The sequence below is a fragment of the Streptomyces sp. NPDC031210 genome (assembly GCF_055570395.1).
In genome coordinates this window covers 510,392-622,758 of sequence record NZ_JBVIHH010000001.1, presented here as the reverse complement: position 1 = coordinate 622,758, position 112,367 = coordinate 510,392, and the positions used below count along the sequence as shown (strand labels likewise).

Here is a 112,367-nt window from a genome sequence, read left to right as displayed (position 1 = left end):
GACCGGCCGTCGGCCGGCTGGCCCAGCCCGGCGAGGGTGAGGTGGACGCCGGCCAGGGCCGGCTTCTCGTCGCGGGCCGCGCAGACCCGTGCGATGGCGTTGATCTCGCTGTCGTCCCTGAAGGCGGCCGAGCGCAGGTCGGCGCAGCCCGTGGTGGACAGCCCGTCGGTCAGCACGAGGAGGTTGCGCCTCCCGGCGGCGGCGTCCAGGGAGGCGGCGCCCGCCGTGAGGGCCGCCAGGACGTTGCTGCCGCCGCTCGGGGCTGCGGCCCGCTGTGCCTTGCCGACGAGGCGGGTCAGGCAGTCGACCGCCTGCTTCTTCCGTTCCTGCTGGTTGATCGGGTTGTCGTTGTCCTTGACCCAGTCGGCGGAGCGGCCCTTGGCCGTCCAGGTGATCTGCGCGGTGTCGCCGCCGAAGCTGCCGACCGCGACGGTGTCCTTGCGGCGGACCACGGCCGCGAGGAGGCCGCCGATGCCGTGGGCGTAGTCCCGGCTCCGGGAGGTGGCGCGCGCGCCGCGTACGGAGGCGGAGGTGTCGACGAGGATCACCGTCTGGCCGGCCGCGTCCGCGGGGCCGCCCTTCATCCACGCGCAGGCGTCCAGGCGCGGTGTGTCGCCGCACGCGGTGATCGAGCCGGCCAGGAGCACCACCGCCAGGGCCCCGGCGAACGCGGGCGCTCCCCTGCGGCGCCCGCGTCCGGTCCCGGGGTCGACCGGCTTCAGGGGGCTCACGGTGCGAGCTCCTCGACGTCGGTGACGGTGTCCACCCATGAGAAGGGGCTCAGCCCCATCTGGCGGCAGAATTCGCTCAGGGCCTTGTCGTAGGCGTTGGCGTACTCGAACAGGCCCACCTGCTCATGGTTCTTGGTGGCGGCCGCGAGGACTCCGGCGAGCGCCTCGGCGCCGTTGCGGCGGGTGTGGGTGAGGGCCTGCATGACCTTGCGGAAGTCCTCGTCGGCGAGCGCGGCGGCGAACGGCACCAGCAGCCGGCGTTCGGCCGGGCCCAGGGTGCCGAGGAGTTCGAGTTCGCTGATGACCTTCAGCCAGCGCTCGGTGCGCGCCTGTACCTGGTCCGCCTTGAGTTCGCCGAGGCGGTGCTCCTCCGACAGCCGCAGTTCGGCGAGGTGGAAGGGCAGTACGTGTTCGCGCAGTGCGGGGTCGATGCGCATGCGTACCGACGGCCGGCAGCGGATCAGGCCCTTCTCGTCGTTGTAGCACCATCCGCCGCGCAGCTCCTTGTTGACCGCCTTCTCGGCGGCCACCGGGTCGCGGGGGTCGCAGGTCCGGGCCACGGGCCAGGCGCGGCGCAGCAGTTTGCAGCGGGCCGCCTCCTCGTGGATCGCCGCGCGCTCGCGCAGGGTGTCCAGCGTCATCTCCCGGCTGCTCCAGCGGAAGTGCGGGACGAGTTCGAAGGCGAACACATCGCCGTGGGCCGCCACGGACAACGTGTCCTCGCCGGGCGGCAGTTCGACTCCCACCTCGGCCTGTGCCGCCTGGCCCAGGGGCGGGGTGTCGGTGCTGCCGGGCTCCTCGCCGGGCTCGGCGGCGGTGGCGGCTTCGGCGTTGCTCCTGCCCGTCACCCGGCGCCACCAGTGGCGGAGCCTGGTGCGCAGTCCGGTGCGCTCGGTCATGGGCGTTCTCCTTGTCGTGACGGGTGTGGCACGTGTCGCGGGTGTGGCTCGTGTCGTGGGTGGGCGCGTGCGGCGGGGTATCGGCTCGTGTCGCGGGTGTGGCTCGTGCGGCGGGTAAGGCTCGTATCGCGGGTGCGGCGGTCAGGGAGCGGTGGCGGACGCGGGGCCGCCGGGGGCCAGTTGGTGCCTCACCTGCCGGATCGTGCGGGAGTCGGGATGGCGGCCGGCCCACATCGCGAGGTAGAAACCGGCGCGCGGGGTCAGGGGCCGGGCGCAGATCCGCGGGACGAGCGCCTCCAGGAAGGCGGCCAGTTCCTTGTCGGCGTCCGCCGCCAGCAGCCAGCGCCGCAGCAGGTCCCAGGCGCGGGTGGAGCTGTCCTGGCCCATCAGGGCGTGGCGCCAGAGCCGGACCAGGGCGTCTTCCCGGTCCCGGTCGGTCATGGCGGCGTCCGCCAGGACGGGCCGGTCGCGGCGGTCCGGTCCGGCGCCGTAGCGGCTGAGGATGAGCATGGTGCGGATGGCGTGCTTGGTCAGATGGTCGTTGTCCGAGGTGATCCAGCGGTCCAGGGCGTCGGCGGTGGGCCCCGGGGACCCGGCGAGATAGAGCCAGGACATCGAGAAGGCCACCGAGCTGCTGAACGCCAGCTCCGGTCGGGTGCCCAGTTCCCGCAGGGCCCAGAGGGTGTCGGGGACGTCCTGGGCGCCGACCAGGGTGCCGTACGCGCGGGCCGCGCTGTCCTGGAACTGCCAGCGGGGGCTGCTCACCCAGCTCCTGATCTGGCCGCGCACCCGCTGTACCAGTCGCGGGTCGTGGGCCGCCATCTCCAGGGCCAGGGCTGCGGACTGGCGGTAGGCCGCGGACTCCCCCGCCCAGTGGCGGATCAGGTCCCGGTAGACGCTGTCGAAGTCGTGGCTGAGCAGGATGCCGGCGATCTGCGCGGCCCGTACCCGGATCCGCTCCAGGGGCTTGGCGACCAGCGCCGTCAGCCATTCGCGCAGGGGATCGCGCAGGCTGTCGTAGTCGTGCCAGGCGACCTCGATGACGGCGTGCATCAGCTCCTCGTCGACGAGCCTGGCGCGCCGGGGGTTGTCCGGGGCGGCTCCGTCGGACGCGGCGTCGGCGGCGGCGCGCATCTCCGGCGGGATGAGCTGGTCCAGTTCCCGCTCGAAGACGTGGTTGGTGGGCGCCGGTTCGCGGGTCTCGTAGCGCGGCAGGACGACCGCGCTGAGCACGTCACCCGCTTCGAAGACGTCGGAGAGCGGGTGGCCGTGGAAGAGGGCGTAGGCGATGCGGAACGCCTGGCGGTGCGGGTCCAGTACGGGGCCGTGCGCGGTCTCGGTGGGTACGTGCAGCAGTTGCTTGGCCAGGCGGCGCAGCCGGTCGCGCCACTGGCCGATGACGTCGCTCAGGCTGGTGTCCTCGGAGTGGATGCTCCGGGCGAGGGCCTCGGCGAACTCCACGACGCTGCGGACCGACGGGGCGCCGTCGAGAGTGCGCCGCACCTGTGGTGACTCCAGCATCCGGGTGACGAACGCCGTGGTGTGTTCGGCGGTGCAGTCCGGCTGTCCGCAGACCCCGGGGTGTCCCGCGAGCAGCCGGCGCAGGTGGACGGCCAGGACGTCGCCGAGGGCGGGACGCCGGTGTTCGACGGCGTGCGGCCGCATCCGGTCGGGGTCGACCACGCCCAGTTCGCCGATCACGACGAGGTAGGCGCGCTGTTTCCGGGCGAGATGGGCGAGTGTCTCCAGCGTGGACAGCTTCACCGGCTGGTCGCCGAGGTCCACCACGAGGCCGCCGGGGGTGAGCAGTTCGTCGGCGCGCCGGCACAGCGCCTGGAGGATGCCCGGGGCCTCGCTGTGCAGGATCTTGATGCTGTCGTCCGGGCAGCAGCCGGCGAGCAGGGTCAGCGCCGTGGACTGCCGTCCGCTGCCGGGTGCTCCGGCGAGGAGCAGGACGCGCTGGGCGGCGAGCCGTGCGGCCATCCGCGTCTGCTGGTCGACGGGCCGATGCGCGTCCAGGTACCGGGCGAGGGTCAGCGGGGAGACGCTCAGCACCTGGATCTCGATGCCGGCGTCCCCGCCGAGGGTGAGCTGCTCGGCGTAGAAGGCGGAGCCGCCGCCGGTGGCGACCGCGCTGCGCTTGAGCTTGTTGAGGGCGTTTTGCTGACGGGCCTGCTGGTAGCGGGTGAAGTCGCCGCCGTCGCCGGATTCCCGGCGGGGCGCGGCGCGGCCGGTGTCCGGGGCCTTCGGGGGCCGGTCGCCGTCGCGCGGCGCGGTGGGGTCCGCGGGGTCCGCGGTGGCGTCCGTACCGGCGGCTTCGGTGCCCGCTGACGGCGCGTCCGCGATCGGCTCGGGCGGTTCGGCCGCTTCCTGGACGGGCGCGTCCGCGGCCGCCGGGGCGGACTCCTCGCCCGGCGCCTCCTGCGGCGCCCCGTCGTTCGCGCCGGTTTCTTCCGCGGTGCTCACGACCGCCCTCCGCCCTTGGCGTCCCGGCCCTCGTAGTAGTTGGCGTCGCCGCTCCCGGTGCTGATGGGGCTCCGGCTGGCGTGGAAGGTGTGTCCGCCGCCCGGGGCGGCCGGCCGCGCGGCGGTCTCGCTCACCGGTACGTGCGCGCGCAGCGCCTCGGTGATGTGCGGCAGGTCGAGGTGCGCGTACGGCACGCGCAGATGCAGGGTCTGCCGTTCCGCCAACTCGGCGATGGTGGCGGGGAGTTCCTTCTTGGTGGGCAGGGCGGCCGTGTCGATGAGCACGGGGATGACGGTCCGGCGCCACTGGAGCGCCCAGTGGATCTCGTCGTGGACGAAGTCGCCCGGTACGTCGATCCGGCGGCGGCCGTCGGCGTCGCGCAGCGACAGCCAGTTGGGGCCGATGAGGACGAGGAGCACGCCGCAGTTTTCGAGGTGGCGCCACAGGTCCGGGGGAAAGTGCACACCCGCCGGCATGGTGCGGCGGTCCCGGAAGACGTGCTCCGGACCGAAGGTGTCCTTCAGTTCCTCGTCGAGCAGGACGGCCGCTTCCGCGGCGTCGCCGGTCCGGTAGTTGATGAAAGCGCCGGCCATGGTTTTCTGCCTTTCCTCTTTTTGACTGGTGACTTCCGAATGCCTGGTGACTTTTGGCTGGTGGCTGGTGGCTGGTGACAGCGGTGGATCGCGGCAGCCGGCGCCGCGGGGGTCGGGCTGACGGGACAAGGGGGGTGATCCTGAGATTCACAGGGGTTTCAGACGCGGTCAACGCGTTGCCCCGGGCCTTTTGGGCGGGCAACGGAACACCGTGGGTACGGCGGGAGTCCGGCTCCCGGCGCTGTGAGGTGCGGCGGAAGGGCGGCAGAAGTCAGGCGGGAGTTACCGGCCCGGTCCGGTGGGTGTGCAGGCCGGTCGCGATATGCGGGAGGGTCCGGCGGACCAGAGGATTCTTCGGCCAACGGTTGAGCGCGCGGCTCAGGCGGAGGAGGTCGGCGCGGATGGTGGCCGAGTCCAGGAGCGCGACCTGATCGGCGACCGATTCGGCGATCACACAGGCCCGTTCGATCTCGCCGACGTGTGCCAGGGCGAGGGCGAGCCGGGCGCCGTACCGGGCCCGGGCCCGCAGGGACTGCGCGGGAATGGCGTCCAGACCGTCACCGAGGAGGGAGACGGCCTCCGCCGGGGAGCCGAGATCGTGCATGCACCAGCCGGCGACGAAGGCCGTCAGATCCGGCAGATGGACGCTGCCCAGCACCGGGTCCTCGCCACCGGGCGCCTGGGCGCCGGAGCTCAGCTCCGCGCCGCGCTCCAGCGCCCGCCGGCACGCGTCACGGTCCCCCACCAGGGCGTGCCCCTGCGCCTCGCGCTGGGCGGCGAGCCCCTGGATGCGCGTGCTGCGGGCCTGTCCGGCGGCCCGCCGTGCGAGCTGGACGGTGGCGACCGAGTCGCCGCTGTAGAGGGCGAGTTCGGCGCGGCGGATCAGGGCGTAGGCGGCCAGTTCGTCGTCACCGCCGTCAGCGGCGAGCTGGACCGCCTGCTCGGTCCACCACAAGGACGCCGAGTCGCTGCCCGCCTCCTGGGCCATCCAGCCGGTGTATTCGGCGAATCGGGAGGCGAGCCGCAGGACCACGTCGCGGTGGGCGGGCCGGGCCTGGTGGGCCATGCCGCGCAGGGCGCTGGTGGCCGCGATGCAGAGCTGAGCGACGACGGCCGGGCCGTAGAGCTGTCCCAGTCGCCGGAACTCGTCGAAGACATTGCGGAAATACGGCAATGCCGCGTTCGTTTCCCCGCTTTCGAGGAGAGGGGGTGCGAGGGACCAGCTCACCACCGCGGACGGCACGGCTCCGCCACCGAGAGAAGCGGGGTCGAACGCCACGAAGTCGCTCTCGCCGCCGGCCCGCATACGCAAGGTCCAAGGAGTGCTGACATCCGTCCCGGAAAGGGGCGCCGCGGCGGCGCTCCGCTCGGCGGCGGGAATCAGATGCGCCAGTTGCCCGCCGGCGTCGAGGGCGCTGTCACATAACTGCGCGAGATCGCGGCTGGGTGTCTTGACGCCGCGCTCGACCTTGCTCAAATGCCCTTTGGAAAAGGAGAGCAGAGTCGCCAGTTCCCCGAGAGAAAGCCCCGCCTCGATCCTTCGCCGGCGTAACTCCGCGCCGAACCTCACCGGAATCCGCTGCATCCCGCTCGCCCCCCTCGTCGTTCGGGACTGGTGAGGGGAGTGTGCCATGGGTCACACCGAGAATCGTATGCTCTTCAACCTATTGTTTGCTATCGGTTTCATCACGCTCCGCTTCCGGACCGGCAGCTCATCGTCACCGGCGCGAAGAGATCCCGCGGCGAGCGGCTCGGAAGACGCGGTGAGGCCCCGCGCACGGGGGAGAGCACGGGACCTCATCAGGCATAACGTGCTGGGCGCGGGAGACGTTCCCGTTCGGGAAGATTTTCCGGAAAACGTCTTGCGGTGGGCGGTGGGCGGTGGGTGGGGCCATGGGAGGTGCCGGATCGGATCGCCGGTCGGGCCGGCGACCGGGCGGGGTCGCTCAGGCGTCGTCCTGCACGAGCCGCTCCAGCATGTCCTGGAAGTCGATGTCCACGACCACCCGCAGCCCGTCGCCGTCCGGCTCGCTCAGCGGGGTCATCACGCCCCGCCGCCACCAGAACACATTGGGGCTGATCGCGCCGGCCGCCTCCTCGTGCCCGGCTGCGGCGAACTGCGCCATCGCCTGCAACGCCGGGATGACCTGGGCGTCCTGGATGCGGTGGAAGGCCAACTGGTGCCGGAAGGGCATCGCCACCAGCGCCCCGTCCGGGGTGAGCCCGGTGCCCATGATCCGCTGGACGAGTTCGTCCAGGACCAGCACCCGGCTGGCGGTGAAGAAGGAGTCGCCGAGCAGCACCTCGAACGCCGATCCGTCGCCCCGGCGCACCGTCTCGTGGCCCTCGACGGGAAGCGCCCGCAGGTTGTTCATCGCCCGGATACGCAGCTCCGCCACGTCCCCGAGATCGGCGAGGGAGTCCTCGCTCAGCATCTGCACCGCCTCGGGCAGATCGAGGGCGAGCACTTCGCGCAGCCCCGGGGCGGGCTCGCGGCCGTAGCGGAAGGAGTCGGAGGCGGGCAGGGTCTCCTGGGCGACGACGCGGGGGTAGAGGCAGGCGCGGATCTCGTCCTCGGTGAGGGTCTCCAGCGGCTGCGGGCCGTCCATGGTGCGCAGGACCTTGCCCACGTGATCACGGACCAGGCCGGGCCAGCTTCGCTCGCCGCGCCGGTCGCGGTGGCAGACCGCGGCGAGGTTGCCGAGGCCGAACTGACGGCCCGAGGAATCGGTGACCACGCCCGCGTAGGCGGTGACTTCGAGCCCCTCCTCAGCGAAGGCCATGCGGACCTGCGACCGGAAGACGCCGCCCTCCCGCTCGGAGAAGAAGGGGAACTCCTCATCGCGTGCGAGGTCGCGGGAATCCCGCTTCGGTCCTCGGCGGAACAGGCCCATCTCTTCCTCCCGGCGACGGCCACGAATGACGGCCATTATCGGGCCGATCGTAACGGGTGCGCCGGGGGCCTCCGACACGTTCCACCGGGCCACCGGGGCCTGTCCGGCGGCCCGGTGGCCGCCCCAGGACGGCCGGACGCCCCTTGCCGTTCCCGGCCGGGCGCCCGGCCTCCGGAGTGGTCAGCCGCCGATGCTGACGTCGATGCAGGCGTAGAAGGCGTTGGCGGTGTCGGCGATGTTCCACACCGCGAGAATCTTCTGTTTGCCGGTCAGGCCACCGAAATTGACGCGGTGGGAAACGGTCGCGGGCGGCTGCGCGCCACCGTCGTTGAATTCGGCGATCTTCCGGCCACCGACGAAATACTGCCAGGTGCTTGTGGAATGACGGGCGGTCAGTTTCCAGTTGAAAGTCTGCGAGCTGCCGATGGGGGTGACCCGCCAGCCCTTGGAATCGTCGTCGAGTTCGGCGAACCGGCTGTTGCCGCCGCTGCAACTCCTCAGCCCCTTGGGGCCTTCGACGCTCTGCGGTTCCCACTTGATCGGTCCGCAGGCGATGGTGCCGGCGGCGCACTGCGCTTGCCGGCTGGGCGGTGCGGACACATAGCCGTGCGCGCTCGCCGGGCCGGCCGGCATGGTCACCACGAGGAGGGGAGCGATGGCCGCGCCGATGGCGACGGCCAGCCTTCTTTTCTTGTTCATGTCAACCCTTTCGCGAGGGAGGCCACCACGCGAGAGCAGGATGCGACGCCGGGGGGCGTCGTACGTCCGCCCTGGGCAGCCTCGTTGAGTGGGGGGTGGATAACGCGAAGGTGTTCCGCGACGACACCCCCGGGCCCGCCCGGCGCCGACACCGGGCAACCGCGGCCGGAGGCGCGACTCGCCAATTGGTCTAGACTTTACTCAGCGGCCGCGAACGGTCAAGAGGTTGTGCTCGTTTCGCGGCCCGGGCGTAGCAACAGCCGTTCCTGGCCCAGGAGTTGGTCGGCCGTGGAGTCGCCGTCAGCCCGCCGCCAACGCATGCCGGCGCGCCCAGACACCGGCCGAGATCCTCGCCAGCAGCCGGGCCGCGGGATCGTCCACGTCCCGGCCCATGGCGAGCCGCCCGGAGTAGCAGCCGACGATGACGTACGGCGGGGCGTCCGGCGGATACACGATGCCGGCGCTGTGCCGGATGCCGCGGATCCATCCGTTCTTGGACGCGATCCGGGTCCCGGCCGGCAGTCCGGCCGCCAGGTCCACCCGGTGGACGTTGGCGGTGAGCAACTCCAGCGGCTCGCGCGGCAGCCAGCACAGCAGCCGCGCGAGGTCGGCCGCCGTGACCAGGTTGGTGACGCCGGCGGCGCGGGCGGCGACATCCTCGATGCCGCGGTGGGTGACGCTGTGCCGCGCTCCCGCCAGGCGCCAGATCTCGTTCACGGCGTCGAGCCCCACATGGGCCAGGCAGATGTTCGTGGCGAGGTTGGAGGAGTGGGCGACCATCCGCCGGGCCAGCAGCCGCAGCGGCGCGCTCCGGCCCAGCAGCCGCCACGTCCCGGCGTCACCCTCCCGGTCCGGGGTGAGCGCGAAGGGCGGCGCCGGCACGGCGGAGGCGAACCGGTTGCGTACCGGAACGGGCGCGTCCAGGTCCAGATCGCTGCGGTAGAGGGCCGCGAGGACGGCCATCTTCATCGTGCTCGCCGCGTAATAGGTGCGATCGGCGTGTCGACTCATGTGAGGGCCCGTACCGAGCCGGGCGACATGCAGGGACAGCATCATCATTCCTTCGCGATCAACATTCCTTCGCGGGCACGTGCGGGACGGGGCGATCAAAGCGATCATGACCGGTTCCCGGCGGTGTCGCGTACGGGCCGCCCCCACGGCGGCCCACCGCCCGGTCGCGGCTCATGACAGCAGGTTGACCTGGAACGCCCCCGTCATCGGTGACGGCACACGCGTCCGTCTCTCATCGGGCCCCCCTCGCACCCCGCGGATGCCCCGCGTGACCCGCGTCATTTCGCCCGATTGGTCTTCCGCGTAGGGTCGCGGACGGCCCGGGAGGGCGCCGGACCGTTCCGGACGGCCTCGGACGCCCCCGGTCCCCGCGCGCCCCGCCCGCCTTCCGCCAGTCGTCAGTCGAGGACGCCCATGCCGATATCCCCCGACCTCTCCCCTGTCATAGCCGCCACCACTCAGTGGCTGCTGCGGGCCTACCCGGCCACCGGCGGTGCGAGGAACGCCGCGCTCGCGGAAGGCCAGGCCCGCCAGGCGGCCACCGTCGCCGCCTGGCTGCGCTACCCGACAACGACGGACGCCGCCCTGGTCACCCTGGTCGGCCCGGGCGGATCCGCGCGGCTGGACCGGCTGACCGGAGCCGACGCCGTCCCCGCCGACGAGGCGGAGGCCGCGTGGCGCAGTTGGGTCGACGAGGTCGTGGCGAGCTGGGCGGCCTGCCTGCTCACCTCGCGCGCGCTGGCGCACGACGCGGTGGCGGCCCTCGCGGGTTCCGACCACCTGGCCGGCCTGCCGGTCGACTTCCGTTTGCTGACCGAGCCGAGGGACGGCGACCGCCGGGCCGCCGCCCTGCTCCGCCACCCCGACCTGCTCGCCCCGGTCGCCGACCTGCACCGCGCCACCCTCCGTCGGCTCCTGGAGCCCGACCCGATCGGCGCGGGCTGACCGCCGGGGCCGCGGGCTGACCGCCAGGGTTACGCGCCCGACCTCTCAGGGGCGAACACGGGGGGGCACTACCGCGCGCATCAACGTGCCCACCACCGCGCCCACCACCGTGACGTCGCCGTACGGCGGCCGGGCGCGGTCAAAACCCGTGATCGCCCTCCCGGGCGGTCGCCACGCTGAAGAGACCGCCATCGGGGTCGCGGAGGGCGGCCTCGCCCTCGGCCGACCCCCAGGCCGGATTCACCGGGGCGACACTTCCGCCCGCCTCCACCGCGGCCGCCGTCGCCTTCTCGATGTCGCGGACCGGGAAGGTGACATGCCAGCGCGGCCGGATATGCGGGTCCGGGGCGGCTTCGACGGCACCACCGCGCAAGGTGGCGACCACGCGTAGCTCGTCGCGCACGACCACGGAATCGTGCTCGTAGGTGACGCCGCAGCCGCCGTCCCGCTCATCGGCCCAGCCGAACACCCCCGCGTAGAAGATGGCCGCGTCGAAGGCGTCGCGGGTGCGCAGCTCCAGCCGGGCCGGCGCACCGCCCCGTCCGACATTCCAGGCCAGGGTCTGCCCTTCCCAAAAGCCGAAGTCCGCGCCGTCGCGGTCGGCGGCGAGCGCCGCGCGCCCCTCACCGAACCGGAGCGGGCCGACGGCGACGGTGGCGCCGCGTTCCCGGATGCGGGCCGCGGTCTCGTCCGCGCTCTCGACGGCGAAGTACGGCGTCCAGGCGACGGCCCTTCGCATGCTGGGCGCCAGCGCGCCGATTCCCGCCACCGGCTGCCCGTCGGCCAGGGCGACCGAGAACTCCTCGCCCAGCTCGCCCGGGCGGAAGCTCCAGCCGAGGACCGCCGCGTAGAAGTCCTGGGCGGCACGCAGCTCGCGGGCCATCAAGCTCACCCAGCACGGAGCACCGAGTACGGGGGTGGTGCGTCCTGTGGCCAACATGAAGGTGCCTCCTCCGCTCCGCGTCCGCTCACCACTGTGCCAGCGACGACGCGGTGCCGCTCTGGCAGCGAGCGCCGCTCGCCGGCACCCGGCACCCCCGCCACTCCGGCACGCGGCCCCCGGCACCCGGCGCCCCCGTGTCGACCTTGGCAGCGCCCCGCCACCGCCCCCGGGCCCGCCGCCCCGGGCCACGGCGCCATATCCGTACCCCCGGCGACTGGCGCCCCGCACCCGCACGGCAGAAGGTGGAGTCAGGTGCTTGTGCCCGAGAGCGGGCAGTGGTCGTACCACTAGGCCGTGGAGGTGAGGCGCGGGACGACGCGGCGCCCTCGCAGAGCCGTCATCGATCCGTCGCAGATCCGCCCAGCCACTCACCGACCGAGGAGCGATCGCCGTGACCTCCTTCCCCCGCACGGCCGACAGCAGCAGCCCCGACCGGCTCCCCGACACCCGGGCCCGCTTCGCCGAACTCCTGGCCGAGCCGGACGCCGAACGACGCCAGAAACTCCGCGATGACCTGGTGTGCGCGTGGCTGCCGCTGGCCCACCGGCTGGCGCGGCGCTACAGCGGCCGGGGGGAGAGCGACGAGGATCTGCGGCAGGTCGCCGCGGTCGGCCTGGTCAAAGCCGTCGACCGATACGACCCGGCCACCGGCACCCCGTTCCCCGCCTACGCGGTGCCCACCATCCTCGGCGAGCTGCGGCGCCATTTCCGCGACGACCTGTGGGCCGTGCACGTGCCGCGCCGGACGCAGGAACTGCGGATGGAGGTCTACCGCGCCCGCGAGGAGCTGGAGACCCACTGCCCGGGGCCGACGGTGCCGACCGTGCGGGACCTCGCCGACAAGACCGGCCTGACGGAGGACGAGGTGCTGCTGGGCCTGGAGGCCCAGGAGACGTTCACCGCCCTCTCCCTCGACCGGCCCCTGGCCACGGAAGCGGACCGCCCGCTCCGGCTCGCCGACACCCTCGGCGACGACGATCCCGCCCTGGAACTCGTCGAGGAGCGCATCGCGGCCTTCCCCGCCCTGCGCGGTCTCCCCCACCGCGAGCGACGGATCCTCTACCTGCGGTTTTTCCGCAACATGACCCAACGCGAGATCGCCGACGAGATCGGCATCTCCCAGATGCACGTCTCCCGCCTTCTGCAACGCTCCTGCGCCGTGATCCGGGACGTCGTACGCGCGGACGGCTGATACGCCAGTGGAGTAGCCGACCCCGCGCCTGGCATATCGCCCCGCTCCGGGGACAAACTGTCCCTATGGCGGGCATCTATCAAGGCAAGGCCACGATCGTGTTCGACGGGTCGCAGATCCCGGTCGACGCCACGCTCAGCGTGTCCGGGACGGGCGCGCGGCCCGGCTGGACGGGCCGGCTGCGAGCCGATCCGACGACCGTCATCGAGTCGTCCCTCGCGAAGTCGGAACAGCTCCGGCTGCGCCTCCCCAACGGTCAGGAGGCGCCGTTCGTCCTCGCGCCGCAGAGCGACGTCACCACCGGCGAACTGAGGATCTCCGGGGACGGCCCGCAGCCGTTCTGAGAACCGTTCCGTCTGACTCTGACTGAGAACGTTCCGCGTCGGCCGTTCCCCGTCGGCGAAGGGCCGACGGGGAAGGGTCGACGCCGTTCAGGCGGGCCACGTCCCGGTCACTCGGCGTACCGCGCTGGCGCCGCCGCGGTCGGCCGCCGCCTTGACCGCGGCGAAGATCGCACCTTGGAGGGCGGCGGCCAGCAGGACCTCCCGCCACTCCCGCTCCTCGTCCGTGGCGTCGGGCGCGTCCCGCTCGTTGCCCAGCATTTTCCAGACCTGTTTGAACAGGGCCCCCGCGATCAGCCCGCTCAGCGCCCCCACGGCCAGGCCGATCGGCTTGTAGGCCAACTTGGACGCTTTCATGCACACCTCCGGCTCTGGCGCACGATCATGATCATGACCAGTGCGGCGGCGGCACCGGCGATCAGCAGGCCGCGTTTGCCGCGCGCCGCCCGCCCGGTGTGGCCGCCCTCCCACACCGGCTCCGGGGTCCTGTCATGAGTCCGGTGCAGCGCGTGCGCCGCCGTGTCCTGGATCCGCGCGCGGGCCCGTACGGACGTGTCGTGCATCTGATGCCTGACCTCCGCCGCCTTCACCTGCGCCCGGGCCTTGACGTCGGCCTTCGCGGCGAGCGCCGCCACGGTCTGACCGAGCTGCTCCCGCGTGCCCTCGACCTGCTCGCGCAGTTCCTCGGGGCTGGGCGAGGAGCGGTGGTTCCTCGCGTCGCCGGTCATCGCCGTCCCCTTTCCTTGATCGTCGCGACATCGGCCTTGACGCTGCGGATGGCCTGCTGCGGAGTGGGCGGAGTCGCCCGGTGGACTTCCTTCTTGCCGACGAGGGCGAGCACACCTGCCACGACCAGCAGCCCACCGGTGACGATCAGGGCTGACGCCCACACCGGAAGCACCAGGGCCAGGGCGGCGATCGCGGCCGCGGCGAGCGTCTGCAGAGCGAGCAACCCGAAGATTCCCGCCCCGCCGAACAGTCCGCCGCCGAGCCCGAACCGCTTGCCCTTGAGCTGCATCTCCGCCTGCGCCAGGCGCAGCTCCTGGCGGACGAGCTGGGACATCTGCTCCGATGCCTGCTTGACGAGATCGCCCACCGATTCCGCGGAGTCGGGGCGTGGCCGGTGATCAACGGAGTGGTTCATCGTCGTGACCTGCCTTTCCTCGTTCGAGCCAACCCGGGCGGCCGAGAGGCGCCCCGCGCCCGCCTGCCTGCCCGCCACGCCGGCCCTCCCTTGGCGCCGGACACCCGGCACCGGCCTCTTCACCGCCCGGGTACCCGTACTCCGCGGACTCACCCCGCCTTCTTCGACGGCGAACCGGCACTGCGGATTCCTGCCGGTTTGGCGGAGTCGCCCACGCCTACGTAAAGTTCCGCCGAAGCGTGAATAGAACAGACGATCCCAGGAAAGCGGCAGCGGCGATGACGGTGACCGAAGAAGGCCGGGCCGATGGCGCGGGAATCGACGCGGAGCGGATGGCGGTCTGCCTGAGCGTGCTGGAGGAGCTCGACGCCCTGCCGCTCGACCACCCGGACGCGATCACCATACGGAGGGCCACCGCCGGCATCTACCGGTCGGTCAAGCAGCGCCGGCGGCAGGAACGCCGGGCGGCGAAGACGGCCAACGACAAGGCGGTGACCGAGGCCACGGCCACCGGAGCCGCCGACCGGATCGACGACGAGACCCTGGGCCGGGCCCTGGCCAGTTCCGTCACGTCGGAGATCGCCGGAATCCTGGAACGGCCGAGGTCCTGCTACGTCTGCAAGACCCGCTACGTCGAGGTCGACGCCTTCTATCACCAGCTCTGCCAGCCGTGCGCCAAGGAGAACCTGTCGCGCCGCGACGCCCGTACGGACCTCACCGGGCGGCGCGCGCTGCTCACCGGCGGCCGCGCGAAGATCGGCATGTACATCGCGCTGCGGCTGCTGCGCGACGGCGCGCACACCACCCTCACCACCCGCTTCCCCAACGACGCGATCCGGCGTTTCAAGGCGATGCCGGACAGTTCCGAGTGGCTGCACCGGCTGAAGATCGTCGGTATCGATCTGCGCGACCCGGCGCAGGTCATCGCGCTCGCCGACTCGGTGAGCGCCGAGGGCCCCCTCGACATCCTGATCAACAACGCCGCGCAGACCGTTCGCCGGTCGCCCGAGGCGTACCGGCAGCTCATCGCGGCCGAATCGGCGCCGCTGCCCGCCGGTGAACTGCCGGCGTCCGTCGTCATCGGTCACTTCGGCAGCGGCACGCCCGCGGCCCTGCCCGCCGCCTCGACGGCCGGGCAGCCCGCACTGACCGCCGAGAGCCTCACCGCCCTCGCCCTGACCAGCGGCTCGGCGTCCCCCGCGCGGATCGAGGCGGGCACCGCGATCGACGCGGGCGGGCTCGTCCCCGATCTGCACTCCACGAACAGTTGGATCCAGAAGGTCGACGAGGTCGACCCGGTCGAGCTGCTGGAAGTCCAGCTCTGCAACATGACGGCGCCGTTCCTGCTGGTGAGCAGGTTGCGCCCGGCGATGGCCGCGGCCGCCGCGCGCCGCAAGTACGTGGTGAACGTCTCGGCGATGGAAGGCCAGTTCAGCCGCGGCTACAAGGGCGCCGGCCACCCGCACACCAACATGGCCAAGGCCGCGCTGAACATGCTGACCCGCACCAGCGCCAAGGAGATGCTGGAGACCGACGGCATCCTGATGACCGCCGTGGACACCGGCTGGATCACCGACGAGCGCCCGCACCCGGACAAGATGCGCCTGGCCGAAGAGGGTTTCCACGCCCCGCTCGACCTGGTCGACGGCGCGGCCCGGGTCTACGACCCGATCGTGCGCGGTGAACTCGGCGAGGACGTCTTCGGCTGCTTCCTGAAGGATTACGCGCCTACGGCCTGGTGACACGTCACCCTCCGGGGAGGCGAAGGGACTCGGCCGCGCCGACGCGTCAACGCGCCCTTCCCTCCCCGGTGTTGACTCCGGGCGGTGCCCCTGGGGTACGTCCCGGCTTCCCTCCCCGGCTTTCCCCCCGGCCTCTCCCTCCCGTGTTTCCCTCCCGGCACGGCCGGTTACCCGCTGGGCATGGGACGGACAGCGAAACCGCGACACATCCGGCGGCAGCGGACGACCCCGGGCCCGGCCCCGGAGGTGGCGCGCGACGCTCCTGACGAGCCGACCGACATGCCGAAGAAGTCCTGGTGGGCGGTGGCGCGGCGGACCGTGCGGGAGCTGAGCGACGACGAGCTTCCCGACCGGGCCGCGGCCCTGACCTACTACGGGGTCCTCTCACTGTTCCCGGCCCTGCTGGTGCTGCTCTCGTTGCTGCGGATCGCCGGAGAGCCGGCCACCGCGCAGGCGCTCGAAACCCTCCAAAAGCTCGCTCCCGGATCCGCCCGCGGCATCCTCACCCAGGCCGTGCGGCAACTGGGCGACACCGGGACCGGCTCCCTGGTGGCCCTCCTGGGCCTGGCCGCCGCCCTCTGGTCCGCCTCCGGCTACGTCGCCGCCTTCATCCGTGCCTCCAACGCGGTCTACGACATGCCGGAGGGCCGCCCGGTGTGGAAGGTGCTGCCGTTGCGCCTGGCGCTGACGGTGACGTTGATGATCCTCGCCTGGGTCAGTGCGCTGATCGTGGTGTTCACCGGCGAGCTGGCCCGACAGGCCGGTACGGCCCTGGGCGTCGGAGACACGGCGATGACCGTGTGGGGCGTCGCGAAGTGGCCGGTACTCGTCCTCCTCGTCACCCTCATCCTCGCGATCCTGTACTGGGCAGCGCCGAACGCGAGGGGCCGCGGCTTCACCTGGGTCACCCCCGGCAGCCTCCTCGCACTCGTCCTCTGGGCCACCGCGTCCGCCGGCTTCGCGCTGTACGTGGCGAACTTCGGCTCGTACAACAAGACCTACGGCACCCTCGCCGGTGTCGTCGTCTTCCTGGTCTGGCTGTGGATCTCGAACCTGGCCATCCTGCTGGGCCTCGAATTCGACGCCGAGATGTCCCGCCAGCGCGCCATCGCCGGCGGCCATCCGCCCACCGACGAGCCGTACGTCGAGCCGCGCGACACCAGCGAGTGGCCCGACGAAACGAACCCGGCCGGCGGTCACTAGGCCCTGTCGTCACACCACAGGATTACCTGCGAGGGGACCCGGATCATCCCGCCCGGATCTCCCCGTCCCGGGATCACCCCGCCCGCTTCGGTGAGGACCGTGCGATGAGAAAGATCATCTTGATGATGTCGGTATCCCTTGAGGGGTACTTCGAGGGACCGGACCGCCAACTGGACTGGCACCTGGTCGACGACGAGCTGCACCGGCATTTCAACGAGCAACTCAAGACCATGGGCGCGTTCCTGGAGGGACGGGTCACCCATGAGCTGATGGCCGATTTCTGGCCGACCGCCGACGCCGATCCCGCGAATACCGGGCCCATGGCCGAGTTCGCCGGTATCTGGCGGGACATGCCGAAGATCGTCTATTCCAGGACCCTGGAACACGTCGACTGGAACGCCACCCTCGTGCGGGACGTCGTCCCCGAGGAGGTCATGGCGCTCAAGGCCCGGCCGGGCGGCGATCTCGTGATCGGCGGCGCCGACCTCGCCGCGGCCTTCCAGCGGCACGATCTGATCGACGAGTACCGCCTCTACGTCCACCCGGTCCTCATCGGACGCGGCAAGCCCCTGTTCGGCCCGTCGGACGCCCACACCCCCCTCCGGCTCACCGAGACCAGGACCTTCGGCAACGGCGTCGTCCTCCTCCGCTACCAACGGGCCGAGACCCCACCGGGTGCCACCCCGCACGGCCCCGCGGATCCTTAGCCGTACCCCGGCCAGTGCGGGTCCTCCCAACGGAGCGGGCCGGTGAGACCGAGCAGCCGTATCGCGTGCAGCAGTTCCTCCGGGGCGCCGTGGGCACGCAGCCGGGCAGCGGCATGACCGAGCAGCCAGGCGGTCAGATCCGCGCGCATCCGCTCCTCGTGCTCCCAGCTCTGCCAGGGGAGCAGGTCTGCGAGCAGGTCGGAATCCCAGTGCGCCACCGCTTCGGCCAGATGGTGATCGGCCGGGTGGTCCGTCAGCGTTTCCCACGTGCTCAGCCACGGGCCGAGCGTGGCGGATGCCTCCGCGCACAGCGCGAGGACCTCGTGGGCGGGGACGGCGGGAGCGGGATCGGTGAGCGTGTGGGCCCACCAGGCGTGCAGGAACTCCTCGACCGCCGCGGCCTGATCGGCGGGCCATCGCCGCCAACTGCCGCGCGCGAACGTACGCCCGACCTCGTCCATGCCGGGGTAGGCCCTGACGCGGCCGTGGACGAGGGCCGTGGCGAACTCGGGCAGGATCCGGCGCAGTACGGCCGCGTGGTCGCTCCAGTCGGGGGCCTGCCAGGTGCGCTCCAGGAGATCGGGGCCCAGCTCGGTGTCCGGCTCCTTGAGCCGCGCGAGGTCCTCCGCACTCCCCCAATGGCACTCGCAGTTGCTCTCGTCCGGGTGGGCGGTCATGCCGCGGAAGGTCGCGGCCAGGCCGTCCAGCGCGGCGTCGAGCCGGAGGCGTGCGGGGGTCGGGGCAAGGTGCGTCATGGGCGGGGGCCTTCGAGGACTCCGGGAGAGCGGGCCCCCGAAGGTTGCCAACTTACCGGTCCGGGCGCGCGAGCACCATCGACTGTCACGAGCCCTCGGAGCGGTCCCCATCCGCATCCCGTATCCCGGTCCCGCCCCGAGCACCGGCGGGGTCGCGGGCCTCTTGGGCCGGCGTACGCGGAGGCCGATACTTGACGCATGAACGTCTCCGCTCCAGGGCTTCTCGGCCTGCGGGAGCGGATCGGCAGCGGCTTGTTCCACCGCGTGGCGGGCCCGGAGGGAGCGGACAACCGAGCCCGCATCCACGGGGCGCCGGGCCCCCGCTGGTTCGCGCCCGACCGGCCCATCCGTACCGTGCACGGCGACGCCTCGATGTTCGTCGGGGGGCTGCGGGCGTTGTTGATGCAGTCGCTGCATCCGCTGGCGATGGCCGCCGTGGCGGCGCATTCCGGCTATCGCGGTGACCCGTGGGGACGGCTCCAGCGCACCAGTACGTTCCTCGCGGTCACCACCTTCGGGGCCGCCGCCGACGCACAGCGCGCGGTCGACCGCGTACGGGCGGTGCACGAGCGGGTGTCCGGGACCACCCCCGACGGGGAGAGGTACCACGCCGCGGACCCGCACCTGCTCGCCTGGGTCCACCTGGCCGAGGTCGACAGCTTCCTGTGCGCCCACCAGTTGTACGGCGCGCACCCGCTGGACGCCGCCGGCTGCGACGCGTACATCGCCGATACGGCACGGGTCGCGACCGCGCTCGGCGTCACCGACCCGCCCCGCGACCGGGCCGAGCTGTCCGACCGGCTGGCCGCCTACCTCCCCGAGCTCCGCACCACACAAGAGGCGCGGGAGGCGGCACGTTTCCTCCTCCGGCACCCGCCCCTGCCCTGGATCGCCCGGGCCCCCTACGCCGTCCTGGCCGCGAGCGCCGCCGCCACCCTCCCGCCCTGGGCCCGTGAGCACCTCGGCCTGCCGTCCCGCCTGCCCACCAGCGAGAACGCCTGCGTCCGCCTGACCGGACGCACACTCACCGCCGCCATCCGCTGGGCCATGGCTTCTCCCTCGCGGGCGCCTTCCGCACCGTGACCCGGAGGGAGGGGACGGCCCGCGAGGACGACGACATCGGAAACCGGGTGGGGCATCGATATCGATACGGTTCCCCCATGGGCGAGAACTGGAGCTCGACGGAACCCGGAGTCATACAGTTCCCCTCCGGCGTCCGCGTGCGCGGCAGGGGCCTGCGGCATCCTCTCCCCGCCGGGCCGACGCCCGGCTTCGCGCTCTATCTCCTCGGCAAGCCGCCCCCGCCGGCCGAGTGGGACGCGCGGTGGCTGCGGTGGCCCGACTTCCGCCTCCCGACGGACCGTCAGCGGGCGCGGAGCCTTTTCGAGGAGGCGCTGACCCGGGCGGTGAGGGAACGCGTCGAGATCGCCTGCGGCGGCGGCCGCGGACGGACCGGAACGGCGCTGGCATGCATGGCCGTCCTCGACGGCGCCCCGGCGGACCGCGCGGTGGCCTTCGTCCGCCGCCACTACCACCACCGCGCGGTCGAGACGCCGTGGCAGCGACGCTTCGTACTGCGCTTCGAGGACGCGACCCGGCCCGCCGGCTGAGGAAACCGCCGCCGGCGCCGTCAACGTGGCCGACCGGGCCCCAGGGCAGAGGTGCCGAAGGGCGGCATCACGGCAGAAGTGGTGCACCCCGCCACCCTTGCCGGCGCCATGCCGTTTCCCGATCGGCGCACCGGCCGGGCAGAATGACGCCCGTGCTGCATGTACGAGTGATCACCCCGGCCGACCGTACCGACGAGGTACTGCGGATAGCCACCGACTGCCAGGCCGTCGTCAACGTGGTCAGATTCCCTGGAGCGGCCTACGACCCGGAGGGTGACTTCGTCGAGTTCGACGTCGCCAGGGAGGGCGCCAACGGCGTTCTGGAGGCCCTGCGCGGCCTCGGGCTGAAGGACACCGGCGGGATTACCGTCGAGCAACTCGACCTCTCCATTTCCACCGCCGCGGAGCGCGCCGAGGAAGCCGCCCCGGGAGACCCGGACGATGCCGTCGTCTGGGACGAGCTGACCGCCAGGACATCCGCCGAGACCCGTCTGACGTGGGCCTTCTTGGCCTTCCTCACGCTCGCGACGCAGATCGCGGCGATCGGCGCGCTGCTGGACCAGCCGATCCTGATCGTCGGTGCGATGGTGCTCGGCCCCGAATTCGGGCCGGTCGCCGCCATCTGCTTCGGCATCCTGCGGCGGGACCTGCGTCTGATCGGCACGGCCACCCGGACCCTCGCCATCGGCTTCGCCGTGGCCATCACGTTCACGCTGGCTTGTGCGGCCGTCAGCCGGCTCCTGGGCTGGGTCACCCCGGACATGCTCGACGACAGGCCGCTGACCGATTTCATCACCCACCCGGACCGCTGGTCCCTCATCGTCGCGATCCTGGCGGGCGCCGCGGGCATCCTGTCCATGACCGCCGGCAAGTCGGCCGCCCTGGTCGGCGTCTTCATCTCCGTCACCACCGTCCCGGCGGCCGGCAACATCGCCGTGGCCATAGCTCTCGCCCACTGGAGCGAGGTCGGCGCCTCCTGGAAACAGCTCGGCATCAACGTGGCGGGCATGCTCCTCTCGGGAACCCTCACCCTGTTCCTGCAACGCGTCCTGTGGGGCCGCTACGGCCTGCGCGTCGTCTCCCGGGCACGATCCGGCGTATGGGGTCGGAGCTCCGATCATCCGGAACGGGACCGCTGAGGCGCCGCACGCGTTTCCCGGCGCGGGGTAAGGGTGTGACGCGGCGTCACCCGGGCCGCGGGCGACCGGGGACCCGCACCTCGGCATGAACTGGGGGCCGACTTCCTGACCTGACGAAACGCAGGCCAGGAGGCCAACCCCCAGCCTCGTCGACACCCGACTCGGGCGATCCCCCGCGTCGCCCGAATCAGGCGGCTCTTTACCGGATCCCTCGCCCACGCGGGCGGACTTCCGGAACTCCGTTGAGTATATTGGCTCTCAGCCAGTCAACGCAGGAGTTAAGCATGTCTCCCCGCAGCGCATCGGTCAATGAAGAATTGCGGCGGCGTTCCCGTGTGCGGCTGTTGCAGGCGACGGTCGAGCTGGTCGACGAACGCGGGTTCGAGGCCACGACGCTCGGGGATATCGCGCGGCGGGCCGGCGCGGCTCGCGGGCTGGTGTCCTATTACTTCCCCGGCAAGCGGCAGTTGTTGCAGTCGGCCGTGCACCGGCTGATGCATCTCACCCTCCAGGAGGCGCTGGAGCGCGAACCGCGGCCGGTGGGGCCGGAGGCGGGCCGTGAGCTGATGGCGCGGGCGATCGACGCGATCCTGGGGCTGGCGTGTGACCATCCCCTGTTGATGCGGACCCATATGGCCGGGATCCTGACGGCCGAGGGGTTCATCCAGTGTCCCGAGCAGCAGCGTCTGGCCCAGTTGCTGCGCGAGACGGTCGTGGCGTACGGCTCCGCCGATCCGGACGCCGACTATCCCCTGCTGCGGGCCCTGCTGATGGGCGCGGTGGTGCCGTTGCTCCTGCCGGGGGCGCCGATGCCGCAGGCCCGGTTGCGCGCCGAACTGTTCCAACGGTACGGGCTGAGCTGGGAGTCGGGGGTCCCGCCCGACGAGGCGCCGGACGAGGGGACGCGGGTTCCGCCGGACGAGGCGCCGCCCGGTGGGACGCGGGTTCCGGCGGCTCCGGTCGGTACGTGACGGTGGCGCGGGGGCGCCGCCGTACCCCTGGGAGGGGCCGGCGGCGCCCGCGTACCGTCGACGTCGGCGTGGTGCGGCCGGCTAGCGGTAGTCGGGCTGGGTCTGGACGTTGAGCTCCCTCAGGCGGACCGAGTCGGCGCTGTCGGTACGCCGGTCGTCGACCCTGAGGACGTCGAAGCCCTTGGCGATGTCGTTCGAGTAGATGTAGCCGTTGTAGTAGTACGCCGACCACGCGCCGCCGGAGACCAGCGAGTCCGTGGAGAGGGGACCGCGTTCGAAGTAACCGATCTCCTTCGGGTGCACGGAGTCGGTGAAGTCCCAGATGGAGACGCCGCCCTGGTACCACGCCTGGACCATGATGTCGCGGTTCCTGGACGGGATCAGGGATCCGTTGTGGGCGACGCAGTTCTCGGTGTCGGCCTGGTGGCGGGGGATCTTGTAGTAGCTCTTGAAGACGAGCTTGCGCGCGTCGCCCGTGCCGGTGATGTCGTAGATGCCGTCCGCACCGCGGTTCGGTCCGGTCGACTCGTTGCAGGTGGCCGCTCCGCCGCCGCCCAGTTCGTCGGTGAAGACGACCTTGTTTCCGCGTTCGTTGAAGGTCGCGGAGTGCCAGAAGGCGAAGTTGACGTTGTCCTGGACGCGGTCGAGGACCTTGGGCGCGGCCGGGTTGGAGATGTCCATCAGGATGCCGTCACCCATGCACGCCCCGGCGGCCAGCTTCAGCTTGGGGAAGGTGGTGATGTCGTGGCAGCCGGTGGTCGCCGCGACGCCCGGGTTGGTGGTGCCGCCGGGGTTGCCGCCGTCCGGGAAGAGGACGGGGAAGTCGACGACCGCGGCCTTCTCGGGTGCCGAGCGCGGCACCTTGATGACGGAGATGCCGTCGTGCGGTGGCTGGCAGTCGGGGAACGTGGCGCTGGGTGAGTAGGACGAGACGTAGATGTAGACGTCGCGTCGCTCGGGGACCAGCGTGTGGGTGTGGGAGCCGCAGGCTGTCTCGACGGCGGCGACGTAACGCGGGTTGCGCTTGTCGCTGATGTCGAAGACCTTCATGCCCTCCCACGACGACTTCTCCGTGGCGGGCTGGGTCTTGCTGTTGCAGGAGTTGTCGCTGCGCGAGGAGTCCGTGGAGAGGAAGAGCAGGTTTCCGGACACCGTGACGTCGTTCTGGGAGCCGGGGCAGAGCACCTGGCTCACGGTCTTGGGCGCCTGGGGACGGGAGATGTCGTAGATGACGAAGCCGTCGTAGTTGCCGGCGAAGGCGTACTTCCCCTGGAAGGCGAGGTCGGAGTTCGTGCCCTTGAGCGCCTGCTTGGGGATGTTGGTGAGATGGCGGACGTTGTCGCTGTGCACGACCTCGTCCACCCCGGGTATGTCGCCGTCCTTGATCGCGGCCAGGGTTTCGGCCGACTGACCGCGGCTCACTTCCTTCGCGGTGGAGGGGTGGTCGCCGGGGTCGGGGGTCGCGGCCGCGGGTCCGGCCACGAGGAGCGAGGCTGCGAGCCCGAAGGCCGCGGCCGCCGCTCCGAGGTATCTGCGCCGCACGGGGGGTCTGTGCAACGACGTCACGAGGTCCTCCCTAGTGTCCGTTCCGAAGCGAACGGTTCCTGGACCCCGGTAGTATCGCGCTGCTCATGTACAGATCAATAGAAGGCAATGAAGATGTCCCGTACGGGCATCGCCGGATGATCGATGGACAGGAGTGCGCGCGTTGAAGCGTCCCAGTACAGTCACCGCCCTCGCCGCTACCGGGTTCGCCCTGGTCATCTCCCTTTCCCTGAGCGGCTGTTCGCCGGACGGCGACACCGAGGCGCAGGGCGCCGACGGGCCGAAGGTGGTCGCACCGGGCAAGCCGGGCGAGCCGGCGAAGACACTCACCGCCGACGAAGCCGAGAAGGCCGGCCACGACGACTCCCCCAACTCGGCCGACTTCGGCTACGTCCGGATGATGATCCCGCACCATCAGCAGGCGCTGGTGATGACGGCCCTCGCCAAGCGGCACGCCCACGACACGCAGGTGGGACGGCTGGCGGACCGGATCGCGGCGGCTCAGCGCCCCGAAATCGGGGCCATGGAGGGCTGGTTGGCGCGCCACGCCGACAAGGAGAAGGAGGGCGGCCATGAGCATCGGCACCAGCACGGGCGGATGCCGGGCATGGCCACGTCCGCCCAGCTCGACGAGTTGCGGGCGGCGCGCGGGAAGCGGTTCGACGCGCTCTTCCTGAAGTTGATGATCACGCACCACGGCGGCGCCGTCTCCATGGCCACCGACGCGCTCTCCGAGGGCAACAACACGCTGGTGGAGGAGATGGCGAACGAGGTCATCGCGCAGCAGAGCGCCGAGATCGGGCGGATGCGGAAGATCCGGGAGCGGGTGGGGAGCACCACCTGAGCGCGGGCCCGGGCACCGGCGGGAGCGGGGCAGGCCCGGCCGGTGACGGGTCGGAGCCGGGCCCCGCTAGCGCTTGTTGTGGCGCGGGGTCAGCAGTCCGTCGTCCCGGGCGCCGGCGATCAGCCGCAGCGCTCGGCGGCGGTTGCGACCGGTCGCCGTCATCACGGCCTGCACCGGGTCCCGGCCGTCCCGCTGCGCCTCCCGGTACGCGTCCGCGGCGATCCGGCGGCGCTCGGCGGCCCGCGTCCGGGCGAGGAGCGCGGACGGCGTACGCGACAGGGCGGGGGCGGACGGTACGGCGGAGGTGTCGGTGGACGGTGGCGCGGAGGGGGTGTCGGCGGAGGTCGGGGCTTGGGCCGGAGCCGGAGCCGGGGCCGGGGCCGGGGAAACCGAGGCTTCCCCGGAACGCGGCTCGCGGGCGCCTTCCGGGGAGACCTCGGGAAGCGGGCCGGGCGGTCGTCTGCGGGCGGTCTCCACGACCGGCGGACGGGGCGGGGCGGCGGGGGACGCGGCGGGCGGAGCGTCGGCGGTGTCCGTGCGCTCGGTGAGATCGGGGAGATCGGTGCGCTCACCGGGCCGGGAGAGCCGGCCGGGCTCGGCGTTCTCGGCGGTCTCCATCGGCCCGGCCGCCTCCTGGACGGCGTGCGGGGCCGTGGCGGAGGTCGCGTTCGAGGTCGTGGCGGAGGTCGCGGTCGCGGCCGTGTTCGGGGTGGCGTTCGCGGCCATGGAGCCGTCGGGGCGCCCGCGGCCGGGCGCCGCGTCGCGCAGGACACCGCCGCCGTGAACCACGTCCCCGGCCGGGTGCGGACGCGCATTCGCGTGCTCGTGGGGCAGCGGCGGGGCGGGCGGCGCCGACCACTCCGGGCCCCTCGCCTCCCCCGACGCGGCAGGCGCCGACATCGAGCCCGCGTTCGGCCCCGGCCCCGGCTCCGGCCCGGGACCCGGCGCGGAGTCCGCCCCCGGAACCCCCGGATCCACCGCCCGCTCCGCGCCCAGCCCCGGCGCCCCCTCCGCCAACGCCCCCGGCTGCCCGGACTCCCGCACTCCCCCGGGCGCCTCGGGCCGCCCCGCCCCCCCAACTCCCCCAGGATCACCAGTCGGCCCCGCCTCCCGAACCGCTCCGGGCTCGTCGAGCCGTCCCGGCTCCCCCGCCGGCCGCTCCTTCCGCGGCCGCCCCATCGCCGTCCGGCACATGTCGTCAAGGGGCCCGTCGATCCAGCGGGCCAGCCTGGCGAGGCCGTCCAGCGTCAGGGGCGGGTCGGCGCGCAGGTCCTGGACGGTGAGGCGGTCTTCGGAGGCCGTGACGAGCACCTCGATGCGGCCCCCGTCGGCGAAGGCCAGTCGGGCGCTGAACCACGGGCCGAGCGGATCGAGCCGGGGCTGGGAGGCTCCGGGGCCGTGGGTTCCGGCCGGGTCGTCGGGGGCGGCGGGCTCGGGGGCGGGCGCGGCCGAGCCGTGCCCCTGCAACTCCCAGGCGGGCCACTCCGGAGCGGCACCCTGAGCCCTATATCGGTCATTAACGGTATAAAAGTCACTTTCCGACACGAGGGAAACGTAGCCCCCCGCCCGCCCGGCCCAGCGCCACGGCACGCTCATCGCACCCGGAGCAACCCCGATAGCGCATCTCCCGTAACGGCCCCGCCGGTGCCATCCTGGGGGTACCCGGTGCGATCCTGGGGGTACTTCGCGGAAGGGGCCGCTCGTGCTTCGTGTCGCAGTGATCGGATCGGGACCCAGTGGCGTTTATACCGCCCAGTCCCTGATCGAGCAGCAGGCCGTGCCGGACATCGAGGTCTACGTCCTGGACCGGTTGCCGTGTCCGTACGGCCTGGTCCGCTACGGCGTCGCGCCGGACCACGAGAAGATCAAGTCACTTCAGGGAAATCTGCGGACCGTCCTGGAGCATCCCCGGGTGCACTTCCTGGGGAACGTCGAGGTGGGAGCCCCGGGCCTGGGCCTGGAGGCGCTGCACGAGATCTTCCACGCGGTGGTGTTCTGCGTGGGCGCCGCCACCGACCGGCACCTCGGCATCCCGGGTGAGGACCTGCCCGGCAGCCACCCGGCGACCGAGTTCGTCGCCTGGTACAGCGCCCATCCGGACGCCGCCGCCATCCGCTTCTCCCTGGCGACCCGGTCCGCGATCGTGATCGGCGTGGGCAATGTGGCCGTCGACGTGGCTCGCATCCTGGCCCGTGGCGCGGCGGAGCTGGCCGCCACCGACATGCCGCAGGGACCGCTGAGCGCCCTCGCGGACAGTCGGGTCGAGGACGTCTGGATGATCGGCCGGCGCGGCCCGTCCCAGGCCAAGTTCACCACCAAGGAGCTGCGGGAACTGGGCGCGCTGCCGCACGCACGGGTGGTCGTACGGCCCGAGGAGCTGGCGCGGGACCCGGCGTACCAGGACCCCGCGGGGCTTCCGCCGGCCGTCCGGCGGAACGTCGAGGTACTGCGCGGCTGGGCGGAACGCCAGGCGGCGGACGACGAGGGGGCGGGCAGCGGCGGGACGGACGGCGAGGCGGCGGCCGACCCCGGGCCCACGCGCCGGATTCACCTGAGGTTCTTCCTGCGCCCCGTGGAGTTCCTTGGGGACGCCGCCACCGGGGTGCGCGCCGTCCGGTTCGAGCGGACGGCGCCGGACGGGCGGGGCGGCGTCAGGGGGACGGGCGAATACGAGGACATCGAGGGCCAGTTGGTGTTGCGCTCGGTCGGCTACCGAGGGGCGCCGCAGGCGGGCCTGCCGTTCGACGAGGCGAGCGGCACCGTGCCCCACCTGGCGGGACGGGTGCTGGCCGGCGGTGCGCCCTGGCCGGGCGCGTATGTGGCCGGTTGGATCAAGCGCGGCCCCACGGGCGTGATCGGCACCAACCGGCCGTGCGCGAAGGAGACGGCCCTCTCCCTGCTGGCGGACGCGACGGCACTGGCGGAACGCCCGGTGGCGCCGGACCCCGTGGCCGCGCTGCGACGGGCGGGGCAGCGGCCCGTCCCGTGGACCGGCTGGCTCGGCATCGAGGCCGCGGAGGCGGCATGGGGTCAGCAACTAGGCCGGGGCACGGTCAAGCTCCCGGACTGGGACCGGCTGTTGGAGGCGGCGGGCACGGGCGGAACCCGGCCGGCGGAACGGACCGACGCCCGCGAGCCCGGCTAACCGTCGCCGTCGGCGAGCCGGCCTTCCTGTAGCTCCGCCGCCCGCAGTACGCCCTCGAAGAGTCCGGGGAAGAGCGCGTCCAGATCGGCGCGGCGCAGCCCGTTCATCTTGGCCGTGCCGCGGTAGACCTGCTGGATGACGCCGTGTTCGCGCAGCACCCGGAAGTGATGCGTGCAGGTCGACTTGCTGACCGGGAGTTCGATGTCCGCGCAGTTCAGCTCGCCGTCCGCGGCGGCCAGGGCGCACACGATGCGCAGCCGCATCGGGTCGGCGAGGGCGTGCAGGACGTCGGCCAGCCGGATGTCCTCCCGCGCCGGGTGTTCCAGCGACCGCGAGCCGGACGAGGCGCCCGCGATCGTCGTGTCGGTCGGCATGGCGGCTCCTGGCGTACGGCGCGGACGGCGGCTGGGGCGGTGACGCGGGCGGGCGTCCCCTGCGGAGGCTCGCCCCCGGGGGGGCCGGCGACCCCGATGGACCCACACCACATTGTACGAGAACCGTCGTAGTTGGCACCAGGCCGTCACGCCGACCCAGGCCCCGCCGGCTCAGTGACGACACCCGCGACGCCCGCGAGACTCAGTGACGACACCCGCGACGCCCGCGCCGGGGAACCGCCGCGCGCCCCCACCGCGCCCCCGTGGCCAGGAAGCCCAGTCCGACGCCGAGCATCCACGCGTCCTTCGCCAGGGGAATCCCCTTCGGGGTGGGCCGCAGGCTGCCGGGCTCGCGCATGCCGGGCGTCCGCACGTACAGGCCGAACAGCCCGGCGGAGAAGCCGGTCAGGGCCAGCCCGGCGAGCCGGGTCGGGACGACCGGGGCCAGCAACGTTCCGCCGATCGCGACTTCCGTCCACGCCAGCAGCCGCGTGAACCGTTCGGCCTCCAGCCTGCGCAGGAAGGGGTACGCCGTGCAGGCCATTTCGTGCAGCCCCTCGGCCGTCGCCTCGTCCGCCTTCAGGTGACTCAGCCCGGAGTTGAGGATGAACGCGCCGATGGCGAGGCGCGGGGGGATATCGCGCGGTTCGGGCACCTGCGTCATCGAAGCCTCCCTGCCGTGGACCGGACTCGCGGCCCCCTCGGCGAGCTTAGCCAGGGGGCACTCCGGCCGCGAGGGGAAGAGGTCGGGCGCCCGGGACGGACCGACAAGTGCCGCGTCCACGGCCGCACCCGACCCCTCCCCTTGTACGAAACCCTTCGTAGTTTGACATTCACCGTACTACGACAGCTACCGTATGACCCTGGGTCCACCCGGGGCCCGTTCGCCTTCAGGTACAGGAGCTTGCCGTGAGCGCACTGTTCGAGCCCATCAACCTTCGCTCGCTGACCCTCGCGAACCGGCTGTGGATGGCGCCCATGTGCCAGTACTCCGCGGCGCCGGAAGGGCTCGCCGAGGGCGCACCCGGCGACTGGCATTTCCAGCACCTCGCCGCGCGTGCGGCGGGCGGGACGGGCCTGATCCTCACCGAAGCGACCGCGGTGAGCCCCGAGGGCCGGATCAGCCCCTATGACCTGGGGCTGTGGAACGACACGCAGACCCAGGCGTTCCGGCGGATCACCGACTTCCTCAAGACCCAGGGCTCGGTCCCCGGCATCCAGATCGCACACGCCGGCCGGAAGGCCTCCACCGAGCGGCCGTGGGTGGACCGAGGCGCCCCGATCGCCCCCGGGCGGCGGTACGGCTGGACTCCGGTCGGGCCCAGCCCGCTGCCGTTCGACGAGGCTTCCACGACTCCGGCGGAGCTGACCACGGCGCAGATCGGCGAGATCGTCGAGCGCTTCGCGGCGACGGCCCGCCGGGCCCTGGCGGCGGGGTTCCAGGTGGCCGAGATCCACGGCGCGCACGGCTACCTGATCAACGAGTTCCTCTCCCCCTACACCAACCGCCGCACCGACGAGTACGGCGGCTCGTACGAGAACCGGACCCGCTTCGCGCTGGAGGTCGTGGACGCGGTCCGGGAGGTGTGGCCCGCGGAGCTGCCGGTCTTCTTCCGTATCTCGGCGACCGACTGGCTCACCGAGAACGAGGCCGACGCGCGTACGGGCTGGACGGCCGAGGACACCGTTCGCTTCGCCCGTGACCTCCAGGCGCACGGCGTCGACCTGCTGGACACCTCCACGGGCGGCACCGCCCCGGACGCGAAGATCGACGCGTCGCCCGGCTTCCAGGTGCCGTTCGCCGAGCGGGTGAAGCGGGAGACCGGTCTGGCGGTGGGCGCCGTGGGCCTGATCACCGAGGCCCGGCAAGCGGAGAAGATCGTCGCGGACGGCCACGCCGACGCGGTGCTGATCGGCCGGGAACTGCTGCGCTCGCCGAGCTTCGCCCAGCAGGCGGCGCGGGAACTCGGCGCCGGCGTCCATGTGCCCCAGCAGTACCACCGGGCCGTCTGACCTGCGCGGATACCGAGCCGGGACGCCGTTGTCAGTGGTTGGGTGCAGACTGACGACTACCTGAGACAACGGCGTCCCGGAGGTGTTACGGCATGACTGACGTACTACTCGCGGTCGGCACGCGCAAAGGGCTGTTCATCGGCCGGCGGCGGCACGGCGAGTGGCGGTTGAACGGCCCGCATTTCCCCGCACAGGCCATCTACTCCATCGGGATCGACACCCGCCGCGCGACGCCCCGGCTGCTGGCCGGGGCCGACAGCGCGCACTGGGGGCCCTCGGTCTTCCACTCCGACGACCTCGGCGAGACCTGGCACGAGCCGGCCCGGCCGGCGGTCAAATACCCACCGGATACCGGGACTTCCCTGGAGCGGGTGTGGCAACTGCATCCGGCGGGGCCGGCCGCCCCGGATGTGGTGTACGCGGGCACCGAGCCCGGCGGCCTGTTCCGGTCCGAGGACGGCGGTGAGACGTTCGAGCTCGTACGGCCGCTCTGGGAGCATCCCAGCCGGGAGCACTGGGCTCCGGGCGGCGGCGGACTGGCCGTCCACACGGTGATCACCGATCCGACGGACGCGGACGCCGTGACGGTCGCGGTCTCGGCTGCCGGGGTGTTCCGCACCCTGGACGGCGGCGCCAGTTGGGCACCGTCGAACGACGGCGTGAAGGCGGTCTTCCTGCCGGACCAGCACCCCGAGTTCGGCCAGTGCGTCCACAAGATCGCGCAGGATCCGGTCGACCGCGACCGGCTGTATCTCCAGAACCACTGGGGCGTTTACCGCAGCGACGACGCCGGTGCGCGGTGGACGGACATCGGCGCCGGCCTGCCGTCCGACTTCGGTTTCGCCGTGGCCGCGCACCCACGCCGGGGCGATGTGGCCTACCTCTTCCCCATCACCGCCGATATGGACCGGGTGCCAGCCGACCACCGCTGCCGGGTGTACCGCACGGCCGACGCCGGCCGTAGCTGGGAGCCGTTGGCGCACGGCCTGCCCGAGGAGGACCATTACGGCACGGTGCTCAGGGACGCCCTGTCCGTCGACGACACCGACCCCGCGGGCGTGTATTTCGGCAACCGCAACGGCGAGGTGTACGCCAGCGCGAACGACGGCGACAGTTGGCGGCAACTGGCCTCCCACCTGCCGGACGTACTGTGCGTACGGGCGGCCACGGTGGGGTGAGGCGCGACCGTGCGGAACACGGAAGTTGAGACTCCTCGGTTACGGCCGGCGAGGACCGGCGGCGGGGAAGGGTACGAGCCCGGGCCATCGATTGAAGGGGAGCGGTCTGAGGCCAGTAGGGTGATCCCGTGGCTGCGCGACCTCTTGAAGACATCGTCGAACCCGGCTGGGCCAAGGCACTTGAGCCCGTCGCCGAACGGATCGCCGCGATGGGCGACTTCCTGCGGGCGGAGATCGCCGCCGGGCGGACGTACCTCCCGGCGGGCAACAACGTGCTGCGCGCGTTCCAGCAGCCCTTCGACGAGGTGCGGGTGCTCATCGTCGGCCAGGATCCCTACCCCACACCGGGCCACGCGGTCGGTCTCAGCTTTTCCGTGGCGCCGGACGTGCGCCCGTTGCCCGGGAGTCTGGAGAACATCTTCCGGGAGCTGCACTCCGATCTCGGGCTGCCCCGGCCCTCGAACGGTGACCTCACGCCGTGGACGAAGCAGGGCGTGCTGCTGCTGAACAGGGCGCTGACGACGGCGCCCCGTAAGCCCGCCGCGCACCGTGGCAAGGGATGGGAAGAGGTCACCGAGCAGGCGATCCAGGCCCTGGTGGCGCGCGGGCGTCCCCTGGTTTCGGTGCTGTGGGGGCGCGACGCGCGCAATCTGCGGCCCCTGCTCGGCCCGTTGCCTGCGGTCGAGTCGGCGCATCCCTCCCCCATGTCCGCCGACCGGGGATTCTTCGGCTCGCGGCCCTTCAGCCGGGTGAACGACCTGCTGGAGCGGCAGGGCGCACAGCCCGTGGACTGGCGGCTGCCCTGAGGGCGGCGACATGCGCCGGAGCCGGCGGCTCGGGCTGACACCGGAGGCCGGACCACGCCGGGAGAGACCGCGGAGATACCGGGGGTCTCGCGTCGATACCGGGAGATAGTGTGCCCGCATGACGAACGCGAACATCCCTGCGGGTTGGTATGCCGACCCGCAGGGCACTCCCCACCAACTGCGCTGGTGGGACGGCTCCCGGTGGACCGAGCACACCCACGGGGAACCGCAGCGGCACCAGGCGGACCAGCAGCAGCACCACGTTGACCGACAGCACCAGCAGCACCAGGCAGCCCCACAGCAACACGCCCCTCAGCAGAACGCCGCGCAGCAACCCCCCTCGCAGCAGCACGCCCCCCAGCAGCACATGGGTGGCGGGAGCCTCTTCACCGAGCCGGTGCTGGTGGTGAACCAGAAGGCCAAGCTCATCGAGGTCACCAACGAGTACGGCGTCTTCGACCAGCACGGCAACACCCTCGGCACGGTGGTACAGGTCGGCCAGAGCACCGCCAAGAAGGTCCTGCGGGTGGTCTCCAGCCTGGATCAGTACATGACCCACAAGCTGGAGATCCGCGACTCCCACGGCCGGCCGCAGTTGGTGCTGACCCGGCCGGCGAAGATCCTCAAGTCGAAGGTGATCGTGCAGCGGCCGGATGGCGGGCCGGTCGGTGAGATCGTGCAGCAGAACGCCATCGGCAAGATCAACTTCGCGCTGATGGTCAACGGTCAGCAGATCGGCGCGATCAAGGCGGAGAACTGGCGCGCCTGGAACTTCGCGGTCGTCGACCACACCGACACCGAGGTCGCCCGCATCACCAAGACGTGGGAGGGCCTGGCCAAGACGATGTTCACCACCGCGGACAACTACGTCCTGCAGATCCACCGGCAGCTACCCGACCCGCTGTTGAGCCTGGTCGTGGCGACGGCGCTGACCGTCGACACCGCCCTCAAGCAGGATGCCCGCGGCCTTGGCTGAGCCCGCCGCCCACGGCCCGCTCGTCCTGGGAGTCGACTCCGGCGGATCCGGGCTGCGGATCGCCGTCGCCCGGGCCGACGACCCCGCGTGCCGGCCGCTGGCCACGCACGCCTCACCGGAACCCGTACGCACCGGCCCCGCCGGCATCGACGCGGACCAGATGCTCTCCCAACTGCTGCCCGCCGCCGAGGAGTTGCGGCGCGAGGCCGGTGGAGACGGATTCGCCGCCGTCTGCGTGGGCGCCGCCGGAATGGGCACGCTGGGCGACGACCTGCGGGCCCGGCTGCCCGCCGCCCTGGCGGCCGCGTTCGGCGTATGCCCGCTCGCCCTCGCGGCGGACGCGATCACCGCGTACGCCGGCGCGCTGGGCCAGCGCCCGGGCGTCGTGGTCGCCGCGGGCACCGGCGTGATCGCCATGGGCACGGACCTTACGGAGGCGGGCGGTTGGCGCCGGGCCGACGGCTGGGGGCACCTGCTGGGCGACTGCGGAAGCGGCGCGTGGATCGGCCGCGCCGGGCTGGAGGCCGCGCTGCGCGCCCACGACGGGCGGCCGGGCGGCTCCGGCGCCCTGCTGGCCCGCGCCGAGACGTTCTTCGGACCGGTCACCGACCTGCCCGGCATGCTGTATCCCCGGTCGGACCGGCCCGCCGTACTGGCGTCGTTCGCCCCCGAGGTGGCACGCTGCGCCACCGAAGACGACGCGATCGCCGCCGGCATCCTGCGGGACGCGGCCCGCCACCTCGCCGACGCCGCGGCCGCCGTCCGCCCCTCCGGAGCCCGCGCCACGGTGGCGTTCACCGGCGGCCTGTTCCGCGTCGGCGAACCTCTGCTGGCCCCGCTGCGCACCGCGCTCGCCGAGCGCCTGCCGGACGTCGCCCGGACACCGGCCGAGGGCGGTCCGCTCGACGGTGCTCTGCGCATCGCCGCGGCACTGGCGGCGGACCGGCTGCTCCTGCCCGCCGATGTGAAGTTGTTGCAGATCACACGCCCTGCGGGGTGACGAGGTCGCCGTGACGCGCGGGATAAATCGGGACGGATACCTCGTGACCGAACCCTCCCGCCGCGCCGGAGTGGCCGAAGGCGTTAGCATGCGGCGCCATGAGTTCCCCCACTGGGCCCGCACCTGGCTCGCCCCGTTTTGACGCCGATTCCCCGAGCCCGGGAGCCGCGCCCGGCCTGCCTGTACGTATGCCGCGTGCGCGGCAGTCCGGCCGCCACCGCAAGCCGGAGCCGCTCGCCGCACCCGAGGGCGCACCCGCCCTGGTGCTCGCCGTACCCGGCACTCCCACCCCCGCCTCGCGCAGCCTGGCGGAGGAGGTCTCCAGCATCGCCCGTTCCGAGCTGCCCGGCCTCGACGCCCGGATCGCCTACGTCGACGGTGTGGACGACGAGTACCCGTCGCTGGAGGCCGTGCTGACCCATGCGGCCGCGGAGCAGAGTGCCCGGTTCGCGCGCGACGGCGAGCCCGAGCGGCCCGGCCCCGCCGCGGTGGTCGTGCCGCTGCTCGCGGGACCGGACAGCGCCCTGCTGCGCCGCATACGCCAAGCCATGATGAACAGCGGCTCCGGCGCCGAGCTGACCGATGTCCTCGGCCCGCACCCGCTGCTCGCCGAGGCGCTGCACGTCCGGCTCTCCGAAGCGGGCCTGGCGCGCGCCGACCGGGCGCGGCTGTTCACGGTCGCGACGGCCGCGGACGGCATCATCCTGGCCACCGTGGGCGGCGAGGAGGCCGTGCAGGCCGCCGGGATCACCGGCATGCTGTTGTCGGCGCGCCTCGCGGTGCCGGTACTGGCCGCGGGCCTCGACGAGGAAGGCGCCATCTCCCGCACGGCGGAGCAGTTGCGCGGCTCGGGCTCGCAGCAGCTCGCGCTGGCGCCGTACCTGATCGGCCCGGAAATCGCCGACGGCCTTCTGGGGGCGGCCGCGGCGGAGGCGGGCTGCGCGTCGGCGGAGGCGCTCGGCGCGTACGGCGCGGTGGGCCGCCTGGTGCTGTCGAACTACGCGGCGTCGCTGGGCATCGCGCTGCAGCCGCTGGGCCAGCCGGCTCCGGTGCGCTAGCCGGGGGCGAAGGACACATGAGGGCCGTCTTCGCGCGCACCGCGCGGGGGCGGCCCTTCGCGTTGCGTGGCCGACGAGCCGCCCCGGTGGGCGCTGAGCGGCGCCAGGCGCCCGTCTGACGCCCTGCGGGCGGTGCGGAGGCGGTGACGGCGACCGGGCGGCCACGCGGCCGCGAGCGGACCCGTCAGGACTTTGGCGTGAGTGTCCGTGCGACGCGCCTCGCGCGAGGCGCCCGCGCACGGGCCACCGTCTACGTTCGACCTACCGGATCACCGGCTACCAGCCACCGGCCACCGGCCACGGAGGGAAGCGCCTTGATGAACGTCGACGTCGTCCGCGCCTGTTTCGCGAGCTATCTCGCTCAGGACCGGGAGGCCATGGAGCGGCTGCTCGCCGAGGATTTCGTCTTCACCAGTCCGCAGGACGACCACATCGGCAGGGCCGAATTCCTCGAACGCTGCTTTCCCACCGCCGACCGCCTGCGCTCGCAGGAAATCCTCGATGCCGTGCCCACGGGCGGCGACGACGTCTTCGTCCGGTACGAGTACGAGCTGAAGACCGGCGAGCGTCATCGCAACGTCGAGGTCCATACCGTGCGCGGCTGCCGGATCAGCGAGGTGCAGGTGTACTTCGGCGGGCGGTTCCCGCAGGGGTGAAGCAGGGGTGAACGGGCCCGTGGGGGTCAGCCGTCAGGTGAAGACGACGCAGGAGGCCGCCGGCGCCTCGATCGAACCGGCCCGCGTGGGAACGCCGGTCACCGGGTCGAGCGTGAACCAGGTGACGTCACCGGAGCGCTCGTTGGCGGCGTAGAGGTGCCGGCCACCGGGGTGGAGCGTCAGGTCCCGGGGCCAGTGGCCGCCGCAGGGGACGGTCGTGACGAGGGTGAGGGTGTCGCCCGACGCGTCGAGGGCCAGGACGGAGACGCTGTCGTGGCCCCGGTTGGCGGCCCAGGCGAACCGGCCGTCCAGGGAGACGACGAGTTCGGAGGGGTAGGTGCCGGCCGTGGGGGTCCCGTCCGGCAGCAGCCGGGTCTCGCCCAGGGGGGTGAGCGCGCCCCGCTCGGCGTCCCAGCGGCAGACCGCGGCCGTCGGATCCAGTTCGTTGACGACGTAGGCGTGCGTGCCGCGCGGGTGGAAGGCGAGGTGGCGCGGGCCGCTGCCGGGCCGCAGCCGGACCTCGTCGTGCACGCTCAGCGCGCCGCTCGCGGGGTCCAGGGCACAGACGCGGACCGAGTCGGTGCCGAGGTCGACGGTGAGCACCCAGCGGCCGGTGGGGTCGGGAAGGACGGCGTGCGCGTGCGGGCCCTCCTGCCGGTCGGCCCGCGGCCCGCCGCCCTCGTGCGGGAAGACCGTGGCGCGGTCGCCGAGCGTGCCGTCGGCCCGGAGCGGGAGCGTACTGACGCTGCCGGAGCCGTAGTTGGCGGTGACCAGGTGGCCGGCGGTCAGCGTGAGGTGGGTGGGGTCGGCGCCGTTCACGGAGACGGGTGGGGCGAGGGGGACGGGCCCGTTCTCGGTGAGGGCGAAGGCGCCGGCCGCTCCGTCGGACGTCTCGCTCACCGCATAGAGGTAGCGGCCGTCGGGGCTCGGCGTCAGATACGAGGGGTTGGGGACGGCGTCGGTGGAGTGCACGGGGGTGAGCGTGCCGGTGCCCGGATCGACGGCCGCGGCGGTGATGCCGTGGCCGCCAGCCGTCGTGAACGATCCGATGTACGCGCGCCGGCCGCCGTCCGTCATCCCCACTGGTCCGCCCTTCGTCCGCCTGCCCGTTGAGGTGTGCGGGCGACGCTAACAGCCGTGGCGGGAGGTCTTGGAGCGATGGCTGATACGAGATGGCGGCCGGGCGTGTCGGTGAGGTGCGTCGGTGGGGGCCGGTCGGTCGGGCCTGACGATGGCCGGTCGGTCGGGCTTGTCGGTGGCCTGTCGGTGAGGGTGCCGGGTGCGGCTTCTCAGGCGCCGACCAGCGGGGAGCGCGGGGAGCTGTGCAGCGGGCCGGCGAGTTCGGCGAGCGCCCTCTCCAGACCGTGCAGATGGGCGAGTGCCGGCTCGGCGGCGGCGCCCTGCGGCACCGCGTGAGGCGCGGCGGCCGCCACCTCGCGCGCGGCGTCGGGCGTGGTGAGCGCCTCAACCGCCGCCTCCACGCGCCAGCAGGCGGCGGCGAGCCGCGCGTCGTGGGAGGCGTCCGGATCGGCCGCGATGGACGCCAGTCCGCGCACCTCGCGGGCACATTCGTCGAGCAGCGCGAGCACGTGACGGGCGCGGGCCTTGCGGGCCCGCAGCGGGCTCAGCGGGTGCACCAGCGGGGCGAGCGAGAGCCGGACCCGGCCCAGCAGCAGCTCCAGCTCGGCGACGCGCGGAGCGGGGTCCGCGCCCGGGGAGCCCTTCAGGCGCGCGGCGGCCTCGGCGGTGCAGGCGTGGACGCAGCGCAGGGCGCGCTGGATCCAGGCATCCGTGGTGGTGTGGGTGGTGATGGGCAGCACGAGGGCCACGGCCAGCGCCGCCCCGAGCGCCCCGACACCGGTCTCGGCCAGGCGCAGCGCGAGCAGCGCCGGGTCCAGCACGCCCAGCAGGCCGTACAGCAGCCCGGCCATCAGCGTCACCGCGATCATCATCCAGGTGTACGAGACGGCCGCCGAGTAGAAGATCGCGAAGACGCAGACGGCGACGAGCGCGGCGGTCGGCGCGGGGGCGCCGTGCAGCGGCACCGCGATCAGCAGCCCGGAGACGATGCCGGTGACCGTGCCCAGGACCCGGCGGAAGCCGCGGACCAGGGTCTCACCGCGCGAGGCGGTGTTGACGAAGACCCACCAGACGGTGCCGACGGCCCAGTACCACCGTTCGTCGGACAGGAGCTGGCCGACGCCGAGCGCGAAGGCGCAGGCGGCGGTCGCCTGGACCGCCTGGCGTGTGGTGGCACGGCTCAGCCCGCGGCCGCCGGGCGGGGCGGGCAGGACGGGCGGCGGCAGACGCCGTTCGTAGCACCAGGCGCCGAAGCGGACGGCCGAGGAGGTGAGCAGGGAGAGGACGACGGCGCCGTACAGCTCGGGGAGCTGAGCCGGCATCGCGTGCAGGAACTGCGCCATGAAGAACGTCATGAACGCGAAGACGCCCAGGGCGTGACCGCGCGGGCCCCAGCGGCGCGCGTACACCCCGGCGCACACGACGGCGAGGAAGGCCGCGTCCCGCCCCAGGGGGACGGCGTGCAGCACCGCCGCCAGCGCGAGCACCGGGAAGCCGACGACGGGCAGCAGGACGGTGGTCAGGGCCTGGCCGCGCACTGTGGCGTCGGTGACGGTGAAGAGGGCGAGCAGGGCGGCCAGGCCGCCGGCGATGGCCGCGACGAGCGAGTGGCTGACCAGGCCGGAGACGGTCACGGCCGCGCCGACGCCGAGAACGGCGCGCGCCGCGCTGCGCAGCCGCAGCCGGCCCGGATCCGGAGCCACGAACATCCTCTTCAGCACGACTTCCCGTTCCTGCCCTTCCCGCATGAAAAAAGCGCCGCGGGGATCCGCAGCGCCATCGACGGAGCCATCAGACCATCCGGGAGGCCCTTGGCTCAAGGGAAGCCGGAAATGCTGGGCCATTGGCCCAGCACTGGGCGCTGTCCGTGGGCCAAGAGGATGCCAACGGACCACCACCGGGGGAAGTGCCCGGCCCGGCGCGGCGTGACCGGCCTCAGCGGTCGTGCGCCCCGGCGTCCCCGCGCGATGACGGCAGAACGGAACGGACCGCTTCCGGCGACCGGCCCACGACCGCCGTTCCGTCGTCGGCGGTGATCAGGGGCCGCTGGATCAGCACCGGATGCGCGGCGAGTGCCTCGGTCCACCGGGAACGGTGCGTGCTCTCACGGGGCCAGGAGGCGAGGTCCAACTCGGCCGCGACCGGTTCGCCGGTCCGCGCGATATCCCACGGCTCCAGCCCCAACCGTCCCAGGACCTCCTGGAGTTCGGCGACGGTCGGCGGCTCCTCCAAGTAGTGGCGGACCGTGTACCGGGCCTCTTCCGCGTCCAGCAACGACAGCGCCGAGCGGCACTTGGAGCACTCGGGGTTGATCCAGATTTCCATGAACGCGGTTCTCCCTCTGCTGGTGATCGGGGTTTCTTGGTTATCAGGGGCTTCTTGGTGATCGGGCCGGTGATCAGGTCCGGGTGGCCGTTTGCGCCGGCGGCCGTTTGCGCGGGCCGGTGTCCGTCAGCCGTCGCCGATTCCCAGCGCGGTGAGCAGGACCAGGACGACGGTGACGACGGCGAACAGGCCGTGCCCGGCCACCACCGGGACGGGGAAGTACCGCTCGGCGGGTTCGGTCCGCTCGCCCGCGGCCGGGGCGGGCGCGGCGGCGGCACGGGCCCGGTACACGGGGAGCCAGCGCGCCAGCATCGTGAAGCCGAGCAGGGCGACGGGCACGAGCAGGGCGAAGGCGGTCCAGGCCAGCGCCTCCTTGTCGGCGATCACGTAGACGATCCAGACGACCAGGCCGATCGCGGCGAGGGCGAAGTGTCCGAAGACGACGGGCACGGGCAGTCGGCTGCCGCCGCCCCTGATTCCGCCGCGGGAAATCCACGTGCCGAGCATGAAGAAGCCGCCGAGGGCGGTGATCACCCAGGTGATCAGTGCGGCGATGTCCATGAGGAACTCCTTGGGTGGGGGTGGGAACAGGCGGCCACCCTCGATTTCACTAACAAATCTTGGTCTTATCTGGGTCGCCGGTCAAGCGAGCCTGCTCAAGTCCCTTCGGCCGAGCCCGCGTCCACTCCTGTGGGGGTTACTGTGAAGGCGTGGCCTCCGACCAGTCCCAGCCCTCGCCCCCGCCCCCGCTTCCCGGTGACGCGGCGATCGAATCCGTCAGCGTCCTCGGCGAGGACTCGCGGCGGCGGATGTTCGCCTTCATCCGGCGCGCCCGACGGCCCGTGACCCGGGACGAGGCGGCCGAGAGCGTGGGCATATCGCGCAAGCTCGCCGCCTTCCACCTCGACAAACTCGTCGACGCCGGCCTGCTGCGCGCCCGCTACGGCTCCCCCGGCGGGGTCCGCAAGGTCGGCCGCCAGCCCAAGATCTACGAACCCACCGACGCCGAGATCCGCGTCAGCATCCCCGACCGGCGCCATGAGCTGCTGGCCGATCTGCTCCTTCAGGCCGTCCTGAGCGAAGGCGAGGACGAGAGCGCCGCGCAGAGCGCCGTACGCACGGCCCGCCGGCGGGGCGAGGAACTCGGCGCGGCCGAACGCGAGCGGGTCCGCCCCGGCCGCCTGGGCGCCGAGCGCGGCCTCACCCTCTGCGAGCGCATGCTCGACCAGCACGGTTTCGAACCGGCCCGCGAGACCCCCCAGCATCTGCGGTTGCGCAACTGCCCCTTCCACCCGCTGGCGGCCAAGGCCCCGGAGCTGGTGTGCGCCATGAACCACGCCTTCCTCGCCGGCTATCTCGAAGGCTTGGAGATCACCGGCGTCCAGGCCGTCCTCGCACCCCGCCCGGGCGAATGCTGCGTCGAGCTGGGGCCGGCGGGCGAGTAGGCCCTGTCGGTCCGGTGGCCCAGGGCATCTCGCTCTCACTGGGCCATTGGTACAGTCCCGGTGACCATCCAGTGACCGGAGGAGGCCGTTCGGCCATGGCTGTGGACGCCCTCGACGCGAAGATCCTGCGGCTGCTGCTGGAGCAGCCGCGTACGTCCGTACGGGAGTACGCCCGGATTCTGGGCATCGCCCGCGGGACGGTGCAGGCCCGGTTGGACAAGCTGGAGCGGGACGGGGTGATCACCGCCTACAGCCCCCGCCTGTCGCCCGCCGCGCTCGACCACCCGGTGCTGGCGTTCGTCCACATCGAGGTGACGCAGGGACGCCTGGAGGAGGTGGCCGCCGCGCTGGCCGAGGTGCCGCAGATCATCGAGGCGTTCTCGACGACCGGTGGCGGGGATCTGCTGACGCGAGTGGTGGCGCGGGACGCGGCGCACCTGGAGGACGTGATCCAGCGGCTGATCAGCATGCCCGGCGTGGTCCGTACCCGTACGGAGGTGGCGCTGCGCGAGCGGGTGCCGCACCGGATGCTGCCACTGGTCGAGGAGGTGGGCGGCACCGCGAAACCGCGGTGAGCTAGGGCGCCCCGGGCCTTGGCGTGCTGGAGGGTTGGCATGCTGGAGGGCATGAGCGCCTCCCCCGCCGGCCAGGCCACGGCCGCCCCGCGTACCCCGGTCATCTTCGACCTCGACGGCACGCTCGTCGACAGCGAGCCCAACCACTACGAGGCGGGACGCCGACTGCTGGCCCGGTACGGGGTGACGGACTACACCTGGGACCAGCACGCCCGCTTCATCGGCATCGGGACCCGCGAGACGCTGGAGATCCTCGCGCGGGAGTTCGGCCTCGACGCGCCCGTCGAGGAGCTCCTGGCCGGCAAGACCCGCGCCTACGTGGAGCTGGCCCGGGCGCACACCGAGGTGTTTCCCCAGATGCGGGCGCTCGTGGAGCGGCTGCACGCGGCCGGGCACCCGATGGCGGTCGCCTCGGGCTCGTCCCGGGCCGCGATCGAGGCGGTGCTCGCGGGGACGGGGCTGGACGCCGAGCTGACCATCGCGGTGTCGGCGGAGGAGGTGCCGCACGGCAAGCCCGCGCCGGATGTGTTCCTGGAGGCCGCGCGGCGGTTGGGCGTCGAGCCCGCCGACTGTGTGGTGCTGGAGGACGCGGCGCCCGGCGCGCTGGCGGCGCACCGGGCGGGCATGCGGTGCATCGCGGTTCCGTACCTGGCGGAGGCGGCCGGTGATCCGGGGTTCGCGAGCGCGGGGCTGCTGTTCCGGGGCGGTCAGCGCGAGTTCAGCGCGCGGGTCGCCCATGACTGGCTGGACGGAGGCCGGACGAGGGCGCCGCGAGGGGGAATTGACTCCGCGTCAGGCGCCGGCCGGGGGCACGGCGACGCGGACCAGTGAGCCGGTTTCCAGGGCGGCCCACAGGGCGCCGTCGGGGCCGAGGGTGATGCCGTGGGGCTCGCAGTGGGGGTCGGCCAGGGCGTAGCTGTCGATCCGGCCGTCGGTGGTGATCCGGCCGATCCGGCCGACGCCCCACTCGGTGAACCACAGCGCGCCGTCCGGGCCCGCGGTGATGGCGTGCGGGCGGGACTGCCGGTCGGGGAGCGGGAATTCGGTCAGGGTGCCGTCGGTGGCGATGCGTCCGATCTGCCCGGCGGCGATCTCGACGAACCACAGCGCGCCGTCCGGTCCGGGCGCGATACCGACCGGCCCGGCCTCCGGGGTGGGCAGCGGGTGGAGGCCGATCTCGCCGTCGACGGTGATCCGGCCGATGGCGCCGCCGGCCTGGTTGACGGTGAACCACAGGGCGCCGTCGGGGCCCGGTGCGATCGCCGAGGCGAAGGATCCCGCCGTCGGCAGCGAGTATTCGCGGAGGGCGCCGTCGACGGTGATCCGGCCGATGCGGTCGGCGGCGGACTCGGTGAACCACAGGGCGCCGTCCGAGCCCGCGGCGATACCGAGCGGTCCGGCCTTCTCGGTGAGCGGCGCGAACGTGCGGCTGTCGCCGTCGGTGCCGATCCGCCCGATCCGGTGCTCCTTGAAGTCGGTGAACCACAGGGCGCCGTCGGGGCCCGCGGCGATCATCGTGGGGCTCCCGGAGCCGGGGGCCACCTCGTGGCGGGTGACCTGTCCCGACGTGGTGACCCGGGCGATTCCGCCGCCGTGCACCAGCGTGCACCACAGGGCGCCGTCGGGGCCGGCGGCGAGCGCGTACGGCCCCTCGTCGGGACCGGCGACGGGGAATTCCTGAAGGGTGACGGCGGTGGGCTGCGACATGGTGCGGGGCTGTCCTCTCGGGTGAGCGGGAAGGCTCGGCCAGGGAGAGGCTACGCCGTGGCGGGAAGCCGGCCGGGGGTGCCGGCCGGCTTCCCGCACGGCGAAAAGGCGCGAATTACGCGTTACCCGAGGTTATGAGTTACCCGGGGTTACGGTTTGCGGATTACTGCAGTCCCAGGGACTTGCAGGCGGCCGCGACCTCCGGGGTGCACAGCCAGTCCACGCGGACCACGCCGTCCCGGATAACGGTGTCGTTCAGATTCTTCTTGGTGACGATCTTCGCGTCGAACAACTTGGCCGGGATCCCGGACTTGGTGCCGTTGCCCGCGGTGGTCGGCGTGAGCGACTTGATGCTCTTGCCCCGCAGAAGACGGAAGGCGATCTCGGCGGCGGTTTCGGCTTCCGGCCTGACCTCCTTGTAGATGGTGAAAGCCTGCTTACCGGTCACCAGACGCTGTAGAGCGGGGAGTTCGGCGTCCTGGCCGCCGACCGGCACGTTTTTGATGCCCGCGACCGAAAGCGCTTCGGCCACTCCGCCCGCCATGCCGTCGTTCGCCGAGTAGACCGCGTCAAAGCCCTCCGCGCCTTGGCCGTCGATGACCTCGGCCATCTTCTTCTTGGCGCGCTCCGCGGACCAGTCCTGAACGTCCTCCTCGAAAACGATCTTGTTGACCTTGCGGTCGAGCACGTCGTGCGCGCCCCTCTTGAAAGCGGGGGCGTTCGGATCGGTCGGCGAGCCGTTCATCATCACGACGTCGGACGTCGCCGCGCGCGAGCCCAGCGCGGCGACGATGCCCTGGCCCTGGAGCCGGCCGATCTTCTCGTTGTCGTAGGAGACGTACGCCGCCACATCGCCCTCGGCGAGCCGGTCGTAGGCGATGACCTGGACGCCCTTCTTGGCGGCCGAGTTCACCCAGCTCCTGGCGGCCTTGGCGTCAACGGGATCCAGGATGATGACCTTGACGCCCTTTGCCACGAGCGCCTCGAACTGGCTTTTCTGCGTGGCCGCTTGGGCCTTCGCATTGTGGTAGTCAACCTTGCATTCAAGACAGAGGGACGCGATCCTACGCGAAATGATACGGCGATCGAAATTCTCGTAACGGGCCGCTTTGTTCTCCGGAAGGAGCAACCCGATGGACAGCTCGCCGACCCCTGCGTCGTGGTGCTCTTCTCCGCAGGCCGCCAACGGCACGGCAAGCGAAAGCGCCATCGCACCGGTGACCGCGCGACGCAGTATTGCATTCATTTGAGGTACCTCCCAAGGGGCCGCCCTGACCGGCCCGGAACGGCTGAAGTGAACGTCACCCCCGCGCCCCCGTCAAGAATCCAAGCGAGAACGATATGAAAGCGAGTTGTGCCTCGGCGGGCCGAATGGGAGGACTCCGGGTCAATTACTCACCGGTTGGCGAGTGTTGCTTCGGGCCAGACCTTCCCAGGTGACCATCCCCCCGGATAGGAACGGAAAAGAACCGGCATTCGCGACATGTCCGCATAGCGCGCCCCGTAAGCCGACTCATCGGCCAACTCCTTGCGTCCTGGAGCGAACAGCGCCGACCGGCTGTCACCCGGCCGCACCCCTCGTGCCATGCTGAGGCGTCCGCGGATCAAGGCAGGCAGCAGGAGAACACGGCAGCGTGAGGGCAGTGAAACGGCGGGGCGGGACCGGCACCTGGGATCGCTTCGCGGCGTCCGACCCCGGTCTGCTGCGGCTGATGGCCGGGCTGCGCACGGTGACCGCGATCGCGCTCACGCTCGTCGTCCTGGCCCTGCTCCACACCGACGTCACGCGCATGGTCGCGGGCGCCATGGCGGCGATGGTCTCCACCTTCGCGATCAAGGAGAAGCAGGTACGCGGCCAAGCGGTCACGCTGGCGCTCGGCCTGCCCGTCGCTCTCACCGCGATGTCCCTGGGAGCGCTGCTGCACACCCGGATCCTCGCGGGTGACGCGTTCTTCGTCGCTCTGATCTTCGGCGCCGTCTACAGCCGCCGGTTCGGCGACCGGGGCAACGCGCTGGGCCTGATCGGCTTCCAGATCTACTTCATCTCGCTGTTCGTGGGCGCCACCGTCTCCGCTCTGCCCACCCTGTACCTGACGCTGGCCCTCGCCTTCGCGTGCAGCGCGGTCGTACGCTTCGCCGTCGTACCGGAGACCCCCCAGCGCATTCTGCGGCGCCTGCGGGACGCCTTCAGAGCACGGCTCGCACAGGTCGTGGCCACCCAGATCGAGCTGCTGGACGCCCGCCCGGACCAGATGGACAAGGTCCTCGACGATCTCCGTCGGCGCACCGCCCGGCTCCACGAGTCGGCGCTGATGATCCAGGACCGGCTGGCGGAGGGCACCCGCGACGCGGCCACGGCAGCGCTGCTGCAACGCCGGATCGCGGACGCCGAGATCGCCACCGAGCGGCTGGGCATGCTCCTGCTCAACGCCCGCAGCGCCGAGCGCGCGGACACCCTCACCCTGCATCTGCCGGACGCGCCGGTGCCGGCGACGGGCAACCGGATACGGGCCGGGGACGACGCGACCGTCACGCTGCGCCGCGACCTGAACGCCCTGCACCTGCTGGTCGCCCGGCCCACCGCCGACGGCGGGGGCACCGCGGTGGCCCACGTCCGCAACCGGCTGCTCGGCTACCGCGACGAGGACAACCTGCCGCGCGCCTCGACCGCCGTCCAGGACGTCTTCCGCGGCATCGGTGAGGCCGCCCGTTCCGTCCTGGGCCTGCGTCTCGCGCTGGACGGGCCGCAGGACGAATCCGACGACACGCCGGCGACGACCCGGTCCCGCGAGGAGTTCGACGCCGAGGACGTCGCGCTCGCCGCGCCCGAGGAGCCCGCCGAGGAAGAGCACACCGGACTGCGGCGTCCCACCACGAGGGCCGCGTTCCAGGTCTCGGTCGGCTCCACCCTCGCCATCGTCGGCGGCGAGTTCCTGTCCACCCAGCGCTGGTACTGGGCGGTACTGACCTGCTGGGTGGTCTTCCTCAACACCGCGTCCACCGGCGAGATCCTGGTCAAAGGCTACCGGCGGCTGCTCGGCACGGTCCTCGGCGTCGTCGCGGGGGTGGCGCTCGCGGGGCTGGTCGGCCACCACACCTGGACCGCGTTCGCCCTCGTCCTGCTCCTCATCTTCGCCATGTTCTTCACCGCCCCGCTGTCGTACGCGTGGATGTCCTTCTTCGTCACCGCGATGCTGGGACTGCTCTACACGCTCCTGAACACCTACAGCTTCTCCGTGCTCGTGCTGCGCGTCGAGGAGACGGCGCTCGGCGCGGCCTGCGGCATCATCGCGGCCGTGCTGGTGCTGCCGGTGCACACCGACCGCCGGACCGACGAGCTTCTCGGTACGGTCCTGGACCGGCTCGGCGACGTCATCTCCGCGGCGGTGGAGCAGCTCAGCGGCGGCCCCGCGTCCGACCTGCTGACCAAGGCGCGGGACCTGGACACGGCGCTGGACGACCTACGCGCCTCCACCCATCCGCTGACGCACCCGATCACTCCCCTGCGCGGCCGGCGGCGGAGCGTGCGCTACCTGGTGGCGCTCCTGGAGACCTGCGCCTACCACGCCCGTTCGCTGGCGGCGACCGCCGAGCTCGTGCCGTACAGCAAGACCGTGGCGGCCGACCCGCGTCTGGACCGGGCCGGCCGGCGCATCGCCCACAACCTTGAGGTCATCGCCGCGCACGTACAGAGCGAGGACGCCGAGGGCGAGGTCGAGGCCGGTGCCAGCATCGCGTCGATGCTGGAGGCCGACGGATCGGGCCCGCTGCGCTCCGGCACGGTGACCTTCCGCGTGCTGCGCCACCTCCAGCGCCTCGACGAAGGAGTCTCGGGGCTCGCCCGCCCCCTCGGCGCGCCGGTCGCCGGCCGCACGGAGACCAAGGCCGCACGCGGCTGAGGGCCGGCCGACGCTCAGGCACTGCTCTCGCGGGAGTGCCTCGGGGAATGCGGCGCGGCGGGCCGGTCCGTCACCCGACCGTCAGGCTCAGGGCGCAGGCGAGCAGCGCGAACATCGCCAGCAGTGTCACCAGGGCCAGGCACAGCAGGCGACGGCGCAGCTCGTCGTAGCGGGCGGAGTATTCCCGCCGGAGTTCACCGCAGCGGTCGCGGACTCTTTCGTAATAGCGGCGCTCCAGCGCCAGGCGGTCCCGCACGAACAGCCGGACCACTTCCTCACGTTGCGTCGTGGTGAGCCACGGCATCCGGTCGGCGAACTCCTCCGCCTCGGCGCGAGCCAGCGCGCTGCCGGCCCGCAACAGCAGGTACCCCTCGATCTGAGCGATCCCCGCGTCCACCTCGTGCTCGCGGTGAGGTCCGTGAGGTTTCGGCGCTCCCGGGTTCATTCCCTCTCCGTCTCTGCGGAATGCGGCCCGGACACACCCGGTTTCGGTGCCCGCCACGGTCCGATACGGCGAGAGGGCGCCGCCATGGGCGGGCTCGTAGCGTTCCAGGTGACGATCGGCACGCGAGACATCGTCCTGCCGGGCGCGCGCACGCAGATGATCGCGGTCATGAGGTCACAGCACCGGATCGGGCCGTCCGGGGTGAGGGATGACAGCCGCGCCACCACCGCCGCGCCTCTCCTGACGCGTCCGGGCTCCCGGTCCGGGACAAGAGCCGGACGCGCCGCCGGTGTCACCATGAGCCACCCCTCCCCCTTTCCTTTTCACGGGACTATCCGAATACACGGCACCCGGCAGCGGATTTCCTGATGACTCGGTCACCGTCGTGAGGGCTCAGCCACACTCACACCAGGTCCTGCCGTGGGCACGCGCATTTCACCCTTTGATTACCGAATAGGCGGTGGCGGCATACGGCATTGAGCCGTCCATGGGCGCGTCCGAGCGGCGTGCGATCGCGGCGGGATTCCCTCTGCGGTGCACGACGCGGAGCAGCCCGCACCGCGCGGCCTCAACCCCGCGGCTTCAGCGGCCGGAAGGCCGCCCCTCCGGGTGCGAGGGCGCCTCGACGACGGGCGGTTCACCCCACGGTGCGGCGAGCGCCTCGCGCAGCGCGGCGGTGGCGGCGTCGCCGATCCGCTCGGCGAGGACGCCTTCGATGACGTCGATCGTGGCGAGGGCCCGCTGATGGGCGCGGGCACCTTCGGCGGTGACGCGGACCAGGCTGCTGCGGGCGGAGGCCGGGTTGGGCACCTGCTCCAGCAGCCCCATGCCGATCAGGCTGTGCACCGCCTGGTGGGCGGTCTGCCGGGTCACTCCGACCCTGCGGGCGAGCTCGGAGATCGAGGTGCCGTCGGCGTCGAGAGTGGCGAAGACGGCGGCCTGGGCGGCGGTCACCGGTCGCTCACCCGCGGCCTGCATGCCGGCCAGCAGCGCGTCTTCGAACCAGCGCTTGGCCTGGGCGAGCATCTGGGGCAGGTTTCGTGCGGGCTCGCTCATGGCTCCTCTGAACTCGGGGGATGTCGAGCATAGCCAGGCCGCCGGGGCTGCCGCGTTCAGCCGAGCGGGTCTTCAGGCAGCAGCTGTCGCAGCGCGCGCATCGCCGTCTCCGGGTCGCGGACGGTGATCGCCAAGCGGTGGAACGGTGCGCCGCGTCGCAGCTCAACGCACAGCACCGGCCCGGCGGCCCGGATCACCGCGAAGTCCTGCCCGTCTCCCAGATGCCGCACGCCCGCGCACAGCCGCCCGGGGATCCAGGTGCCCTTGCCGCGGGTGCCCCGGAGCGCCCGCCACCAGTCGGGCTCCACGTGTACGTCCCGCACCGCCGAGGCGGGCACCCGCACCTCGCGGCGGCGTGCGGCCGCCTTCTCCCGCCAGGTCAGGCGCACGACGACGTCCGTTCCCTTCACCACGACCCGAGCCATGGCTTCTCCTTCCCGGAGCCGGCAGCCGTCGCCTGTGGATGCGGGAGGGGGTCACCGGCCGTCCGCGCCGCCCGTCGGCCCGTCCGGGGCGGCCCTCACCTGCGGGTCCGCGGTCGAGCTGTCGTCTCCCGTCGTCCGGTGCGTCAGCCAGGCCAGCAATTCGGGCCACGGCTGGACGGCCCCTCGCGACGGAGTGGCGGGGCAAGCTCGATCATCGCTCTCCCGTTGCACGCACAGTCCTGTCGGCAGGCGGAGTCACGGGGAAACCGCCGCCCCGCGCAGCGAGGGCGGCGGCACCCTTGGGCTCATTAATAGCCCCGTGGGGCCGTCGTCCCCGGCATTCGCCGCACCGTGGGCGGCGTGGCGGCCGCTCTCGTCTCGGACACGGAAGCTCATGCGGGGACAACGAGAACGAAAGTTGCGTCGAGATTTGTCAAGTTCCTCCAGGTCGAGCGGGATGTGCCCGCAAGGAACCGCGGCCCTGACGCGCCAACGGGCGACGACGCACGAGCGGACCACCCGCAGCGGTGGGCCCTGCGGCCGGGCTACAGCCGCAGGGCCCACCTCTGCCACCATGGGCCATCGACGTCCCGCGCCGGTCATCCGGCGCGGCGGCATCCTGACCTCGACACCCAAGCGAAGGGAGCACCTTGTGGTCTCACTGGCCGCACTGACCCCGCTGACCTGGCTGGCGATACCCCTGCTGACCGGCCTGGGCGCAAGCCTGTGGGCTTGGCACGTCTCACGCCCGCACCCTCGTGACGTGTGGACCGACGTCCGGCGCCACGACCGCATCCGGGCCACCTTCGGCCCCGTGGTGCCCGAGCGGGGGTGACTACCGGCTGATTTGTCGCTGGTACAGGCCAACAAGGGTGCCGCCGGCCAGTCGCTCCCGCTCCAGCGCGCCGCGGGCCTCGTCGGCCGTCGCGCCCTCGGCAATCGAGACCGGCCCCGACAGGGCGTACAGCCGGAAGAAGTACCGGTGCGCCTCGTCTCCCGCCGGCGGATGCGGACCGCCCCAACCCGCCTCCCCGAAACCGTTCTTGTGCGCGCGGCCTCCGGGGGGAGTTTCGCCCGCGCCCACACCTCCGCCGCGCGGATCGATTCCCGTCACCAGCCAGTGCAGGAACGTCCCCGACGGGGCGTCGGGGTCCTCGCACAGCACAGCCAACTCCGCCGCCTCGTCGGGAACGCCCGACCAGGTCAGCGGCGGTGAGAGGTTCTCGCCCTCCTTCGCGTGGCGCCGCGGGATCAGCGCGCGGTCGGTGAATGCGGAACTGGTGAGCTGGATACCGGCCATGCGCCCTGTGGTACCCGCCGGGACGGGGCGCGTATCCGGTATCACCTGATTGATGCAGTTGCGGCGGCTTCCGGCAGTGAGCCGCGGCGCGCCTGCGGGCCGCCGCCCGGATGACCGAGGCGGTGCGCCGGCTTCGGTCTGAACGGGCAGGCTGAGCGAACGCCCGCGTGGGAAACGCTCCGCGGCCCGGCGGGTTCACCGGACGGCGGAGCGGTCACCACGGGTACGTCGCGACTGGCGAGGGAGGCATGTCGCGCGCGGGCCGGGGTGGTTCAGGTCGCCAGCCGGAAGCCGGCGCCGACTCCTCCGTGGGCGTTCATCTCGTCGATGATGCTGAGGATCGGTGAACTGTGCTGGGCTCCCCAGGCGTTGCCGACCAGCGTCTGACCGGCGACGACGGGGGCGCCGGAGTCACCGCCGTTCGTCCAGATGAGGTGGGTGAACCAGATGCCGCTGGTGCCCAGCTTCATGCCGCAGGTCAGGCCGGTCCGGTGGCCCTGCTTGCACATGCGGGTTCCGTTGGCGGGCGGGGCTCCGATCGAGGTGATGGTCACTCCGCCGACGGTGGCGGTGGGAGCGACCTTGTTCTCGTCCAGGTCGATCACCGCGTAGTCCAGGCCCTTGGGGCCGGTGCTGAGCAGGTTGTTGGGCGTGCTGACGTACGTCACCGTGCCGATGGCACCCGTTTCCAGGTCGGGGCGGCTGTCGGGGATCGGAGCCGGTGCCGCGGCCGTCCCCGCGGGCGAGGCGTCCCGGTAGACCTTCTCGCCGACCAGTTTGTTGCCCTGCGCGTCGATGAAGCAGTGGGCGTTCGTCAGGCCCACCAGATTGCCGGTCGCGTCCCGGCCGACCGCGGTGAGGGTGCAGATGAAGTAGCTCGTGGGCGCCTCCGGGGACGGCTGCATCCGGAAGATGATGCCGGTGCCGCCGCCGACGGGCGTGAGCGAATCCGCGCTCGCGGCGGGAGCCGCGGTGAGGGACATGCCCGCCAGGAGGACGGCCAGGCCGAGGGCGCGTAACACGGGTAGCACACGTAACATGCGATCACTTTCCGTGGGGTGGGGGGCCGGAGCCACGGACGGGCGCTCCGGCCGACCGCCGAATCGGCGATCACGCAACATAGGAACACAAGCCCCTATTTGTCACTATGTGATGTGCGCCACCCGCCCGCGGCGAGAAGGCGGTGGCCGAACTCCCCCACGCCCACGGGAAACACGTCAATCGCCCCAGATCTTGCGGTAAGCCTGGCGGTAGCCCTCGGAGTCCCAGGACAGTGCGCCACCGCTGTTGGCCGCGGTGGCGATGTGGACGGGTGCGACGTACCCGCTGTCCGGGGCGCCGGCGAAGGCGCGGTTGAACTCGTCGACGATCTGCCAGCCCTGTTCGGAGAGGGGCTCGGGCACGGTGGCGGCCTGGAACTCCTTGCCGTTGACGCGCTGGAAGGCCGACGGGTCACCGTCTCCGGCACCGATGTTGAGCGGGGCGCCGGCGCCGTCCTTGCCCGCCGCGCGCAGTGCGGGAGCGGCGTGGCGGAAGTACAGGTCGTTGATGGCGGCGGAATGGGTCCACTTACGGCCGAAGCGGGACAGCAGCGAGCGGACTTCCTTGATGGAGCGGCTGTTGGCCTGCGGAATGGGGATGTTGGTGTAGCTCAGCAGCTTGGTGTCGGAACAGGTGGCGAGTTCCTTCTTGATCAGATCGGACTTGCGCTTGGCGAAGGGTATCGAGGCGTCGGTGAACAGGACGACGCCCGCGCGGCCGTTGGACCGGGCGATGATCCAGTCGGCGCTGATCTTCGCGACGTCCTCGACCCGGGAGGTGATGTTGCTGAAGAGCCGCGGCTCCTTACTGGGGCCGGGGGTCGCGGTGGCGTGCCAGCCGATCAGCGGGATTCCCGCCGTATGGGCCTTTTTGACGTCCTTCGCGACCATCGCCGGATCGAAACCGCCGACGACGATGCCGTCCGGCTTGAGGCTGAGCGCCTGCTTGAAGGCGGCCCGGATACCGTCCGGCGTGCCCTTGCCGTTGATGGTGCGGGCATGCCATCCGACGATCTCGGCGGCTTCCTGGACACCTTGGGCGACCCCGGCGACGCCGGGGTTGGTCAGGGTCTGGGCGACGTAGACGACGGTCTTGCCGTGGACGGCCTCGGGGCCCGTGGCGGGGCCCTTCCAGGGGGCGTTGACCTCCTCGGCCTTCTTGACGGCTTGCTTGGCCCGGGAGAGGGCGGTGGGGCATCCGGGCTTGGAGGAGCTCCTGTGGGATGCGGTGGTTTCGGTGCCGGTTTCACAGCCGGCGGTGGCCATGACCAGGAGCGCGGCGGCTGTCACGACCGCCTTGCGGGTGGGGTGCACGGATCTCCTCGCAGGGCAGGATGAGGATACGGGTTGGGGGTGGGGGGAGACAGGGTACGGGTGTCGACGCTCCGCGCGGCAGCCGCCTTCGGGAGGTCGGGCGGGCGCCTCCGGCGTCGGGCCCGGTGAGGAAAGAGCCGGTCCGCGCCCCACTCCCCCACGGACACCGGCACCTCGGCCCATCAGCCGCCCGGGAACATCGCAAGAGGGTAACCGGCCAAAAGTGACAAAGAGTTGAATACCGCTGAGCTCTTGCTGGTCACGTGTTGCATGGGCCTGCACAAGCGGTAGTGTTCGCGGCCGGTTGGAGATGTGGCGCGATCCTTTCGCTCGCATTCGGGGCGAACCACGCAAGCGTCACGCACCCCACCATCGTCGGCGGTCGGCACCAGCACCTCGGCCACCGCTCAGGAGCACGTCGTAAGGTCGTAAGGAGGCCCGGGTGTCTGTGGACACAGTGGACCCGCCACACGAGCCGGACCCGTCCCGGCGTCCGTCGTCGAGGCCGCGGTTCCGTCAGCAGGCGGGTGCCCTCCTGGACCGATGGCCGTTCCGGCGGAAGCTCAACGTTCTGGTCATCGCGCCCGTCGCGGTCGTCGGCGTGCTTCTGGGCGTCGGCGTCAACTCCCAGGTGGCCAGGGCCCGGGACGCCAGCCGGAGCGCGGAGCTGGTGCGCGACAGCGAGCAGGTCACGAGGCTGATCAACGACGTACAGGCCGAACACCGCCAGGCGCTCCTGCTGTCCGTGGAGCAGGAGTCGGCCCGGCCCGGCGCCGCCCTGCCCTCGACCGCCGCCTACCGTCGGACCCAGCGGACCACTGACGAGCAGGTCACCGCCGTGCACTCCGCGTTCGGGCCGGGACTGCCCAAGCAGGAGGCGCGGGCCCTTGAGTACATCCGGGGCCTTGCCGTGCTGCGCGACAAGGTCGAACGGGGATCGGTTCCGGCCGCCGGCATCGACCCCGCGTACGCCGCCGCGGTCGGCTACCTGATCGACGGCATCGGCCTCGACCGCTTCGCCGGGACCTCGTCGTCCTCGGTCACCAACCTTCTCGACACCGTCCTGCGCGCCGACGCCGCCCACGCGGCCTTCGAGAGCGGGGTGTTCTCGGCCCAGACCCGGGATGCCAACGCGCTCACCGAGTACACCCGTGCGGTCGGCGCCCACAAGCTCTACGAGGAGCAGACGATACGTTTCGGCAGGATCGCCGACCCGGACCAGGTCCTGCGCCTGGGCGCGATCGAGCGAGCCGCCGAGGAGAACGGCGTCGAGGCCCAGTTCGCGGAGCTCCAGATCGATCCGGACTCCCTGCAAGGGCAGACCCCGGATCAGTTGCGCGAGGCGATCGCCGCCGGGACCCGGCAGGCCGAGGCCCGCCTCGACATCACCGGGTCGCTGATCGACCAGATCGCCGCCCGGGCCGACGGCCTCTCCCGGAGCGCCCTGCACAACGCGCTGGTGATGCTGGGCCTCGCCCTGCTCGGCTTCGCGTCCTGGCTGTCCTTCTCCGTCCTGGTCCGGCGCTCGGTCGTCCGTCCCCTGGCGGCCCTGACCGGCGCCGCCCAGCAGGTCGTCGACGTGGCGGGCGAGGAACTCGCCAGGGTCGAGGACGACGAATCGGCGGAGGGCACCCCGCTGCGGCCGCGGCCGATCCCCGTCCCGGTCCGCGACGAGATCGGCCACCTGGCCGAGGCGTTCAACCAGGTGCAGGTCACCGCCGCGGCGCTCCTGGAGCGGCAGGTGCTCAGCCGCCGCAACGTCGCCGAGATGTTCGGCAACGTCGGACGCCGGGTCAGCAACCTCACCTCACGCCAGCTCATGCTGATCGACGCCGTGGAACGCGAGGAGACCGACCCGGACGTCCTGCAGCGGATGTACCGCATCGACCACATCGCCGTACGCCTCCAGCGCAACGCCGACAGCCTGATGCTGCTCGCCGGAATCCGCGACCCCGAGATGGAGGCCCGGCCGACCACCCTGGTCAACGTCATCCGGGCGGGGCTCGGTCAGATCGAGGGATACCAGCGGGTGTCCCTGCGGTCCGAGACGGAGGTCACCGTCGGGCCGGACATCGTCGACGATCTGACGCTGATGCTCGCCGAACTGCTGGAGAACGCCGTCTCGTTCTCCCCGTCCGACACGCCCGTCGAAGTGGTCGTCCGGCCCGGCACCGACATCACCTCGGACGGTGGCGCCCTGATCGAGGTCATCGACCACGGCCTCGGCATGAGCGCGGAACGCCTCGACGAGGAGAACTCGCGGCTGGTCCGCCGGGAGCGGCTCGACCTCGTACCGACCAAGGTCCTCGGCCTGTTCGTGGTCGGAAACCTCGCCCGGCGCTCGGGCATACGGGTCACCCTGAGCCGTACGCCGGGCGGCGGCGTCACCGGCAGCGTCTGGCTCCCCTCCTCGCTCCTGCTGGCCGTCGGCCCCACCGCCACACCGCCCCCGGCGGCGGACACGGCGGAGACCGCGTCCGAGCGCCCGGCACCGCCCGAGCGGGGGTCCAGCGCGCCCGTGTCCGAGCGCGCACCGGCCGCCGCCACGCCCCTGCCGGTGCGGACCCCCGCCACCGCGCCCGAACAGTGGCCGGCCGCCCCCTCAGGGGAGGACGAGCTCCCCCGGCGCCTGCCGCACCCCACGGACGCGGAGCGGACCACCGCCACGCTCGAACCGCGGCCGGCACAGTCCGTCCGGCCGCTGCGACGACGGATACGGGGGGCGACGCTCGACATGACCACCCCCACGGCCGACCGGGAGCTCCATGCCGTGCGCGAGCCTGTCGACGCCGACGCGGTCCGTTCGGAACTCGACGAATTCGAAGCCGCAGTACACCGGGCAGAGCAAGAGAGCGCCGCTGCCCCCGAGAATCCAGCTCCATCGCCACACCAGCACCCCCGGAAGGAGTCGGGCAGTGACCACGCCGACAGGTAAGAGCGGTTCCGAGCGGGACGAACCCGCTGATCTGACAGCCGCCGCGGCCGACTTCACCTGGCTGCTCGACCGGTTCGCCACCCAGACCGCCGGCGTCGTCGACGCCATCGCGGTGTCCTCCGACGGCCTGCTGATCGCCGTCTCCCAACTGCGCGAGCAGGCCGACTCCGAACGGCTCGCGGCGATCGTGTCGGGGGTGACGAGTCTGGCCGCCGGCGCGTCCGGCAACTACGGACTCGGCGGCCTCAACAAGGTCATCATCGACCTGGAGGGCGGCCATGTGCTGGTGTCGGCCATCGGCTGCGGTGCCGTCCTCGGCGTGGTGACCTCGAAGGAGGCGAAGCTCGGCAACATCGCCTACGAGATGACCCTCTTCGCCAACCGGGCCGGCAGCGCGCTCACGCCCCAGCTCGTGCTGGAGCTCAAGAACAACGCCGGCGCCGCACCGGCCCGCTGACCCGTCCCACACCGCGAGGCAGGGATGCAGGCGCTGAGAAGAGGGCAAAATGGCCGCCGGTGAACCAGGACCGAACGAGGGTGGGGACCTCCCCTGTTCGTGGGGATCCCCCCGCTCAAGCGAAGCCGAGAGTGCGGGAGGAGCCGAGAGCTCGGGGGAGGGCAGCGGCCAGGGCCCGTCGGGGCCGGTCGGCCGCGCGCCCGCCATCCGGCCCTTTCTGCTGACCGCCGGCCGGGTGGCGGGAGGCGGCGCCGGCCCGCCGCTCCCGGTCGAGACCCAGATCGTGGCGACGTCGTCCGGACTCCGCGTCCTGGACTCGCTCGCCTTCGAACAGCACGACATCGTCGCCGGCTGCCGACGGCCGCAGTCGGTGGCGGAACTGGCCGCGCGGTTGCGCCTCCACCTGAATGTGGTCCGGGTGTTGGCGGAGGACCTGCGCGCCGCCGGACATCTGACGGTCCACGTCCCGAACTCCGGCACAACCCACGACATCTCCGTACTGCGAAGGGTTATCGATGGTCTCCGTGCCGTCCCCGACTCACGGGACACACTCCGTGACAGCGGTTGAGCAGCCGCCGGTACCGGTCAAGTTGGTCATCGCCGGCGGCTTCGGCGTCGGCAAGACCACGGCCGTGGCCTCGATCTCCGAGATCCGACCGCTGACCACCGAGGCCGCCATCACGGAGGTCGCGGCAGGCGTGGACGATCTCTCGCACACCCCCGGCAAGACCACCACCACGGTCGCCATGGACTTCGGCTGCATCACCATCGACCCGACGCTGAAGCTCTACCTGTTCGGCACGCCGGGCCAGGACCGGTTCGGGTTCATGTGGGACGACGTGGTGGAGGGCGCGCTCGGCGGTCTGGTGATCGTGGACACCCGCCGCCTGGACGACTGCTACGCCGCCGTGGACTACTTCGAGCACAAGTCCATACCGTTCGCCGTCGCCGTCAACGCCTTCGACGGCGAGGTCCACCACAACCTCGACGAGGTGCGGTGGGCGCTGGACGTGTCCGACCACGTACCGCTGGTCGTCTTCGACGCACGCACGACGGGCTCGGTCCGGGACGCACTGCTGGTCGTACTCGAAGTCGCCCTGTCCCGCGCGGAAACCACGGCGACGGACTGAGTCCCGGACTCTCGCGTCGCGGCCTGCCGCCTTCCCTCACGCAGGGGGCCGTAACTGTAGGTAAGTGATCAGTTTCACTTGGTACGGGGCGCCGCTCGCACTCCATGCCCGTCTCCCGGCTGCCATGATCCCTACCGATGCGGGAGGCAGGTGACCCCCGCATCGGACCGAAACGACGGATCGAGCAGGGGTGTTGGCGTGAAGTTAGCGTGGTCGCGGTGGGTGGTGCCGAGGCGGACGGGCACCGGCGCGGGTTCCGTTCCGAGCGGGCCGGGGACGGCTCGTCGCCCGTTGGCGGCGAGGTGTTTCGCGGCGGCCGGGGCGGCCGGCGTGCTCCTCGGCCAGCTCCTCGGCGGACTCCCCGCCGAGGCGCAGTCCATCGCCTTACCGGGAGCGGCGTTCCCCCTCGTCCTCGACGTGGACCTGACGCCGAATCCGGTGTGCAGCGGAGCCGTGCAGGGCCGGGTGCAGGTCTACGACCCCGCCGCGGCGGAGGCCGGAGCCACCGTGGAGTGGCGCGTACGCACCGGTGAGAAGCAACTGGCCGGCGGACGCCTCGCCATGGCCGCCAACGTCGGCACGGCGGGGTTCAAGATCCCCTACGACCGGGTGCCCGCCGCCGAGACCGCCTTGCAGGTCGACGCCCGCGTCGCCGCCTCGCCCGGAGGCCATGATCCCGGCCGCTACGGCAAGGTCTGGCGGGACACCGTACGCCGGGGGTGCGACCCGGTGCGGGTGGCGTCCGTCGGCGACTCCGTGATCTGGGGACAGGGCCTGGACCATGACCAGAAGTTCCCTTATCTGACAGGGCAGTTGCTCGGTCGTGAGACCGGCCGGGGCCATCAGCACCTGGACTACTCGATCTCCGGCGCCGTGCTCGACGCGCCCGACCTGCCCACGGGCAACGATGACGCGGCGTGTCTGCACAGGACGGAGAAACAGGACCCGGACGGCGACGGGGAGATGGAGTTCGGCGAGGTCACCCAGCAAATGCCGGACGTGTTCTGCCAGTTGGAGAAGGCGGGCGCGCAGGCGCGAGCGGGCGGCTACGGTCTCGACCTGGTCGTGATCAACGGGTGCATCAACGATCTCGATCCCTTCTTCGGCATCGGCGTCGGCATCACCCCCGGCTCGGAGAACCTGCCCGAGGCGGTGAAGCGCGAGTGCTCCGGCATCGGCGCGGCAGCGGAGAACCCGGCCAAGGACGTGCCCTACTTCAGCGGCGCGAAGGTCGGGTACGGCGGACGCGGGATGCGGGCGGCGATCGAGAAGGCCCACTCCCTGCCGGGGCGGCCGAAGGTGATCGTGGCCGACTTCTACTACGCGCTGAGCCGCAGCAGTTCTCCGATCCCGGTGCGGCGCTGTTCGACCCCGGGAGTCAGTGGGACGCGGCTGACCTCCTGTAAGGGAGCCCTCGGCAGCGTGGCCGAGCGCTACGAGCAGTACACCCAACTGGCCAACGCCGCCTACCATCAGGCGGCGGCCGCCGCCAACAAGGCGTCCACCGACGGTCCGTACGCGGTCGCGGCCGACGGACTGTTCACCGTGGACAACGCCGTCCTCAGCCGGGACTCCAAGGTCTGGAACACTCCGGTGACCGACCCGGCGTTCCCGTTGCGCACACGGGCGTGCCCCGAGCTGAGCGCCACTCCGGCACAGTGTCTGAGCGCGGCCGTCGGCCACCCCGATATCGAGGGTGCCCGGCAGTACGCCGACGCGTTCGTCCTCAATCCGCGGGTGCGCGAGTGGTTCCACCTCCCCCGGCAGGGACCCCGGGCGCGGCTGACCATCCCGAAGACCGCGCCCGTCGGCAGTGAGGTGCGCATGTCGGTGACGGTGGACGGAAAGCCGCCCGCCGACGGTTACCGCTACCACTGGTACTTCGGCGACGGTACGCAGCAGGAGACGAGCGAGGCCGCCGTCGCCCACGCCTACGACCGCAAGGGGCCCTGGCTCTCACGCGTCGTGATGACCGGTCAGGACGGCCGGAAGCTCCTGGTCGAGGCCGCCCGGCCCCTCACCGCGGACTGAAGGCTCCTTCCAAGGGGGCGGCTCGCAGGCGCGGGCCGCCCCTCGGCACGTCCGCGCCCCAACCTGAGATCCACCGACGGCGCTCCTGCGACCACTTCGACGCCCCGGACGTCTACGGGACGGCGCACCCGGCTCTGGCGCTCGCGGGCGGAGAACGATGAGGTGGGCTTCCACACCGAACCGTCGCACGAGGGCCGCGTGCCCGGCACCGTCCCGCGGTGGCACTGGACGGTTCGGACAGGAGCAGGGCGGACGGGAGGAGTGCGGGCATGAAGTTGGAGCTTCGGCACCTGAGAGTGCTGTGTGCGATCGCCGACGCCGGGAGCGTGGGCCGGGCCGCCTCGGACCTGGGATATTCGCAGCCGGCCATGAGCACCCAACTCCGGCGGATCGAGCAGTACTTCGGCCACCCGCTGTTCGAGCGGAACGCCTCGGGTGTGGAGCTGACCCGTTACGGTACGGAGGTCCTGGCCCAGGCCCGTGACGTGCTGGCCCGCGCGGCCGCGATCGGGCGCGGACCGGCGGCGGGCGGGACGGGAAGGCGCCACCCCCTCCGCCTGGCCGCGACCAACTCGCCGGTCCTGGCCGGCATGCTCATCCGGCTCCGGAGCCGACTGCCCGATCTCGCGCTCACGGTGAGCAGTGTGTATCCGTCCTCGGAGATCGTCGAACTCCTGGAGCACGGTGAGGTGGACGCCGCCATCGCCGCGGACTACCCCGGACGTGAACTGCGGCACTCGGCCGCCGTGGCGCACCGCGGGATCGTCACCGAGCCGTCGTTCGTCGCCCTGCCGGCCGGGCACCGGCTCCGGCACTGCCGGGAGGTGGCGCTCGCCGACCTGTCCGACGACGCGTGGTTTCTGACCCCGGACGACGGGGCCGGCTGGCCGGGAGTGTTCTACGGGGCCTGTCGAACGGCCGGATTCGCCCCGGCGGCGGTCCACGAATTCCTGGGCGACCAGCAGCAGTTGCAGAACATGATCGCCGAAGGCATCGGCGTCTCCATCGTGCAGGCCACGCTCCGCCCGGTCCCCGACGTCCTCGTCAAACCGCTGGTGGGCACACCGCTGTGGTGCCGCTATGTGCTGGCCTGGCGCCGCGAGAGCCTCGCCGACGAGGTGGCGGACACCCTCTTCGGCTCCGCCGCCGCGGCATACCGCGCTCTCATCGCGCAGTCTCCGCACTTCCGGACGTGGGCCTCCCGAACCTGGAGCGTGGCCAGGCCGTAGGGCTTGTGACTACGGCCCCGTGGGGCCGGTGGCCCCGGCTCGCGCGGCGACCACCGCCTCCAGCGGGGGCCAGCCGTCGACCTCCACCGCCCACCTCTCCCCGGGCTGCCACCCGTGAACCGAAGCCGCGTCGAGCAGAGCCCGGACGGCGCCTGGTTCGTGCAGGTTGAGGGAGCCGCCCCGGACGTACCCCACATCCCCGGAGCCCAGCCTCCCGGGACGTACCGCCCCGGGCCCTCGGCGAAGACGATGCGCAGCGGGCCGCCGGTGCCGGCCGGCCGCGGGTACAGCGTCAGGGTCTCGCGGCAGTCCGCGGGATGTTATGGCGACTTCGACCCATGTGCTATGTCACACCTTATTGTCGCTGTCGGCGTCCGCTGAGAAGGTGCCACGCACGCCTCAGCTCGATCCCGAGGCGCATCTGTCCACGAAGGAGCATGGATGCGCTACCGCTTCCCCCTGCCCAGGTATGTGGCCGGCGGACTGGCCGCCTGCGTCGCCACCGCCGGTCTGCTGGCCGCGCCGGCACTGGCGACGCCGCACTCGCCGCCCGACGCCCGGGCCGTCACCGCGTCCCGGACCGCCCCCCACTCCGTACCACCACCCACCGGCCCGGCAGTCGGCCCGAACGAGAGGCCCGTGCTGCGCGGCCGCTCGCTCGGCCTCGCCCAACTCCCCCCGCTCAGCGCGAAGAATCCCCCCACTTCTTCGACTGCGGCGGCCGCGTGCAGCCCGTCCGACTTCGGCAGTCGGACCGGATCCGAACTGGTCGCGTTCGTCGAAGCCTCGACCACGGACTGCGTCAACACCCTGTTCAGCGTCACCGGCAAAGACGCGTACGACGTCTTTCGCGAGGACCAGATGGTCACCATGGCCAACGCTTTCCGGAGCGGGGCGACGACGTATCCCGGTGACAACTCGGCCAACGTGTGGCAGCTCGTGCTGTTCCTGCGCGCCGGCTATTACGTGCAGTCCAACCATCCGGACGATGTCGGCGACTACGGCCCGACCCTGGCGGCGGCCACCCAAGGCGGCCTGGACGCCTTCTTCGCCAACTCGCACTCCAGAGATGTCACTTCGGGCAACGGAGACGTCCTGGGCGAGGTCATCATCCTCACGGACAGCGCCAACGAGCAGGCCCGCTACCTGAACACCTACAAGCAGGTGCTCAGCGGCTACAACAGCTCCTACGACGACATCCGCAGCATGCTGGCCGCCGTCAACGACGTCTACACGCCTCTCTGGCGCGGCAACTGGAACCCCGACTACGTCAAGGCGGTCACGGCCGATCCGAGCATCATCGACACCCTCAACGCCTTCGCGCTCGACCACCTGGACATGCTGGGCACCGACAACTCCTATCTCGACTCCAACGCCGGGATGAACGTCGCGCGCTACGTCGAGCACCCGGCCCTCCAGGACAAGGTCCGGCCGCTCATGAAGGGCCTGCTGGACGCCTCGAAGATCACCGGTCCGACCGCGCCCCTGTGGGTCACCGTCGCCTCCCAGGCCGACGCCTACGACAAGGCCAACTGCTCCTACTTCGGCGTCTGCGACCTGTCCGACCAACTGACCAAGGCGGCGCTGCCGGTCACGCACGCCTGCGACGCGACGCACACCATCAAGGCGCAGGCGCTGACGTCGAAGGACCTCGATCTCACCTGCGCCAGCCTCCTGGACCAGGGCCCGTACGTCCACGGGCTGGTGAAGGACGACGGCCCGATCCCCGACCAGTACGAATCGACCATCGAACTCGTCGTGTTCGGCAGTCGCGACGACTACCGGACCTACGCCGGGGCGATCTTCGGCGTCGACACCGACAACGGCGGCATCACCATGATCGGGGACCCGACCCGACCCGACAACCAGCCGCTGTCCCTCATGTACCAGAAGGACTCCGACAACGGCTTCCCGGCCCGGATCTGGAACCTCAACCACGAGTACACGCACTACCTCGACGCCCGGGACGACATGAAGGGCGACTTCGGCCAGCAGACGTCGGTCCCGGACATCTGGTGGATCGAGGGCCTCGCCGAGTACGTCTCGTACAGCTACCGCAAGATCACCGACGAGGAGGCGGTCACCGAGGCCGGCAAGCACACCTACAAGCTGAGCACGCTGTTCCAGAGCACCTACGACAACAGCGACGTGACCCGCACCTACCCCTGGGGCTACCTCGCGGTCCGCTACATGTTCGAGAAGCACCCCGAGGACATCGCCACCATGCTCGGACACTTCCGGACCGGCGACTACGCCGGCGGCTACGCCGTCTACAACACCGATATCGGCACGCGCTACGACGCCGACTTCGACTCCTGGCTCACCGCCTGCGCGAACGGCGCCTGCACCGCCAAGCAACCGGACCCGACGACCACGCCCTCGACACAGCGACCTCCGGCCCGACCGTCCGTCTGACCCACAGATCCAGATCCACCCCGGCCCGGCGGCGGCACCTCACCGCACGGTCGTGGCGCTTCGGTGACGACACCGTCTCCGCGGCCGCCAACCACCGAAGATCCACACCGCCGCCGGGCCCTGCCCCATCGCCCCGAAGCCCGATCAATCGAGCACTTCGACGCCGAAGCGGTCTTCTTCGTCGGCGTCGCCGGTGCGCCTGACCACCCACGCCACGTCTCGTACGGGGGCTACAGCGCGTCGACCGCGCTGACCTTCCAGCCATCGGAGGTCCGTTGCAAGGTCATCCGCACCCGGTTGAGGTCGAGGCGCGGGGCCGACACCTGGGTGCTGTTGGTGACCTGGTTCATGAAGAGCAGGACGACGACCTTGTCCGGCGACGCGGAGACCACCGATGCCGCCGGGTCGCCGGACGCCGGTTTCGCCACCGTGGCCTTGACCACCCCGTGGTACCGCTTCGCGGTGGGCGCGACCACCGTCGTCGTGGTCTTGCGGTACTTGTCCCCGAAGTCGCCCGTGAGGTGGCCGCGCGCCGCGGCGAAGTCCTTGTCGAGGTGCCGGTAGTCGTAGGACAGGATCGCCGGGGCCGCCTTCTGCGCGGCGGCGAGCGCCTCCGTACGGGCCTCGCTGGTATTCTCCGCGTCCCGGTGGTCGAGCCCGAGCACCGTCGTGGCGGCGAGACCCGCCGCGACGAGGAGCGCGAGTCCGGCGCCGAGCAGGCGGGAGCCGAGCAGGCCGGACAGGCTGCGCTTCGGCTCCGCCACCTCCTCCGGCTCGGACTTCGCCTTGGGCTTCGGCTCGGCGGCCGCCTTGTCGGCGGAGGTGTCCGCCTTCAGCGCGTCGATCGGGCCCCTGCGCCGCGGCTCCCCGGCGGGCTCCGCCGCGGCTGAGCCGTGCGCCTTCTCGGCTCGCTTCGCCGCGGCACGGGCGGCCGCGGCGAAGGAGGAACGGGGCCGGGTCGTGCCGCTGCCGGCGCTCCCTCGAACGGACAGCTTCGCCATGGTCTTTCTCCTTACCGGCCGGTCAGCCGACGAATTCGACGTTGGACGTCAGCCATCGCCCGCCCTCGTGCACGAGGTCGAGCTGCAGCCGGTAGTTGCGGGCCTGCCCCTTCGGGGCGGCGACGTTGGTGACCTTGCTGTCACCCACGACCAGGACCCGCGCGGACTTCTCGTCGGCCCGGACGATGCCCGCCTCCAGCACCTGCCCCTGCGAGACGGACTTGTTGGCGGCCACCAGCTTGGTGAGCTGCTTGTTCTGCTCGGCGAACTGCTTCTTGAAGTCACCGGTGGCGCCGTCCAGGACGTTCTTGCTGTCCCGGCCGTAGTGCCGGTAGTCGAGCGAGGTGAAGTTGAGCACCGACTGCCGGGCCGCGGCCAGCGCCTGCTGTTCCCGCTGGTCCACCTGGTGGTGTTGATACTTCCGCACGCCGAGGTAGCCGGAGAGGGCCACCAGCAGGACGGCTGCGACGGCCAGCCCCACCGGGAGCGCCCTGCTGCGGCGGGCCGAGCGCACCCCCTTGGCGAGGAGGCGGAGCGGCGGCCCGCCGGCGCGGGCGGCCAGTTGCCGGACATTCATGACCTTCACGCCATCGGTCCAACGAGCATCCATTGCCATGAGTCCTTTCCGAACACGTTCTGTTCTCCCCCGGTCGAGCCGATCTGTACGGCCCCTCCGCCCGGTCCCTGGAGGAGGCCGGACGCGGGATCGTAGGGCGCGACGTACGACGCCAGGTCGGCCTGGCTCCGGGAGCCGCCCGGCCGCGGGACGTTCTGCGCACCGCGCACCGAGGTCTTGCTGCCGCGGGGCTCCGTGCAGCGGACCGAGGTGTTCGCCTGCCGCTCGCTGGTGTCCTGGGGGGAGCGGCGCCGGGTGCCGCCGTATCCCTGCCGGCAGGACGGCGGCTCGTCGGAGTTGAGGACCAGCCCGAAGTGGCTGGTGCCGTCCCCCGGGAGCACCGTGAAGCTGCCGGCGACGACGGCCGGGAAGGTCACCAGGGTCTGCTCCATGCCCGGCAGCCGTGCCGCGCTGACCTGGCCTCCGCTGATGAGGTTGCCCAGCAGCACCGGCAGCGCCCGCTGGTTGGCCTTCAGCAGCGAGTCCATCTCGTGCGCGGCCGACGTCTGGCCGTCCATCAGCCCGCGGATGTCGCCGTCGCTGTTCTTGAGCTGCTCGGTGAGATCCGCCAGATCGCGGGAGAAGGACTTGATGGACGAGCCCTTGTCGATCTGGGTCTGCAGCACACCCTGGGAGTCCTCGATCAACTTGATCGTCTGGGGGAGCGAGGCGCTCGCCTCCTTCACGAGCGCGTTGCCCGAGTCGACCATCCGGGACAGGTGCGGCCCGGTGCCGGCGAACGCCTTGCCCAGCTCATCGACCGTGATCTTCAGGTTCTTCTTGTCGACGGACGCGACGAACCGGTCGAGGCCCTTGATCAGTTGCGTCGTCCGCAGCGGGGTACGGGTGTCCTTCTGGGCGATCACGGAGCCCTCGCGCAGATACGGGCCGCTCCTGGCGCGCGGCTGCAGATCGACGTACTGCTCGCCCACCGCCGAGCGGTTGGCCACCACGGCGAGGGTGTCGGAGGGAATGCGCGAGCCGTCCTGGATGTGCAGGTCCACCGATACACCGGCGGAGCTGCCGGAGCCGAGGCGCAGGTCGCCCACGCGGCCCACCGGCATCCCCCGGTAGGTCACCTCGGCGTTCGAGTAGATGCCTCCGGAGTCGGCGAAGTTCGCCCGCACGGTGTAGCCGCGGTCCAGGATCCGGTCGCCGAGGCCGGCGTACTCCGCGCCGACGTAGGACACGCCTACGGCGGTGATGGCGGAGAAGGCGATGAGCTGCGCCTTGACCGTACGGGTGATCACGACAGCATCCCCTTCGTCATGAGCCTCGCGAGAGCCAGGTCGAAATCGCTGGGACGGACCGGGCCGCCGGCGCCGGAGTAGGCGCTGTAGGAGGCCAGGGTTCCGGTGCACAGCGGCAGGCACGGCGTGTCGCCACCGCCCGAGTCCTGGCCCCCGTCACCGTCCGGTTGCGGCAGCGAGGTGGGCTTGAGGAGATCGGGGACCTCCGGCACGTCCGGCGGCTTCGGCACCCGCGGTGCGTCCGGCACGCCGGGCTTCCCGCCGTCGTCCTTCTTGCCCCCGCCCGGCTTCTTCGGCCCGTCGGTGACGTTGCCGTAGATGCTCTTCAGGTCGAGGTCGGCGGTGATGTGCAGGTTGGTGTAGTCGCCCTTGATGGCGTCCGGGGCGTTGCGCGGGAACGGATAGGTGGTCAGCAGCTCCAGCGCGTTCGGCAGGTCGTTGCCCGCCTGGTTGAGCTTGGTGAGGATCGGCTGCAGGTTCCGCAGGTCGGCGATGGCGTCGTCCTTGGACGCGTTGATCACCTTCGTCGAGACCTTGCCGAGGCTGGAGAGGGACCGCAGCATCCGCGTGAGGTTCCGGCGCTGGTCGGCCAGCACCTTCAGCGCGGGCGGCATGGCGTCGACGGCCTCGCCGATCGCGGTCTTCTCCTTCCGGAGCCGCTCGGAGAGCCGGTCGATGCCGTTCAGCGCGCGGACGATGTGGGAGCGCTGCCGGTCGAGCCCGCCGACGAACGTGTCCAGCTCCGTGAGCAGGTTCTTGATCCGCTCCTCGCGGCCTCCCAGCGTGCTGTTCAGCTCTTTGGTGATCGTGTGAAGGTGCGCCACGCCGCCGCCGTTGAGCAGCGCGGAGAGGGCGGAGAGCACCTCCTCGATCTCCGGTGTGCGGCTGCTGCGCGACATCGGGACGCGCGCGCCGTCCTTGAGCTTCCCGACCGGCCGGACGCCCGCCGGCTTGGCCAGCGACACGTACTTCTCGCCGAGCACGCTGGTCATACGCATTTCGGCGACCGCGTTCTCCGGCAGCTTCACGTGGTCCTCGATGCGCAGGCGGACGTTGGCGTGCCAGCCCTTGAGCTCCACCTTCTCGACGGCGCCCACGGTGACGTTGTTGACCTTCACCGCCGACTGCGGCACCAGGTCGAGAACGTCCCGGAACTCGACGGTGACGTGGTACGCGTCGTCGTTCGCGGCGGCGCCGCCCGGCAGTTGGACGTCGTACAGGCCGTTGAACTCGCAGCCGGACAGCAGCACCGAACCGGCGGCCACCCACAGGGCGGCCGTGCGCCGGGCGTTCCGCGCGAAGCCGGTCTCGTGCCGCCGTGCGGGGCGGGCGGCCGCGTTCGGGGCGGTCATGCGCTCGCCCCCAGAATCCCGCCGAGCGTCTTGTCCGTTGTGGCGGTCCCCGCGGCTGCCTGCCGGGGCGCTCCGGTGAAGGGGTCGCCCTTCGGCAGCTCGGGGAGCGAGTCGAAGAGCTTCCGCAGCTCCGCGCAGTCGGACCTGTCTCCCGTTGTCTTGAGGATCGAGCACAGCGCGCTGCCCGGGTCATGCGATTGCTCGCTGTTGTTGCGGGTGTCCAGCGTGCCGGACTCCGGGTTGTACGCGTTGTTGAGGTTGCCGAGACCGGCGGGCGCGACGTCCATCAGCTCCTCCAGCGCGGCGCGCTGCTTGACCAGCACACGCGTCACCTCGCTGAGACCCTTCACATCGGAGGTCAGCGACTTCTTGTTGCCCTTGACGAATCCGGCCACGTCCTTGAGGGCGATCGACAGTTGCCTGAGCGCCGCCCCCAGTTCCTTGCGCTCACCGGAGAGTTGGCCCGCCACGCCGGCCAGGCTGTCGTTGAAGGTCCGCACGCTCTTGTCGTCCGCCGCCATCGCGGACGTGAACACCTGGAGGTTGCGGACCGTCCCGAACATGTTCTCGCGGCTGCCCGAAAGGGTGGAGACGGCCAGCGAGAGTTCCTTCACCGTCTGGTTCATCTTCCCGCCCTGCCCCTTCAGGTTGTCCGCGCTGACCCCGAGCAGCCGGTTCAGCGCGCCGTCCTTGTTGGCGCCGCGCGGGCCGAGCGCCTCGGCCGTGGTGTGCAGGCTGTCGTTGATCCGGTCCAGCTCGACCGGGACGGCCGTGCGGTTCTCCGGGATGACGTCGCCGCTCCGCATCTCCGGGCCGCCGCGGTACACCGGCAGCAGTTGGACGTAACGGTCGCTGACCACGGAGGAGTTGATGATGGCGGCCTTGGCGCCCGTGGGCACCTTCTTGTCCGCCTCGTACTCCAGCTCCACCCGCACCCGGGAACCCTGCGGCGTGATCTTCTTGACCTCGCCGATCCGGATGCCCAGCACGCGGACGTCGGAGCCGGGGTAGATGCCGACGGTACGCGGGAAGTACGCCGTGACCCGCACGTTGTCCGTCCGCGGCCACAGCGCGATGGTGAGTCCGGTGACGAGCGCCAGCGCGACGGCGATCGCGATACGGCGCTGCGGTGTGCGCCACGTTTTCGTTCTGTTCCTCCAGAAGGCGTCCCTCATTGCGACCCTCCCGGGGATGTCTGCGCGGATCCGCCGCCGCGTGGCGAGGCGGGTTGAGCCGCGACCATGTTCTGGATGTAGGTGTCGAACCAGCGGCCGTTGCCGAGGGTGTTGGTGAAGGCCCGGGAGAACGGCGCCATCAGCTTGATGCTGCGGTTCAGGCTCTTCTCGTTGCGCTGCAGCATCTGGACGACCGTGTTCAGCCGGGCCAGCGCCGGACCGATCTGCTTCCGGTTGTCCTCGACGAGCCCGGAGAGCTGCACCCCGAGCGTCGTGGCGTTGACCAGCAGGGTGTGGATGACCTGGCGCCGCTTGCTGATCTCCGCGAACAGCGCGTTGCCGTCCTTCATCATGGAGATGAGCTCGTCCGAGCGGTCGGAGAGCACCCCGGTGACGCCGTTGGCGCGCTTGAGCAGATCGCCCAGCGCCTTGTCGCGCGAGGCCACGGTCTTGGACAGCCGGGACAGGCCGTTGAGCGACGCCCTGATCTCGGGGGGCGAGTCCTTGAACGTCGCCGAGATCGTGTCCATCGCCTTGGCCACCTGCTCGGTGTCGACCTTCTCGCTGGTCGTGGCGAGGTCGCTGAACGCCTGCACCACGTCGTACGCCGAGACGGTCCGCTTGATCGGGATCTCGCTGCCGGGCTCCAACTGCCCGGTCCCCTTGGGTTCCAGGGACAGGTACTTGGCGCCGAGGATCGTCTTGACCCGGATGGCGGCGCCGGTCCTGGTCCCGAACCGCGGCTCGCCCTTGACCCGGAAGGTGACCTTGACGTGGTCACCGTCCAGCTCTACGTCGTCGACCTTGCCGACCTTGACCCCGGCGATCCGGACCTCGTCACCGCCCTTCAGCCCGCCCGCCTCGGAGAAGGCGGCGCTGTAGCGATCGCCGCTGCCGATCAGCGGAAGGCTGTCCACGTTGAACGCCGCGGCGATCAGCAGCGCGATGGTGGTGAGGCCGGCCGCCCCGATCGTCACGGGGTTGCGTTCGCGGAAGGGGATCATCGACCACACCTCGCCTGGTCGACGTGGAGCCGCGGCGTGAGGGCCCGCGCGGTGTTCGGCAGCACGACACGGCCGTCGAAGTCGCACAGGTAGAAGTTGAACCAGGAGCCGTACGAGCCGGTGGCGGTCAGCTTGTTGAGCTTGCGCGGGAGCCTCTTCAGGACACCCTCCACGGTCTTCTCGTTCTTGTTGAGTGTTCCGGTGAGCCGGGACAGCTCGGCGATGTCGGCCTTCAGCGCCGGACGTCCGTCTTCGAGCAGGCCCGAGGTGGCGCGGGCCAGGTCGCTGATGCCTCCCAGCGAGTCGCCGATCGCCTTACGGTCGGCGGACAGTCCGGACACCACCCGCTGGAGCTGCTTGAGCAGGCCGGAGAAGCGCGCACTGCGCTGGTCCAGCGTGCCGAGCACCTGGTTGAGGTTGTCGATCACCGAGCCGATCACCTCGTCGCGGTCGGCGAGGGTCGTGGTGAGCGACGCGGTGTGCGCGAGCAGGCTGTTGATCGTGCCGCCCTCGCCCTGGAGGGTCTTGATGATCTCCGTGGCGAGCTGGTTGGTGTCCTTGGGACTCAGCGCGGCGAACAGCGGCTTGAAGCCGTTGAGCAGCGCGTTGAGGTCGAGAGCGGGCTGGGTCCTGGAGAGCGGGATCGTGGCTCCGGGCCGCAGTCGCTCGCTGCTCTTCCCCGCGCCCTCGGTCAGCGCGATGTACCGCTGTCCGACGAGATTGCGGTAGCGGATGACAGCGCCCGAGGAGGCGAGCAGCGGCCGGTCGCTGGAGGCGGTGAACTCGACCTCGGCCAGCGTCCGGTCCTTGATGCGGATGTCCTGGACCTCGCCGACCCTGACCCCGGCCACCCGGATGTCGTCACCCTCCTCCAGGCTTGTGACGTCGCTGAACACCGCCTGGTAGGTGTCCTCGTCGGTGAATCGGATGTTGACGATGGTGGCCGCGAGCAGCGCCGTCGCCAGGACGGTCACCACGGCGAAGAGGCTGAACTTGATCAGCGGTGCGGCCGTTTCCCGTGCCTTCATGCGACGCTCACCGCCGTTCCGCGGGCCATCGGGCCGAAGAGCAGGGTCGCCACGCCGGGCACCTCATCGGCGGGCACGCCCATGACCGGGGCCACGAGCGAACCGACGACCTGCTGCTCCGCCGCCGTACCGGTGATGCCGCCGAGCGGGCCGGGCGTGGCAGGGGAAGCGGAGCCGGAGCCCTTGGTGCCGTCGTTCAACTTGGCTCCTGGAAACGGCTTCCGCGGACCGGGCAGGCCCCGGCAGCTCGGTCCCGAGCGATCGGCGTAGCGCGGCTCCTCGCCGGGGCGGTAGGGCGAGCGGGGCAGGGCGACCTCCAAAGTGATGTGCATCTTTCCGCCCTCGAAGACCTGCTCGGACAGCGGCTCCGACTTCACCAGGCCGCGCAGCAGACAGGGGTATTCGGGCGAGTAGCGGGCGAGCAGCGCCAGGGTGGGCCGGGAGATCCGGGCCAGGCCGATGAGCCGCTCGGAGTTGTCGTCGATCACGTTCTCCGCGGTGCCCGCGGCGGTGGTGGTCGCGGTCAGGGCCGAGGCGAACGTCTGCTTCTTCTCCACCAGCGTCTTGCCGGTGGTGATCGAGTTGCGCAGGATCCTCGCCAGGTCGGGAGCGGCGTCCGCGTAGATCTCGGCCACGTCCGCGAACTTCGCGATGTCCGCCTGTAGGGCGGGCATGTGCGGGTTGAGTTCGTGGAAATAGCGCTCCACCCGGACGAGGTTGTCGCCGACCTTTTCGCCGCGTCCCTCGAGCGCGTCGGCGAACGCGGACAGCGTGGCGTTCAGCTTGCCCGGCTGGACCGCGCGCAGCAGCGGCAGCAGGTCGTCCATCAGCTTCTGGAGTTCGATGCCGGCCTTGGTGCGGTCCTGGGTGATGACGTCTCCGGCCCGGATGGGCCGCTGCGGGGAGTGGTCGGGGACGACCAGGTCGACGTACTTCTCGCCGAAGAGCGTCTTGGGCAGCAGCCGGGCCCGGACGTCGGCCGGGATGTGGGACGCGCTCTCGGGCTTGAGCGCGAGGTCGAGCGTCGCCTTCTCGCCGTCGGCCCGTACGTCCCGGACCTCGCCGACGATCAGGCCGCGCAGCTTCACGTCGGCGCCCGGATCGAGCTGGTTGCCGGTCGTGGTCGCCCGCAGGGTGATCGGGACGGAGGGGGTGAACGCCTTCTGGTAGAGGGCGACCGCCAGCGTCAGCAGCAGCCCGAGGACGACGAGGAAGACGATGCCGTAGAGCCGCAGCTTGGTGGCGGGCGTCCGGGCCTTCGCCGGGGCCGGGTCCGGCGCCGGCGTCTGGGTCTGTTTCGGTGTCAGTATCGGCATCTGTCCGCTACCCCGCGATCCGTACAGTCGTGGTGGCTCCCCAGATCGCCAGGCTGAGAAAGAAGTCCATGATGTTGATGGCGACGATGGAGGTCCGCACCGCCCGGCCCACCGCGATGCCGACGCCGGCCGGGCCGCCCTTCGCGTAGTAGCCGTAGTAGCAGTGGACGAGAATGATGACGACGGCGAAGACGATCACCTTGCCGAAGGACCACAACACGTCGACGGGCGGCAGGTACTGCTGGAAGTAGTGGTCGTACGTGCCCGCCGACTGCCCGTAGTAGCCGGTGGTGATCGTGCGGGCGGCGAAGTACGAGGAGAGCAGCCCGACCACGTACAGCGGGATCACCGCGGCGAAACCGGCGATCATCCTCGTGGTGACCAGGAAGGGCAGCGAGGGGACGCCCATCACCTCCAGCGCGTCGACCTCTTCGCTGATCCGCATCGCGCCGAGCTGGGCGGTGAATCCGGCGCCGACCGTCGCGGAGAGGGCGAGCCCCGAGATCAGCGGCGCGATCTCCCGGGTGTTGAAGTAGGCGGAGATGAACGCCACGAAGTTCGACGTGCCGAGCTGGTTGAGCGCGGCGTACCCCTGGAGGCCGACCTCGGTTCCGGTGAAGAAGGTGAGGAAGGCGATGACCCCGACGGTGCCGCCGATGACCGCCAGCGCCCCGCGGCCGAAGCTCACCTCGGCCAGCAGGCGCAGGACTTCCTTCTTGTAGCGGCGCAGCGTGCGGGCGGTCCAGCCGAGCGAGCGGCCGTAGAAGGAGAGCTGGCCGCCGAGCTCCTCGAGGGAGCGGAGGGGGCCTGAGAGGAATCGTTCCGACAGCGTCATCGACTAACCCCTCTGCGGAACGACTTGGAAGTAGATCGCCGTCATCACGAAGTTGGCGACGAACAGCAACATGAAGGTGATGACGACCGACTGGTTCACCGCGTCGCCGACACCCTTGGGTCCGCCCTTGGCCGTCAGGCCCTTGTACGAGGCGACGATCGCGGCGATGGCGCCGAAGAGCAGCGCCTTCAGCTCGGCCCAGTACAGGTCGGGCAACTGCGCGAGGGTGGTGAAGGAGGCCAGATAGGCGCCTGGGGTCCCGTTCTGCAGGACCACGTTGAAGAAGTAGCCGCCGGCCACGCCGACCACCGAGACCAGTCCGTTGAGCAGCACCGCGACGGCCATGGAGGCCACCACCCGTGGGACGACCAGTCGGTGGATCGGGTCGATCCCGAGCACCTCCATGGCGTCGATCTCCTCGCGGATCTTGCGCGCCCCGAGGTCCGCGCAGATCGCGGAGCCGCCGGCGCCCGCGATGAGCAGCGCGGTCACGATCGGCGACGCCTCGCGCAGCACCGTGAGGACCGAGGCGGCGCCGGAGAACGACTGCGCCCCCAGTTGCCGGGTCAGACTGCCGATCTGGAGCGCGATCACGGCTCCGAAGGGGATGGAGACCAGCGCGGTGGGCAGAATCGTGACGCTCGCGATGAACCAGGACTGCTGGATGAACTCGCGTATCTGGAGCGGACGTCGCGGAAGGGTCCGCAGGACGTCCATGAACAGCGCGAACAGACTGCCGGAATGTTTCAGCGCGTTGGTGGGCGACAGGCTCATATGCCGGTCACCCCCCGGCCGTCCAGGCTGATGGCGCTCTCCGTGGCGGCGCGCAGGTCGCGCAGGCGCTGCATCTTCTCCTCGTGTTCGGCGATCTCCTTCCAGCGGGGCGGGCGGACGATGCCCTCGCTGGGCAGCAGGCGGGGGGTGATGCCCGCGCCGGACGCGCCCTTGCCGCCCTTGGGTCCGCGGTGGTTTCCGGCATCGAGCTCGGCCAGTTCCTGTTCGACCTGGGCGGCGTCCTTCTCCTCGGCCATCCCGATAGGGCCCTGCATGCGCCCGTTGAGGAACTGGCCGACCACCGGCTCGTCACTGGACAGCAGATCTTGCCTGGGCCCGAACATCACCAGCTCGCGCCGGAACAGCAGCCCGATGTTGTCCGGCACCAGGCGGGCCGAGGCGATGTCGTGCGTGACGATCAGGAACGTCGCGTCGATCTGCGCGTTCAGGTCGACGATCAGTTGGTTCAGATAGGCCACGCGCACCGGGTCGAGGCCGGAGTCGGGCTCGTCGAACAGGATGATCTCCGGATCGAGCACCAGGGCCCGCGCGAGACCGGCCCGCTTGCGCATGCCCCCGGATATCTCACCGGGCAGCTTCCCCTCGGCTCCGAGCAGACCGACCATGTCCATCTTCTCGAGGACGATCTGCCGGATCTCGCGCTCGGACTTGCGGGTGTGCTCGCGCAGCGGGAAGGCGATGTTGTCGTAGAGATCCATCGAGCCGAACAGCGCGCCGTCCTGGAAGAGGACGCCGAACAGCTTCCGCACCTCGTAGAGGTCGTGCTCGCGGAGCCGGGTGATGTCCTTCCCGTCGATCCGTATGGAGCCCCTGTCGGGCTTGAGCAGGCCGACGAGCGTTTTGAGGAAGACGGACTTACCCGTGCCGGACGGGCCCAGCAGGACGGAGATCTCCCCTGCGGGCAGCGTGAGAGACACGTCCTGCCAGATGACCTGGTGTCCGAAGGATTTCGTCAACCCTTCCACACAGATCTCGACACCCATTCGGTCCGCCCTTCAGCCCCGGGAGCAGCTCTGTCATCTGCTCTACGGTGGCGGGCGGCTCGTCCGTCGCGAGGAATCGGAATTTTTTTACAAGCTCGCAATCGCGCTTTGATCAGGGCCGGACGTCGGTGTGCAAGGAGCCCGTGGGCAGCGAGTGGGCGGGCGGCTCGGTGGCGCTGCCGCCCAGGCCGGCCGACGGGTCGACGCCCGAGGGGGAGCTCGAAGCGGAGGGGCCGGACGGACCGGAAAGTCCGGACAGATCCGACAAGTGCGAGGTCTGCGACCGAGCCGAGTCGGCGGAGGGGGCCGACGGAACGTCACCGACCGACGGGGCGCCGGGAACATCCGGAGTATCGGGAACATCCGGGATGTCGGGAAGCGACGGCACGGGCGGGACGGACGGGACCGAGGGGACGGTCGGAATCGCCAGCCCAGGGAGCGTCACCGCCCCGGGCAGCATCGACCGCACTTCCGCGGTCAGATCGATACCGAGCTGCCCACCCGCACGGCCTGGCGTGGAGGTGGCACCCCAGGACGACGGCGGCGCGTCGCTGTCGTACGAGGCCGTGGGCCACTCCTCCGTCTCCTCCGGGGAGGCCGGTCCGGGGTGGGTCTCGTCCGGCGCGTACGGGTAGTGGGGCGCGGCGAATCCCAGGACGGCCAGCGTCGCCGCCGTGGACACCAGGGTCGCGGCCTGCGCGCCTCCGCCGCCCGCTCGGTGCCGCACCTGCCCGCCCAGCCACAGGGCGGCCCCGAGCGTCGCGGCGAGCGAGTTGCGCAGCGTCCGCCGCGCCCTCGCCAGCAGCGACTCGACCGTGCGGTAGCTCAGCCCCATCTTCCCGGCGACCTGACCGACGTCCAGGTCCTCCGCCTTCAGCCAGAGCGCCTCGGCCTGCCGCGCGGGCAGCTCACCGCTCCGGCTCGCCAGCCACTTGGCCTCCGCGCGGTCGCACACCTCTTCCTCGACGGGCGGGGGCGGGGGGACGGCGAACGTCGACCGACTGCCGACCTGCGCCTCGCGATTGACCTGCCGGTACCGGTCGGCGCACAGCCGCATCGTCACGGTCGTCAGCCACGCCCCGAGCCGCTCCTCGTCGACATGGGGGTTCTCCACCGCGCGCAGCATGGCCTCGTGCACCGCGTCCTCGGCGTCCTCGACGCTCATGGACCTCCGGCGAGCCACCTTCAGCAACTGCTCGCGCTGGCTCCACATCCGCTGCCAGCGTTCCTCGGAGCCGCCGTACGACCCACGGGAACGCGTGGGATGAGTGTTCGCTGCCACAAGGCCCCTCGCACTGTCGAGATCGATACCCGCGGCCCGGAAGCGCCGCCTCCTCTTAGGAGAGCGGTGACATTACCGCCGGGTACCCCCTGGTGGGGAGGGGTAGGACGGACTCAATCCGGGACCGGAGCGGATACGACCGCGGGACCTCCGGGACGATGCGCGACGATCGGCGTGCGGCGCAGCACGATCCGGCGCCCCGTCCCGTAGCGATCCGGCGCCGATCCCATGACGATCCGGCACCGGACCTGCGGAGATCGCGGGCCAGGAAGTAGCGGCTTCGCTCCGGTATTTCCGCTTTTGAGCAGGGCTTTTCACGGGCTTGAGCACCACGAAGTCCGCACCGGCGGGGAACTGCTTCGCCGCGGCCGCGTCCGTCGTGCGGAGCTCGGCCCAGGACAGACCGGGTCAGGAGTCCCGCAGCTATCCGAGAAACGACAGGCGCACCTGGCGGTGGGGATTGTCGACGTTGGTGTCGACCAGGCAGACGGACTGCCAGGTGCCGAGGGCCAGGCGGCCTTCCGTGACGGGGAGCGTCGCGTGGGGCGGGACCAGGGCGGGCAGGACGTGGTCGCGGCCGTGGCCGGGGGTGCCGTGGCGGTGGCGCCAGCGGTCGTCGGCCGGAAGGAGGTCGTGGAGCGCGGCGAGGAGGTCGTGGTCGCTGCCCGCGCCGGTCTCCAGTACGGCGATGCCGGCGGTGGCGTGCGGAACGAAGATGTTGAGCAGGCCGTCGCGGCCGTCCGCCACTTCAGCGAGGAAGGCCGCGCAGTCGGCGGTCAGGTCGGCGACGGTCTCCGTGGAGCCGGTGGTGATGTCGAGGGTGCGGGTGGTGAAGGCGGTGTTCATGTCCCCATCTTCGTACGGGCCGCCGGCGCGGTCCCGCAACCGGGTGGGGCGGGCCGCCGCAACGCCGCCGCAACAAAGGTCCAGCAGCCGAGACGACGATTGACCCTCCCGGAGTGGCGCCGCTACCGTCGGCGGCATGTCTACGTCAGCCCTGCTCACCACGCGCGGTCATATCGACCTGCTGCGGGTGGCCTCCGCCGCCTGTCGCCGCGGCCGCTGACGCTCTCTAACCTTTTCCGGGTCCTCTCCCCTTGAGCGGTAGCGCGTAGAGCGCCGCCCGCAGAGCCCCGACAGGTCCTGAGCCCGTAATCGTCGCTGCCGGTTCAGCCGGCCTCCTTTCCTCACGCCTTCGTTTCCTTACGCCGTCGTCGCCCTGCGCGGCGCTGCCTTCGCGGTGCCGTCCTCGTACGCCCTGCCGCCGCGCGGCTTCGGCGTGCCCTGCCCTGCCCGTGGAGCCCCTATGACCCTCGACCAGGCCCTGCCCGGCCGCCGCCGAACTTCGCCCGAAACGTCCCGTGAGGGCGAGGTGTCACAGACCTCGGAGACTTCGGAAGCACGGGAAACCCCGGTCGGCGCACGGGACGCCCCGGAGCTCTCCCGGGTCGTTCCCGTCTCCCGGCGGCGTCGGGCGGTGCCCCGGTGGGTGCGGCGTACGGCGGGGCCCGTCGCGTTGTTGGTGTTGTGGCAGGTGTTCAGTGCGACGGGTGTGCTGCGGGCGGATGTGCTGGCCTCGCCGGGCACGATCGCGGCGACCGCGGGTGACCTCATCGGGGAGGCGACGCTGCCGTCGGCGATGCTGGTCTCCCTGCGGCGGGTCGCGGTGGGGCTGTTGGCGGGAGGTGTCGTCGGCATCGCGCTGGCGCTCGTCTCGGGGTTGTCCCAACGGGGTGAGGACCTGGTCGACGCGACCGTGCAGATGCTGCGCTCCATCCCCTGGGTGGGGGTGATCCCGCTGTTCATCATCTGGCTGGGCATCGGCGAGACCCCCAAGATCGCGTTGATCGCGCTCGGGGTGGCCTTCCACCTGTATCTCAACGTGTACGCCGGGATCCGGGGCGTGGACGCCCAGTTGGTCGAGGCCGGGACGTCGCTGGGGCTGGGCCGCTGGGGACTGGTCCGGCATGTCGTCCTGCCCGGCGCGCTGCCGGGTGCCATGACCGGACTGCGCTACTCACTCGCCACCGCCTGGCTGGCGCTGGTCTTCGGAGAGCAGGTCAACGCCGACGACGGCCTCGGCTTCCTGATGAACCAGGCCCGGGAGTTCTTCCGCACCGACGTGATCGTGGTGTGCCTGGTGGTCTACGCGCTCCTCGGGCTCCTGGCCGACCTCCTCGTCCGTACTCTCGAAAGGCTGCTGCTGCAATGGCGACCGACATTCACCGGCCGGTGACCGGCATCGGCGGAGGTGAGCCCGACGCGGCGGCCGTCCGGGTCAGTGGGCTGGTGCGGGCCTTTGAGGGCCGCGAGGTCATCGACGGGCTCGACCTCACCCTCGCACCGGGCGAATTCGTGGCGCTGCTCGGCCGCAGTGGTTGCGGGAAGTCGACTCTGCTGCGGGTGCTGGCCGGGCTCGACCGGGAGATCGAGGGCGAGGTGCTGGTGCCGCGCCGTAAGGCCGTGGCCTTCCAGGCGCCGCGGCTGATGCCCTGGAAGCGGGTCTGGCGCAATGTCCTGCTGGGGTTGCCGGGGCGGGCCGAACGGGACGACGCGCTGCGGGCGTTGGCGGAAGTGGGTCTCGGTCATCGCGCCGACGCCTGGCCCAAGACGCTCTCCGGCGGGGAGGCCCAGCGCGCCTCGCTCGCCCGGGCGCTGGTGCGCGAGCCCGATCTGCTGCTGCTGGACGAGCCTCCCCCATAGCCCTGAACGGGCATGGGAGGTGCCCCCATGGCGCGCTCGACGCGCTGACCCGGCTCACGGCGCAGCGGCTGGTGGCCGAGTTGTGGCGGGAGCGCGGGTGCGCGGTGCTGCTGGTCACCCACGACGTCGAGGAGGCGCTGCTGCTCGCCGATCGCGCGCTGGTGATGGAGGACGGCGCGATCGCGTACGAGACGGCCGTCGATCTGCCGCGGCCGCGCGACATCGGGGATCCCCGCTTCGCCGCGCTGCGCGCCCGCCTGCTCGACCGGCTCGGAGTGGAGGGGCCGCCGGACGCCACCGCCCCGGGGCCCGGGCCCGCCACCAGCACCAGCACCAGCACCAGCACCAGCACCCATGCATAACCGCCCGGACGACAAAAGCCTCGGGACACGCACACCCACAGGAACGGAACCGAAACCCATGAGACCACGGCACCTCGCCCCGGCCCTGCTGCTCCCGCTCACCTTGCTGCTGGCCGCCTGCGGTGGCTCGTCGCGAACCGGGGGCGCCTCGGGCGGGACGGCCGTCGGCACCGACGGCAAGGGAGCGCTGACGCTCAACGTCGGTGATCAGAAGGGTGGTTCGGAGGCGGTGCTGCGGGCCGCCGGCGAGCTGGACGACCTCCCGTACACGATCAAGTGGTCGACGTTCACCTCCGGGCCGCCGCTGCTGGAGGCCGTCAACGCCGGTGCCGTCGACATCGGCGGGGTCGGGAACACCCCGCCGGTGTTCGCGGCCGCCGCACACTCGAAGATCAAGATCGTCGCCGGCGCACACAGCAGGTCCGACGGCGAGGCGATCCTGGTGAAGAAGGACTCCCCGCTGAAGCGGCCGGGCGAGCTGAAGGGCAAGTCGATCGCGGTGGCGCAGGGCAGTTCCGCGCACTACCAGCTCATCGCCTCCCTCAAGAAGGCCGGACTGTCCCCCAAGGACGTCACGATCAACTATCTTCAGCCGGCCGACGCGCTCGCCGCGTTCACCCGCGGCAAGGTGGACGCCTGGGCGGTGTGGGACCCCTACACCTCGCAGGCGCTGGACCAGGCCGGTGCCCGCGTGCTGACCACCGGGCAGGGGGTGGTCAACGGGCTGAGTTTCCAGGTCGCCGCGCCCGCCGCGCTGGCCGACAAGAAGAAGGCCGCCGCGCTCAAGGACTACACCGACCGGCTGCGGCGTGCCCAGAACTGGGTCCACAAGCACCCGGACGCCTGGGCGAAGGTCTGGTCCGAGGAGACCGGGTTGCCGCGGAAGGTGGCGCGGGACGCGGTCGAGCGGACCCGGGGCACCGCGGTGGCGGTGGCCGTCGACAAGGCCGCCATCGCCTCCGAGCAGCGGATCGTCGACACCTTCACGGCGCTCGGCCTCATTCCCCGCTCGTTCGACTTCGCGTCGTACGTCGATCCCCGCTTCAACGGTGGCCTGCCGCCTTCGAGCACGGCGCCGCGCACCTACGGAAAGGGCCACTGACATGTCCGTACACCTGCACTGGTTCCTGCCGACCGGCGGCGACGGGCGGACCCTCGTCGACCGGCACGCCTATACCGACGGCGGTGTCCGGCGCGACCGCATCACCCCCGTCAGCGGGGTCCGGGCTCCGGACATCGCCTATCTGGCGCAGATCGCCAAGGCGGCGGAGCAGTTGGGGTTCGAGGCGGTGCTCACGCCCACGGGTACCTGGTGCGAAGACGCGTGGCTGACGACGGTGGCGCTGACGCAGGTCACCGAGCGGCTGAAGTTCCTGGTGGCGTTCCGGCCGGGCCTGATCTCGCCGGTGCTGGCGGCGCAGATGGCCTCGACCTATCAGCGGATCTCGCGCGGGCGGCTCCTGCTGAATGTGGTCACGGGCGGCGACTCGACCGAGCAGAGGCGGTTCGGTGATCACCTCGACCATGACCGGCGCTATGCCCGTACGGATGAGTTCTTGCAGGTCGTACGGGGTGTGTGGAGCGGAACGCCGTTTGACTTCCAGGGCGAGCACTATCAGGTCGAGGGGGGTCTGACCGCACTGCCGCCGGATCCGCTGCCGCAGATCTTCTTCGGGGGTTCGTCGGCGGCGGCCGGGCCGGTCGCGGCGCGGAACGTGGATGTCTACCTCACCTGGGGCGAGCCGCCCGAGCAGGTCAGGCAGAAGATCGAGTGGATTCGCGGGCTGGCCGAGCGGGAGGGCCGTACGGTCCGCTTCGGCATCCGGCTGCACACCCTCTCGCGGGACTCCTCGAAGGAGGCGTGGGCGACCGCCGACCGCCTGCTCGACGACCTCGACCCGGACACCGTCGCGGCCGCCCAACAGGCGCTGGGCAAGAGCGAGTCGGTGGGTCAGCGGCGGATGCTCGCGCTGCACGGCGGGTCGCGCGACAAGCTGGAGATCTCGCCCAATCTGTGGGCGGGGATCGGGCTGGTGCGCGGTGGCGCGGGGACCGCGCTCGTCGGCAGCCATGCGGAGGTGGCCGACCGGATCGAGGAGTACCACGCACTGGGCATCGAGCACTTCGTGCTCTCGGGTTATCCGCATCTGGAGGAGGTCTACTGGTTCGGCGAGGGCGTGCGGCCGGAGCTGGCGGCCCGCGGTCTGCTGGACGCCGTTCCGTCCGCCCTGGCCGGCGTACCGGCCGCCAACGGCCGGCCGGCCTCCGCTCCCGGCGGCGCCCCACTGCTGGTCGCGGGCGGGCGCTAGAGGAGGCGTGGGGGTGGGCGGGTGCCGGGGCGGGGCGGCGGTGGGCACGCCCGGCCCGGGAAGACACGCGCCGCCCCCCACGTTGGTAGAAACATGAACTACAGCGGGGTGCGTGAGGCCGAGGCCATCGGCGAGGTGCGCGAGGCCGAGGTCCCCGGCGGGGTGCGCGAGGTCGAGGTCGTCGTGATCGGGGCCGGTCAGGCGGGCCTGGCCGCCGCCTTTCACCTGCGGCGGGCGGGATACGTACCCGACCGGGACACCGTCGTACTCGATCATTCGCCGCGCCCCGGCGGCGCCTGGCAGTTCCGCTGGCCGACGCTCACCTACGACAAGGTGCACGGCATGCACGCCCTGCCGGGCATGGAACTGACCGGCGCCGATCCGGCCCGCCCGTCCGCGGAGGTGATCGGCGGGTACTTCGCCCGGTACGAGGAGGTCTTCGGGCTGCGCGTGCACCGGCCGGTGCACGTGACGGCGGTGCGCGAGGGCGCGGGCGGACGGCTGCTGGTGGAGACCTCGGAGGGCGGCTATGCCACCCGGGCGCTGATCAACGCGACCGGGACCTGGGACCGGCCCTTCTGGCCGCGCTTTCCCGGGCAGGAGACGTTCCGGGGGCGTCGGCTGCACAGCTCCCGCTATCCCGGGCCGGACGCCTTTCGCGGGTCGCGGGTCGTCGTGGTGGGCGGGGGGACGTCGGCCGTCCAGCAGTTGCTGGAGATCGCGCCCGTCGCCGCCGCCACGACCTGGGTGACCCGCCGGCCGCCGATCTTCCGCGAGGGCCCGTTCGGCGAGGAGGCCGGCCGGCAGGCGGTCGCCCTGGTGGAGGAGCGCGTCCGGCGGGGGCTGCCGCCGCGGAGCGTGGTGAGCGTGACCGGGCTGCCGATGACGGAGGCGGTCCGGCGCGCTCGCGCGAGCGGGGTCCTGGAGCGGCTGCCGCTGTTCGACCGGATCACGCCCACCGGCGTGACCTGGGCGGACGGGCGCGCGGTCGAGGCGGACACGCTCCTGTACGCGACCGGCTTCCGCGCCGCCCTCGACCATCTCTCCCCGCTGCGGCTGCGCGAGCCGGGCGGCGGCATCCGGATGGCGGGCACCCGGGCGCTGCGCGACCCGCGGGTGCATCTGGTCGGTTACGGGCCGTCGGCGAGCACCATCGGCGCCAACCGCGCGGGCCGCGCCGCGGTCCGCGACGTCCGGCGCCTGCTGGCCGGCCGTCCCCGACTCGCGGAGGGGGAAGGGGAGTTGGTCGGCTCCCCGGCTTCCTGGGACGGGGTCGGCGCACGGGAACACACGAACGCTGGATCGAATGTTCGCTGGAAAGTGTGATCGAAGTCGGTAGGGGTTCCGCACCCCCGCCTCGCCAGGTGATGCTTACGGGGCGCGAGCGACGGGCTGCAGACCGTTACGGCGCCTCCGGCCGACATCCCTTTCCGGCCGGAGAGTTGGTCCCCATCGCATGAACGTTTCAAGGAGAAAAACCGGATGAACTTCCTCACCAACCTGCTGGCCGGCGTCGTCCACTTCGTGGGTTGGCTCGTCTGACGGATCTCGCGGCGCGGGCGCCGTACCTCCCCGTCCCGGGAGGTGCGGCGCCCTTCGTGCGCGTGTCCTCGCGACCGCTCCCAAGAGCTGACGCTGGATCACTTCTCCAGCGGCTGCCGCGCGGTCTCGGGCAGCGTCAGATAGACGCAGAACGACACCAGGCACAGCCCGGCCACGTACCAGGGGAAGAAGTCGGCGTGACCGGCCTGCTCGAACCACGTCCCCACGTACGGGGCGGTGCCGCCGAAGAGCGCGACGGTGAGGGAGTACGGGAAGCCGATGCCGGCGGCCCGGACCCGCGCGGGGAAGACCTCGGCGTTCACGGCCGCCGCGACGGCGGTGTAGCCGGTCAGCAGCACCATGCCCGCGCACTGCACCAGCAGCAGCGACACGAACGAGTCGGAGACCAGGCTCAGCAGCGGCACGGCCAGCACGGCGAAGCCCAGGGAGAAGCCGAGCAGCAGCGGCTTGCGGCCGATCCGGTCCGAGAGCAGCCCGCCGAGCGGTTGCAGCAGCGCGAAGAAGGCCAGCGCGAGGGTGCCGGCGGTGAGCGCGTCGCCCTTGTCGAGGCCCGCGTCGACCTGCGCGTAGGTGGGCAGATAGGTGGTCCACGTGTAGTAGGCCAGGGTGCCGCCGGCGGTGATGCCGCAGATCAGCAGGGACTGGCGGGGATGGCGTCGCAGCGCTTCGAAGACGCCGGGGCGGGCCGCTTCCCGTTGCGCGGCGCTGCGGGTCTCGCGGGCCCCGCGCCGGATCCACAGCCCGAGCAGGCTCAGCAGCGCACCGATGAGGAAGGCCACCCGCCAGCCCCAGCGCCCCATCTGCTCCTCGCTGAGCAGGGCCGCGAGCAGCGCCGCGGTCCCGGAGGCCAGCAGTTGTCCGATGGTGGTCGAGACGTACTGGAAGCTGGAGAACAGGCCGCGGCGGCCCGGTCCCGCCGATTCGACGAGGAAGGTCGTGGAGGCCGCGAATTCGCCGCCCACCGACAGGCCCTGCACCAGCCTCGCCAGGACCAGCACGAGGGGGGCCAGCACTCCGGTGGTCGCGTAGGTGGGGGTGAGGGCGACGAGCAGGCTGCCGCCGCCCATCAGCAGGATCGTGACGGTCAGCGCGGTGCGGCGGCCCCGCCGGTCGGCGACCGCGCCCATCAGCAGGCCGCCGACCGGCCGCATGAAGAACCCGACGGCGAAGACCGCGAAGGAGGACAGCAGCGGCACCAGGGAGTTGCCGGCCTCCTTGGGGAAGACCTGCTCCGCGAAGTAGACGGCCAGGAAGGAGTACGCGTACCAGTCGTACCACTCGACGGCGTTGCCGACGGAGGCGGCGGCCAACTGCCGCAGCGGTGACGGGGGACGCGCGGCGCCGGGCGCCCGCTCCTTGGCCAGGTGTTCCGCGCTCGGCATGGTTCCGCTCCCGGTCCTTCTCGTCGGTCCGCCGCTGGGGCAGGATGATCCGTCGGACGATCATGTACCGGCGAGGCGGGCGGCCGCCAGGGTCCGCGGCGGCCGAAAGGAGTTGGCAACGTGCGCGTAGCACTGTTCGTCACCTGCATCAACGACGCGCTCCGGCCACGGACGGGACAGGCGGTGGTGGAGCTGCTGGAGCGGCTGGGGGTGGAGGTCGACTTCCCCGCCGCCCAGACGTGCTGCGGCCAGCCCCAGTTCAACACCGGCTACCGGCACGCGACCGAGCCGCTGGTGCGCCGCTTCGACCGGGCGTTCCGGGGCTACGACCACGTGGTGACCCCGTCGGGTTCGTGCGCGGCGATGGTGCGGGAGAACTATCCGCGGATCGGGGCGAAGGCGGCCGCCGAGGGGCGCGGCCGGGAGCTCGCGGACGCCGCGGCGGCCGCGGTGGCCAAGACGTACGAGCTGACGGAGTTCCTGGTGGATGTGCTGAAGGTGACCGATGTCGGGGCCTGTTATCCGCACACCGTCACCTATCACCCGACCTGTCACGGCCTGCGGGCGCTGGGCCTGGGAGACCGGCCGCGGCGGCTCCTGGCCCACGTCAAGGGGCTGGACCTGCGGGAGCTGCCGGGCGCTGAGGAGTGCTGCGGTTTCGGGGGCACGTTCGCGGTGAAGAATCCGGCGGTCTCCGCGGCGATGGGCGCCGACAAGGTCCGCAACGTCCGCGCGACGGGCGCCGAGGCGGTGTGCACGGTCGACAACTCCTGTCTGCTGCACCTCGGCGGCCTCCTCACCCGGCAGGGCGCGCCGGTCCGCCCGGTCCACATCGCCGAGATCCTGGCCGCCACGGAAGGGGACGTGCGGTGAGCGGCACCTATCTGGGCATGCCGGCGTTCCCCGAGGCCGCGGCCGTCTCCACCCAGGACGGCCGGATGCGCGCCAACCTCACGCACGCCACCCGCACCATCCGCGGCAAACGGGCCCGGGCCGTCGCCGAGCTGGACGACTGGGCGCGGTTGCGGGCGGCGGGTGCCGCCCTCAAGGACCGTACGCTGCGCCATCTCGACCACTATCTGGAGCAGTTGGAGCGGGCCGTCGAGGAGGCGGGCGGCCGGGTCCACTGGGCGGCGGACGCCGGTGCGGCGAACCGGATCGTCACCCGGCTGGTGCGGGAGACCGGCGAGCGGGAGGTCGTCAAGGTCAAGTCGATGGCGACGCAGGAGATCGGCCTGAACGAGGCGCTGGCCGAGGCCGGCATCCGCGCGTACGAGACGGATCTCGCCGAGCTGATCGTGCAGCTCGGCGACGATCTGCCGTCCCACCTCCTGGTCCCGGCGATCCACCGCAACCGCTCCGAGATCCGTGACATCTTCGTCCGGGAGATGGGCGCGTGGGGCCGTCCCGCGCCCGAGGGGCTGACCGACTCGCCCGCCGAGCTGGCCGAGGCGGCCCGCCTGCATCTGCGGGAGAAGTTCCTGAGCGCGAAGGTGGGGATCTCGGGGGCCAACTTCATGGTGGCCGAGACCGGCACGCTGGTCGTCGTGGAGTCCGAGGGCAACGGCCGGATGTGCCTGACCCTGCCCGAGACGCTGATCTCCGTCGTCGGCATCGAGAAGGTCGTGCCCACCTGGCAGGACCTGGAGGTCTTCCTCCAGCTCCTGCCCCGCTCCTCCACGGCCGAGCGGATGAACCCCTACACCTCCACCTGGACGGGGACGACGGACGGCGACGGGCCGCGGACGTTCCATCTGGTGCTGCTCGACAACGGACGGACGGACACCCTCGCCGACACCGTGGGACGGCAGGCGCTGCGCTGCATCCGCTGTTCGGCGTGTCTGAACGTCTGCCCGGTCTACGAGCGGGCCGGCGGCCATGCCTACGGCTCGCCCTATCCCGGCCCGATCGGCGCCATCCTCACTCCACAACTGCGGGGCATGGAAGGGGCGTTGGAGGCTTCCCTGCCGTACGCGTCGTCGCTGTGCGGGGCCTGCTACGACGTGTGCCCGGTGGCCATCGACATTCCCGAGGTGCTGGTGCACCTGCGGGAGCGGGTGGTGGAGGGCGGCCCGGTGACCCGGGAGGGGGTGCGTACGGTGCTGCGGCCGGCCAAGGGGCACGCGGCGGAGCGGGCCGCGATGCGCGCGGCGGGCTGGGCGTTCGACCATCCGGGGATGCTGCGCGCCGGGATGCGGCTGGCGGCGCGTACCCGGCGATTGCATCCCCGGCGGCTGCCGGGGCCGGGGCGCGCCTGGTCCGACACCCGCGCCCTGCCGCCGGTGCCGGCCGAGTCCTTCCGCGACTGGTGGCAGCGCACCCGGGGGGCGTCCGAGCGGCGAGGGAGCGGCAAGTGAGCGGCCGAGAGGTGGTGTTGGGGCGGGTGCGGCGGGCGCTGGCGGATGTGCCGCGCGGTGAGGGGCCGCACGATCCGCCGGTGGCGCGGGACTATCACCGGGTGCACGGCGCCCGCACGACGCGGGAGACCGTCGACCTGCTCGCCGAGAACCTGGCGGACTACCGGGCGCTGGTGCACCGCTGTGACGCCGGCGGTCTGCCGGCGCTGATCGGCCGGCTGCTGGCGGAGCGCGGTGCCCGGACGGTGGTGGTACCGCCGGGCCTGGAGCCGTGGTGGACGGCCGCGGCGGACGTCGGACGGGTGGCGGACCGGGAAGACGCCACGGCCCGCGAACTGGACGCGGTGGACAGTGTGGTGACGGGGTGCGCGGTCGCCATCGCGGAGACCGGCACGATCGTCCTGGACGGGAGTCCGGACCAGGGCAGGCGCCGGATCACGCTGGTGCCGGACCATCATGTCTGCGTCGTCCGCGTCCCGGGCCAGGTCGTCGGCTCGGTGCCCGAGGCACTCCCCCGCCTGGCGCCCGACCGCCCGCTGACCTGGATCTCCGGCCCGTCCGCGACCAGTGACATCGAACTCGACCGGGTCGAGGGGGTGCACGGACCGCGTCGACTGGAGGTGATTTTGCTGGCCGAGTGAGCGGGGAGCCGCGCGGTGCGGCGGGCGGCACGGCGGGTTGAGCGGCGGGCTGAGCGGTGGCCGGCCCGGCGAAGTGGCCTGCGCGGGCCTTGTCCTGCCGCCGAGCCGTGTTCGATCCTGGTGCTTCCTGTCGCCTTACGTTCGGAGCTGTCGCATGAACGTACGCCGTGTGAGCCGCCGGTCGTTCCTCGCCACCAGCGCCGCCCTGGCGGGCTGGGCCGCCTTCTGCGCGCAGAAACGGTCGTTCGCGGCGACGGCCGGGGCGACGGCCGCCGCGGACGGGGAGTGGAACGCCCGGCCGCGCGTCTTCCAGGTGGGCCGCGAGGCGGCCAGAGCCCGCCTCGTCCCGTTCCCCGACACCGGGGCGGCGCTCACGAAAAAGATCACCGAATCGCCCTACTACCGTTCATTGAACGGCAGTTGGCGCTTTCACTGGTCGAAGAACCCGGACGAGCGTCCGGTGGACTTCTACCGGAGCGGTTTCGACGACAGCGGATGGGACCGGATTCCGGTGCCGTCCAACTGGGAGATCGAGGGATATCCCGAGCCGATCTACCTCAACGTCAAGTACCCGTGGGTCGGATACGAGACGCCCGAACCACCCCAGGTCCCGGCCGGCTTCAACCCCGTCGGGTCCTACCGCCGCACCTTCACCATCCCCGGCTCCTGGGCCTCCCGCCGCACCCTGCTCTCCTTCCAGGGCGTGAAGTCGGCGTTCTTCGTCTGGGTCAACGGCGAGCGGGTCGGCTACAGCGAGGACAGCTACACACCGGCCGAGTTCGACATCACCGACCGCCTCCGGCCGGGCCGGAACACCCTGGCGGTCGAGGTCTACCGCTGGTCGGACGGCAGTTGGCTGGAGGACCAGGACATGATCGACCTGTCCGGCATCTTCCGCGACGTCTACCTCTACTCCCTGTCCCGCGTCCACCTCCAGGACCTGCACGTGCGGACCGCTCTGGACGACGCGCGGCGGGACGCGGAGCTGACCGTGACCGCGACCGTCCGCGACCGGGGCGGAGCCGGCGCGGCCCGGACCGGCGAGCACCGGCTGACCGCCACGCTGTACGACGCCGACGGCGAGCCGGTGCTGCCCCACCCCCTCACCGCGGCCCTCACACCCGGCCCCGGCGAGGACGTGACCGCCGCGCCGAAGACCACCGTGACGGCGCCCCGCCTGTGGTCGGCCGAGGCCCCGCACCTCTACACGCTCGTGGTCACCCTCACCGATCCCGCCGGCCGGACCGTCGACGTCCAGCGCACCCGCGTCGGTTTCCGGAGCATCGCCTACGGGCCGGGCACCTTCACCGTCAACGGCGAGCCGATCGTGCTCCGCGGCGTCAACCGGCACGAGACCGACCCGGACCACGGACAGGCCGTCACCGAGGAGCGGATGCTTCAGGACATCCGCCTCATGAAGCGGCACAACATCAACGCGGTGCGCACCTCGCACTACCCCGGCCATCCGCACTGGCTGGACCTGTGCGACGAGTACGGCCTGTACGTCATCGGCGAGGCCAACCTGGAATCCCACGGCATCCGCGACCGGCTCCCGGCGAGCCTGCCGGAGTGGACCGACGCCTGCCTGGACCGGATGCGGTCGATGGTCGAGCGGGACAAGAACCATCCGAGCGTGGTGGTGTGGTCGCTCGGCAACGAAGCCGGGCGGGGCGAGAACTTCCGGGCGATGGCGGACTGGACGCACCGCCGCGATCCGTCCCGGCCGGTCCACTACGAAGGCATGAACGCCGTCGCGGACCTGCACAGCGAGATGTACTCAAAGCCGGCCGAGGTCGAGAAGTACGGAAAATCCGGCAACCCCAAACCGTTCCTGCTGTGCGAATACGCCCACTCGATGGGCAACAGCACCGGCAACCTCCAGGAGTACTGGGACGTCTTCGAGCGCTACCCGAATCTGCACGGCGGCTTCATCTGGGACTTCGTCGACCAGGCGATCCGCCGCCCGGTGCCCGGCGACCCCCGGCGCACCTATCTGTCGTACGGCGGTGACTGGAAACCCGGCTACCCCACCGACGGCAACTTCTGCTGCAACGGCATCGTCTCCGCCGACCGGACCCCGCACCCCGCCCTCCACGAGGTCAAGAAGGTCTACCAGGCCGTGCGGATGGCGGCCGCCGATCCCGCCATCAGCGCGATCGAGGTCACCAACCGGCAGCTCTTCGTCGACCTGGACGCCTATGAGCTGCGCTGGGAGGTCACCCGCGACGGCGAGCGGATCCAGCACGGCACACTGCCCGCGCCGAAGGCCGCGCCCGGCGCGCGGGCGACGGTCACCCTGCCACTGCGCCGGCCGCCGCGCCCCGAGCCCGGCGCCGCGTACTGGCTCAACCTCTCCTTCGTGCTGCGCCAGGCCACGACGTGGGCGGATGCCGGGCACAGCGTCGCCGCCGAGCAGTTCGCCCTGCCCTGGCACACACCGGCGCCCGCCGACCCGGCGCCGTCCACCCTGCCGCCGCTGACGCTCACCGAGACCGCCGGCGGCGTGCGCGTCAGCGGCCGTGCCATGGAACTCGTCCTGGACAAGGCCACCGGCACCCTGGCCTCCTACCGCTACCGAGGCCGGCCGCTGCTCACGGGCGGCCCGGTGCCGAACTTCTGGCGCGGGCCCACCGACAACGACATCGGCCGGGGCGCGCAGAAGTCGCTGCGCACCTGGCGCGACGCGGGCGCCCACCGGACCGTGACCGGCGTGAAGGCCGCCCAGCCCGCCCCTTCCGAAGTCACCATCGAGGTCACCGCCACCCTCCCCACCTTCCCCTCCCCCTCCCGCTGGGACACCGTGTTCACGGTGCGCGGTGACGGCGAGGTACGCGTCCGGCACACCCTCCGGCCGGGGCTCGCGCTGCCCGATCTGCCGATGGTCGGCGCGCTGCTCACCGTCCCGGCCGGGCTGGACACCTTCGACTGGTACGGGCGCGGGCCGCAGGAGAACTACTGGGACCGGCACACCGCGGCCTTCGTGGGCCGCTACCGCACCACGGTGGACGCGCAGTACGGCCCGTACGTCCGCCCGCAGCAGACCGGCAACGTCACCGACGTGCGGGCCGCCTGGCTCACCGACTGCGACGGCGCCGGCCTGCGGGTGCGCGCCGAACCGGGCGAGGACGCCCCGCTGCTGGAGCTGAGCGCGCTGCCCTACGCGCCGACGGACCTCGACGGGCCCCGGCACCCCTACGAGCTGACGCGGCGTGCGGAGATCCAGTTGGGCGTCAACCACCGGCAGATGGGTGTCGGCGGCAACGACTCGTGGGGCGCGCCGCCACTGGAGAAGTACCTGCTGCACGCGAACCGGACGTATGCCTACGGCTATCGGCTCTCACCCGCCGAGGGAGTCGCGGCGGGTCCGGGGAGGCCGGGGCGCTAGGGACGCCGCGCGCCGGGCTCGCCCGCGGTGCGGGCGGTGTGCAGCGCCCACGCGATCAGGGGGAGCTGGCCGGGCAGGCGTCCGTAGGCGAGTGCCCTCAAGGGTGCGGGGCGGTTGCGCCAGTCGTGGGCCATCTTGATGTTCGCGGGGAAGACGGCGGCGAACAGGCCCGCGGCGGCGAGGGCGCCGGCTCGGCGGGTGCGGGGCGCGGCGACGGCGGCGGCCACGGCGAGTTCGGCGGCGCCGCTGGCGTACGTCCAGGTGCGGGCGCTTCCGGGGAGCCGCCGGGGCACCATCGCGTCGAACGGCTTGGGGGCGAGGAAGTGCACGACCCCCATGCCCGCGAGGAGGCGGACCAGCAGACGGGCGGAACGGTCGTTGGCTGCCATCGAAGCTCCCGGATCGGTCGGTCGCGGGTGCCGGGATGAGCCGACCCGGCAAGGCTTGGGTGCGGCGGCCGCCCCGACCAATGAACTGGCCGCCGCGCCACCGACATTACCTGCGGGTCACTTATTGGGGCAGCATCTGGCCGTCGCCGGTGGTGAGGCGTGCGTCACGGTCAGCGGGGCCGGGGGTGCCGCCGTCGCCGGGGGTGAGGTCCGGGGTGTCCCCGTCGGACGGCGGGCGGTGCGCGTCGCGCCGTACGAGGGCGGCGTAGCGTCCGTCGGCGGCGAGCAGCTCCTCGTGCGTACCGCGTTCGGCGATCCGGCCGGCGTCCAGGACGACGATCTGGTCGGCGTCGCGGACGGTGGACAGGCGGTGCGCGATGGTGAGGGTGGTGCGGCCCCGGGAGAGCGCGTCGATGGCCTGCTGCACCGCGTGTTCGGTGCGGGTGTCCAGGGCGCTGGTGGCCTCGTCGAGGACGAGGACGGGCGGGTCGCGCAGGATGGTGCGGGCCAGCGCGAGGCGCTGCTTCTCGCCGCCGGAGAAGCGGTAGCCGCGCTCGCCGACGAGGGTGTCGTAGCCGTCGGGGAGGGCCGCGATGTGGTCGTGGATCTGCGCGGCCTTCGCGGCCCGTTCGATCTCGTCGTCGGTCGCGTCCGGCTTGGCGAAGCGGAGGTTGTCGGCGACGGAGGCGTGGAAGAGGTACGTCTCCTGGGAGACCACGCCGACCGCGCGCGCCAGGCTGTCGAAGTCCAGGTCGCGGACGTCCGTGCCGTCGAGGGTCACCCGGCCCTCGGTCACGTCGTACAGCCGTGGGACGAGATAGCTCAGCGTGCTCTTGCCGCTGCCGGTCGGGCCGACGACGGCGAGGCTGCCGCCCGCCGGGATGGTCAGGTCGATGCCCCGCAGGGTGGGCTCGGCCTGCGGGTCGTAGGCGAAGGTCACGCCCTCGAAGCGGACCTCGCCGCGCGCGGCCGCCAGGCGGACCGGCCGGGCGGGCTCGGTGATGGCGACGGGCAGGTCGAGGTATTCGAAGATGCGCTGGAAGAGCGCCAGCGAGGTCTGCATCTGCACGCCGGTGGACAGCAGCGAGACGGTGGGCCGCAGCAGGCCCTGCTGGAGGGTGACGAAGGCGACGAGGGTGCCGAGGGAGAAGGCGGGCCCGCCGAACTGGAGGACCAGGCCGGCCGCCCAATATATGAGCGCGGGCATGGCGGCCATGACGATGCCGATGGTGGCCATCCGCCAGCGTCCGGCCATGTTGGCGCGGATCTCCAGGTCGACCAGGCGCTCGGACTCGCGCGCGAAGTTCGCGGTGAGGGACCCGGCGCGGCCCATGGTGCGGCCGAGCAGGATGCCGCTGACCGACAGCGATTCGGTGACCATCGCGGACATCGACGCCATCTGCTTCTGCCGCTGGGTGGTGATCCGCTTGCGCTCGTTGCCGACCCGGCGGCTGATCCACACGAAGAGCGGGAGCAGCAGCAGCGAGACGACGGTCAGCCGCCAGTCCAGGGCGACCATCGCGACGATCGTGGCGACGACGGAGGTCAGGTTGGAGACCAGGGAGGTCGCGGTGGAGGTGACCGTCGCCTGCATGCCGCCGATGTCGTTGGCGATGCGGGACTGGACCTCGCCGGTGCGGGTGCGGGTGAAGAAGGCCAGGGGCATCCGCTGGAGCTTGGCGTAGACGGCGGTGCGCAGGTCGTGCATGACGCGCTGGCCGACGGTGGTGGACAGCAGGGTCTGCAGGACGCCGAAGACGCTGGTGGTGACGGCGGTGAGGATCATGCCGAGGGCCAGGAGCGTCAGCAGTCCGGTGCGGCGGTCGGGGATCGCCACGTCGAGGATCTCGCGCAGCAGGAACGGCGAGGCGACCGAGACGAGGGAGGAGGCGCCGACCAGGAGGCCGACGACGGCCAGCCGGGCGCGGTAGGGGCGGAAGAGGCCGAGGATCCGCCGTAGCTGGACCGGCTGTTCCGGGTCCTTGGGCGGTGGTGTCCACTGTGGTTCGTCGCTGCGCATGGGCTCCTTCGAGGGGCTGCGGGGGGGGCGGGGCCAGGTGCGGGAGACGCCGCGGGCTTCAGGGAGCTTAGCTTATTGTTACCTAGGCTCACAATGAACTTGGTCCTGTATCCTCTCGGCATGTCCTCCCCCGAGCCGACGGTCAGCACTTCCCACCTCGCCGAGCAGCTTGTCCGCCTGACCCGCCGGGTGCAGCGCGCCCAAAAGCGCCACCTCGACCATCTGGACATCGCCTTCACCCCCGCCCAGTCCCGCCTGCTGCGGATCGTGGACCACTGCCGGGACGCCCCGCCCCGGATGGCCGATCTCGCCGAGCGCCTCGAAGTCGTGCCGCGAGCGGTGACGACGCTGGTGGACGCGCTGGAGGCGAACGGCGCGGTACGCCGGGTGCCCGATCCGGCGAACCGCCGGGTGGTGCGCATCGAACTCACCGAGACCGGCCGTTCCACCCTGCGGGCGTTGCGCAGCGCGCGCCGGGCCGCCGCGGAGGACATCCTGGCACCGCTGACCGCCGAACAGCGCGCGGTGCTCGGCGATCTGCTGTCCACCCTGGTCGACCAGCCGGGAAACCACCACTGACCCGCGGCCGGCCGGCTTACGCGGCCGGGGCGGCGACGGCGCGGGCCCGCCCGCACCGCACTCGGCCAGGCGGCCACACGCCTACTCCGTGGAGCCGGTCACTCGCCCTGCCAGGGGAAGGTGAATCCCAGGTGCTCGCGCAGCGCTTCCACCTGATCGGGCGCGGCCAGGACCATGATGCTGTCGTAGCCGGCGCCCGGCTTGCGCGCGAAGTCGACGAAGTGCCAGGAGCGGGGGTCGTCCTCATGGGCGGTCTCGGCGATGGCCTCACAGGCCGCCTGCTGGTCGTAGTACTCCTCCGAGAAGTGCTCGGCGCAGAGGGAGACCAGCTTGCCGTTCCGCTCGAACTCCAGACGATCGAAGCGGCCGTCCGCCATCTCGCCTTCACCCTCGACGATCCGCACGTCGGTGATGGCGACCTTGCCGCCGGCGACCTCGGCGGCGCGGTCCAGCAGGCTGTCGTAGTCGTAATGGATGGAGTCGATGTCGTCGGCGTGGACCGAGACCGCCACGCCGAAGTCTTCGAGGGCGCCGGCGGCCTCGTAGTGGTCCAGCTCGTCGTCCGCGTAGTCCGCGAAGCGTTCGAGGACGCTGTGCATCTTCTCCTTGGACACCATGCCGATGTCGTGCAGGACCGCGCCTACGCGCATGTAGGTAATCGATGAGATGTTCGACATGGAGGCGATCTTGCCAGAAGTGCGGCCTCCGTACGTCCGGTTCGGGCCGGGGTCAGCCCTTGGCGCCGATGTGGAGAGCGACGGCGCCCTTGGCGGGGACGGTCAGCTTCGCCGTGCCGTCGTCGCCGACGGTGACGGTGTGGCCCGCGCAGGCGTGTGGTGCGGCCTTGACCACATCGCAGTAGGTGCCGGCGGGCAGGGATGTGGCGAACGTGCGGGACAGTTCGCCGTCGCCGTTGTTGAGGGCGACGAAGCCCGCCTTGCCGCGGCCGAAGGCGAGGGCGCCGGCGCCGTCGTCCCACCAGTGGATCAGCTCCGCGCGGCCGACCGCGTTGCGGAAGCCGACCAGGCCGGTGATCTCGCGCTTGGCGTGCGTGTCGGTCCAGCCCTGTTGGCCGGCGGGCGGCCCGGCGTCCTTGTCGGTCCACTCGTAGCCGGAGAAGACGTTGGGCGAGCCGTAGGGCGAGGCGAGCAGGAAGATGTTGGCGAGGGTGTAGGTCGCGCCGTCCTTGTAGGTGAGCGTCGATCCGTTGCGCTCGGTGTCCCAGTTGTCGACGAAGGTACGGGCCTTGTCGCCGGCCAGCTTGCCGTCCGCGACGGACTTGAGCTGGGCGAGATCGCCGCTCTGGAAGGCGCTCTTGAGGTGCCCGCCGTAGCGGAACTCGTCCACGTCGCCGATGCCGGTGTACTCCTCGGGCCGGACCGCCTCGCCGCCGCCGTGGATGACCTCCTGCACCCAGTAGCCGGGGTCGCTCATCTTGGCCTTGACGGCGGCGAGGTCGGTGGCGGAGACGTGTTTGGCGGCGTCCACCCGGAAGCCGTCGACGCCGAGGGAGCGCAGGTCATCGAGGTGGTTGGCGAGGGTGGTGCGGACCGCGTCGCTGCCGGTGTCGAGGTCGGCCAGGCCCACCAGTTCGCAGTTCTGGACGTCGTCCCGGTCGCCGTAGTCGGAGATGTCCTTGCGGCAGCCGTGGAAGTCCCGGTCCTGGTAAGTGCCGGGGTAGTCGTATTTGCCGTACCGCGTCCCGCCGGTGCCGGTTCCGGTGCCGGACGCCATGTGGTTGACGACGACATCGGCGACGACCTTGACGCCCGCTTTGTGACAGGACTTCACCATCGCGGTGAAAGCCTTCCGGTCACCGAGACGTCCGGCGATCTTGTAGCTGACGGGCTGGTAGGAGGTCCACCACTGGGCGCCCTGGATGTGCTCGGCGGCGGGTGAGACCTCGACATAGCCGTAGCCGGCCGGGCCCAGTTGGTCGGTGCACGCCTTGGCGACGTCCGCGTACTTCCGCTCGAACAGCGTGGCGGTGACGGTCTTTTCGCCGGGTGGGGTGGCCTGCGAGGACCAGGGCGCGAAGGTGGCGAGGCCGGTGGCGGCCAGCACTCCGGCCAGCGCCCCGCCGAGCACACGGGAACGATGCTGCATCTTGCGGCTCCTTCGTCATCGGGCGCGGCGGAGCACACCGCGCCCATGAGAGCAGCCACGCGCCAGGCCGCCATGGGGGGATTCCGCAGGAGCCTGCCGTTCATCTCCTGTACACGTCAAGACTTTCGCAAGACTTTTCACTCCCTTGCGAAAGTCGCTGGGCAGCGGGGGGACCGCGACGGGCTCCGGGGCGGCGACCGTTCGGCCCCCGGGCGGCGACGGTCCGACTCCGGGCCGGCGGCCCGGCGGGCCTCGGCGTTCCCTCGCGGCCGGTGCGTCATGCTCGGTTCGCCCGGCCAAGAGTCCAACGCCCCGCACCAAGAGTCCAACCGGCCCTCTTGTGCCTCAGGCCGACCAACCGCCAAGGTCCTGACCGAGGTTCATGTCTGCCCCGCGCACCATCCGCTCCCCTGGAGGACCGATGAACGAGGCACATCCCCGGAACCACGACCACTTCGAGACGGGCCCGAGCCGCCGCTCCCTCCTGTGGACCGCCGGTGCGGCGGGCGTCGGGCTGGGACTCGGCCAGCCGACGGCCGGCGGTGCCGCGGCCGCCGCACCCGGCACGGCGCACTCGGCGGCGGACGCCGCGGCGGCATACCCGGCCAAGGGCAAGACGATGATCGGGGTGCCCTTCGAGAGGCGCGGCACCGTACGCGTCGCCCTCATCGGCCTCGGCAACCGGGGCGGCAGCATGATCGACCTCTTCCTGGCGGTGCCGGGCGTACGCGTCGTCGCCCTGTGCGACCCGGTGACGGAGAAGACGGCGAAGGCGGCCGGGAAGGTCACCGCCGCGGGGCAGCCGGCGCCCGCCGTCTACACCAACGGCGACCACGACTACGAGAAGCTGTGCGAGCGCGGCGACATCGACTTCGTGTACGTGGCCACGCCCTGGGACTGGCACTTCGAGATGGCCAAGGCCGCGATGACCAACGGCAAACACGTCGGCGTGGAGTGCCCGCTCGCCCTGCGGCTGGACCAGTTGTGGCAACTCGTCGACCTCTCCGAGCGCACCCGCAGACACTGCATGCAGTTGGAGAACTGCTGTTACGGCAGGAACGAGATGCGGGTGCTGCGGATGGCGCACGCCGGCCTGTTCGGCGATCTGCTGCACGGCGCCGGCGCCTACAACCACGATCTGCGCGGCCTGATGTTCGACCCGGACTACTACGAGGGCCCCTGGCGCCGGCTGTGGCACACCCGGCTGCGTGGCGACCTCTACCCCAACCACGGCTTCGGACCGGTCGCCAACTACATGGACCTCAACCGCGGCGACCGGGCGGTCCGCATCTCCAGCTTCGGCACCCCCGCGCTCGGCCTCGCCGCCTACCGCAAGGAGCACATGCCGGCCGGCGACCCGAGTTGGAAGGAGTCCTACATCGAGAGCGACCGCACCATCAGCCTCGTCCAGACCGCCAAGGGCCGGGTGATCCGGCTGGAGCACGACGTCTCCACCCCGCACCCCTACAGCCGGATCAACAGCCTCGGCGGCACCAAGGGCGTCTTCGAGGACTACCCCGCGCGGATCTACCTGGAGCCCGCCCAGAGCAACGACCAGTGGGGGGACTTCGGCAAGTACGCCGAGTGGGACCACTGGCTGTGGAAGGAGCACGCCAACCCGCCCGGCGGACACGGCGGCATGGACTACATGCTGGTCTTCCGGCTGATGCAGTGCATGCGGCTGGGCCTCGTACCCGACTTCGACGTCTATGACGCGGCGACCTGGACGGCGCCGGTGCCGCTGAGCGACCTGTCGATCAAGGCGAAGGGCGCCCCGCAGGAGATCCCGGACTTCACCCGGGGACTGTGGAAGAAGGCGCGGCCGGGTATGGATTCGGCCAAGCCGGCCGAGTGACGCGAGGCGCCGTCGAGGGGCCCGGCGGTCACCTGGCCGGCGGGCTCCGCGACGGCGCGTGCGGCGGTCCCCTTCGACGGTCTCCGTCAAGCGGTCTCAGGAGGAGAGGCGCGCCGTGTCCCCCATGACCACGACCGGGTGGCGCGCCGGATCGAGAGCGCGCAGCAAGGCCGCCATCGCGGCCTTCGGGAGGCTCACACAGCCCGAGGTCCCGCTGCCGTGGTCCAGATGCAGCCAGATCCCGCCACCCTTGGACTGGCCCTGGGGGCGCGTCGGGTCCAGCGGGGACGTCCCCTTGACGCGGTTGTAGTCGACCGCGACGACGTAATCGAAGTCATGGCGGGTGTTCTTCGACCAGTACGCGGGCGGGGTGAAGGCCGCCGAGTGGGTGTAGGGCAGTTTCGCGCCGGGGTCGGCGAGGACGCCTCCGGCGTCGCTCAGCGTGAACACGCCGACGGGACTGCGCTTGTCACCCTCGTGATGGTCAGGCGTCCAGCCGCGCCGGCCGTTGTGGGCGGCCCATCTCCCCTTCTGGTCCCAGCCCTTGGCGCCCTTCTCGTACAGGACGACGGTTGATTCCGGGGAGTCGGCGCCCTTGCCGTAGACCGCGACGACCTGGCGGGAGCCGGCCGGGATGCGGGACCGCAGCGCGCCACCGATCTGCGGGATGTTCTTCAGGTGGGTGGTGGGGGCGGGCGCGCCCGGCGCCCCCTCTCCGGGGCGCTTCCCGTCCCGCGCGCCCGCCGCACCGCTGTCCGCGCCGTCCCCGCAGCCCGCCAGGAGGACCAACCCCGCCGCGGCCGCCGTCGCCGTTCGCCTCGCCGTGCCCGCTCTTCTCATGGCCCCCATGGTCGCACCGGCGGATCTGCGCCCGTCGGGCAGCCGCCCCCGGCGTTTTCCGGGCCGTACGAATGGCCCGATTCAGGCGGCCTCGGCGGAAAACCCTTTGAAATCAGCCCGCCCGACGCGCCAACCTTCCATGACCCGCGCCGAAGCCGAGACCGGGGCCGACGTGCGCCGGACGCACCACCCCGGACGTACAGCCCCCCGGACGCATCGACCGCCGGACGCACCGACCACCCGCCCGGCGATCCACTCCCCGCCCGCCCCACAACGCCTTTGGACATCATGCGCATTCGCGACCTTCCCTACCCCGACCCCGGCGTCCCCGACGTCCGCACGGGCGGCAGGTTCCTCCTGTGGCTTTACCGACGCCAACTCGGCGGGCAGACCAAGGCGCTCTTCTGGGGACTGGTGCACACCGGATCCGTGGCCGCGTTCCCCCTCCCCGTCGGCTTCGCCGTCCAGGCCGTGGTGGACCGCTCCGGTTCGCGACTCGCGCTGGCCGGCGGCCTGATGGCGGTCCTGGGCGTCCTGGTCGCGCTCGGCGACACCATGCTGCACCGCGCGGCCGTCACCAACTGGATCACCTCCGTGGCCCGCGTGCAGCAGTTGCTCGCCCGCAAGACCACCGAGCTGGGCTCGGCCATGACGCGACGGGTGGCGGCCGGGGAAATCGTCGCCGTCAGCACCGGCGACCTGGAGAAGATCGGCTGGTTCGTCGAGGCGGTCTCCCGGTTCGGCGCCGCCGCCGTCACCTCGGTCGGCGTCTGCGTGGTCCTGGTGGTCTACCAACCCGCCCTCGGCGTCGTCGTGGCCGCCGGCGTCCCGGTGCTGGCACTGGCCGTCCTTCCGCTGCTGCCGCCCGCCACCCGGCGCGCCGACGCCCAGCGCGAGAAGGCCGGCCGGGCCACCGAGCTGGCCTCCGACACCGTCGCCGGCCTGCGCGTCCTGCGCGGTATCGGCGGCGAGGAGCTGTTCCTCAGCCGGTACCGCAGCGCCTCCCAGGAAGTGCGCAGGGCGGCCGTCCGCAGCGCCGGCATGTGGTCGCTGATCTCGGCCGCGCAGGTGCTGCTGACCGGTCTGCTGTTCCTCGCGGTGGTCTGGTACGGCGCCCGGCTCGCCTTGGCCGGCGAGATCGCCGTCGGTGAACTCGTCACCGTCTACAGCGCGGTGGCGTTCCTCCTCCACCCGCTGCGGCACTTCGAGGAGATCGCCATGGCGTACTCCTTCTCCCGACCGTCGGCCAAGCGCGCCGCCCGGGTGCTGGCGCTGCGCCGGCCGGCCGGCGGCCGGCTCCCGGACCACGGCACTCTCACGGGCGATCTGTACGACCCGGTCAGCGGCCTGACCGCCGCCGCCGGCCGGCTCACCGCCGTGGTCTGCGGCGACCCCGACGCCGCGGGCCGGCTCGCCGAACACCTCGGCGGCCACCGGGTGGACGATGACGGCGACGAGGCCGCGGGCCCGGAAGGCGCCGCGTCGTCCGTCCTGCTCGGCGGCACCCCGCTGGACGCCGTACCGCGCGACGCCGCCCGCGCCGCCGTACTCGTCCAGGACAAGGACCCGGTGCTGCTCTCCGGCACCCTGGGCGAACTCCTCGACGTACCGGCCTCCGGGCGGGTGCGCGCGGCGGACGCGCTGGCTGCGGCGCAGTGCGGCGATGTGCTCACCGCGCTCGCGGAAGCCTCCGTGGACGACTCCGGCGACCCGATGCGCACCCGCATCACCGAACGCGGCCGGTCCCTCTCCGGCGGTCAGCGACAGCGCCTGGCTCTGGCCCGCTCGCTGGTCACCGACCCGGAGGTGCTGGTGCTGGACGAACCGACCAGCGCGGTCGACTCCCACACCGAGGCCCGCATCGCCGACGGGCTGCGCGACCTCAGGCAGGGCCGCACCACGGTCGTGCTGACTTCCAGCCCGCTGCTCCTGGACCGCGCCGAACACGTCGTCTTCGTCCAGGAGGGCAAGGTCACCGCCGAGGCCACCCACCGCGAACTGCTGCGCACCCACCCCGGCTACCGCGCCGTCGTCACCCGCGAGACCGAGCCCGACGACGCGTCGGCGGGCGCGTCTTCGTCCGGGCCCGCCGCCCCGGCGGGCGATGTGGGACGGCGCCCGCCGACCCCGGAGGTCGTCGCCGGCGCCACCCGCCACCTGACCCAGATCGAGGAGACCGCATGATCGGCCTGGCGCCGCCGGAGCACGATCCGGACACCCCGCAGACCACCACGACGCTGCCCGTCGGCTCACCGGCGACCGTCCGCTCCTACGTCGGCGCGCTGGCCCGCCGGCACCGCCGGGCGTTCATCCTGCTGGTCGGCGTGAACGCCGCCGCGGTCATCGCCTCCATGGTCGGCCCCTACCTGCTCGGCGGCCTGGTCGAGGACCTGTCCGCCGGCGCCCGCGACCTCCATCTGGGGCGGACCCTCGCGCTGTTCGCGGTGGCGCTGGCCGCGCAGACGGTGTTCGTCGGGCTGGTCCGGCTGCGCGGGGCGATGCTCGGCGAACGGATGCTGGCGGATCTGCGCGAGGACTTCCTCGTACGGTCCGTGGCACTGCCGCCGGGTGTCCTGGAGCGGGCCGGCACCGGCGATCTGCTGTCGCGGATCACCACGGACGTCGACCGGCTGTCCAGCGCCATGCGCGAGGCCGTGCCGCAACTGTCCATCGGGGTGGTCTGGGTGGCGCTGCTGCTCGGCGGGCTCGCCGTCACCGCGCCGCCGCTCGCCCTGTCCGTCCTGCTCGCCCTGCCACTGCTGATCGTCGGCTGCCGCTGGTATTTCAAACGGGCGCCGAGCGCCTACCGTTCGGAGGCCGCCGGTTACGCCGCGGTGTCCGCCGCGCTCACCGAGACCGTCGACGCGGGACGCACCATCGAGGCCCATCGGCTGGGCGCCCGCCGGATCGCGCAGTCCGAACGCCGCATCGTGGAATGGACGCAGTGGGAGCGGTACACCCTCTACCTGCGCTCGGTGCTCTTCCCCGTCATCAACGTCACGCACGTCCTGATCCTCGGCGCGGTGCTGATACTCGGCGGCGTGTTCGTCCTGCGTGGCTGGCTCACTCCCGGCGAACTGACGACCGGCGCGCTGCTGGCCCAGATGATGACCGAACCCATCGGCCTCATCCTCCGCTGGTACGACGAGTTGCAGGTGGCCCAGGTGTCCCTGGCGCGTCTGGTCGGCGTACGGGAAATCGAGCCGGAGGCCGCCGACGAACACCTCGCACCGGACGGCCGGGACGTGCGGGCCGAAAAGGTGCGCTTCGGCTACCACCCGGGCGTCGATGTCCTGCACAAGGTCTCGCTGGACATCCGCCAGGGCAGCAGGCTCGCCCTGGTCGGACCGTCCGGCGCGGGCAAGTCGACGCTGGGACGGCTGCTGGCCGGCATCTACGGCCCCCGCGCGGGCGCGGTCACGCTGGGCGGCGCCGAGCTGTCCGCGATGCCGGCCGAACGGGTCCGCTCACACGTGGCCCTGGTCAACCAGGAACATCACGTCTTCGTGGGCTCGCTGCGCGACAATCTGCTGCTGGCGCGCACGGAAGCCGCCGACGCCGAACTGTGGGCGGCGCTCGGCGCGGTCGACGCGCAGGACTGGGCGCGGGCGCTGGACGACGGGCTGGACACCGAGGTCGGCTCGGGAGGAAACGCTCTCACCCCGGCGCAGGCCCAGCAGATCGCGCTGGCCCGGCTGGTGCTCGCCGACCCGCACACGCTGGTGCTGGACGAGGCGACGTCCCTGCTCGACCCGCGAGCGGCCCGTCACCTGGAACGTTCGCTGGGCAAGGTGCTGGAGGGCCGCACGGTCGTGGCCATCGCGCACCGGCTGCACACCGCGCATGACGCCGATGTGATCGCGGTGGTCGAGGAGGGCCGCATCAGCGAACTGGGCAGCCACGACGAACTCGTCGCCGCGCAAGGCGCCTACGCCGCCCTGTGGCGCTCCTGGCACGGCTGACACCCGGCCTGTTCCCGTATGGCACCCCGGCACGCACGCTCCCGCCGGGGTGCCGTCGCCACCCGACACCGGAAACGGGCGACGCCCCGGCCGCCACTCGCGACGACGACGCCGGCCGGACAACCACGGGCGGGCCGGGCCTTCACGGCAAGAACTCAGTTCAGCGGTACGCGTTACGGGCGGGCCCGCGCCGGGGACAACTCAACGATATGCATTACAGGCGGCCGTTCGCAGGGGGCAGCTCAACGGTACGCACCACGAGCAAGCATGCGTGGCGACAGCTCAGTGGTACGCCCCACGGGTGGGCCTTCGCGGCGACAACTAGCGGTACGCATCACGGGCGCCCCTTCACGGCGAGGGCCGGGCAGCCCTTGCCGCGACAACTGGCGGTACGCATCACGGGCAGAGCCTTCACGACGACCGCCCGGCAGTACGCACCGCAGGCGACCCTTCACGACGACAGCGCACCAGCACGCACCACAGGCGCGCCTTCGCGGCGAAGGCGTCAGATGTAGCCGAGGGCGCCCAGCCCGCCGATTCCGCCCAGGAGCATGAAGACCGGCATCAGCACCTTCAGCTCGACCCAGCTCCCGGCCTTGAACCGCATGCCCTTGGGCGGGCCCAGCGGATACCACCGCTTGCGTCCTATCGGGATGGGCCACAGCACGGGACAGCCGGAGACCGTCAGGGCGTCGCCGATGTCGTGCACCAGCGCGCCCAGCACCACCGGCAACCCCAGCCACAGGTAGGGCTGTCCGGCGTCGGGGAAGAGCCAGTTCGCACCGTTGCCCGGCTGGTCGAGGATGCCGGCCAGAATCCACGCCGACGCCGCGCCCAGCAGCCACACCAGCACGTCGCTGGAGACCCGCGCGGCCCGCCACAACAGGCCCTCGATGGCCAGCACCATGTGGACGAAGAGAATGGCCAGAACCGCCCAGCGACCGCCCTGCGTCGCCAACAGCGACATCCCGCCACCGATCAGCACGGCCCATAGCCACGTATGCGTCAGTGTCCGGTGCCCTCCGGAACGGTGGGAGTCACCGCGCATCTTGGTCGCCTTGTAGACCGCGTGGGACAGGCGGTCGACCACCTCGCACACGCCGCGCGAAAGCGGTCCGAAGGCGCGGGAAATGGTGGCGGACTTGTGGTCGAGATCCGGCGCGAGCGCCGCGCCCGCACAGATCAGTGCTCCGCAGACGAGCACCGGCCAGGGCATCGGATGTCCCATGGCGTCGGCCGCCGCGCCCACCCCCAGCCAGGCCGCGGCCCCGGACAGCGAGTGCGCCGGTCCCATCATGGTCGTTCCCCACCCCTTGCTTCGGCTCCCGCGCTCCTGACGCCCGGTCGGCGACACAGCGTAGCGTCAGATGATCTCCATACGCCGCGCGGGTTCCTGTTCGCCCTCCCGCACTTGGCGCTCTCGGCGCTCTCGGCGCTCTCGGGTCGCCGCGCGCCCGCGCGCCTCCACAGGCGATCTGTCCACGGAGTCGGCCGATCCGACGGCCCGGTGGCGATGCCGGCCCCGCGCCCCCGGCCCGAAGCGGTGTGATGACCGGCGAGGGGAGCTGATCCGGTCATCACACCGGCCTACGGGGCCCAACCGCCCGCGCCCGCCATCGTTCCCTCACCGATCACCTCGACCCGGCACGACACACCCGTACGACACCAGTACGCCACCCGTCCGGCGCAGTCCGACACCCGCCCCGCGACCGGGAAGCGGCGGGGAACCGACCCCGAGGCAGCCGTGGATCGGCCGTGAGGCAGCCGTTGTTCGATCCTCCGAGCGGCGGGGCGGCCGGTCCCTCGCGGCGGCAACTCTCACCCGCAGCGCTCGGCGAGAGGCCCAGTGGTCGGCCGGCGGCTCTAGCCAGCCGAGGCGGACGGGTGCCTGGGGCGCAGCACGGCCGGTGCCCGGTGCGGGCGGAGGTCGGTGAGGGCGGATTCGGTCTCTTCCATCAGCGCCCGGTAGGAGACCAGCCGCTGCCACTCCGGATCGGCCACGCCCGGCACGGTGGCGTCGCGTTCCGCCCAGAGCCTCAGCAGACCGGCGTAGACGGGCGTCTGACGGGCCGCCTCGGAAATCAGCCATGCATGCGGCGAGGCCCAGCCCTCACGGAGCGGCGGAGCCGCCGTGGCGTCTCCGTCGAAGGCGGTCTGTCCCTGTCCGATGACGGTGCCGGAGGATGGGGTGTCCATAGCCTTCGAAACGATTCCGCCCCCCAAGGGGTCACTTCGCACGCCCGCTCTTACCCCTCGACCGCATGAGGAAGAAAACAGTTATGAAAAGATGGGATGTCACCTCTTGAGGTGATCAATACCGTTGCGCCGCTTCACATCGTGTGAAGAAACGTTGTCGCAGTTATGGAACCGAGGGAGTTGTGGGAGCGCCACGCGGTGCTGGCGCAGGCGTTTTGCAGCAGCGACGAGGAGGTGCGCCGCGCGCAGGGAGTCCTCGACGAGGCGCAGGCCGGCCGTTCGCGTACGTTGGCCGCCTTCGCCGTGACGGTGGGCAGCGACGGCGCGGTGGCCGAGCTACTCGGGCTGCACGAACGGGAAGTACGCGTGGCACGCCGCACGGTGGGAAAGGACGACGCCCATATGGTTGCCAAGGCGCTCCTGTCCCAAACCCGTGGCCGGCGCCCAGTCCATCCATCGGATGACGTACCGGACGCGGCCACCGGTCGGCCGCCCGCCGCGTCCTCCTTCCCCACCGAGGAGGAACCTCCGGCCGAGGTGCACGAGAGCCCGCCGCGCCAGGTCGAGTACCCGCGTACCACCGGCCACGCCGGCGAACCCTCCGGGTCATCGGCGCTGGACGCGCTCCTGATCGGCGCCTGGCACGCCGGAGTGAGTCTGACCGCGCTCGCCACCGAGTTCAGCCTCGACATCCATCAACTCGCGGCACGGGCTCAGCAACTCTCCGCCGAAGGCCGCCTCACCCCGCCCCCGGCACCGGACCGCACCGGCCGCCATCGCCGTATGAACGACGGGCAGGCACCGCCGCCGCCCGAGCCTCCGGCCGCCCAGTGGCACGAACCCGACCCGCAGCAGTCGTGGGAACAGCCGCCCGCCGTCCACAACACCTGGGGAGGCACGCCGCTACCGCCCCAGCACGACTGGGACGGCATCCTCAGCCAGTGGGAAGCGGCGAACTCGCACACTCCCACGTGCCTGTGAACGGTCCCCCCTCAGGCGGACGGTCCCCGGGCCCGCCCTGCCGGACGGGCCCTCTCCCTGGCCTCCTCTGCTGTCCGGGTGATCGGACTGCTGTCGGAGAGGACGTGCTGCTGCCGGGGTGATCGCACTGCTGCCCGAGGAGGGCATGCTGGTGTGGAGTGATCGCGCTGCTGTTGGGGTGGTCGCACTGCTGTCGAGGGGTCGTGGGCTCCTGTTGGCGTGGTTGCGGCGGTTTGGGCCAACAGGCCCGCACGGCCGCGACGTTGGAAGGGCGGACGGTCGCGAGTCCGGCCAGCGTCCGCCGCGCGCCGTCCAGTTGCTGCCACGGCTCCGCCTGGTGCCCCCGGAGACGTTGGTGCGGCTGTACGGCGAACCCGGTGGCCGGCCAGCTCGCCCTCGGCGGGGGGGACGGGCGCCGGCGAGTGGGGACGAGTGCCGGCGGGTGCGGACGGGTGTCGGCGAGTGGGGCGGGCGCCGACGGGTAGGACGGGTGCCGACGGGTGGGACGGGTGCCGGCGAGTGCGGGAGGGACGTACGACGGCGCTGAGGGCGGTCGCCGCCGGGGACCCGAAAGTGATCTGGTTCGGGCGGCGGGGCGGGGCGACGGCGGGCGCCCAGCGGTGCGGGATGCCGTCCCCCGCCCCGTCCGCGCGAGCCGCCTCGGCCACGAACCTCGCTGGGCGCCCGCGCGGCGGAGATGCGCAGGCGCACGGCCCGGGTCTCCCCCCCCCGCACATCGCCGATAGAGATCACCGTCGAACTGGACGAGCGCTCCGGAATGAACCTGCCGGCGGCGACCGCGGACCGATGACGGCAGCGGACAGCAGCGGACGGCCGGGGAGCCGCGCGCGGTGGGGTGTTTGATCGACAGCGGCCGTCTCCTGCCGCCCTCCTCCGCTTCGGGAGCGGCCGGGGCCGGCCGGCGGGGCGTCCGGGGCGTCCAAGGCCGCGGTGATCTCCGCCACGTCTGGTGCGGCGCGTCTTCGCAGGTCAGGTGGGGGGATGGGGCCGGCGCACGGGCGTGGGTGGCGTCTGAGCGAGGTGGGGTCTGGGGCCTCGTGTCCGTAGAGGTCAGGGGGATGCGGGGGTAATTGATCTTCGGATGGGTCGCCGGTTCTCTGATACGGGGGAAAGGCAGGCAGTATGGGGGCGTGACCCTCATCGATCAGTTGCCGAAAGACGCCGACCCCGATGCCCTCTTCGAAGCCTTTTCGGGCTGGGCCGAGCAGCAGGGCATCGCGCTCTACCCTGCCCAGGAGGAGGCGCTGATCGAGGTGGTCTCGGGGGCGAACGTCATCCTGTCCACCCCCACCGGCTCGGGAAAGAGCCTGGTGGCGGCCGGTGCGCACTTCACCGCTCTCGCCAATGACCAGGTGACCTTCTACACCGCGCCCATCAAGGCGCTGGTGTCGGAGAAGTTCTTCGACCTGTGCAAGCTGTTCGGCACCGAGAACGTCGGCATGCTGACCGGAGACGCGTCCGTCAACGCCGACGCCCCGGTCATCTGCTGCACGGCGGAGGTGCTCGCGTCGATAGCGCTGCGCGACGGCAAGCACGCCGACGTCGGCCAGGTCGTGATGGACGAGTTCCATTTCTACGCCGAGCCGGACCGTGGCTGGGCCTGGCAGATTCCGCTGCTGGAACTGCCCCAGGCGCAGTTCATCCTGATGTCGGCGACGCTCGGCGACATGTCCCGCTTCGAGGAGGACCTGACCCGGCGGACCGGCAAGCCCACGTCCGTGGTGCGGTCCGCGACCCGGCCCGTGCCGCTGTCGTACGAATACCGCACGACGCCGATGACGGAGACGCTCACCGAGCTGCTGGAGACCCACCAGTCGCCGGTCTACATCGTGCACTTCACCCAGGCAGCCGCCGTGGAGCGGGCGCAGGCGCTGATGAGCATCAATATGTGCACGCGGGCCGAGAAGGACGAGATCGCCAAGCTCATCGGGAACTTCCGGTTCACCACCAAGTTCGGCCGGAACCTGTCGCGGTACGTCCGTCACGGCATCGGTGTGCATCACGCCGGCATGCTGCCGAAGTACCGCCGGCTGGTGGAGAAGCTGGCCCAGGCGGGCCTGCTGAAGGTCATCTGCGGAACGGACACCCTGGGCGTTGGCGTCAACGTCCCGATCCGGACGGTGCTGTTCACGGCGCTGACGAAGTACGACGGCACCCGGGTGCGCACGCTGCGGGCGCGGGAGTTCCACCAGATCGCGGGACGGGCCGGGCGGGCGGGCTTCGACACGGCGGGGTTCGTGGTCGCGCAGGCGCCCGAGCATGTCGTGGAGAACGAGAAGGCGTTGGCGAAGGCGGGTGACGATCCCAAGAAGCGCCGGAAGGTGGTCCGCAAGAAGGCGCCGGAGGGCTTCGTCAACTGGGGTGAGAACACCTTCGAGAAGCTCATCGCCTCCGATCCGGAGCCGTTGACGTCCCGCTTCCGGGTGACGCACGCGATGCTGCTGTCGGTGATCGCCCGGCCGGGCGACGCGTTCAAGGCGATGCGTCATCTTCTGGAGGACAATCACGAGCCGCGCAAGAACCAGTTGAAGCACATCCGGCGTGCGCTCGCGATCTTCCGGTCGCTGGTGGACGGCGGGGTCGTGGAGCGGCTGGACGAGCCCGACGCGGAGGGCCGCACCATCCGCCTGACCGTCGATCTCCAGCAGGACTTCGCGCTCAACCAGCCGCTGTCCACCTTCGCGCTGGCCGCCTTCGACCTGCTCGACCCGGAGTCGCCGTCCTACGCGCTGGACATGGTCTCGGTCGTGGAGTCGACGCTGGACGATCCGCGGCAGATCCTGGCCGCCCAGCAGAACAAGGCGCGGGGCGAGGCGGTCGCCCAGATGAAGGCCGACGGCGTGGAGTACGAGGACCGCATGGAGCGGCTCATGGACGTCGAGTACCCCAAGCCGCTGGACGAACTGCTCTCGCACGCCTACAACCTCTACCGCAAGAGTCACCCGTGGGTCGGCGATCACCCCCTGTCGCCCAAGTCGGTCATCCGCGATATGTACGAGCGGGCGATGACCTTCACGGAGTTCACCTCCTTCTACGAGCTGGCGCGCACCGAGGGCATCGTGCTGCGCTACCTGGCGAGTGCGTTCAAGGCGCTCGACCACACGGTGCCGGACGATCTGAAGTCCGAGGACTTCCAGGACATCGTCGAGTGGCTGGGTGAGATGGTGCGGCAGGTGGACTCCAGCCTGCTGGACGAGTGGGAGCAGCTCGCCAATCCGGAGGTGGAGACGGCCGAGGAAGCCGCCGAACGGGCGGACCAGGTGCGGCCGGTGACGTCCAACGCGCGGGCGTTCCGGGTGCTGGTGCGCAACGCGATGTTCCGGCGGGTGGAGCTGGCAGCGCTGGACAAGGTCGAGGAGCTCGGCGAGATGGACGCCGACTCCGGCTGGGACGTCGACGCCTGGGGCGACGCGATGGACGCCTACTGGGACGAATACGACGAGCTGGGCACGGGGCCGGACGCGCGCGGCCCGAAACTCCTGAGCATCGAGGAAGATGCCGAGCACGGACTGTGGAAGGTGCGGCAGACTTTCGCCGATCCTCGTGGTGATCACGACTGGGGCATCTCGGCGGAGGTGGACCTGGCCGCCTCCGACGAGGAGGGGCGCGCGGTCGTGCGCGTCACCGATGTGGGTCAGTTGTAAGCAGGCGGCTTCGACCGAGGCCGTCGCGGGATGTGACGGAGGGCCACCGGTCATGACGAATCCGGCCGAGAAGCTGGTCGATCTGCTGGACCTGGAGCAGATCGAGGTGAACATCTTCCGCGGCCGCAGTCCGCAGGAGTCCCTGCAGAGGGTCTTCGGCGGGCAGGTCGCGGGCCAGGCGCTGGTGGCGGCCGGGCGGACGACGGAAGGTGACCGCCCGGTCCATTCGCTCCACGCGTACTTCCTGCGGCCCGGCCGGCCGGGCGTGCCGATCGTGTACCAGGTCGAGCGGGTGCGCGACGGCCGGTCCTTCACCACGCGCCGGGTGGTCGCCGTCCAGCAGGGACGCACGATCTTCAATCTGACCGCCTCCTTTCACAAGCCGGAAGCCGGCTTCGATCATCAGTTGCCGATGCGCCGGGCGGTGCCCGACCCGGAGGATCTGCCCAAGGTCGTGGACGAGGTCCGCGAGCACCTGGGCGAGCTGCCCGAGGGGCTGGAGCGGATGGCTCGCCGGCAGCCGTTCGACATTCGGTACGTCGACCGGCTGCGCTGGTCGCCGGATGAGATCGAGGGGGCGGAGCCGCGCAGCGCGGTGTGGATGCGCGCGGTCGGGCCGCTGGGCGACGACCCGCTCGTGCACACCTGCGCCCTGACCTACGCCAGCGATATGACGCTGCTGGACGCGGTCCGCATCCCGATCGAGCCGCTGTGGGGGCCGCGGGGCTTCGACATGGCCTCGCTGGACCACGCGATGTGGTTCCACCGGCCGTTCCGCGCGGACGAGTGGTTCCTCTACGACCAGGAGTCCCCGATCGCCACCGGCGGCCGGGGCCTGGCCCGGGGGCGGATCTACGATCGCGAGGGCAGGCTGCTGGTCTCGGTGGTCCAGGAGGGGTTGTTCAGGAAGCTCGGCGGCTGACGCCGGCGGGCGGCGGGCGGCGCGGCCGCCGGGGTGCGCGGGCGTCCCGGGTCGTCGCGGCGGGCCGTGTCGAGGGACCGGGAGAGGTTGACGCGGTACCACATCACTTCGTCGAACTCCTCGGCCTTCAGCACGCGTTCGTAGGCTTCGCGGGCGGCGGCCGTGGCCGTGATGACGGAAGCCAGCGGGGGCTTGAGCCGGCGGAGCAGGGAGCGCTCCAGGGGGTTGTCGACGACCGAGGCCAGTTCCTCGGGCGGCAGGATCGCGGCGATCACGGCGGCCGACTCCCAGCAGTCGTCGGTCTGCCTCATGAGCTGGGCGACCCGGCGGCTGCGCCACTGCCGGGCCCGCCAGTCCTGTCCGCCGTCGAGCATGACGCGCATCGCGGCAGGGGTGTTGCCCCGCATCAACTCCGGTTCCCGGTCGGCGAACTCGGCCAGCTCGGCCGCGAGATAGAGCCACACCACGACGCCGTAGCGGTTGACGTAGAACCTGACCGGGCCGAAGCAGCCGGCGCGGGTCAGCCGCAGGAAGCGGCCGGGGCCGATGCCCATCAGCTCGGCGGCCTCGGTGGTGCCGACCGTGCGGATCCGTTCGCGCAGCGTGTCGGGAAAGCCCGGCTCGGCCCGCAGCCGGGCGACCTCCTCCGCGGGAACCAGGCGCCGGCCGGGCGACCGCGGGGCTCCCGGCCGGCGGTCGGAGCCGGCCGGGATCGTGCGTACTTCTCCGAGCTGGGTGGCGAGTTCGAACTCGCCGGTCCGCAGCTCCAGTTCGTGGGCCGCTCGCCCCATCGCGAGTGCTTGCCGCCCGTCACACATCACTGTCATGTCTGTTCCCCCGGAACTCGATCGATCACTGACAGTGACGACCATAGCCGCAGGCGATGACAGCGCGTCAACCCCCGCCTCAGACCTGTGGATAACTTTCCGGCTGGCGGGCCGCGACGCCCAGATGCTCCCCGACACGGTTGACCAACAGCGTCATTTCGTAGGCGATCTGCCCCATGTCGGCCTCGGCGCCGGCCAGGACGCACAGACAACTGCCGTCGCCCGCCGCCGTCACGAACAGCATGCCGTCGTCGAACTCCACCATGGTCTGACGCACCCGCCCCACCCGGAAGTGCAGTCCGGAGCCTTTCGCGAGGCTGTGCAGGCCGGAGGCGACCGCCGCCAGATGCTCGGCGTCCTCCCGTTCCAGCCCCTGACTGGCGCCGGTGACCAGCCCGTCGTTGGAGAGCACCAACGCGTGCCGCACCTTCTGCACCCGCTTGGTCAAGTCGTCCAGCAGCCAGTCCAGTCCGCTGCTCAATGCCATGCCACTTCCTCCCCGTGTCCCCGTAACCGCCCTCGGCCGGGCGCGGTCCGCAGTCGCTCGACGACTGCCCGTGCCAGCCTGTCCCACGTCCGGCGTCTCGGCAAGCGGCGATGCGGACCGGCGTGCCCGCCCCGCGGCGCCCGCAGCGACGTGCCGAGCGCCTGACAGGGACGGCTCGTGGGCCCCGTCCGGGTTACCCGACCGAGTCCAACGGCCGGGCGGAGTACCGGCGTCCGGCATGCTCGACCAGGCGGATCAGCACTTCCTTGCCCGAGTCGCGGTCCCGCGCGTCGCACAGCACCACGGGAGTCCCGCGATCCAGGTCCAGGGCACGCGCCACGTCGTCCGCCCCGTAGGACCGCGACTCCGCGAAGCAGTTGACGGCCACCAGGAAGGGGATCGCACGGCGCTCGAAGTAGTCCACCGCGGGGAAGGAGTCCTGGAGTCGCCGGGTGTCTGCCAGGACCACGGCGCCGAGCGCGCCTTCCGAGAGGTCGTCCCACAGGAACCAGAAGCGGTCCTGCCCCGGGGTTCCGAAGAGGTAGAGGGACAGCCCGTCCCTGATGGTGATGCGGCCGAAGTCCATCGCCACCGTGGTGGTGGACTTGCCGGCCACGCCCCCCGTGTCGTCGACCGTCTCGCCCACTTCGCTGAGGCGTTCCTCGGTGCGCAGCGGGCGGATCTCGCTGACCGATCCCACCAGGGTGGTCTTGCCGACGCCGAAGCCGCCCGCCACTAAGATCTTCAGGGCCAACTCGGGGTCCGAATCCGGGGATACGCCCTCCGGGGCCCCTTGTGCGGCAGTCATCGGCCGTCTCCTTCAGGGTGCGGGGTACCGCGCTGTGCGCGGGAGTTCTCGATCCATGGCTCGGCGAAGGGAGCCTCCGGCGGCAGCGGCCGTCCGGAATCCATGGCGAGGACCGTACCGCCGACCGATCGTGGTGTCCTCGAATTCGCCAAAGCCGCGAAACCCTGGCCGTTGGCGAACCGACCGGCCTCTCGCCGCCGTCATCTAGGGGATCACCCGCCCTCCGGTCACAGGCCCCGCAGGCCCTCGATCACCTCGCGCAGGAACCTTTCATCAGCCAACTGGACGGGCGCCATCGGGAGCCTGGCCCGTACGTGGTCGCGGCACAGCAGGTCTCCGAGGAGGACCCGCACGACGGCGACCGGTAGCTCCGCGATCGCCGCGAGTTCGGCCACCGAACGGGTACGGCCACGGCACAAGTCGAGCAAGGTGCGGTGTTCCGGGCCGAGTCCGGTCTCCTCCGCGGTCGTTCCGCCCGGTGGTTCCGGGTCCGCCGAGATCAGCGCGATGACGTCCAGGCGGACCGCCGCCGGTTCCCCGCCCGTGTACCCGACCGTGACCGCGTAGGGGCGCACCACCGGCCCGGCCTCCGCGTCATACCAACGACTGTCCCGCCGCATACTCGGACGCCCCCGTCCCCTCCCCCATGGGCGTGTCCTCATGGGTGCCCTCACCTGTGTGCTCATGGTTCGCGACCACGGCCGCCGCGGGGCCCGCATCGACACAACGGACAGAAAGGTGAGGGGAGAGGGCGGAAGGGGACCAGAAGGAGACCAGGTGACGGCATCGACCGATCGTGTCGTGAACGAACATGTTCGCCCTACGCCGTACGTCTGTTCCTCGCGCTTACCGCCGGTGGGGGAACATGAGCACATGACGCAGCAGCAGTCGCTCCGGGAGCGCGGTCCACGCTCCGATGCCAACACCTCGGCGGGCGCCGTCGAACGCAACGGCGTCAACCCGGTGCCGGACTCCGAACGGCACGGCACGCCGCGGTCCCTGT

102 protein-coding genes and 1 pseudogene (2 of these 103 running past the window's edge) are annotated in these 112,367 nt (G+C 71.6%); 49 read left to right on the top strand and 54 right to left on the bottom strand.

Annotation, left to right across the window (positions count from 1 at the left end; translation table 11 throughout):
• From ACZ45Z_RS02880 to ACZ45Z_RS02845, 8 genes are all read right to left on the bottom strand, one after another.
• On the bottom strand, positions 1-731 hold the 5' portion of the coding sequence (locus tag ACZ45Z_RS02880) for an OmpA family protein (protein WP_468354973.1). The gene continues 550 nt to the left of window position 1, outside the view; only the first 731 of its 1,281 coding nucleotides appear in the window; it begins with the start codon at positions 729-731; the stop codon falls past the left edge of the window.
• Positions 728-1,630, bottom strand: a complete 903-nt coding sequence (locus ACZ45Z_RS02875) for a hypothetical protein (protein ID WP_468354970.1) — start codon at positions 1,628-1,630, stop codon at positions 728-730. Before ACZ45Z_RS02875 ends, ACZ45Z_RS02880 begins: the two co-directional genes overlap by 4 nt.
• A 141-nt stretch (positions 1,631-1,771) precedes the next feature.
• Positions 1,772-4,096 (bottom strand): hypothetical protein, encoded by a 2,325-nt coding sequence (locus tag ACZ45Z_RS02870; RefSeq protein ID WP_468354967.1) that lies wholly within the window; start codon positions 4,094-4,096, stop codon positions 1,772-1,774.
• Entirely contained in the window at positions 4,093-4,689 is a 597-nt protein-coding gene (locus ACZ45Z_RS02865) for a TIR domain-containing protein (RefSeq protein WP_468354964.1), read from the bottom strand. The genes ACZ45Z_RS02870 and ACZ45Z_RS02865 overlap by 4 nt, the downstream gene beginning before the upstream one ends.
• Positions 4,690-4,960: 271 nt before the next feature.
• Positions 4,961-6,274: a helix-turn-helix domain-containing protein gene (locus ACZ45Z_RS02860; RefSeq protein WP_468354961.1), complete on the bottom strand. Its 1,314-nt coding sequence runs from the start codon at positions 6,272-6,274 to the stop codon at positions 4,961-4,963.
• A 361-nt stretch (positions 6,275-6,635) separates the two neighbouring features.
• Positions 6,636-7,583 (bottom strand): DUF1444 domain-containing protein, encoded by a 948-nt coding sequence (locus tag ACZ45Z_RS02855; RefSeq protein ID WP_468355555.1) that lies wholly within the window; start codon positions 7,581-7,583, stop codon positions 6,636-6,638.
• A gap of 180 nt (positions 7,584-7,763) precedes the next feature.
• Positions 7,764-8,282: a lytic polysaccharide monooxygenase auxiliary activity family 9 protein gene (locus ACZ45Z_RS02850; protein ID WP_468354958.1), complete on the bottom strand. Its 519-nt coding sequence runs from the start codon at positions 8,280-8,282 to the stop codon at positions 7,764-7,766.
• A gap of 300 nt (positions 8,283-8,582) precedes the next feature.
• Positions 8,583-9,335, bottom strand: coding sequence for a serine hydrolase (locus ACZ45Z_RS02845; protein WP_468354955.1), 753 nt, complete (start codon positions 9,333-9,335; stop codon positions 8,583-8,585).
• A 378-nt stretch (positions 9,336-9,713) separates the two neighbouring features.
• Here ACZ45Z_RS02845 and ACZ45Z_RS02840 point away from each other — a divergent pair, with 378 nt between their 5' ends.
• Positions 9,714-10,238 carry a hypothetical protein gene (locus tag ACZ45Z_RS02840; protein ID WP_468355552.1) on the top strand — a complete coding sequence of 175 codons (525 nt, stop codon included), beginning with the start codon at positions 9,714-9,716 and terminating at the stop codon, positions 10,236-10,238.
• Between the two features lie 139 nt (positions 10,239-10,377).
• Here ACZ45Z_RS02840 and ACZ45Z_RS02835 read toward each other — a convergent pair whose 3' ends face one another.
• Positions 10,378-11,178, bottom strand: a complete 801-nt coding sequence (locus tag ACZ45Z_RS02835; RefSeq protein WP_468354952.1) for a VOC family protein — start codon at positions 11,176-11,178, stop codon at positions 10,378-10,380.
• 394 nt (positions 11,179-11,572) lie between these two features.
• On the opposite strand from ACZ45Z_RS02835, the gene ACZ45Z_RS02830 reads away from it, so the two are divergent.
• Positions 11,573-12,373 carry a SigB/SigF/SigG family RNA polymerase sigma factor gene (locus tag ACZ45Z_RS02830; protein WP_468354949.1) on the top strand — a complete coding sequence of 267 codons (801 nt, stop codon included), beginning with the start codon at positions 11,573-11,575 and terminating at the stop codon, positions 12,371-12,373.
• A 65-nt stretch (positions 12,374-12,438) separates the two neighbouring features.
• Positions 12,439-12,717, top strand: a complete 279-nt coding sequence (locus tag ACZ45Z_RS02825) for a DUF4873 domain-containing protein (protein WP_468354946.1) — start codon at positions 12,439-12,441, stop codon at positions 12,715-12,717.
• Between the two features lie 87 nt (positions 12,718-12,804).
• Here ACZ45Z_RS02825 and ACZ45Z_RS02820 read toward each other — a convergent pair whose 3' ends face one another.
• From ACZ45Z_RS02820 to ACZ45Z_RS02810, 3 genes are read right to left on the bottom strand one after another with little or no spacing between them, the layout of a single operon-like run.
• Entirely contained in the window at positions 12,805-13,071 is a 267-nt protein-coding gene (locus ACZ45Z_RS02820; protein WP_468354943.1) for a DUF4235 domain-containing protein, read from the bottom strand.
• A complete protein-coding gene (locus tag ACZ45Z_RS02815) occupies positions 13,068-13,442 on the bottom strand; it encodes a DUF3618 domain-containing protein (RefSeq protein WP_468354940.1) in 375 nt (124 codons plus the stop codon). Before ACZ45Z_RS02815 ends, ACZ45Z_RS02820 begins: the two co-directional genes overlap by 4 nt.
• Positions 13,439-13,858 (bottom strand): phage holin family protein, encoded by a 420-nt coding sequence (locus ACZ45Z_RS02810; RefSeq protein ID WP_468354937.1) that lies wholly within the window; start codon positions 13,856-13,858, stop codon positions 13,439-13,441. Before ACZ45Z_RS02810 ends, ACZ45Z_RS02815 begins: the two co-directional genes overlap by 4 nt.
• Before the next feature lie 278 nt (positions 13,859-14,136).
• Between ACZ45Z_RS02810 and ACZ45Z_RS02805 the strand changes: the two genes are divergently transcribed.
• The 3 genes from ACZ45Z_RS02805 (at position 14,137) to ACZ45Z_RS02795 (ending at position 17,510) form a co-directional block, all read left to right on the top strand.
• On the top strand, positions 14,137-15,600 hold the full coding sequence (locus ACZ45Z_RS02805; protein ID WP_468354934.1) for an SDR family NAD(P)-dependent oxidoreductase: 1,464 nt from the start codon (positions 14,137-14,139) through the stop codon (positions 15,598-15,600).
• A gap of 180 nt (positions 15,601-15,780) precedes the next feature.
• A complete protein-coding gene (locus ACZ45Z_RS02800; RefSeq protein WP_468354931.1) occupies positions 15,781-16,803 on the top strand; it encodes a YihY/virulence factor BrkB family protein in 1,023 nt (340 codons plus the stop codon).
• Between the two features lie 104 nt (positions 16,804-16,907).
• On the top strand, positions 16,908-17,510 hold the full coding sequence (locus ACZ45Z_RS02795; RefSeq protein ID WP_468354928.1) for a dihydrofolate reductase family protein: 603 nt from the start codon (positions 16,908-16,910) through the stop codon (positions 17,508-17,510).
• Here ACZ45Z_RS02795 and ACZ45Z_RS02790 read toward each other — a convergent pair.
• Complete coding sequence (locus tag ACZ45Z_RS02790; protein ID WP_468354925.1) at positions 17,507-18,265, bottom strand: hypothetical protein; 759 nt, start codon at positions 18,263-18,265, stop codon at positions 17,507-17,509. The two genes, ACZ45Z_RS02795 and ACZ45Z_RS02790, sit on opposite strands and share 4 nt — an antisense overlap.
• 198 nt (positions 18,266-18,463) lie before the next feature.
• Here ACZ45Z_RS02790 and ACZ45Z_RS02785 point away from each other — a divergent pair, with 198 nt between their 5' ends.
• The 4 genes from ACZ45Z_RS02785 to ACZ45Z_RS02770 all read left to right on the top strand — a co-directional run bounded on the left by ACZ45Z_RS02785 (position 18,464) and on the right by ACZ45Z_RS02770 (position 21,985).
• Entirely contained in the window at positions 18,464-19,348 is an 885-nt protein-coding gene (locus ACZ45Z_RS02785) for an oxygenase MpaB family protein (RefSeq protein WP_468354922.1), read from the top strand.
• Between the two features lie 77 nt (positions 19,349-19,425).
• The gene (locus ACZ45Z_RS02780; protein ID WP_468354919.1) at positions 19,426-19,875 is read left to right on the top strand and encodes a protein-tyrosine phosphatase family protein; all 450 of its coding nucleotides are present in this window, start codon (positions 19,426-19,428) and stop codon (positions 19,873-19,875) included.
• A gap of 152 nt (positions 19,876-20,027) precedes the next feature.
• Entirely contained in the window at positions 20,028-21,014 is a 987-nt protein-coding gene (locus ACZ45Z_RS02775) for a DUF389 domain-containing protein (protein ID WP_468354916.1), read from the top strand.
• A 284-nt stretch (positions 21,015-21,298) separates the two neighbouring features.
• On the top strand, positions 21,299-21,985 hold the full coding sequence (locus ACZ45Z_RS02770) for a TetR/AcrR family transcriptional regulator (RefSeq protein ID WP_468354913.1): 687 nt from the start codon (positions 21,299-21,301) through the stop codon (positions 21,983-21,985).
• A gap of 81 nt (positions 21,986-22,066) precedes the next feature.
• On the opposite strand, the gene ACZ45Z_RS02765 is transcribed toward ACZ45Z_RS02770, so the two are convergent.
• Complete coding sequence (locus tag ACZ45Z_RS02765; RefSeq protein WP_468354910.1) at positions 22,067-23,551, bottom strand: LVIVD repeat-containing protein; 1,485 nt, start codon at positions 23,549-23,551, stop codon at positions 22,067-22,069.
• A 142-nt stretch (positions 23,552-23,693) separates the two neighbouring features.
• Between ACZ45Z_RS02765 and ACZ45Z_RS02760 the strand changes: the two genes are divergently transcribed.
• Positions 23,694-24,374, top strand: coding sequence for a DUF305 domain-containing protein (locus ACZ45Z_RS02760; protein WP_468354907.1), 681 nt, complete (start codon positions 23,694-23,696; stop codon positions 24,372-24,374).
• 66 nt (positions 24,375-24,440) lie between these two features.
• Here the strand turns inward: ACZ45Z_RS02760 and ACZ45Z_RS02755 are convergent, their stop codons facing one another.
• Positions 24,441-25,841, bottom strand: coding sequence for a DUF6214 family protein (locus tag ACZ45Z_RS02755; RefSeq protein ID WP_468354904.1), 1,401 nt, complete (start codon positions 25,839-25,841; stop codon positions 24,441-24,443).
• A gap of 235 nt (positions 25,842-26,076) precedes the next feature.
• Between ACZ45Z_RS02755 and ACZ45Z_RS02750 the strand changes: the two genes are divergently transcribed.
• Entirely contained in the window at positions 26,077-27,519 is a 1,443-nt protein-coding gene (locus ACZ45Z_RS02750; RefSeq protein WP_468354901.1) for an FAD-dependent oxidoreductase, read from the top strand.
• Here ACZ45Z_RS02750 and ACZ45Z_RS02745 read toward each other — a convergent pair.
• Together ACZ45Z_RS02745 and ACZ45Z_RS02740 are read right to left on the bottom strand one after the other, a co-directional pair.
• Positions 27,516-27,893, bottom strand: a complete 378-nt coding sequence (locus tag ACZ45Z_RS02745; protein ID WP_468354898.1) for an ArsR/SmtB family transcription factor — start codon at positions 27,891-27,893, stop codon at positions 27,516-27,518. The two genes, ACZ45Z_RS02750 and ACZ45Z_RS02745, sit on opposite strands and share 4 nt — an antisense overlap.
• Before the next feature lie 202 nt (positions 27,894-28,095).
• A complete protein-coding gene (locus ACZ45Z_RS02740) occupies positions 28,096-28,557 on the bottom strand; it encodes a hypothetical protein (protein ID WP_468354895.1) in 462 nt (153 codons plus the stop codon).
• A gap of 245 nt (positions 28,558-28,802) precedes the next feature.
• On the opposite strand from ACZ45Z_RS02740, the gene ACZ45Z_RS02735 reads away from it, so the two are divergent.
• From ACZ45Z_RS02735 to ACZ45Z_RS02705, 7 genes are all read left to right on the top strand, one after another.
• A complete protein-coding gene (locus ACZ45Z_RS02735; RefSeq protein WP_468354892.1) occupies positions 28,803-29,906 on the top strand; it encodes an NADH:flavin oxidoreductase/NADH oxidase in 1,104 nt (367 codons plus the stop codon).
• A 92-nt stretch (positions 29,907-29,998) separates the two neighbouring features.
• A complete protein-coding gene (locus ACZ45Z_RS02730; RefSeq protein WP_468354889.1) occupies positions 29,999-31,084 on the top strand; it encodes a WD40/YVTN/BNR-like repeat-containing protein in 1,086 nt (361 codons plus the stop codon).
• 128 nt (positions 31,085-31,212) lie between these two features.
• Positions 31,213-31,890, top strand: coding sequence for a uracil-DNA glycosylase (locus ACZ45Z_RS02725; RefSeq protein WP_468354886.1), 678 nt, complete (start codon positions 31,213-31,215; stop codon positions 31,888-31,890).
• Positions 31,891-32,008: 118 nt separating this feature from the next.
• Positions 32,009-32,866, top strand: coding sequence for an LURP-one-related family protein (locus ACZ45Z_RS02720; protein ID WP_468354883.1), 858 nt, complete (start codon positions 32,009-32,011; stop codon positions 32,864-32,866).
• The gene (locus ACZ45Z_RS02715; RefSeq protein WP_468354880.1) at positions 32,847-33,866 is read left to right on the top strand and encodes an N-acetylglucosamine kinase; all 1,020 of its coding nucleotides are present in this window, start codon (positions 32,847-32,849) and stop codon (positions 33,864-33,866) included. The genes ACZ45Z_RS02720 and ACZ45Z_RS02715 overlap by 20 nt, the downstream gene beginning before the upstream one ends.
• Before the next feature lie 188 nt (positions 33,867-34,054).
• On the top strand, positions 34,055-34,924 hold the full coding sequence (locus tag ACZ45Z_RS02710) for a sirohydrochlorin chelatase (RefSeq protein ID WP_468354877.1): 870 nt from the start codon (positions 34,055-34,057) through the stop codon (positions 34,922-34,924).
• Between the two features lie 317 nt (positions 34,925-35,241).
• Positions 35,242-35,580, top strand: a complete 339-nt coding sequence (locus ACZ45Z_RS02705; RefSeq protein WP_468354874.1) for a nuclear transport factor 2 family protein — start codon at positions 35,242-35,244, stop codon at positions 35,578-35,580.
• Positions 35,581-35,613: 33 nt separating this feature from the next.
• On the opposite strand, the gene ACZ45Z_RS02700 is transcribed toward ACZ45Z_RS02705, so the two are convergent.
• The 4 genes from ACZ45Z_RS02700 to ACZ45Z_RS02685 form a co-directional block, all read right to left on the bottom strand.
• Positions 35,614-36,663 (bottom strand): lactonase family protein, encoded by a 1,050-nt coding sequence (locus tag ACZ45Z_RS02700; protein ID WP_468354872.1) that lies wholly within the window; start codon positions 36,661-36,663, stop codon positions 35,614-35,616.
• Positions 36,664-36,869: 206 nt separating this feature from the next.
• Positions 36,870-38,381 carry an FUSC family protein gene (locus ACZ45Z_RS02695; protein WP_468354869.1) on the bottom strand — a complete coding sequence of 504 codons (1,512 nt, stop codon included), beginning with the start codon at positions 38,379-38,381 and terminating at the stop codon, positions 36,870-36,872.
• A gap of 214 nt (positions 38,382-38,595) precedes the next feature.
• A complete protein-coding gene (locus ACZ45Z_RS02690) occupies positions 38,596-38,985 on the bottom strand; it encodes an ArsC/Spx/MgsR family protein (protein WP_468354866.1) in 390 nt (129 codons plus the stop codon).
• Between the two features lie 126 nt (positions 38,986-39,111).
• On the bottom strand, positions 39,112-39,546 hold the full coding sequence (locus ACZ45Z_RS02685) for a hypothetical protein (protein WP_468354863.1): 435 nt from the start codon (positions 39,544-39,546) through the stop codon (positions 39,112-39,114).
• A 149-nt stretch (positions 39,547-39,695) separates the two neighbouring features.
• On the opposite strand from ACZ45Z_RS02685, the gene ACZ45Z_RS02680 reads away from it, so the two are divergent.
• From ACZ45Z_RS02680 to ACZ45Z_RS02670, 3 genes are all read left to right on the top strand, one after another.
• Complete coding sequence (locus tag ACZ45Z_RS02680) at positions 39,696-40,430, top strand: helix-turn-helix transcriptional regulator (RefSeq protein WP_468354860.1); 735 nt, start codon at positions 39,696-39,698, stop codon at positions 40,428-40,430.
• A gap of 95 nt (positions 40,431-40,525) precedes the next feature.
• A complete protein-coding gene (locus ACZ45Z_RS02675; protein ID WP_468354857.1) occupies positions 40,526-41,005 on the top strand; it encodes an Lrp/AsnC family transcriptional regulator in 480 nt (159 codons plus the stop codon).
• A gap of 51 nt (positions 41,006-41,056) precedes the next feature.
• On the top strand, positions 41,057-41,836 hold the full coding sequence (locus ACZ45Z_RS02670; RefSeq protein ID WP_468354854.1) for an HAD family hydrolase: 780 nt from the start codon (positions 41,057-41,059) through the stop codon (positions 41,834-41,836).
• On the opposite strand, the gene ACZ45Z_RS02665 is transcribed toward ACZ45Z_RS02670, so the two are convergent.
• Together ACZ45Z_RS02665 and ACZ45Z_RS02660 are read right to left on the bottom strand one after the other, a co-directional pair.
• The gene (locus ACZ45Z_RS02665) at positions 41,798-42,712 is read right to left on the bottom strand and encodes a Vgb family protein (RefSeq protein ID WP_468354851.1); all 915 of its coding nucleotides are present in this window, start codon (positions 42,710-42,712) and stop codon (positions 41,798-41,800) included. The genes ACZ45Z_RS02670 and ACZ45Z_RS02665 overlap by 39 nt on opposite strands.
• Positions 42,713-42,875: 163 nt before the next feature.
• Positions 42,876-43,958, bottom strand: coding sequence for a sugar ABC transporter substrate-binding protein (locus ACZ45Z_RS02660; RefSeq protein WP_468354848.1), 1,083 nt, complete (start codon positions 43,956-43,958; stop codon positions 42,876-42,878).
• 466 nt (positions 43,959-44,424) lie between these two features.
• Here ACZ45Z_RS02660 and ACZ45Z_RS02655 point away from each other — a divergent pair, with 466 nt between their 5' ends.
• Positions 44,425-46,611: an FUSC family protein gene (locus ACZ45Z_RS02655; RefSeq protein ID WP_468355550.1), complete on the top strand. Its 2,187-nt coding sequence runs from the start codon at positions 44,425-44,427 to the stop codon at positions 46,609-46,611.
• A gap of 70 nt (positions 46,612-46,681) precedes the next feature.
• Here ACZ45Z_RS02655 and ACZ45Z_RS02650 read toward each other — a convergent pair whose 3' ends face one another.
• From ACZ45Z_RS02650 to ACZ45Z_RS02640, 3 genes are all read right to left on the bottom strand, one after another.
• Positions 46,682-47,056: a hypothetical protein gene (locus ACZ45Z_RS02650; RefSeq protein WP_468354845.1), complete on the bottom strand. Its 375-nt coding sequence runs from the start codon at positions 47,054-47,056 to the stop codon at positions 46,682-46,684.
• 582 nt (positions 47,057-47,638) lie between these two features.
• Positions 47,639-48,112, bottom strand: coding sequence for a MarR family winged helix-turn-helix transcriptional regulator (locus ACZ45Z_RS02645; RefSeq protein ID WP_468354842.1), 474 nt, complete (start codon positions 48,110-48,112; stop codon positions 47,639-47,641).
• A 56-nt stretch (positions 48,113-48,168) separates the two neighbouring features.
• Positions 48,169-48,537 carry a hypothetical protein gene (locus ACZ45Z_RS02640; RefSeq protein ID WP_468354839.1) on the bottom strand — a complete coding sequence of 123 codons (369 nt, stop codon included), beginning with the start codon at positions 48,535-48,537 and terminating at the stop codon, positions 48,169-48,171.
• Positions 48,538-49,111: 574 nt separating this feature from the next.
• Between ACZ45Z_RS02640 and ACZ45Z_RS02635 the strand changes: the two genes are divergently transcribed.
• Positions 49,112-49,372, top strand: coding sequence for a hypothetical protein (locus tag ACZ45Z_RS02635; RefSeq protein WP_468354836.1), 261 nt, complete (start codon positions 49,112-49,114; stop codon positions 49,370-49,372).
• Here the strand turns inward: ACZ45Z_RS02635 and ACZ45Z_RS02630 are convergent, their stop codons facing one another.
• The 3 genes from ACZ45Z_RS02630 to ACZ45Z_RS02620 form a co-directional block, all read right to left on the bottom strand.
• Entirely contained in the window at positions 49,373-49,837 is a 465-nt protein-coding gene (locus ACZ45Z_RS02630) for a YbhB/YbcL family Raf kinase inhibitor-like protein (RefSeq protein WP_468354833.1), read from the bottom strand.
• Between the two features lie 272 nt (positions 49,838-50,109).
• Positions 50,110-50,877: a trypsin-like peptidase domain-containing protein gene (locus ACZ45Z_RS02625; protein ID WP_468354830.1), complete on the bottom strand. Its 768-nt coding sequence runs from the start codon at positions 50,875-50,877 to the stop codon at positions 50,110-50,112.
• A 177-nt stretch (positions 50,878-51,054) separates the two neighbouring features.
• Complete coding sequence (locus ACZ45Z_RS02620) at positions 51,055-52,191, bottom strand: substrate-binding domain-containing protein (protein ID WP_468354828.1); 1,137 nt, start codon at positions 52,189-52,191, stop codon at positions 51,055-51,057.
• A gap of 442 nt (positions 52,192-52,633) precedes the next feature.
• Between ACZ45Z_RS02620 and ACZ45Z_RS02615 the strand changes: the two genes are divergently transcribed.
• The 7 genes from ACZ45Z_RS02615 to ACZ45Z_RS02585 all read left to right on the top strand — a co-directional run bounded on the left by ACZ45Z_RS02615 (position 52,634) and on the right by ACZ45Z_RS02585 (position 62,388).
• The gene (locus tag ACZ45Z_RS02615; protein WP_468354825.1) at positions 52,634-55,126 is read left to right on the top strand and encodes a sensor histidine kinase; all 2,493 of its coding nucleotides are present in this window, start codon (positions 52,634-52,636) and stop codon (positions 55,124-55,126) included.
• Positions 55,107-55,583 carry a roadblock/LC7 domain-containing protein gene (locus ACZ45Z_RS02610; protein WP_468354822.1) on the top strand — a complete coding sequence of 159 codons (477 nt, stop codon included), beginning with the start codon at positions 55,107-55,109 and terminating at the stop codon, positions 55,581-55,583. The genes ACZ45Z_RS02615 and ACZ45Z_RS02610 overlap by 20 nt, the downstream gene beginning before the upstream one ends.
• A 205-nt stretch (positions 55,584-55,788) precedes the next feature.
• On the top strand, positions 55,789-56,151 hold the full coding sequence (locus ACZ45Z_RS02605; RefSeq protein WP_468355547.1) for a DUF742 domain-containing protein: 363 nt from the start codon (positions 55,789-55,791) through the stop codon (positions 56,149-56,151).
• Positions 56,099-56,713 carry a GTP-binding protein gene (locus ACZ45Z_RS02600; protein WP_468354820.1) on the top strand — a complete coding sequence of 205 codons (615 nt, stop codon included), beginning with the start codon at positions 56,099-56,101 and terminating at the stop codon, positions 56,711-56,713. The genes ACZ45Z_RS02605 and ACZ45Z_RS02600 overlap by 53 nt, the downstream gene beginning before the upstream one ends.
• A 291-nt stretch (positions 56,714-57,004) precedes the next feature.
• On the top strand, positions 57,005-58,744 hold the full coding sequence (locus ACZ45Z_RS02595) for a PKD domain-containing protein (protein WP_468354817.1): 1,740 nt from the start codon (positions 57,005-57,007) through the stop codon (positions 58,742-58,744).
• Between the two features lie 269 nt (positions 58,745-59,013).
• Positions 59,014-59,973 carry a LysR family transcriptional regulator gene (locus ACZ45Z_RS02590; protein WP_468354814.1) on the top strand — a complete coding sequence of 320 codons (960 nt, stop codon included), beginning with the start codon at positions 59,014-59,016 and terminating at the stop codon, positions 59,971-59,973.
• A 441-nt stretch (positions 59,974-60,414) separates the two neighbouring features.
• A complete protein-coding gene (locus ACZ45Z_RS02585) occupies positions 60,415-62,388 on the top strand; it encodes a collagenase (RefSeq protein WP_468354811.1) in 1,974 nt (657 codons plus the stop codon).
• A gap of 230 nt (positions 62,389-62,618) precedes the next feature.
• On the opposite strand, the gene ACZ45Z_RS02580 is transcribed toward ACZ45Z_RS02585, so the two are convergent.
• The 13 genes from ACZ45Z_RS02580 to ACZ45Z_RS02520 all read right to left on the bottom strand — a co-directional run bounded on the left by ACZ45Z_RS02580 (position 62,619) and on the right by ACZ45Z_RS02520 (position 75,871).
• Complete coding sequence (locus tag ACZ45Z_RS02580; RefSeq protein ID WP_468354808.1) at positions 62,619-63,389, bottom strand: hypothetical protein; 771 nt, start codon at positions 63,387-63,389, stop codon at positions 62,619-62,621.
• Between the two features lie 22 nt (positions 63,390-63,411).
• On the bottom strand, positions 63,412-63,999 hold the full coding sequence (locus ACZ45Z_RS02575; protein ID WP_468354805.1) for a hypothetical protein: 588 nt from the start codon (positions 63,997-63,999) through the stop codon (positions 63,412-63,414).
• The gene (locus tag ACZ45Z_RS02570; protein WP_468354802.1) at positions 63,972-65,255 is read right to left on the bottom strand and encodes an MCE family protein; all 1,284 of its coding nucleotides are present in this window, start codon (positions 65,253-65,255) and stop codon (positions 63,972-63,974) included. The genes ACZ45Z_RS02575 and ACZ45Z_RS02570 overlap by 28 nt, the downstream gene beginning before the upstream one ends.
• Positions 65,252-66,607, bottom strand: coding sequence for an MCE family protein (locus tag ACZ45Z_RS02565; protein WP_468354799.1), 1,356 nt, complete (start codon positions 66,605-66,607; stop codon positions 65,252-65,254). Before ACZ45Z_RS02565 ends, ACZ45Z_RS02570 begins: the two co-directional genes overlap by 4 nt.
• A complete protein-coding gene (locus ACZ45Z_RS02560) occupies positions 66,604-67,782 on the bottom strand; it encodes an MCE family protein (RefSeq protein ID WP_468354796.1) in 1,179 nt (392 codons plus the stop codon). The genes ACZ45Z_RS02565 and ACZ45Z_RS02560 overlap by 4 nt, the downstream gene beginning before the upstream one ends.
• On the bottom strand, positions 67,779-68,786 hold the full coding sequence (locus ACZ45Z_RS02555; protein ID WP_468354793.1) for an MCE family protein: 1,008 nt from the start codon (positions 68,784-68,786) through the stop codon (positions 67,779-67,781). The genes ACZ45Z_RS02560 and ACZ45Z_RS02555 overlap by 4 nt, the downstream gene beginning before the upstream one ends.
• Positions 68,783-69,814, bottom strand: a complete 1,032-nt coding sequence (locus tag ACZ45Z_RS02550; RefSeq protein ID WP_468354790.1) for an MCE family protein — start codon at positions 69,812-69,814, stop codon at positions 68,783-68,785. The genes ACZ45Z_RS02555 and ACZ45Z_RS02550 overlap by 4 nt, the downstream gene beginning before the upstream one ends.
• Positions 69,811-71,130, bottom strand: coding sequence for an MCE family protein (locus tag ACZ45Z_RS02545; RefSeq protein ID WP_468354787.1), 1,320 nt, complete (start codon positions 71,128-71,130; stop codon positions 69,811-69,813). Before ACZ45Z_RS02545 ends, ACZ45Z_RS02550 begins: the two co-directional genes overlap by 4 nt.
• 7 nt (positions 71,131-71,137) lie before the next feature.
• The gene (locus ACZ45Z_RS02540; RefSeq protein ID WP_468354785.1) at positions 71,138-71,965 is read right to left on the bottom strand and encodes an MlaE family ABC transporter permease; all 828 of its coding nucleotides are present in this window, start codon (positions 71,963-71,965) and stop codon (positions 71,138-71,140) included.
• Positions 71,966-71,968: 3 nt separating this feature from the next.
• A complete protein-coding gene (locus tag ACZ45Z_RS02535) occupies positions 71,969-72,739 on the bottom strand; it encodes an MlaE family ABC transporter permease (RefSeq protein ID WP_468354782.1) in 771 nt (256 codons plus the stop codon).
• The gene (locus tag ACZ45Z_RS02530; RefSeq protein WP_468354779.1) at positions 72,736-73,743 is read right to left on the bottom strand and encodes an ABC transporter ATP-binding protein; all 1,008 of its coding nucleotides are present in this window, start codon (positions 73,741-73,743) and stop codon (positions 72,736-72,738) included. The genes ACZ45Z_RS02535 and ACZ45Z_RS02530 overlap by 4 nt, the downstream gene beginning before the upstream one ends.
• Positions 73,744-73,855: 112 nt before the next feature.
• Complete coding sequence (locus ACZ45Z_RS02525) at positions 73,856-75,025, bottom strand: RNA polymerase sigma factor (RefSeq protein WP_468354776.1); 1,170 nt, start codon at positions 75,023-75,025, stop codon at positions 73,856-73,858.
• A 423-nt stretch (positions 75,026-75,448) separates the two neighbouring features.
• A complete protein-coding gene (locus ACZ45Z_RS02520) occupies positions 75,449-75,871 on the bottom strand; it encodes a secondary thiamine-phosphate synthase enzyme YjbQ (protein ID WP_468354773.1) in 423 nt (140 codons plus the stop codon).
• Between the two features lie 136 nt (positions 75,872-76,007).
• Between ACZ45Z_RS02520 and ACZ45Z_RS02515 the strand changes: the two genes are divergently transcribed.
• From ACZ45Z_RS02515 to ACZ45Z_RS02490, 6 genes and pseudogenes are all read left to right on the top strand, one after another.
• On the top strand, positions 76,008-76,091 hold the full coding sequence (locus ACZ45Z_RS02515; RefSeq protein WP_362702479.1) for a putative leader peptide: 84 nt from the start codon (positions 76,008-76,010) through the stop codon (positions 76,089-76,091).
• Between the two features lie 240 nt (positions 76,092-76,331).
• Positions 76,332-77,261 carry an ABC transporter permease gene (locus ACZ45Z_RS02510; protein ID WP_468354770.1) on the top strand — a complete coding sequence of 310 codons (930 nt, stop codon included), beginning with the start codon at positions 76,332-76,334 and terminating at the stop codon, positions 77,259-77,261.
• Positions 77,234-78,090 (top strand): annotated as a pseudogene (locus tag ACZ45Z_RS02505) (ABC transporter ATP-binding protein). Before ACZ45Z_RS02510 ends, ACZ45Z_RS02505 begins: the two are co-directional and overlap by 28 nt.
• 58 nt (positions 78,091-78,148) lie before the next feature.
• A complete protein-coding gene (locus tag ACZ45Z_RS02500; RefSeq protein WP_468354767.1) occupies positions 78,149-79,192 on the top strand; it encodes an ABC transporter substrate-binding protein in 1,044 nt (347 codons plus the stop codon).
• Between the two features lies 1 nt (position 79,193).
• Complete coding sequence (locus tag ACZ45Z_RS02495) at positions 79,194-80,399, top strand: LLM class flavin-dependent oxidoreductase (protein ID WP_468354764.1); 1,206 nt, start codon at positions 79,194-79,196, stop codon at positions 80,397-80,399.
• A gap of 162 nt (positions 80,400-80,561) precedes the next feature.
• On the top strand, positions 80,562-81,725 hold the full coding sequence (locus ACZ45Z_RS02490; RefSeq protein ID WP_468355544.1) for an NAD(P)-binding domain-containing protein: 1,164 nt from the start codon (positions 80,562-80,564) through the stop codon (positions 81,723-81,725).
• A gap of 314 nt (positions 81,726-82,039) precedes the next feature.
• Here the strand turns inward: ACZ45Z_RS02490 and ACZ45Z_RS02485 are convergent, their stop codons facing one another.
• Positions 82,040-83,344: an MFS transporter gene (locus tag ACZ45Z_RS02485; protein WP_468354761.1), complete on the bottom strand. Its 1,305-nt coding sequence runs from the start codon at positions 83,342-83,344 to the stop codon at positions 82,040-82,042.
• Positions 83,345-83,464: 120 nt separating this feature from the next.
• Here ACZ45Z_RS02485 and ACZ45Z_RS02480 point away from each other — a divergent pair, with 120 nt between their 5' ends.
• The 4 genes from ACZ45Z_RS02480 (at position 83,465) to lacZ (ending at position 89,727) form a co-directional block, all read left to right on the top strand.
• On the top strand, positions 83,465-84,217 hold the full coding sequence (locus tag ACZ45Z_RS02480) for a (Fe-S)-binding protein (protein WP_468354758.1): 753 nt from the start codon (positions 83,465-83,467) through the stop codon (positions 84,215-84,217).
• Entirely contained in the window at positions 84,214-85,701 is a 1,488-nt protein-coding gene (locus tag ACZ45Z_RS02475; RefSeq protein ID WP_468354755.1) for a lactate utilization protein B, read from the top strand. Before ACZ45Z_RS02480 ends, ACZ45Z_RS02475 begins: the two co-directional genes overlap by 4 nt.
• Positions 85,698-86,342, top strand: a complete 645-nt coding sequence (locus ACZ45Z_RS02470; RefSeq protein ID WP_468354752.1) for a LutC/YkgG family protein — start codon at positions 85,698-85,700, stop codon at positions 86,340-86,342. The genes ACZ45Z_RS02475 and ACZ45Z_RS02470 overlap by 4 nt, the downstream gene beginning before the upstream one ends.
• A 154-nt stretch (positions 86,343-86,496) precedes the next feature.
• On the top strand, positions 86,497-89,727 hold the full coding sequence (gene lacZ / locus ACZ45Z_RS02465; protein WP_468354749.1) for a beta-galactosidase, LacZ type: 3,231 nt from the start codon (positions 86,497-86,499) through the stop codon (positions 89,725-89,727).
• Here the strand turns inward: lacZ and ACZ45Z_RS02460 are convergent.
• Both ACZ45Z_RS02460 and ACZ45Z_RS02455 read right to left on the bottom strand, forming a co-directional pair.
• Complete coding sequence (locus ACZ45Z_RS02460; RefSeq protein ID WP_468354746.1) at positions 89,724-90,116, bottom strand: DoxX family protein; 393 nt, start codon at positions 90,114-90,116, stop codon at positions 89,724-89,726. The two genes, lacZ and ACZ45Z_RS02460, sit on opposite strands and share 4 nt — an antisense overlap.
• A 121-nt stretch (positions 90,117-90,237) precedes the next feature.
• Positions 90,238-92,136, bottom strand: a complete 1,899-nt coding sequence (locus ACZ45Z_RS02455) for an ABC transporter ATP-binding protein (protein WP_468354743.1) — start codon at positions 92,134-92,136, stop codon at positions 90,238-90,240.
• A gap of 120 nt (positions 92,137-92,256) precedes the next feature.
• Here ACZ45Z_RS02455 and ACZ45Z_RS02450 point away from each other — a divergent pair, with 120 nt between their 5' ends.
• Entirely contained in the window at positions 92,257-92,715 is a 459-nt protein-coding gene (locus tag ACZ45Z_RS02450) for a MarR family winged helix-turn-helix transcriptional regulator (protein WP_468354740.1), read from the top strand.
• 98 nt (positions 92,716-92,813) lie between these two features.
• Here ACZ45Z_RS02450 and ACZ45Z_RS02445 read toward each other — a convergent pair whose 3' ends face one another.
• Together ACZ45Z_RS02445 and ACZ45Z_RS02440 are read right to left on the bottom strand one after the other, a co-directional pair.
• Entirely contained in the window at positions 92,814-93,392 is a 579-nt protein-coding gene (locus ACZ45Z_RS02445; RefSeq protein WP_468354737.1) for a hypothetical protein, read from the bottom strand.
• Positions 93,393-93,444: 52 nt separating this feature from the next.
• The gene (locus ACZ45Z_RS02440) at positions 93,445-94,821 is read right to left on the bottom strand and encodes an alpha-amylase (protein WP_468354734.1); all 1,377 of its coding nucleotides are present in this window, start codon (positions 94,819-94,821) and stop codon (positions 93,445-93,447) included.
• Positions 94,822-95,242: 421 nt separating this feature from the next.
• Between ACZ45Z_RS02440 and ACZ45Z_RS02435 the strand changes: the two genes are divergently transcribed.
• Complete coding sequence (locus ACZ45Z_RS02435) at positions 95,243-96,676, top strand: Gfo/Idh/MocA family protein (RefSeq protein WP_468354732.1); 1,434 nt, start codon at positions 95,243-95,245, stop codon at positions 96,674-96,676.
• Positions 96,677-96,772: 96 nt separating this feature from the next.
• On the opposite strand, the gene ACZ45Z_RS02430 is transcribed toward ACZ45Z_RS02435, so the two are convergent.
• Positions 96,773-97,525, bottom strand: a complete 753-nt coding sequence (locus ACZ45Z_RS02430; RefSeq protein ID WP_468354729.1) for a L,D-transpeptidase family protein — start codon at positions 97,523-97,525, stop codon at positions 96,773-96,775.
• Between the two features lie 279 nt (positions 97,526-97,804).
• Between ACZ45Z_RS02430 and ACZ45Z_RS02425 the strand changes: the two genes are divergently transcribed.
• Both ACZ45Z_RS02425 and ACZ45Z_RS02420 read left to right on the top strand, forming a co-directional pair.
• Positions 97,805-99,700: an ABC transporter transmembrane domain-containing protein gene (locus tag ACZ45Z_RS02425; RefSeq protein ID WP_468354726.1), complete on the top strand. Its 1,896-nt coding sequence runs from the start codon at positions 97,805-97,807 to the stop codon at positions 99,698-99,700.
• Entirely contained in the window at positions 99,697-101,478 is a 1,782-nt protein-coding gene (locus ACZ45Z_RS02420) for an ABC transporter ATP-binding protein (protein WP_468354723.1), read from the top strand. Before ACZ45Z_RS02425 ends, ACZ45Z_RS02420 begins: the two co-directional genes overlap by 4 nt.
• A 505-nt stretch (positions 101,479-101,983) precedes the next feature.
• On the opposite strand, the gene ACZ45Z_RS02415 is transcribed toward ACZ45Z_RS02420, so the two are convergent.
• Positions 101,984-102,775, bottom strand: coding sequence for a metal-dependent hydrolase (locus ACZ45Z_RS02415; RefSeq protein WP_468354720.1), 792 nt, complete (start codon positions 102,773-102,775; stop codon positions 101,984-101,986).
• A 566-nt stretch (positions 102,776-103,341) separates the two neighbouring features.
• Entirely contained in the window at positions 103,342-103,674 is a 333-nt protein-coding gene (locus ACZ45Z_RS02410; protein ID WP_468354717.1) for a hypothetical protein, read from the bottom strand.
• A gap of 165 nt (positions 103,675-103,839) precedes the next feature.
• Between ACZ45Z_RS02410 and ACZ45Z_RS02405 the strand changes: the two genes are divergently transcribed.
• The 3 genes from ACZ45Z_RS02405 (at position 103,840) to ACZ45Z_RS02395 (ending at position 109,242) form a co-directional block, all read left to right on the top strand.
• Positions 103,840-104,655: a hypothetical protein gene (locus ACZ45Z_RS02405; RefSeq protein ID WP_468354714.1), complete on the top strand. Its 816-nt coding sequence runs from the start codon at positions 103,840-103,842 to the stop codon at positions 104,653-104,655.
• Positions 104,656-105,806: 1,151 nt separating this feature from the next.
• Complete coding sequence (locus ACZ45Z_RS02400) at positions 105,807-108,320, top strand: DEAD/DEAH box helicase (RefSeq protein ID WP_468354711.1); 2,514 nt, start codon at positions 105,807-105,809, stop codon at positions 108,318-108,320.
• A 52-nt stretch (positions 108,321-108,372) separates the two neighbouring features.
• Positions 108,373-109,242, top strand: a complete 870-nt coding sequence (locus ACZ45Z_RS02395; RefSeq protein ID WP_468354708.1) for an acyl-CoA thioesterase — start codon at positions 108,373-108,375, stop codon at positions 109,240-109,242.
• Here the strand turns inward: ACZ45Z_RS02395 and ACZ45Z_RS02390 are convergent.
• The 4 genes from ACZ45Z_RS02390 to ACZ45Z_RS02375 all read right to left on the bottom strand — a co-directional run bounded on the left by ACZ45Z_RS02390 (position 109,173) and on the right by ACZ45Z_RS02375 (position 111,984).
• Positions 109,173-110,069 carry a DUF6397 family protein gene (locus ACZ45Z_RS02390; RefSeq protein WP_468354705.1) on the bottom strand — a complete coding sequence of 299 codons (897 nt, stop codon included), beginning with the start codon at positions 110,067-110,069 and terminating at the stop codon, positions 109,173-109,175. The genes ACZ45Z_RS02395 and ACZ45Z_RS02390 overlap by 70 nt on opposite strands.
• A 79-nt stretch (positions 110,070-110,148) precedes the next feature.
• A complete protein-coding gene (locus ACZ45Z_RS02385; RefSeq protein WP_468354702.1) occupies positions 110,149-110,556 on the bottom strand; it encodes a roadblock/LC7 domain-containing protein in 408 nt (135 codons plus the stop codon).
• Positions 110,557-110,749: 193 nt separating this feature from the next.
• Positions 110,750-111,364 (bottom strand): GTP-binding protein, encoded by a 615-nt coding sequence (locus ACZ45Z_RS02380; RefSeq protein WP_468354699.1) that lies wholly within the window; start codon positions 111,362-111,364, stop codon positions 110,750-110,752.
• A 227-nt stretch (positions 111,365-111,591) separates the two neighbouring features.
• Complete coding sequence (locus ACZ45Z_RS02375) at positions 111,592-111,984, bottom strand: DUF742 domain-containing protein (protein ID WP_468354696.1); 393 nt, start codon at positions 111,982-111,984, stop codon at positions 111,592-111,594.
• A gap of 253 nt (positions 111,985-112,237) precedes the next feature.
• On the opposite strand from ACZ45Z_RS02375, the gene ACZ45Z_RS02370 reads away from it, so the two are divergent.
• Positions 112,238-112,367, top strand: partial view of a purine-cytosine permease family protein gene (locus ACZ45Z_RS02370; protein WP_468354693.1) — the 5' portion only. It continues 1,397 nt past the right edge of the window; only the first 130 of its 1,527 coding nucleotides appear in the window; its start codon is at positions 112,238-112,240; its stop codon lies beyond the right edge, outside the window.

Excerpts from the sequence above, each read along its gene's own strand:
- ACZ45Z_RS02675 (WP_468354857.1), top strand. The coding sequence starts at position 40,526 with ATGGCTGTGGACGCCCTCGACGCGAAGATCCTGCGGCTGCTGCTGGAG.
- ACZ45Z_RS02495 (WP_468354764.1), top strand. The coding sequence starts at position 79,194 with ATGTCCGTACACCTGCACTGGTTCCTGCCGACCGGCGGCGACGGGCGG.
- ACZ45Z_RS02685 (WP_468354863.1), bottom strand. The coding sequence starts at position 39,546 with ATGGACATCGCCGCACTGATCACCTGGGTGATCACCGCCCTCGGCGGC.
- ACZ45Z_RS02785 (WP_468354922.1), top strand. The coding sequence starts at position 18,464 with ATGAACGTCTCCGCTCCAGGGCTTCTCGGCCTGCGGGAGCGGATCGGC.
- ACZ45Z_RS02380 (WP_468354699.1), bottom strand. The coding sequence starts at position 111,364 with ATGACTGCCGCACAAGGGGCCCCGGAGGGCGTATCCCCGGATTCGGAC.
- ACZ45Z_RS02510 (WP_468354770.1), top strand. The coding sequence starts at position 76,332 with ATGACCCTCGACCAGGCCCTGCCCGGCCGCCGCCGAACTTCGCCCGAA.
- ACZ45Z_RS02375 (WP_468354696.1), bottom strand. The coding sequence starts at position 111,984 with ATGCGGCGGGACAGTCGTTGGTATGACGCGGAGGCCGGGCCGGTGGTG.
- ACZ45Z_RS02740 (WP_468354895.1), bottom strand. The coding sequence starts at position 28,557 with ATGACGCAGGTGCCCGAACCGCGCGATATCCCCCCGCGCCTCGCCATC.
- ACZ45Z_RS02625 (WP_468354830.1), bottom strand. The coding sequence starts at position 50,877 with ATGTTACGTGTGCTACCCGTGTTACGCGCCCTCGGCCTGGCCGTCCTC.
- ACZ45Z_RS02590 (WP_468354814.1), top strand. The coding sequence starts at position 59,014 with ATGAAGTTGGAGCTTCGGCACCTGAGAGTGCTGTGTGCGATCGCCGAC.
- ACZ45Z_RS02445 (WP_468354737.1), bottom strand. The coding sequence starts at position 93,392 with ATGTCGAACATCTCATCGATTACCTACATGCGCGTAGGCGCGGTCCTG.
- ACZ45Z_RS02580 (WP_468354808.1), bottom strand. The coding sequence starts at position 63,389 with ATGGCGAAGCTGTCCGTTCGAGGGAGCGCCGGCAGCGGCACGACCCGG.
- ACZ45Z_RS02450 (WP_468354740.1), top strand. The coding sequence starts at position 92,257 with ATGTCCTCCCCCGAGCCGACGGTCAGCACTTCCCACCTCGCCGAGCAG.
- ACZ45Z_RS02440 (WP_468354734.1), bottom strand. The coding sequence starts at position 94,821 with ATGCAGCATCGTTCCCGTGTGCTCGGCGGGGCGCTGGCCGGAGTGCTG.
- ACZ45Z_RS02435 (WP_468354732.1), top strand. The coding sequence starts at position 95,243 with ATGAACGAGGCACATCCCCGGAACCACGACCACTTCGAGACGGGCCCG.
- ACZ45Z_RS02650 (WP_468354845.1), bottom strand. The coding sequence starts at position 47,056 with ATGAACCCGGGAGCGCCGAAACCTCACGGACCTCACCGCGAGCACGAG.
- ACZ45Z_RS02690 (WP_468354866.1), bottom strand. The coding sequence starts at position 38,985 with ATGGAAATCTGGATCAACCCCGAGTGCTCCAAGTGCCGCTCGGCGCTG.
- ACZ45Z_RS02560 (WP_468354796.1), bottom strand. The coding sequence starts at position 67,782 with ATGAGGGACGCCTTCTGGAGGAACAGAACGAAAACGTGGCGCACACCG.
- ACZ45Z_RS02665 (WP_468354851.1), bottom strand. The coding sequence starts at position 42,712 with ATGTCGCAGCCCACCGCCGTCACCCTTCAGGAATTCCCCGTCGCCGGT.
- ACZ45Z_RS02555 (WP_468354793.1), bottom strand. The coding sequence starts at position 68,786 with ATGATCCCCTTCCGCGAACGCAACCCCGTGACGATCGGGGCGGCCGGC.
- ACZ45Z_RS02745 (WP_468354898.1), bottom strand. The coding sequence starts at position 27,893 with ATGCCGACCGACACGACGATCGCGGGCGCCTCGTCCGGCTCGCGGTCG.
- ACZ45Z_RS02790 (WP_468354925.1), bottom strand. The coding sequence starts at position 18,265 with ATGACGCACCTTGCCCCGACCCCCGCACGCCTCCGGCTCGACGCCGCG.
- ACZ45Z_RS02410 (WP_468354717.1), bottom strand. The coding sequence starts at position 103,674 with ATGGACACCCCATCCTCCGGCACCGTCATCGGACAGGGACAGACCGCC.
- ACZ45Z_RS02420 (WP_468354723.1), top strand. The coding sequence starts at position 99,697 with ATGATCGGCCTGGCGCCGCCGGAGCACGATCCGGACACCCCGCAGACC.
- lacZ (WP_468354749.1), top strand. The coding sequence starts at position 86,497 with ATGAACGTACGCCGTGTGAGCCGCCGGTCGTTCCTCGCCACCAGCGCC.
- ACZ45Z_RS02405 (WP_468354714.1), top strand. The coding sequence starts at position 103,840 with ATGGAACCGAGGGAGTTGTGGGAGCGCCACGCGGTGCTGGCGCAGGCG.
- ACZ45Z_RS02500 (WP_468354767.1), top strand. The coding sequence starts at position 78,149 with ATGAGACCACGGCACCTCGCCCCGGCCCTGCTGCTCCCGCTCACCTTG.
- ACZ45Z_RS02855 (WP_468355555.1), bottom strand. The coding sequence starts at position 7,583 with ATGGGCCTGTTCCGCCGAGGACCGAAGCGGGATTCCCGCGACCTCGCA.
- ACZ45Z_RS02540 (WP_468354785.1), bottom strand. The coding sequence starts at position 71,965 with ATGACGCTGTCGGAACGATTCCTCTCAGGCCCCCTCCGCTCCCTCGAG.
- ACZ45Z_RS02875 (WP_468354970.1), bottom strand. The coding sequence starts at position 1,630 with ATGACCGAGCGCACCGGACTGCGCACCAGGCTCCGCCACTGGTGGCGC.
- ACZ45Z_RS02815 (WP_468354940.1), bottom strand. The coding sequence starts at position 13,442 with ATGACCGGCGACGCGAGGAACCACCGCTCCTCGCCCAGCCCCGAGGAA.
- ACZ45Z_RS02770 (WP_468354913.1), top strand. The coding sequence starts at position 21,299 with ATGTCTCCCCGCAGCGCATCGGTCAATGAAGAATTGCGGCGGCGTTCC.
- ACZ45Z_RS02670 (WP_468354854.1), top strand. The coding sequence starts at position 41,057 with ATGAGCGCCTCCCCCGCCGGCCAGGCCACGGCCGCCCCGCGTACCCCG.
- ACZ45Z_RS02515 (WP_362702479.1), top strand. The coding sequence starts at position 76,008 with ATGTCTACGTCAGCCCTGCTCACCACGCGCGGTCATATCGACCTGCTG.
- ACZ45Z_RS02630 (WP_468354833.1), bottom strand. The coding sequence starts at position 49,837 with ATGGCCGGTATCCAGCTCACCAGTTCCGCATTCACCGACCGCGCGCTG.
- ACZ45Z_RS02390 (WP_468354705.1), bottom strand. The coding sequence starts at position 110,069 with ATGACAGTGATGTGTGACGGGCGGCAAGCACTCGCGATGGGGCGAGCG.
- ACZ45Z_RS02805 (WP_468354934.1), top strand. The coding sequence starts at position 14,137 with ATGACGGTGACCGAAGAAGGCCGGGCCGATGGCGCGGGAATCGACGCG.
- ACZ45Z_RS02460 (WP_468354746.1), bottom strand. The coding sequence starts at position 90,116 with ATGGCAGCCAACGACCGTTCCGCCCGTCTGCTGGTCCGCCTCCTCGCG.
- ACZ45Z_RS02425 (WP_468354726.1), top strand. The coding sequence starts at position 97,805 with ATGCGCATTCGCGACCTTCCCTACCCCGACCCCGGCGTCCCCGACGTC.
- ACZ45Z_RS02835 (WP_468354952.1), bottom strand. The coding sequence starts at position 11,178 with ATGTTGGCCACAGGACGCACCACCCCCGTACTCGGTGCTCCGTGCTGG.
- ACZ45Z_RS02655 (WP_468355550.1), top strand. The coding sequence starts at position 44,425 with ATGGCCGGGCTGCGCACGGTGACCGCGATCGCGCTCACGCTCGTCGTC.
- ACZ45Z_RS02795 (WP_468354928.1), top strand. The coding sequence starts at position 16,908 with ATGAGAAAGATCATCTTGATGATGTCGGTATCCCTTGAGGGGTACTTC.
- ACZ45Z_RS02585 (WP_468354811.1), top strand. The coding sequence starts at position 60,415 with ATGCGCTACCGCTTCCCCCTGCCCAGGTATGTGGCCGGCGGACTGGCC.
- ACZ45Z_RS02850 (WP_468354958.1), bottom strand. The coding sequence starts at position 8,282 with ATGAACAAGAAAAGAAGGCTGGCCGTCGCCATCGGCGCGGCCATCGCT.
- ACZ45Z_RS02550 (WP_468354790.1), bottom strand. The coding sequence starts at position 69,814 with ATGAAGGCACGGGAAACGGCCGCACCGCTGATCAAGTTCAGCCTCTTC.
- ACZ45Z_RS02705 (WP_468354874.1), top strand. The coding sequence starts at position 35,242 with ATGAACGTCGACGTCGTCCGCGCCTGTTTCGCGAGCTATCTCGCTCAG.
- ACZ45Z_RS02545 (WP_468354787.1), bottom strand. The coding sequence starts at position 71,130 with ATGCCGATACTGACACCGAAACAGACCCAGACGCCGGCGCCGGACCCG.
- ACZ45Z_RS02865 (WP_468354964.1), bottom strand. The coding sequence starts at position 4,689 with ATGGCCGGCGCTTTCATCAACTACCGGACCGGCGACGCCGCGGAAGCG.
- ACZ45Z_RS02715 (WP_468354880.1), top strand. The coding sequence starts at position 32,847 with ATGCCCGCGGCCTTGGCTGAGCCCGCCGCCCACGGCCCGCTCGTCCTG.
- ACZ45Z_RS02520 (WP_468354773.1), bottom strand. The coding sequence starts at position 75,871 with ATGAACACCGCCTTCACCACCCGCACCCTCGACATCACCACCGGCTCC.
- ACZ45Z_RS02720 (WP_468354883.1), top strand. The coding sequence starts at position 32,009 with ATGACGAACGCGAACATCCCTGCGGGTTGGTATGCCGACCCGCAGGGC.
- ACZ45Z_RS02600 (WP_468354820.1), top strand. The coding sequence starts at position 56,099 with ATGGTCTCCGTGCCGTCCCCGACTCACGGGACACACTCCGTGACAGCG.
- ACZ45Z_RS02860 (WP_468354961.1), bottom strand. The coding sequence starts at position 6,274 with ATGCAGCGGATTCCGGTGAGGTTCGGCGCGGAGTTACGCCGGCGAAGG.
- ACZ45Z_RS02845 (WP_468354955.1), bottom strand. The coding sequence starts at position 9,335 with ATGCTGTCCCTGCATGTCGCCCGGCTCGGTACGGGCCCTCACATGAGT.
- ACZ45Z_RS02645 (WP_468354842.1), bottom strand. The coding sequence starts at position 48,112 with ATGAGCGAGCCCGCACGAAACCTGCCCCAGATGCTCGCCCAGGCCAAG.
- ACZ45Z_RS02530 (WP_468354779.1), bottom strand. The coding sequence starts at position 73,743 with ATGGGTGTCGAGATCTGTGTGGAAGGGTTGACGAAATCCTTCGGACAC.
- ACZ45Z_RS02640 (WP_468354839.1), bottom strand. The coding sequence starts at position 48,537 with ATGGCTCGGGTCGTGGTGAAGGGAACGGACGTCGTCGTGCGCCTGACC.
- ACZ45Z_RS02825 (WP_468354946.1), top strand. The coding sequence starts at position 12,439 with ATGGCGGGCATCTATCAAGGCAAGGCCACGATCGTGTTCGACGGGTCG.
- ACZ45Z_RS02800 (WP_468354931.1), top strand. The coding sequence starts at position 15,781 with ATGGGACGGACAGCGAAACCGCGACACATCCGGCGGCAGCGGACGACC.
- ACZ45Z_RS02780 (WP_468354919.1), top strand. The coding sequence starts at position 19,426 with ATGGGCGAGAACTGGAGCTCGACGGAACCCGGAGTCATACAGTTCCCC.
- ACZ45Z_RS02820 (WP_468354943.1), bottom strand. The coding sequence starts at position 13,071 with ATGAAAGCGTCCAAGTTGGCCTACAAGCCGATCGGCCTGGCCGTGGGG.
- ACZ45Z_RS02575 (WP_468354805.1), bottom strand. The coding sequence starts at position 63,999 with ATGGATGCTCGTTGGACCGATGGCGTGAAGGTCATGAATGTCCGGCAA.
- ACZ45Z_RS02455 (WP_468354743.1), bottom strand. The coding sequence starts at position 92,136 with ATGCGCAGCGACGAACCACAGTGGACACCACCGCCCAAGGACCCGGAA.
- ACZ45Z_RS02535 (WP_468354782.1), bottom strand. The coding sequence starts at position 72,739 with ATGAGCCTGTCGCCCACCAACGCGCTGAAACATTCCGGCAGTCTGTTC.
- ACZ45Z_RS02415 (WP_468354720.1), bottom strand. The coding sequence starts at position 102,775 with ATGATGGGACCGGCGCACTCGCTGTCCGGGGCCGCGGCCTGGCTGGGG.
- ACZ45Z_RS02810 (WP_468354937.1), bottom strand. The coding sequence starts at position 13,858 with ATGAACCACTCCGTTGATCACCGGCCACGCCCCGACTCCGCGGAATCG.
- ACZ45Z_RS02710 (WP_468354877.1), top strand. The coding sequence starts at position 34,055 with ATGCCGCGTGCGCGGCAGTCCGGCCGCCACCGCAAGCCGGAGCCGCTC.
- ACZ45Z_RS02430 (WP_468354729.1), bottom strand. The coding sequence starts at position 97,525 with ATGGGGGCCATGAGAAGAGCGGGCACGGCGAGGCGAACGGCGACGGCG.
- ACZ45Z_RS02565 (WP_468354799.1), bottom strand. The coding sequence starts at position 66,607 with ATGACCGCCCCGAACGCGGCCGCCCGCCCCGCACGGCGGCACGAGACC.
- ACZ45Z_RS02635 (WP_468354836.1), top strand. The coding sequence starts at position 49,112 with ATGGGCCATCGACGTCCCGCGCCGGTCATCCGGCGCGGCGGCATCCTG.
- ACZ45Z_RS02660 (WP_468354848.1), bottom strand. The coding sequence starts at position 43,958 with ATGAATGCAATACTGCGTCGCGCGGTCACCGGTGCGATGGCGCTTTCG.
- ACZ45Z_RS02395 (WP_468354708.1), top strand. The coding sequence starts at position 108,373 with ATGACGAATCCGGCCGAGAAGCTGGTCGATCTGCTGGACCTGGAGCAG.
- ACZ45Z_RS02485 (WP_468354761.1), bottom strand. The coding sequence starts at position 83,344 with ATGCCGAGCGCGGAACACCTGGCCAAGGAGCGGGCGCCCGGCGCCGCG.
- ACZ45Z_RS02730 (WP_468354889.1), top strand. The coding sequence starts at position 29,999 with ATGACTGACGTACTACTCGCGGTCGGCACGCGCAAAGGGCTGTTCATC.
- ACZ45Z_RS02385 (WP_468354702.1), bottom strand. The coding sequence starts at position 110,556 with ATGGCATTGAGCAGCGGACTGGACTGGCTGCTGGACGACTTGACCAAG.